General features: G+C 70.9%; 111 protein-coding genes and 2 tRNA genes (1 of these 113 running past the window's edge). 57 read left to right on the top strand and 56 right to left on the bottom strand.

The genetic code is table 11. From position 1 onward, the window contains the following. Window positions 1-89: the beginning of a transcription termination factor Rho gene (rho, locus tag BLT43_RS08625; RefSeq protein WP_090111942.1), read on the bottom strand. It extends 1,186 nt beyond the left edge of the window; only the first 89 of its 1,275 coding nucleotides appear in the window; the start codon lies at window positions 87-89; its stop codon lies off the left edge, out of view. 157 nt (window positions 90-246) lie between these two features. After that, the gene (gene hemJ / locus BLT43_RS08620; RefSeq protein ID WP_090111940.1) at window positions 247-696 is read right to left on the bottom strand and encodes a protoporphyrinogen oxidase HemJ; all 450 of its coding nucleotides are present in this window, start codon (window positions 694-696) and stop codon (window positions 247-249) included. Between the two features lie 417 nt (window positions 697-1,113). On the opposite strand from hemJ, the gene BLT43_RS08615 reads away from it, so the two are divergent. From BLT43_RS08615 to dnaQ, 4 genes are read left to right on the top strand one after another with little or no spacing between them, the layout of a single operon-like run. Continuing rightward, a complete protein-coding gene (locus BLT43_RS08615) occupies window positions 1,114-1,713 on the top strand; it encodes a Maf family protein (protein ID WP_090111938.1) in 600 nt (199 codons plus the stop codon). After that, a complete protein-coding gene (locus BLT43_RS08610; protein WP_090111936.1) occupies window positions 1,710-2,534 on the top strand; it encodes a shikimate dehydrogenase in 825 nt (274 codons plus the stop codon). The genes BLT43_RS08615 and BLT43_RS08610 overlap by 4 nt, the downstream gene beginning before the upstream one ends. Continuing rightward, window positions 2,531-3,124 (top strand): dephospho-CoA kinase, encoded by a 594-nt coding sequence (coaE, locus tag BLT43_RS08605; RefSeq protein ID WP_090111934.1) that lies wholly within the window; start codon window positions 2,531-2,533, stop codon window positions 3,122-3,124. Before BLT43_RS08610 ends, coaE begins: the two co-directional genes overlap by 4 nt. Continuing rightward, complete coding sequence (gene dnaQ, locus BLT43_RS08600) at window positions 3,117-3,809, top strand: DNA polymerase III subunit epsilon (RefSeq protein ID WP_090111932.1); 693 nt, start codon at window positions 3,117-3,119, stop codon at window positions 3,807-3,809. Before coaE ends, dnaQ begins: the two co-directional genes overlap by 8 nt. 4 nt (window positions 3,810-3,813) lie before the next feature. Here the strand turns inward: dnaQ and secB are convergent, their stop codons facing one another. Further along, window positions 3,814-4,377: a protein-export chaperone SecB gene (secB, locus tag BLT43_RS08595; protein ID WP_090111930.1), complete on the bottom strand. Its 564-nt coding sequence runs from the start codon at window positions 4,375-4,377 to the stop codon at window positions 3,814-3,816. 53 nt (window positions 4,378-4,430) lie between these two features. Beyond that, entirely contained in the window at window positions 4,431-4,931 is a 501-nt protein-coding gene (locus BLT43_RS08590; protein ID WP_090111927.1) for an FxsA family protein, read from the bottom strand. A 126-nt stretch (window positions 4,932-5,057) separates the two neighbouring features. Here BLT43_RS08590 and BLT43_RS08585 point away from each other — a divergent pair, with 126 nt between their 5' ends. The 3 genes from BLT43_RS08585 to BLT43_RS08575 are packed head-to-tail and all read left to right on the top strand — an operon-like array spanning window position 5,058 to window position 7,353. Continuing rightward, complete coding sequence (locus tag BLT43_RS08585; RefSeq protein ID WP_090111925.1) at window positions 5,058-5,717, top strand: Tim44/TimA family putative adaptor protein; 660 nt, start codon at window positions 5,058-5,060, stop codon at window positions 5,715-5,717. Then, a complete protein-coding gene (gene mltA, locus BLT43_RS08580) occupies window positions 5,714-6,745 on the top strand; it encodes a murein transglycosylase A (protein WP_090111923.1) in 1,032 nt (343 codons plus the stop codon). Before BLT43_RS08585 ends, mltA begins: the two co-directional genes overlap by 4 nt. After that, complete coding sequence (locus BLT43_RS08575) at window positions 6,745-7,353, top strand: Smr/MutS family protein (protein ID WP_090111921.1); 609 nt, start codon at window positions 6,745-6,747, stop codon at window positions 7,351-7,353. The genes mltA and BLT43_RS08575 overlap by 1 nt, the downstream gene beginning before the upstream one ends. On the opposite strand, the gene BLT43_RS08570 is transcribed toward BLT43_RS08575, so the two are convergent. Continuing rightward, window positions 7,350-8,597, bottom strand: a complete 1,248-nt coding sequence (locus BLT43_RS08570; protein ID WP_090111919.1) for an MFS transporter — start codon at window positions 8,595-8,597, stop codon at window positions 7,350-7,352. The genes BLT43_RS08575 and BLT43_RS08570 overlap by 4 nt on opposite strands. A gap of 125 nt (window positions 8,598-8,722) precedes the next feature. Between BLT43_RS08570 and BLT43_RS08565 the strand changes: the two genes are divergently transcribed. Beyond that, a complete protein-coding gene (locus BLT43_RS08565; RefSeq protein ID WP_090111918.1) occupies window positions 8,723-9,661 on the top strand; it encodes a diacylglycerol/lipid kinase family protein in 939 nt (312 codons plus the stop codon). Beyond that, window positions 9,658-10,446 carry a metallophosphoesterase family protein gene (locus BLT43_RS08560; RefSeq protein WP_242652252.1) on the top strand — a complete coding sequence of 263 codons (789 nt, stop codon included), beginning with the start codon at window positions 9,658-9,660 and terminating at the stop codon, window positions 10,444-10,446. Before BLT43_RS08565 ends, BLT43_RS08560 begins: the two co-directional genes overlap by 4 nt. On the opposite strand, the gene hslU is transcribed toward BLT43_RS08560, so the two are convergent. The 10 genes from hslU to regB form a co-directional block, all read right to left on the bottom strand. Further along, window positions 10,443-11,741, bottom strand: coding sequence for an ATP-dependent protease ATPase subunit HslU (gene hslU / locus BLT43_RS08555; RefSeq protein WP_090111916.1), 1,299 nt, complete (start codon window positions 11,739-11,741; stop codon window positions 10,443-10,445). The two genes, BLT43_RS08560 and hslU, sit on opposite strands and share 4 nt — an antisense overlap. Window positions 11,742-11,776: 35 nt before the next feature. Continuing rightward, window positions 11,777-12,331, bottom strand: coding sequence for an ATP-dependent protease subunit HslV (gene hslV / locus BLT43_RS08550; protein ID WP_090111914.1), 555 nt, complete (start codon window positions 12,329-12,331; stop codon window positions 11,777-11,779). Window positions 12,332-12,525: 194 nt separating this feature from the next. Beyond that, window positions 12,526-12,846 (bottom strand): thioredoxin, encoded by a 321-nt coding sequence (trxA, locus tag BLT43_RS08545; RefSeq protein ID WP_090111912.1) that lies wholly within the window; start codon window positions 12,844-12,846, stop codon window positions 12,526-12,528. Window positions 12,847-12,905: 59 nt separating this feature from the next. Continuing rightward, the gene (gene addA / locus BLT43_RS08540) at window positions 12,906-16,280 is read right to left on the bottom strand and encodes a double-strand break repair helicase AddA (protein WP_090111911.1); all 3,375 of its coding nucleotides are present in this window, start codon (window positions 16,278-16,280) and stop codon (window positions 12,906-12,908) included. Next, window positions 16,277-19,216 (bottom strand): double-strand break repair protein AddB, encoded by a 2,940-nt coding sequence (addB, locus tag BLT43_RS08535; protein WP_090111909.1) that lies wholly within the window; start codon window positions 19,214-19,216, stop codon window positions 16,277-16,279. The genes addA and addB overlap by 4 nt, the downstream gene beginning before the upstream one ends. Further along, complete coding sequence (locus BLT43_RS08530; protein WP_090111906.1) at window positions 19,206-19,895, bottom strand: nucleotidyltransferase family protein; 690 nt, start codon at window positions 19,893-19,895, stop codon at window positions 19,206-19,208. The genes addB and BLT43_RS08530 overlap by 11 nt, the downstream gene beginning before the upstream one ends. Continuing rightward, complete coding sequence (locus BLT43_RS08525) at window positions 19,892-20,839, bottom strand: aminoglycoside phosphotransferase family protein (RefSeq protein WP_090111904.1); 948 nt, start codon at window positions 20,837-20,839, stop codon at window positions 19,892-19,894. The genes BLT43_RS08530 and BLT43_RS08525 overlap by 4 nt, the downstream gene beginning before the upstream one ends. Next, window positions 20,832-21,299, bottom strand: coding sequence for a tRNA (adenosine(37)-N6)-threonylcarbamoyltransferase complex ATPase subunit type 1 TsaE (tsaE, locus tag BLT43_RS08520; protein ID WP_090111902.1), 468 nt, complete (start codon window positions 21,297-21,299; stop codon window positions 20,832-20,834). The genes BLT43_RS08525 and tsaE overlap by 8 nt, the downstream gene beginning before the upstream one ends. 78 nt (window positions 21,300-21,377) lie before the next feature. Next, a complete protein-coding gene (locus tag BLT43_RS08515; RefSeq protein ID WP_090111900.1) occupies window positions 21,378-22,967 on the bottom strand; it encodes a PAS-domain containing protein in 1,590 nt (529 codons plus the stop codon). A gap of 114 nt (window positions 22,968-23,081) precedes the next feature. Beyond that, the gene (regB, locus tag BLT43_RS08510) at window positions 23,082-24,446 is read right to left on the bottom strand and encodes a sensor histidine kinase RegB (protein WP_242652251.1); all 1,365 of its coding nucleotides are present in this window, start codon (window positions 24,444-24,446) and stop codon (window positions 23,082-23,084) included. A gap of 93 nt (window positions 24,447-24,539) precedes the next feature. On the opposite strand from regB, the gene BLT43_RS08505 reads away from it, so the two are divergent. Both BLT43_RS08505 and BLT43_RS08500 read left to right on the top strand, forming a co-directional pair. Beyond that, complete coding sequence (locus BLT43_RS08505) at window positions 24,540-25,166, top strand: SCO family protein (protein ID WP_090112358.1); 627 nt, start codon at window positions 24,540-24,542, stop codon at window positions 25,164-25,166. Window positions 25,167-25,226: 60 nt separating this feature from the next. Continuing rightward, a complete protein-coding gene (locus tag BLT43_RS08500; protein ID WP_090111896.1) occupies window positions 25,227-25,778 on the top strand; it encodes an ActR/PrrA/RegA family redox response regulator transcription factor in 552 nt (183 codons plus the stop codon). A 61-nt stretch (window positions 25,779-25,839) separates the two neighbouring features. On the opposite strand, the gene BLT43_RS08495 is transcribed toward BLT43_RS08500, so the two are convergent. The 8 genes from BLT43_RS08495 to BLT43_RS08460 form a co-directional block, all read right to left on the bottom strand. Further along, entirely contained in the window at window positions 25,840-26,604 is a 765-nt protein-coding gene (locus BLT43_RS08495) for an ABC transporter permease (protein WP_090111894.1), read from the bottom strand. After that, the gene (locus BLT43_RS08490) at window positions 26,604-27,392 is read right to left on the bottom strand and encodes an ABC transporter ATP-binding protein (RefSeq protein WP_090111892.1); all 789 of its coding nucleotides are present in this window, start codon (window positions 27,390-27,392) and stop codon (window positions 26,604-26,606) included. The genes BLT43_RS08495 and BLT43_RS08490 overlap by 1 nt, the downstream gene beginning before the upstream one ends. Before the next feature lie 51 nt (window positions 27,393-27,443). Further along, window positions 27,444-28,451, bottom strand: a complete 1,008-nt coding sequence (locus BLT43_RS08485) for an ABC transporter substrate-binding protein (protein ID WP_090112357.1) — start codon at window positions 28,449-28,451, stop codon at window positions 27,444-27,446. 227 nt (window positions 28,452-28,678) lie between these two features. Beyond that, the gene (locus tag BLT43_RS08480; RefSeq protein ID WP_090111890.1) at window positions 28,679-30,022 is read right to left on the bottom strand and encodes a sodium-dependent transporter; all 1,344 of its coding nucleotides are present in this window, start codon (window positions 30,020-30,022) and stop codon (window positions 28,679-28,681) included. Between the two features lie 380 nt (window positions 30,023-30,402). Next, window positions 30,403-30,478, bottom strand: a tRNA-Thr gene (locus BLT43_RS08475). Between the two features lie 42 nt (window positions 30,479-30,520). Further along, window positions 30,521-32,059: a heme biosynthesis protein HemY gene (locus BLT43_RS08470; protein ID WP_090111888.1), complete on the bottom strand. Its 1,539-nt coding sequence runs from the start codon at window positions 32,057-32,059 to the stop codon at window positions 30,521-30,523. A 10-nt stretch (window positions 32,060-32,069) separates the two neighbouring features. Then, the gene (locus BLT43_RS08465) at window positions 32,070-33,926 is read right to left on the bottom strand and encodes a hypothetical protein (protein WP_090111886.1); all 1,857 of its coding nucleotides are present in this window, start codon (window positions 33,924-33,926) and stop codon (window positions 32,070-32,072) included. Window positions 33,927-34,009: 83 nt separating this feature from the next. Beyond that, window positions 34,010-34,741 (bottom strand): uroporphyrinogen-III synthase, encoded by a 732-nt coding sequence (locus BLT43_RS08460; RefSeq protein ID WP_242652250.1) that lies wholly within the window; start codon window positions 34,739-34,741, stop codon window positions 34,010-34,012. Window positions 34,742-34,816: 75 nt separating this feature from the next. On the opposite strand from BLT43_RS08460, the gene tsaD reads away from it, so the two are divergent. Genes tsaD through BLT43_RS08435 form a run of 5 tightly spaced genes read left to right on the top strand, consistent with a single transcriptional unit; the run spans window position 34,817 to window position 38,015 of the window. Further along, window positions 34,817-35,908, top strand: a complete 1,092-nt coding sequence (gene tsaD / locus BLT43_RS08455; protein WP_090111882.1) for a tRNA (adenosine(37)-N6)-threonylcarbamoyltransferase complex transferase subunit TsaD — start codon at window positions 34,817-34,819, stop codon at window positions 35,906-35,908. Continuing rightward, entirely contained in the window at window positions 35,905-36,867 is a 963-nt protein-coding gene (locus BLT43_RS08450) for an NAD(P)H-dependent glycerol-3-phosphate dehydrogenase (protein ID WP_090111880.1), read from the top strand. The genes tsaD and BLT43_RS08450 overlap by 4 nt, the downstream gene beginning before the upstream one ends. A gap of 2 nt (window positions 36,868-36,869) precedes the next feature. Then, on the top strand, window positions 36,870-37,142 hold the full coding sequence (locus BLT43_RS08445) for a YciI family protein (protein ID WP_090111878.1): 273 nt from the start codon (window positions 36,870-36,872) through the stop codon (window positions 37,140-37,142). Then, window positions 37,142-37,567, top strand: coding sequence for an EVE domain-containing protein (locus BLT43_RS08440; RefSeq protein ID WP_090111876.1), 426 nt, complete (start codon window positions 37,142-37,144; stop codon window positions 37,565-37,567). The genes BLT43_RS08445 and BLT43_RS08440 overlap by 1 nt, the downstream gene beginning before the upstream one ends. A gap of 52 nt (window positions 37,568-37,619) precedes the next feature. Further along, a complete protein-coding gene (locus BLT43_RS08435) occupies window positions 37,620-38,015 on the top strand; it encodes a DUF1761 domain-containing protein (protein WP_090111874.1) in 396 nt (131 codons plus the stop codon). 212 nt (window positions 38,016-38,227) lie between these two features. Here the strand turns inward: BLT43_RS08435 and ahcY are convergent, their stop codons facing one another. After that, on the bottom strand, window positions 38,228-39,619 hold the full coding sequence (gene ahcY, locus BLT43_RS08430; RefSeq protein ID WP_090111872.1) for an adenosylhomocysteinase: 1,392 nt from the start codon (window positions 39,617-39,619) through the stop codon (window positions 38,228-38,230). Between the two features lie 122 nt (window positions 39,620-39,741). Here ahcY and BLT43_RS08425 point away from each other — a divergent pair, with 122 nt between their 5' ends. After that, entirely contained in the window at window positions 39,742-40,332 is a 591-nt protein-coding gene (locus BLT43_RS08425; RefSeq protein WP_090111870.1) for a hypothetical protein, read from the top strand. A gap of 7 nt (window positions 40,333-40,339) precedes the next feature. Here the strand turns inward: BLT43_RS08425 and msrA are convergent, their stop codons facing one another. From msrA to BLT43_RS08410, 3 genes are all read right to left on the bottom strand, one after another. Further along, window positions 40,340-40,978 (bottom strand): peptide-methionine (S)-S-oxide reductase MsrA, encoded by a 639-nt coding sequence (gene msrA / locus BLT43_RS08420; protein ID WP_090111867.1) that lies wholly within the window; start codon window positions 40,976-40,978, stop codon window positions 40,340-40,342. A gap of 164 nt (window positions 40,979-41,142) precedes the next feature. After that, window positions 41,143-42,369 (bottom strand): argininosuccinate synthase, encoded by a 1,227-nt coding sequence (locus tag BLT43_RS08415; protein ID WP_090111865.1) that lies wholly within the window; start codon window positions 42,367-42,369, stop codon window positions 41,143-41,145. A gap of 34 nt (window positions 42,370-42,403) precedes the next feature. Further along, the gene (locus BLT43_RS08410; protein ID WP_090111864.1) at window positions 42,404-42,895 is read right to left on the bottom strand and encodes an NUDIX domain-containing protein; all 492 of its coding nucleotides are present in this window, start codon (window positions 42,893-42,895) and stop codon (window positions 42,404-42,406) included. Window positions 42,896-42,966: 71 nt separating this feature from the next. Between BLT43_RS08410 and hslO the strand changes: the two genes are divergently transcribed. From hslO to BLT43_RS08375, 7 genes are all read left to right on the top strand, one after another. Continuing rightward, a complete protein-coding gene (gene hslO, locus BLT43_RS08405) occupies window positions 42,967-43,995 on the top strand; it encodes an Hsp33 family molecular chaperone HslO (protein ID WP_090111862.1) in 1,029 nt (342 codons plus the stop codon). Next, window positions 43,982-44,587, top strand: a complete 606-nt coding sequence (locus BLT43_RS08400; RefSeq protein ID WP_090111860.1) for a CoA pyrophosphatase — start codon at window positions 43,982-43,984, stop codon at window positions 44,585-44,587. The genes hslO and BLT43_RS08400 overlap by 14 nt, the downstream gene beginning before the upstream one ends. After that, window positions 44,584-45,741, top strand: coding sequence for a CCA tRNA nucleotidyltransferase (locus BLT43_RS08395; RefSeq protein ID WP_090111858.1), 1,158 nt, complete (start codon window positions 44,584-44,586; stop codon window positions 45,739-45,741). The genes BLT43_RS08400 and BLT43_RS08395 overlap by 4 nt, the downstream gene beginning before the upstream one ends. An 81-nt stretch (window positions 45,742-45,822) precedes the next feature. Next, window positions 45,823-47,682 carry an ABC transporter ATP-binding protein gene (locus tag BLT43_RS08390; protein WP_090111856.1) on the top strand — a complete coding sequence of 620 codons (1,860 nt, stop codon included), beginning with the start codon at window positions 45,823-45,825 and terminating at the stop codon, window positions 47,680-47,682. After that, the gene (locus BLT43_RS08385) at window positions 47,679-49,511 is read left to right on the top strand and encodes an ABC transporter ATP-binding protein (RefSeq protein WP_207497458.1); all 1,833 of its coding nucleotides are present in this window, start codon (window positions 47,679-47,681) and stop codon (window positions 49,509-49,511) included. Before BLT43_RS08390 ends, BLT43_RS08385 begins: the two co-directional genes overlap by 4 nt. A 17-nt stretch (window positions 49,512-49,528) precedes the next feature. Beyond that, window positions 49,529-50,779, top strand: a complete 1,251-nt coding sequence (locus BLT43_RS08380; protein ID WP_090111854.1) for a class I SAM-dependent RNA methyltransferase — start codon at window positions 49,529-49,531, stop codon at window positions 50,777-50,779. Between the two features lie 88 nt (window positions 50,780-50,867). Beyond that, window positions 50,868-51,362 carry a L,D-transpeptidase family protein gene (locus BLT43_RS08375; RefSeq protein WP_090111852.1) on the top strand — a complete coding sequence of 165 codons (495 nt, stop codon included), beginning with the start codon at window positions 50,868-50,870 and terminating at the stop codon, window positions 51,360-51,362. Window positions 51,363-51,432: 70 nt separating this feature from the next. Here BLT43_RS08375 and dalA read toward each other — a convergent pair whose 3' ends face one another. Then, the gene (gene dalA / locus BLT43_RS08370) at window positions 51,433-51,948 is read right to left on the bottom strand and encodes a divisome-associated lipoprotein DalA (protein WP_090111850.1); all 516 of its coding nucleotides are present in this window, start codon (window positions 51,946-51,948) and stop codon (window positions 51,433-51,435) included. A gap of 159 nt (window positions 51,949-52,107) precedes the next feature. Between dalA and BLT43_RS08365 the strand changes: the two genes are divergently transcribed. Beyond that, on the top strand, window positions 52,108-52,713 hold the full coding sequence (locus BLT43_RS08365) for a L,D-transpeptidase (protein ID WP_090112353.1): 606 nt from the start codon (window positions 52,108-52,110) through the stop codon (window positions 52,711-52,713). Window positions 52,714-52,780: 67 nt separating this feature from the next. On the opposite strand, the gene hemH is transcribed toward BLT43_RS08365, so the two are convergent. Then, window positions 52,781-53,830 carry a ferrochelatase gene (hemH, locus tag BLT43_RS08360; RefSeq protein ID WP_090111848.1) on the bottom strand — a complete coding sequence of 350 codons (1,050 nt, stop codon included), beginning with the start codon at window positions 53,828-53,830 and terminating at the stop codon, window positions 52,781-52,783. A gap of 118 nt (window positions 53,831-53,948) precedes the next feature. Beyond that, entirely contained in the window at window positions 53,949-54,827 is an 879-nt protein-coding gene (locus BLT43_RS08355; RefSeq protein WP_090112351.1) for a methyltransferase domain-containing protein, read from the bottom strand. A 22-nt stretch (window positions 54,828-54,849) separates the two neighbouring features. Between BLT43_RS08355 and BLT43_RS08350 the strand changes: the two genes are divergently transcribed. The 4 genes from BLT43_RS08350 to BLT43_RS08335 are packed head-to-tail and all read left to right on the top strand — an operon-like array spanning window position 54,850 to window position 57,140. Further along, window positions 54,850-55,569, top strand: coding sequence for a ComF family protein (locus tag BLT43_RS08350; protein WP_090111846.1), 720 nt, complete (start codon window positions 54,850-54,852; stop codon window positions 55,567-55,569). Window positions 55,570-55,600: 31 nt separating this feature from the next. Further along, a complete protein-coding gene (gene grxC, locus BLT43_RS08345; protein WP_090111844.1) occupies window positions 55,601-55,867 on the top strand; it encodes a glutaredoxin 3 in 267 nt (88 codons plus the stop codon). Continuing rightward, on the top strand, window positions 55,867-56,697 hold the full coding sequence (locus tag BLT43_RS08340; protein ID WP_090112350.1) for a carbon-nitrogen hydrolase family protein: 831 nt from the start codon (window positions 55,867-55,869) through the stop codon (window positions 56,695-56,697). The genes grxC and BLT43_RS08340 overlap by 1 nt, the downstream gene beginning before the upstream one ends. Next, window positions 56,697-57,140 (top strand): MarR family winged helix-turn-helix transcriptional regulator, encoded by a 444-nt coding sequence (locus BLT43_RS08335; protein WP_090111842.1) that lies wholly within the window; start codon window positions 56,697-56,699, stop codon window positions 57,138-57,140. The genes BLT43_RS08340 and BLT43_RS08335 overlap by 1 nt, the downstream gene beginning before the upstream one ends. Here BLT43_RS08335 and ubiG read toward each other — a convergent pair. Beyond that, window positions 57,137-57,907 carry a bifunctional 2-polyprenyl-6-hydroxyphenol methylase/3-demethylubiquinol 3-O-methyltransferase UbiG gene (ubiG, locus tag BLT43_RS08330; RefSeq protein ID WP_090111840.1) on the bottom strand — a complete coding sequence of 257 codons (771 nt, stop codon included), beginning with the start codon at window positions 57,905-57,907 and terminating at the stop codon, window positions 57,137-57,139. The two genes, BLT43_RS08335 and ubiG, sit on opposite strands and share 4 nt — an antisense overlap. Before the next feature lie 90 nt (window positions 57,908-57,997). Here ubiG and pip point away from each other — a divergent pair, with 90 nt between their 5' ends. The 9 genes from pip to BLT43_RS08285 all read left to right on the top strand — a co-directional run bounded on the left by pip (window position 57,998) and on the right by BLT43_RS08285 (window position 68,019). Further along, on the top strand, window positions 57,998-59,014 hold the full coding sequence (gene pip / locus BLT43_RS08325; protein WP_090111838.1) for a prolyl aminopeptidase: 1,017 nt from the start codon (window positions 57,998-58,000) through the stop codon (window positions 59,012-59,014). Window positions 59,015-59,128: 114 nt separating this feature from the next. Continuing rightward, window positions 59,129-60,121: an ABC transporter permease gene (locus tag BLT43_RS08320; protein ID WP_090111836.1), complete on the top strand. Its 993-nt coding sequence runs from the start codon at window positions 59,129-59,131 to the stop codon at window positions 60,119-60,121. Further along, complete coding sequence (locus BLT43_RS08315; RefSeq protein WP_090111834.1) at window positions 60,118-61,290, top strand: ABC transporter permease; 1,173 nt, start codon at window positions 60,118-60,120, stop codon at window positions 61,288-61,290. Before BLT43_RS08320 ends, BLT43_RS08315 begins: the two co-directional genes overlap by 4 nt. After that, the gene (locus tag BLT43_RS08310) at window positions 61,287-62,930 is read left to right on the top strand and encodes an ABC transporter ATP-binding protein (protein ID WP_090111832.1); all 1,644 of its coding nucleotides are present in this window, start codon (window positions 61,287-61,289) and stop codon (window positions 62,928-62,930) included. Before BLT43_RS08315 ends, BLT43_RS08310 begins: the two co-directional genes overlap by 4 nt. Window positions 62,931-62,986: 56 nt before the next feature. After that, complete coding sequence (locus BLT43_RS08305) at window positions 62,987-64,528, top strand: ABC transporter substrate-binding protein (RefSeq protein WP_090111830.1); 1,542 nt, start codon at window positions 62,987-62,989, stop codon at window positions 64,526-64,528. 171 nt (window positions 64,529-64,699) lie between these two features. Continuing rightward, window positions 64,700-65,998 carry a cation:proton antiporter gene (locus BLT43_RS08300; protein WP_090111828.1) on the top strand — a complete coding sequence of 433 codons (1,299 nt, stop codon included), beginning with the start codon at window positions 64,700-64,702 and terminating at the stop codon, window positions 65,996-65,998. Window positions 65,999-66,052: 54 nt separating this feature from the next. Further along, window positions 66,053-67,138 (top strand): PAS domain-containing protein, encoded by a 1,086-nt coding sequence (locus BLT43_RS08295; protein WP_090111826.1) that lies wholly within the window; start codon window positions 66,053-66,055, stop codon window positions 67,136-67,138. 11 nt (window positions 67,139-67,149) lie between these two features. After that, window positions 67,150-67,569 carry a response regulator gene (locus BLT43_RS08290; protein ID WP_090111824.1) on the top strand — a complete coding sequence of 140 codons (420 nt, stop codon included), beginning with the start codon at window positions 67,150-67,152 and terminating at the stop codon, window positions 67,567-67,569. Window positions 67,570-67,746: 177 nt separating this feature from the next. Continuing rightward, a complete protein-coding gene (locus tag BLT43_RS08285) occupies window positions 67,747-68,019 on the top strand; it encodes a hypothetical protein (protein WP_090111822.1) in 273 nt (90 codons plus the stop codon). 216 nt (window positions 68,020-68,235) lie between these two features. Here the strand turns inward: BLT43_RS08285 and BLT43_RS08280 are convergent, their stop codons facing one another. The 8 genes from BLT43_RS08280 to leuC all read right to left on the bottom strand — a co-directional run bounded on the left by BLT43_RS08280 (window position 68,236) and on the right by leuC (window position 76,213). Then, window positions 68,236-69,258, bottom strand: coding sequence for an aspartate-semialdehyde dehydrogenase (locus tag BLT43_RS08280; RefSeq protein WP_165612573.1), 1,023 nt, complete (start codon window positions 69,256-69,258; stop codon window positions 68,236-68,238). Window positions 69,259-69,359: 101 nt separating this feature from the next. Further along, window positions 69,360-69,436, bottom strand: a tRNA-Pro gene (locus tag BLT43_RS08275). A 53-nt stretch (window positions 69,437-69,489) separates the two neighbouring features. After that, complete coding sequence (locus tag BLT43_RS08270) at window positions 69,490-70,455, bottom strand: DMT family transporter (protein WP_090111818.1); 966 nt, start codon at window positions 70,453-70,455, stop codon at window positions 69,490-69,492. 115 nt (window positions 70,456-70,570) lie between these two features. After that, the gene (leuB, locus tag BLT43_RS08265) at window positions 70,571-71,677 is read right to left on the bottom strand and encodes a 3-isopropylmalate dehydrogenase (protein ID WP_090111816.1); all 1,107 of its coding nucleotides are present in this window, start codon (window positions 71,675-71,677) and stop codon (window positions 70,571-70,573) included. A 157-nt stretch (window positions 71,678-71,834) separates the two neighbouring features. After that, entirely contained in the window at window positions 71,835-72,869 is a 1,035-nt protein-coding gene (locus tag BLT43_RS08260; RefSeq protein ID WP_165612564.1) for an endonuclease/exonuclease/phosphatase family protein, read from the bottom strand. A gap of 71 nt (window positions 72,870-72,940) precedes the next feature. Next, window positions 72,941-73,768, bottom strand: a complete 828-nt coding sequence (locus tag BLT43_RS08255) for a hypothetical protein (protein WP_090111814.1) — start codon at window positions 73,766-73,768, stop codon at window positions 72,941-72,943. A 436-nt stretch (window positions 73,769-74,204) separates the two neighbouring features. Beyond that, entirely contained in the window at window positions 74,205-74,810 is a 606-nt protein-coding gene (gene leuD, locus BLT43_RS08250) for a 3-isopropylmalate dehydratase small subunit (RefSeq protein ID WP_090111812.1), read from the bottom strand. Continuing rightward, on the bottom strand, window positions 74,810-76,213 hold the full coding sequence (leuC, locus tag BLT43_RS08245; RefSeq protein WP_090111810.1) for a 3-isopropylmalate dehydratase large subunit: 1,404 nt from the start codon (window positions 76,211-76,213) through the stop codon (window positions 74,810-74,812). Before leuC ends, leuD begins: the two co-directional genes overlap by 1 nt. Before the next feature lie 310 nt (window positions 76,214-76,523). Here leuC and BLT43_RS08235 point away from each other — a divergent pair, with 310 nt between their 5' ends. The 8 genes from BLT43_RS08235 to BLT43_RS08200 all read left to right on the top strand — a co-directional run bounded on the left by BLT43_RS08235 (window position 76,524) and on the right by BLT43_RS08200 (window position 84,063). Then, window positions 76,524-77,948 carry a mechanosensitive ion channel family protein gene (locus BLT43_RS08235; protein ID WP_090111806.1) on the top strand — a complete coding sequence of 475 codons (1,425 nt, stop codon included), beginning with the start codon at window positions 76,524-76,526 and terminating at the stop codon, window positions 77,946-77,948. Window positions 77,949-78,001: 53 nt separating this feature from the next. Continuing rightward, window positions 78,002-78,472 carry a ribosome silencing factor gene (rsfS, locus tag BLT43_RS08230; RefSeq protein WP_341349836.1) on the top strand — a complete coding sequence of 157 codons (471 nt, stop codon included), beginning with the start codon at window positions 78,002-78,004 and terminating at the stop codon, window positions 78,470-78,472. After that, a complete protein-coding gene (gene rlmH / locus BLT43_RS08225; protein WP_090112347.1) occupies window positions 78,472-78,942 on the top strand; it encodes a 23S rRNA (pseudouridine(1915)-N(3))-methyltransferase RlmH in 471 nt (156 codons plus the stop codon). The genes rsfS and rlmH overlap by 1 nt, the downstream gene beginning before the upstream one ends. A gap of 88 nt (window positions 78,943-79,030) precedes the next feature. Next, a complete protein-coding gene (gpmI, locus tag BLT43_RS08220) occupies window positions 79,031-80,545 on the top strand; it encodes a 2,3-bisphosphoglycerate-independent phosphoglycerate mutase (protein WP_090111802.1) in 1,515 nt (504 codons plus the stop codon). Next, on the top strand, window positions 80,542-81,663 hold the full coding sequence (locus BLT43_RS08215; RefSeq protein WP_090111800.1) for a murein hydrolase activator EnvC family protein: 1,122 nt from the start codon (window positions 80,542-80,544) through the stop codon (window positions 81,661-81,663). The genes gpmI and BLT43_RS08215 overlap by 4 nt, the downstream gene beginning before the upstream one ends. Window positions 81,664-81,716: 53 nt before the next feature. Beyond that, on the top strand, window positions 81,717-83,114 hold the full coding sequence (locus tag BLT43_RS08210; RefSeq protein WP_090111797.1) for a S41 family peptidase: 1,398 nt from the start codon (window positions 81,717-81,719) through the stop codon (window positions 83,112-83,114). Further along, entirely contained in the window at window positions 83,111-83,593 is a 483-nt protein-coding gene (locus tag BLT43_RS08205) for an RNA pyrophosphohydrolase (protein WP_090111796.1), read from the top strand. The genes BLT43_RS08210 and BLT43_RS08205 overlap by 4 nt, the downstream gene beginning before the upstream one ends. A 68-nt stretch (window positions 83,594-83,661) precedes the next feature. Continuing rightward, window positions 83,662-84,063, top strand: coding sequence for a hypothetical protein (locus BLT43_RS08200; RefSeq protein ID WP_090111794.1), 402 nt, complete (start codon window positions 83,662-83,664; stop codon window positions 84,061-84,063). 28 nt (window positions 84,064-84,091) lie between these two features. On the opposite strand, the gene BLT43_RS08195 is transcribed toward BLT43_RS08200, so the two are convergent. The 9 genes from BLT43_RS08195 to dapD form a co-directional block, all read right to left on the bottom strand. After that, window positions 84,092-85,348, bottom strand: coding sequence for a lytic murein transglycosylase (locus tag BLT43_RS08195; protein WP_423222121.1), 1,257 nt, complete (start codon window positions 85,346-85,348; stop codon window positions 84,092-84,094). Window positions 85,349-85,477: 129 nt separating this feature from the next. After that, the gene (locus BLT43_RS08190; RefSeq protein ID WP_165612571.1) at window positions 85,478-86,992 is read right to left on the bottom strand and encodes an FAD-dependent oxidoreductase; all 1,515 of its coding nucleotides are present in this window, start codon (window positions 86,990-86,992) and stop codon (window positions 85,478-85,480) included. A gap of 84 nt (window positions 86,993-87,076) precedes the next feature. After that, window positions 87,077-89,341, bottom strand: a complete 2,265-nt coding sequence (gene rnr / locus BLT43_RS08185; protein WP_090111788.1) for a ribonuclease R — start codon at window positions 89,339-89,341, stop codon at window positions 87,077-87,079. A 31-nt stretch (window positions 89,342-89,372) separates the two neighbouring features. Next, window positions 89,373-89,801: a GNAT family N-acetyltransferase gene (locus tag BLT43_RS08180; RefSeq protein WP_090111786.1), complete on the bottom strand. Its 429-nt coding sequence runs from the start codon at window positions 89,799-89,801 to the stop codon at window positions 89,373-89,375. Continuing rightward, window positions 89,798-90,946, bottom strand: a complete 1,149-nt coding sequence (gene dapE / locus BLT43_RS08175) for a succinyl-diaminopimelate desuccinylase (protein ID WP_090111784.1) — start codon at window positions 90,944-90,946, stop codon at window positions 89,798-89,800. Before dapE ends, BLT43_RS08180 begins: the two co-directional genes overlap by 4 nt. A 107-nt stretch (window positions 90,947-91,053) precedes the next feature. Further along, complete coding sequence (locus BLT43_RS08170; RefSeq protein ID WP_090111782.1) at window positions 91,054-91,419, bottom strand: hypothetical protein; 366 nt, start codon at window positions 91,417-91,419, stop codon at window positions 91,054-91,056. A 109-nt stretch (window positions 91,420-91,528) separates the two neighbouring features. Then, window positions 91,529-91,786, bottom strand: coding sequence for a GlsB/YeaQ/YmgE family stress response membrane protein (locus BLT43_RS08165; RefSeq protein ID WP_090111780.1), 258 nt, complete (start codon window positions 91,784-91,786; stop codon window positions 91,529-91,531). 78 nt (window positions 91,787-91,864) lie between these two features. Next, a complete protein-coding gene (locus BLT43_RS08160; RefSeq protein WP_090111778.1) occupies window positions 91,865-92,893 on the bottom strand; it encodes a sodium:calcium antiporter in 1,029 nt (342 codons plus the stop codon). 58 nt (window positions 92,894-92,951) lie between these two features. Beyond that, window positions 92,952-93,779, bottom strand: a complete 828-nt coding sequence (dapD, locus tag BLT43_RS08155; protein WP_090111776.1) for a 2,3,4,5-tetrahydropyridine-2,6-dicarboxylate N-succinyltransferase — start codon at window positions 93,777-93,779, stop codon at window positions 92,952-92,954. 115 nt (window positions 93,780-93,894) lie between these two features. On the opposite strand from dapD, the gene BLT43_RS08150 reads away from it, so the two are divergent. Then, window positions 93,895-94,626, top strand: coding sequence for a glycosyltransferase family 25 protein (locus tag BLT43_RS08150; RefSeq protein WP_090111773.1), 732 nt, complete (start codon window positions 93,895-93,897; stop codon window positions 94,624-94,626). A gap of 15 nt (window positions 94,627-94,641) precedes the next feature. Beyond that, the gene (locus BLT43_RS08145; RefSeq protein ID WP_090111771.1) at window positions 94,642-95,508 is read left to right on the top strand and encodes an LOG family protein; all 867 of its coding nucleotides are present in this window, start codon (window positions 94,642-94,644) and stop codon (window positions 95,506-95,508) included. Between the two features lie 81 nt (window positions 95,509-95,589). Here the strand turns inward: BLT43_RS08145 and BLT43_RS08140 are convergent, their stop codons facing one another. The 5 genes from BLT43_RS08140 to BLT43_RS08120 form a co-directional block, all read right to left on the bottom strand. Then, window positions 95,590-96,156: a class I SAM-dependent methyltransferase gene (locus BLT43_RS08140; RefSeq protein WP_165612570.1), complete on the bottom strand. Its 567-nt coding sequence runs from the start codon at window positions 96,154-96,156 to the stop codon at window positions 95,590-95,592. Window positions 96,157-96,247: 91 nt separating this feature from the next. Beyond that, window positions 96,248-96,460, bottom strand: a complete 213-nt coding sequence (locus BLT43_RS08135) for a hypervirulence associated TUDOR domain-containing protein (RefSeq protein WP_090111767.1) — start codon at window positions 96,458-96,460, stop codon at window positions 96,248-96,250. Window positions 96,461-96,565: 105 nt separating this feature from the next. Next, window positions 96,566-97,348, bottom strand: coding sequence for a hypothetical protein (locus BLT43_RS08130; protein ID WP_090111765.1), 783 nt, complete (start codon window positions 97,346-97,348; stop codon window positions 96,566-96,568). 41 nt (window positions 97,349-97,389) lie between these two features. Next, window positions 97,390-98,565, bottom strand: a complete 1,176-nt coding sequence (gene rlmN / locus BLT43_RS08125; RefSeq protein WP_090111763.1) for a dual-specificity RNA methyltransferase RlmN — start codon at window positions 98,563-98,565, stop codon at window positions 97,390-97,392. A gap of 123 nt (window positions 98,566-98,688) precedes the next feature. Further along, the gene (locus BLT43_RS08120; protein WP_090111761.1) at window positions 98,689-99,231 is read right to left on the bottom strand and encodes an invasion associated locus B family protein; all 543 of its coding nucleotides are present in this window, start codon (window positions 99,229-99,231) and stop codon (window positions 98,689-98,691) included. A gap of 216 nt (window positions 99,232-99,447) precedes the next feature. Here BLT43_RS08120 and BLT43_RS08115 point away from each other — a divergent pair, with 216 nt between their 5' ends. Continuing rightward, window positions 99,448-100,491 (top strand): asparaginase, encoded by a 1,044-nt coding sequence (locus tag BLT43_RS08115; RefSeq protein ID WP_090111760.1) that lies wholly within the window; start codon window positions 99,448-99,450, stop codon window positions 100,489-100,491. A gap of 93 nt (window positions 100,492-100,584) precedes the next feature. Here BLT43_RS08115 and BLT43_RS08110 read toward each other — a convergent pair whose 3' ends face one another. Together BLT43_RS08110 and serB are read right to left on the bottom strand one after the other, a co-directional pair. Further along, entirely contained in the window at window positions 100,585-100,911 is a 327-nt protein-coding gene (locus tag BLT43_RS08110; RefSeq protein ID WP_090111759.1) for a YciI family protein, read from the bottom strand. A gap of 127 nt (window positions 100,912-101,038) precedes the next feature. Then, window positions 101,039-101,926: a phosphoserine phosphatase SerB gene (serB, locus tag BLT43_RS08105; RefSeq protein WP_090111757.1), complete on the bottom strand. Its 888-nt coding sequence runs from the start codon at window positions 101,924-101,926 to the stop codon at window positions 101,039-101,041. A gap of 159 nt (window positions 101,927-102,085) precedes the next feature. Here serB and BLT43_RS08100 point away from each other — a divergent pair, with 159 nt between their 5' ends. From BLT43_RS08100 to BLT43_RS08065, 8 genes are all read left to right on the top strand, one after another. After that, entirely contained in the window at window positions 102,086-103,240 is a 1,155-nt protein-coding gene (locus BLT43_RS08100) for a phosphoserine transaminase (protein ID WP_090111755.1), read from the top strand. 83 nt (window positions 103,241-103,323) lie between these two features. Next, window positions 103,324-104,919 (top strand): phosphoglycerate dehydrogenase, encoded by a 1,596-nt coding sequence (gene serA / locus BLT43_RS08095; protein WP_090111754.1) that lies wholly within the window; start codon window positions 103,324-103,326, stop codon window positions 104,917-104,919. 358 nt (window positions 104,920-105,277) lie between these two features. Then, the gene (gene mnmH / locus BLT43_RS08090; protein WP_090111752.1) at window positions 105,278-106,330 is read left to right on the top strand and encodes a tRNA 2-selenouridine(34) synthase MnmH; all 1,053 of its coding nucleotides are present in this window, start codon (window positions 105,278-105,280) and stop codon (window positions 106,328-106,330) included. 50 nt (window positions 106,331-106,380) lie between these two features. Next, window positions 106,381-106,983, top strand: a complete 603-nt coding sequence (gene pncA, locus BLT43_RS08085) for a bifunctional nicotinamidase/pyrazinamidase (RefSeq protein WP_090111749.1) — start codon at window positions 106,381-106,383, stop codon at window positions 106,981-106,983. Further along, complete coding sequence (pncB, locus tag BLT43_RS08080) at window positions 106,983-108,275, top strand: nicotinate phosphoribosyltransferase (protein WP_090111747.1); 1,293 nt, start codon at window positions 106,983-106,985, stop codon at window positions 108,273-108,275. The genes pncA and pncB overlap by 1 nt, the downstream gene beginning before the upstream one ends. A gap of 20 nt (window positions 108,276-108,295) precedes the next feature. Further along, window positions 108,296-108,535, top strand: coding sequence for an Lrp/AsnC ligand binding domain-containing protein (locus BLT43_RS08075; protein WP_090111745.1), 240 nt, complete (start codon window positions 108,296-108,298; stop codon window positions 108,533-108,535). An 89-nt stretch (window positions 108,536-108,624) separates the two neighbouring features. Further along, window positions 108,625-108,975 (top strand): hypothetical protein, encoded by a 351-nt coding sequence (locus tag BLT43_RS08070; RefSeq protein ID WP_090111743.1) that lies wholly within the window; start codon window positions 108,625-108,627, stop codon window positions 108,973-108,975. Between the two features lie 103 nt (window positions 108,976-109,078). Beyond that, window positions 109,079-109,615, top strand: a complete 537-nt coding sequence (locus tag BLT43_RS08065) for a CBS domain-containing protein (protein WP_090111741.1) — start codon at window positions 109,079-109,081, stop codon at window positions 109,613-109,615. Here the strand turns inward: BLT43_RS08065 and arfB are convergent. Then, complete coding sequence (arfB, locus tag BLT43_RS08060) at window positions 109,612-110,022, bottom strand: alternative ribosome rescue aminoacyl-tRNA hydrolase ArfB (RefSeq protein ID WP_090111739.1); 411 nt, start codon at window positions 110,020-110,022, stop codon at window positions 109,612-109,614. The genes BLT43_RS08065 and arfB overlap by 4 nt on opposite strands. Between the last annotated feature and the right edge of the window lie 215 nt (window positions 110,023-110,237).

Here is a 110,237-nt window from a genome sequence, read left to right as displayed (position 1 = left end):
TTCTCGATCTCCAGCTCTTCGGCCAGCGAAAGCAGATCCTTCGGGCTCTGCGCCTTGAGGTCGGCGAGGTTCAGGCGGTCCTGGGACATGGGAAACGGTCCTGTGGCAGCCCGCGGGCCGCTCTTGTCGGTCGTGAAAATGGAATCGCTTCGCCCGGACGGGCAAGCGGGGAGAAGTCTTAGGCGTGGATAAGTCGCGCGTCAACGCCGCGCTGGCGCCGGCAGGGTGTCCGGGACGGCGGCCGTCTCAGAACGGCTTCACCACCACCGCGACCACAATCACCAGAAGCAGCACCGTCGGCACCTCGTTGGCGATGCGGTAATCGCGCCCGCTGCGCCGGTTCTCGCCGGCGGCGAACTCCTTGCGGCGCTTCGACAGCCAGCCATGCATGCCGGTCATCCCCAGCACGGCCGCGGCCTTGATCCAGGGCCAGGGCTCGGCCCAGTTCACGACGCCGGTGCCGATCAGCAAGAGCCCGAAGACCCAGGTCGCGATCATCGCCGGCGACATGATCAGCTTCAGAAGCTTGCGCTCCATCACCTGGAAGGTCGAGTCGAGCTCGGAGCCCGGTGTCGCGCGTTCCGCGTGATAGACGAAGAGCCGGGGCAGGTAGAACATCCCCGCCATCCACGACACGAAGGCCAGGATGTGTCCCGTCTTTATCCACGGATAGGCGGCGGCGAGCCATTCGGTCATGTCGTGTCCCCTTCTCGGCCGCGCCCTTCTCAAAGAAATAGGGATAAAAGAAAAGATGAAGAGAGATGTAGCGCCGTGGATAACCCGCACTTGCGCGCCTATCCTCAGAGTCGTCCACAGGCGAGGGGCTTGGTGCACTAGGGCGGAACGACTCGTGACCTTCACTCAACCCCTTGTTCCGGCGTCGTTAAAAGAATCCGCTTGCCGCATGAATCCTCCGAGTCGCGATCTTGACTCGCGACTCCGCCCGAAATTGTCCACACCGGGCGTCTTGTCATTGCCCACCGTGGATAAGTCGCTGAGTCGCGAAACGACTCACCCGGCTTGTCCCGAGCGAATCGAGGCGTCAGAACGGTCCACCGAGTCGTCCTCAATGATTCGGCCCGATTCCTCCCTAGAGTCATCCACAGGCCCCGCATGACCGATCCGATCATCCTCGCCTCCGGCTCCGAGATCCGCGCGCAGCTTCTGCGCAATGCCGGCATCGCCTTCACCGTCGAGAAGGCCCGCGTCGACGAGGCCGCGCTGAAGGCGGCGCTCCTGGCCGAGGGCGCGCCGCCGCGCGATCTGGCCGACAAGCTGGCCGAGATGAAGGCCGCGAAGGTCTCCGCGCGCAACCCCCAGGCGCTGGTGCTCGGCTGCGACCAGGTGCTGGCGCTCGGCGGCGAGGTGTTCTCCAAGCCCGAGACCCCCGAAGAGGCGCTCGACCAACTCGGGCGACTGTCGGGCCGGACGCATCAGCTTCTTTCGGCGGCGGTGGTGTTCCAGGACGGCGAGCCGCTCTGGCGGCATGTCGGCGTGGTGCGGCTCGACATGGCGCATTGCTCGGAGGACTGGCTCGCCGGTTACGTCGAGCGCAACTGGGACTCGATCCGCCACTCGGTCGGCGGCTACAAGCTCGAGGAAGAGGGCGTGCGCCTCTTCGCGCGGGTGATGGGCGACTATTTCACCGTTCTGGGGCTGCCGCTTCTGGAACTGATCAACTGGCTGACGCTGCGGGGGACGCTTCAAAGATGACGCATCGGATTCCTCTGGCCGGGGTGATCGGCAACCCGATCGCCCATTCCCGCTCGCCCCGCCTCTTCGCGCATTGGCTCGAGACGCTCGGCCTTTCGGGCCATTACGTGCCGCTGCATGTCGAGGACGCCGATGTCGAGGCGGTGCTGCGCGCCCTGCCTCGGATGGGTTTCATGGGCACCAACGTGACCATCCCGCACAAGCTGTCGGCGCTGAGGATCGCCGACGAGGTCAGCGACCGCGCCCGCCGGATCGGCGCCGCGAACACGCTGACCTTCAAGGATGGCGCGATCCACGCCGACAACACCGACGGCCACGGCTTCATCGCCAACCTGCGCCAGAACGCGCCGGACTGGTCCGCCGCCGACGGCCCGGCGGTGGTGCTGGGCGCGGGCGGCGCGGCGCGCGCCGTGCTCGACGCGCTGGCCGAGGCCGGCGCGCCCGAGATCCGCCTCGCCAACCGCACCCGCGCCCGCGCCGAGGCGCTGGCTGAGATCTTCCCGCGCGCCACGGTCGTCGACTGGGCCGAGGCGGCGGGCGCCTTCGACGGCGCGGCGACGGCGGTGAACACCACATCGCTCGGCATGCAGGGCGCCGACCCCTTCGACATCGACCTCTCCGCCCTGCCCGCCTCGGCGCTCGCGACCGACATCGTCTACACGCCGCTCGACACGCCGATGCTGATCGCGGCCCGCGCCCGCGGCTGCCGCACCGTCGACGGGCTCGGCATGTTGCTGCACCAGGCGGTGCCGGGCTTCTCGCGCTGGTTCGGCGCGACGCCGGAGGTGACGGAGGCCACCCGCGCCGCGGTGCTGGCGTGACATTCCGGCTCGGCCTCACCGGCTCGATCGGCATGGGCAAGACCACCACGGCCCGCATGTTCGCCGATGAAGGCCTGCCGGTCTGGGACGCCGACGCCGCGGTGCACCGCATCTACGCCGAGGGCGGCGCCGCGGTCGCACCGATGCGCGCGGCCTTCCCGGATGCGGTGATCGACGGCGCGGTGTCGCGCCCGGCGCTGAAGGAGATCATCGCCGCCGATCCGGGCGCGCTGTCGCGGATCGAGGCGATCGTGCACCCGCTGGTGCAGGACGACCGCGAGGCTTTCGTCGCGGCGCAGGACGCCGACATCGTCGTGCTCGACATCCCGCTGCTCTACGAGACGGGCGGCGAGGCGCAGATGGACGCGGTCGTCGTAGTCAGCGCGCCGTCCGATCTGCAGGCCGAGCGCGTGCTCGCCCGCCCCGGCATGAGCCGCGCCCAGCTCGACGCGATCCTCACGCGACAGATGCCGGATGTTGAGAAACGCGCCCGGGCCGATTACGTGATCGAGACCGTGACGCCGGACGCCGCCCGCGCCGGCGTGCGGGACGTGCTGGCGAGGATCAGGCAGGAGATGCGGCATGCGTGAGATCGTGCTCGACACCGAGACCACCGGCTTCGAGCCGGCCGAGGGCGACCGCATCGTCGAGATCGGTGCGGTCGAGCTGCTCAACCACATGCCGACGGGCCGCACCTACCACCAGTACATCAACCCCGAACGCTCGATGCCGCAGGCGGCCTTCGAGGTGCACGGGCTCGGCGACGATTTCCTGCGCGACCAGCCGAAATTCGCGCAGATCGCGCGCGATTTCGTCGAGTTCATCGGCGATGCGCGGCTGGTGATCCACAACGCCGCCTTCGACATGAAGTTCATCAATGCCGAGCTGTCATGGGTGAAGATGCCGCAGCTGCCGATGGAGCGCGCGCTCGACACGCTCGCGATCGCGCGCAAGCGGTTTCCGGGCTCGCCCGCCTCGCTCGACGCGCTCTGCCGCCGCTTCGGGATCGACAACTCCTCGCGCACGCTGCACGGCGCGCTCCTCGACAGCGAGATCCTCGCCGAGGTCTATCTGGAGCTGATCGGCGGTCGGCAGCCCGACTTCGCGCTCAACGTCGCGCAGGGCCGTGCGGGCGAGGACGGGTCCGCGGCCGAGTGGCGGCCGCGCCCGCGCCCGGCGCCGCTGCCGTCGCGGCTGACCGGGGAGGAAGCCGCCGCCCATGCCGAGTTCGTCGGCAAACTGGGCGACGGCGCGCTTTGGAAGAAGTTCGGCTGACGCCTCAGGCGGTGCCCGACGGGCCCTGCTCGGCCTCGGCCGCCTTCTGCGCCTGCTGGGCCTGGGCCCGGCGCTGCAGCTCGTTGCGGTAGAGCTGCAGGAAGTCGATCTGCTCGAGGTTCAGCGGCGGGAAGCCGCCGTCGCGGGTCACGTCCGAGACGATCCGGCGCAGGAACGGGAAGGTGATGCGCGGGCACTCGATCAGCAGGTAAGGGTGCAGCTGCTCGTCCGGCACGCCGGTGATCTGGAACACGCCGGCATACTCGATCTCGAGCACGAAGAGCGGCTCGCCCGATTCCTTGGCCTTCGAGGTGATGTTGAGCTTGGTGATCACCTCGTACTGGTTCTCGGCGCCGCGCTTGCGGGCGTCGAGGTTGACCTGCACCTGGATCTCGGGCTGCAGATCGCCCGACAGGCCCTTCTGCGCCAGCGCGTTCTCGAAGGACATGTCGCGAATGTACTGCGCGACGACGCGCTGGGTCACCTTGGGCTGCTGCTGCCCGGCCTGCGGCTGCTGGCCGTTGCCGTCGCCGTTCGAGGCCGCGGGGGCGTCGGGCGTGTCGGTCATCTGTTATCCTCCATGTCGGTTGCGCCCCTGTCTATCAGCCCCTCCGGTGGCTCTCAATGCCGGGTCCAGCCGGAGGGATGGGTGGGCTTCTTGTCGTCGCCGACCTCGTGGAACTCGCCGTCGATCACCCGATCCTGCGGCTCGCGCTGCTGCTGCGGGCCGGCGGGGCCGCGCGGCCCGAACTCGGAGTGCATCTCGAACTGCGACACCTTCACCTTCTCGCGCAGGATCTTGTAGACCCGCGCCCGCACCGGCGGCATCAGCAGCGCGAAGCCGCAGGCATCGGTGAAGAAGCCCGGCGTCAGCAACAGCGCGCCGGCGAACAGGATCATCGCGCCGTCGGCCAGCGGCCGCGACGGGTCCTTGAATTCGTTGAGCGATCGCTTCAGCCCGGCGATCGCCTGCGCGCCCTGCCCGCGCACCAGGGCGGTGCCGGCGATCGCGGTCAGAACCACGATCAGCAGCGTCGGCCAGAGCCCGATCAGGCCGCCGACCTGGATGAACAGCGCGATCTCGATCAGCGGCACGGCGATGAAGGCGATGAGCAGCCACATGGGCGGTCTCCTGGGTCTGTCCCGCGGCATCACGGTGCCGGGGGTTCGGTGGACTTGAACCGGTGCGTGGCTTACATAGGTGCCACAGGGGCAGGACACCATGCCCACCCGAAAACGAGGCCCCGAATGAACTCTCCGATCATCCAGCTCCTGGTGCTTGCAGGTATCGCGATCTTCCTGATCCTGCGGCTGCGCGGCGTGCTGGGAACGCGCGAGGGATTCGAGAAGCCGAGCCTGCCGCGTCAGGCGGAAAAACGCCGCTCGCGGCCCGAGTTCGAGGTGATCGAGGGCGGCCCGGATCGCGACATCACCGACCACGTGCCCGAGGGCAGCGACGCCGCCCGCGCGCTGACCGCGATGAAGGCGGCCGACAAGGAGTTCAGCCTCAGCGACTTCCTGCAGGGCGCGCGCGGCGCCTACGAGATGATCCTGATGGCCTTCGAGAACGGCGACCTGGAAAGCGTGAAGCCGTTCCTGTCGGACGACGTCTACGAGGCCTTCGCCGAGGTGGTCGCGGCGCGCGACCGCGAGGGGCTGAAGGTCGAGGCGACCTTCGTGGGCCTGGCCGAGATCGGCGTGCGCGAGGCGAGCTTCGACCGCGACAGCCGCGAGGCCGAGATCGCGGTGCGCTTCACCGGCGAGCTGACCTACGTGGTGCGCGACCGCGAGGGCCAGGTGGTCGAGGGCAGCCCGACCGAGATCAAGCGCCAGCGCGACGTCTGGACCTTCGCGCGGGTGATGGGCTCGGACGACCCTAACTGGAAGCTGGTGGCGACCGGGGAATGACCCGTCTGGCGGCGGCACTGGCGCTGGCCATCGGCCTGCCGCTCGCCGCCGCCGCGAGCCCCAAGCTCGTGAGCTTCGAGCAGCTCAGGGGCTGGCGCGAGGACGACCACGACGCGGCGCTCTCGGCCTTTCTCGAAACCTGCGGCGATCTCGACGCGCGCGACTGGCAGGCGCTGTGCGGCCTAGCGCGCGAGGCCACCGACGCGCGCGCCTTCTTCGAGCTGTTTTTCCAGCCGGTGCTGGTCGAGGGCGGGCGCGACGCGCTCTTCACCGGCTATTACGAGCCCGAGCTGCGCGGCTCCGAGGTGCCCGACGGCCGCCATGTCGCGCCTGTCTACCGCGTGCCCGACGACCTGCCCTCCGAGGGGCCCTGGCTCACCCGGCAGGAGATCGAGCAGTCGGGCGCGCTCAAGGGGCGCGGGCTCGAGATCGCCTATGTCGACCCGGTCGACCTGTTCTTTTTGCAGATCCAGGGCTCTGGCCGGGTGCGGCTGCCCTCGGGCAAGGTGATCCGGCTGGGCTATGGCGGCGCCAACCGCCAGCCCTATTCCTCGGTCGGCCAGGAGCTGGTGGCGCGCGGCGTCTACGAGCCGCACGAGGTCTCGGCCGAGGTGATCCGCGCCTGGGTGCGGCGCAACCCCTCCGCCGGGCGGGCGCTCTTGTGGACCAACCGCTCCTACGTGTTCTTCCGCGAGGTGAACGAGGTGCCGGCCGAGCGCGGGCCGCTGGGCGCGATGAACCGCTCGATCACGCCGATGCGCACGCTGGCGGTGGACCCGGCCTACGTGCCGCTCGGCGCGCCGGTCTGGCTCGAGACCGAGGGCGAGGCGCCGCTGCGCCGGCTGATGGTGGCGCAGGACACCGGCTCTGCGATCAAGGGCGCGCAGCGCGGCGACATCTTCTTCGGCACCGGACGGCTCGCCGGCAAGCGCGCCGGCCGCACCCGCGACGGCGGGCGGATGGTGGTGCTGCTGCCGATCCAGCGCGCCTGGGACATGCTGCCGCAGACCCTGGCCGACCCGGCCTGATGGCGCGCAGACCCCGTCACCTGTCGCCCGAGGAGCGGGCGCTGTGGGACAAGGTCGCGCGTTCGGCCGACCCGCTCGACCGCGCGCGCCGGGCCAAGGGCGCGCCGCCGAAACAGCCGACCCCGCCCGAGACCGGTGCCACGCCCCCTGCCCCGATGCCGCCGCCCGACCCGATGCCGCGCTTCCGGGTCGGCGAGAAGGCCGGCACGGCGCGCGACGACGACCTGCTGCGGCCGCTCTCCGAGCGGTTGCGCCGCGCGCCGGTGGCGATGGACGCCAAGGCGCATGGCCGGATGACCCGCGGCAAGCTCAAGCCCGAGGCGCGGATCGACCTGCACGGCATGACGCTGTCGGAGGCGCATCCCGAGCTGGTGGCCTTCATCCTGTCGAGCCAGCAGATGGGCCGGCGGCTGGTGCTGGTGATCACCGGCAAGGGCCGCGCGCGCGATCACGAGGCGCCGATGCCGGTGCGCCAGGGCGTGCTGCGCCACCAGGTGCCGCAATGGCTGGCGCTGTCGCCCCTGAAGCAGGCGGTGCTGCAGGTCACGCCCGCGCATTTCCGCCATGGCGGCGAGGGCGCCTACTACGTCTATCTGCGCCGGCGCTAGGCGGCTGCGCGCAGCACCTCGCGCGCGGGCAGGAGCGGTGCGGCCCGGCGCACGCCCCAGGCCATCAGCAGCCCCGCGAGGCCCAGATAGGCGGCGATGCCGAGCATCTGGTCGGGGAAGTCGATGCCGCGGTCGATCAGCGCGCCGCTCACCCCCGGCCCGATCGCGGTGCCGAACACCATCACCGCCGCCGCCGCCGACTTGATCGCGCCGATGTGGCGGGTGCCGTAGAACTCGGCCCAGAAGGCACCGGGCAGCACCGCCTGCGCGCCGCCGCCGATCCCGGCGAAGACCAGCCCCAGCGCCGCGAGGCCCAGCCCGTCGGCCTGGCTCAGCACCAGGAAGGCCACGGTCCACGGCGCCATCAGGAAGGGCATCAGCCGCGCCGTGCCGAGCCGGTCGAGCGCCGCGCCGGTGGCGAAGTTGGCGCCGATGGTCATGGCGGTGAAGAGCGGCATCAGCGCCACCCATTGCCCGAGGCTCCAGGGCTTCACCTCGGCGAGGTGCACCTGCTGGAAGAACAGCGCCGTGCCCCAGGCCGGCGGGCCCAGCAGCGCCGGCACCAGCATCCAGAACAGCCAGTGCTTCACGGCCCGGCTCCGGGTCCAGTGCCGGCCCTCCATGCCGAGGCTCTGGCTCTCGGCGGCGACGCTCTGCGGCGTGCGCTCCTGGCGCAGCAGGCCCCGCGCCAGCGGCACCGCCAAAAGCGACAGCGCGGCCGCGCCGACCCAGAGCAGCCGCCAGTCGAACAGCGCCAGCCCCGCGACGAAGAGCACCGGCAGCACCGCCTGCCCCAGCGCCACGCCCATCGAGGCGATCGACAGAGCCTTGCCGCGCCCGGCCGCGAACCAGCGCGCCATCGCCACCACCGCGATATGGGTCAGCATCCCCTGCCCGGCGAAGCGCAGCACGAAGATCGCCACCGGCAGCGCCCATCCCCAGCTGCCGGGCAGGATCGCCATCGACAGGCAGCCCAGCGCCAGCAGCGCCATCGCCGCCGGGCCCAGCGCGCGGGCGCGGAACCGGTCGGTCAGCACGCCGGCCCAGATCATCACCAGCGCCGAGGCGGTGGTGCCGAGCGTGTAGATCGCGCCCCAGGCGCCGTGGCTGAGACCGAAGGCCGCGCGGATCTCGCCGGCGAAGACCGAGATGAAGAAGGTCTGGCCGAAGGAGGAGCCGAAGCTCAGCAGCGCGCCCGCGGCGAGGAAGGGCGCGTTGTCGCGCAGGAAACGGATCAGGGTCATGGAAAGCCTTTCTCGGGGCCTTGTCGCAACTCCCGGGACGGGTGGAAAGCCCCGCCCGCACACGCAGAAACTTTGTGCCGGGGGCGTGCGTTGAAGCGGCGTACCCCAGATGGAGCCCTTCGGACATGGCCGACCCGATCGCTGCCCGACCCACGCCGGACCGGGCCGGCATCCGCGTGATCTGCAACGACCGCTCGGGCCGCAACAGCCGCGAGCGCGAGGCGATCGAGCGCGCGATGGAGATCCTCGGCCCCGGCGCCGAGCTGCGCCACGTCAAGGGCCGCGACATCATCCCCACCGCCGAACGCGCGGTGGCCGACGGCGCGGGCACCGTGGTCGCGGCGGGCGGCGACGGCACGATCATGGCGGTGGCCTCGGCGCTCAAGGGCTCGGGCTGCCAACTCGGCGTGCTGCCGCTCGGCACCTTCAACTTCTTCGCCCGCGGCTACGGCATCCCCGAGGACCCCGAGGCCGCGGCGCGGGTGATCGCCGAGGGGCATTCCGAGCCGATCGACCTCGGCACGGTGAACGGGCGGATCTTCCTCAACAACGCCAGCATCGGGGTCTACCCGGCGATCCTGAAGGAGCGCGAGACCGTCTATCGCCGCTGGGGCCGCCGCCGGATCGCGGCGCATTGGTCCGTGCTCAAGACCTTCTGGCGCTTCACCCGGCCGCTCAAGGTCGAGATCGAGGCCAATGGCGAGCGCCGCGCCTTCCGCACGCCGCTGGTCTTCGTGGCGCGCTCGGCCTTCCAGCTCGAGCATTTCGGGCTGCAGGGGGCGGATTGCGTCCGCCAGGGCGGGTTCTCGGTCTTCATCGCTCCCGACGAGGGCCGCTTCGGCCTGCTGTCGGACGCGGTGCGGCTCGCGGTCAAGCAGATGCGGCTCGGCGAGGATTTCGAGATGATCTGCGCCGACAAGCTCGAGATCCACGTGAAACGCAGCCGCCAACTCGTGGCCTGCGACGGCGAGAAGTTCCCGATGGAGGGGCCGCTGCATTTCGAGATGCACCGCGACGCCTTCCGTCTGATCCTGCCCGGCCGGGACGCGCGGGACGCCGCATGAGGCGGGTGCTGCATATCTCGGACCTGCATTTCGGCCGTACCCGCGCCGAACTGCTCGACCCGCTGGTCGAGACGATCAACCGCCTCGCCCCGGATCTGGTGGCCTTCTCGGGCGACCTGACCCAGCGCGCGCGCGAGGGGCAGTTCCGGCAGGCCGCGGCCTTCATCGAACGGCTCGCCGCGCCGGTGCTGGCGGTGCCGGGCAACCACGACACGCCGATCGACAACCCGTGGCTGCGCTTCGTCAAGCCGTTCCACCGCTACCGCCACATCATCAGCCCCGAGCTGGAGCCGGACTATGCCGACGAGGAGGTGGCGCTGGTCGGTGTGAACACGGTCAACCGCTGGGCCTGGCAGTCGGGCAAGATCGGCCGGCACACCATCCGCCGGGTCTGCGACGCCTTTGCCGGGGCGCCGGACGGGCGCACGCATCTGGCGATGATGCACCACCCGCTGGAGCACGATCCCGGCACCGAGAAGCGGCTGATGCGGGGTGCGCGCGCCGCGGTAGCGAGCCTCGGGCGCTGCGGCGCCGACGTGGTGCTGTCGGGGCATCTGCACAACGCCGCCGTTGCGCCGCTCACCGCGGCGCCGGGCGTGCTCTTGGTGCAGGCGGGCACCGGTCTTTCGTCGCGGCTGCGCGAGGAGACCAACAACTTCAACCTGCTGCATGTCGAGCCCGGCCGCATCCGGGTCGAGCGATACGGGGCCGAGGACCGGCCCCGCTTCGAGATCGTGCAGACCGCGCGCTTCGTGAAGGCGAAGGGGGTCTGGCGCGAGGTCTAGAGCACGTAGCGCGACAGGTCGGTCGAGCGCGACAGCTCGCCCAGATGCTCCTCGACGAAGTCCTCGTCGATCACCACCTTGTCGCCGGCGCGGTCGGGCGCGGTGAAGCTCAGCTCCTCGAACACCCGCTCGAGCACGGTGTAGAGCCGGCGCGCGCCGATGTTCTCGACCGAGCGGTTCACCTCGGCCGCGATCCGCGCCAGCGCCTTGATGCCGGCCTCGGTGAACTCGACCTCGACCTCCTCGGTGCCCATCAGCGCCGCGTATTGGCGGGTGAGCGCGTTGTCGGTCTCGGTCAGGATGCGGACGAAATCCTCCTCGGTCAGCGCGCGCAGCTCGACCCGGATCGGCAGCCGGCCCTGCAGCTCGGGCAGCAGGTCCGAGGGCTTGGCGACGTGGAAGGCGCCCGACGCGATGAACAGGATGTGGTCGGTCTTGATCGGGCCGTGCTTGGTCGAGACGGTGGTGCCCTCGATCAGCGGCAGCAGGTCGCGCTGCACGCCCTCGCGGCTCACCTCGCCGCCGCGCGCGTCCTGCCGGGCGCAGACCTTGTCGATCTCGTCGAGAAAGACGATGCCGTTCTGCTCGACGCTCTCGACCGCGGCCTTGGTGACGGTCTCGTCGTCCAAGAGCTTGTCGGCCTCGTCGGCGATCAGCAGCTCGTAGCTCTCGGCCACGGTGACGCGCTTCTTGACCTTGCGGCCGCCCATCGCCTTGCCGAACAGGTCGCCGAGATTCATCATGCCGCCGGGCTGGCCGGGGATGTCCATGCCCTGCATCGGGTTGGAATGGTCGGTGACCTCGATCTCGATCATCGTGGTGTCGAGCTCGCCCGCCTTGAGCTTGCGGCGGAACATCTCGCGGGTCTGGTCGCGCGCGTCGGTGCCGGCGATGGCGCTGATCACGCGGTTCTCGGCCTGCTCGTGGGCGCGGGCCTTCACGTCCTCGCGCATCTGCTCGCGGGTCTGCACGATGGCGGCGTCGACGAGATCGCGGACGATCTGCTCGACGTCGCGGCCGACATAGCCCACCTCGGTGAATTTGGTGGCCTCGACCTTGACGAAGGGCGCGTGCGCCAGCTTGGCGAGCCGGCGCGAGATCTCGGTCTTGCCGACGCCGGTGGGGCCGATCATCAGGATGTTCTTCGGGTAGACCTCTTCGCGCAGCGCGTCGGGCAGCTGCTTGCGCCGCCAGCGCGAGCGCAGCGCCACGGCGACGGCGCGCTTGGCGTCCTTCTGGCCGATGATGAAGCGGTCGAGCTCGGTGACGATCTCGCGGGGGGTCAGGTCGGTCATGGAATGTCCTCGTCGGGGGTCGGGGAACGCGAAGCTCAGGCTTCGAGCGTTTCGACCGTCAGCTTGCCGTTGGTGTAGACGCAGATGTCGGCGGCGATCGCCATGGCGCGGCGGGCGACCTCCTCGGCGTCGAGATCGGTCTCCATCATCGCCCGGCCGGCGGCCAGCGCGTAGTTGCCGCCGGAGCCGATCGCGGTGACGTCATGTTCCGGTTCCAGAACGTCGCCGGCGCCGGTGATGACGAGAAGATCCTTGCCGTCCGAGACGATCAGCATCGCCTCGAGCTTCTGCAGGTACTTGTCGGTGCGCCAGTCCTTGGCGAGCTCGACGCTCGCCCGCGCCAGCTGGCCCGGCGTCGCCTCGAGCTTCTGCTCCAGCCGCTCCAAGAGCGTGAAGGCGTCGGCGGTCGAGCCCGCGAAGCCGGCGATCACCTCGTGGCCGCCGGGCGCGAGGCGGCGCACCTTGCGCGCGGTGCCCTTGATCACGGTCTGGCCGAGGCTCACCTGGCCGTCGCCCGCGATCACCACCTTGCCGCCCTTGCGCACGCCGATGATCGTGGTGCCGTGCCAGCCGGGGAATTCGTCGCTCATCCTGCCTCCTGTCGCGCCGCGGTCGCCCGCGGGCCTTGCGTCCTGTCCGAATGGCGGAAGGGAGCCTCCCTTCCGCGTCCGGGCCGATATGGGGAGATGCGGCGCCAAGGGCAAGTTTCCGGCGCGGAAGCCCGCCGGTGCAGACACGAAAAAGGCGCCCGAAGGCGCCTTGATCGTGTCTGTGTGAGGGTCGCTCAGAGCGACTCGTCGATCCAGCTCTTCAGCGCCGCCTTGGGGGCCGCGCCGGCGCGGTTCGACATCACCTGGCCGTCCTTGAACAGGAACAGCGCCGGGATGCCGCGCACGCCGAGCTGCGCCGGCGAGTTCGGGTTCTCGTCCACGTTGACCTTCACGATCTTCACGCGGTCGCCATACTCGTCCGAGAGCTCCTCGAGGGCGGGGCCGATCGTCTTGCAGGGGCCGCACCACTCGGCCCAGAAGTCCACCACGACGGGGACATCGGACTGGCGCACTTCGGCATCGAAATTCGCGTCGTTGACTGCAACGGTGGCCATCGGGGCTCTCCTTGGCGTCTGGGGTCGGAGGGCAGAGGTAAGGATGCGCCCGGTTGAGGTCAAGCGAGCGCGGCGCGCGACAACGCCGCCGTGATCAGCGGGCCGGGCAGCGGCATCAGCCGCGCCTGCGCCGTCCACAGCACCGCCGTCTCGACCCGCCGCCCGGGCCAGAGCCGCGCCAGCATCGCCGCATAGGCCCCCATCTGCCGCAATATGCCCTCCGGCGTGTCCTCTGGCCGCTCCGGCACCAGCCGGTTGGTCTTGAAGTCGATCGCCAACACCCGGTCCTCCTCGATCAGCAGCCGGTCGATCGCGCCGTGCAGGCGGCGGTGGCCCAGCTCCGGCAGGTCGGCGGTGATCCCGGCCTCGGCCAGCGCGTCGGCGCGGAACGCCTCGGCGAGGCCGGGCGCGGCGACGAGGCGCAGCGCGTCTTCGAGCAGGGTCTCGGGGTCGTCCAGATCGGCCGCCTCCGCGGCGTTCTCGATCAGGCGGCGGCCCTGCGCCTCGCGGTCCTCAGGCGGCAGGGCGGGCAGATGTTCGAGCAGCAGGTGCATCAGCGTGCCGCGCGCCCGCGCCGCCTCGCCGTCGCCCTCCTCGGCGTCGCCCGGCAGCACCTTGGCGCCGCCGAGATCGGAGGGCGAGAGCGGTCCGGTGGCGGCCTCCCACGCGTCGACGGCCGGGTAGTCCGGCGCGGCGGGCAGGGCGGCGGCGGCGGCGCGGCCGGGCAGAAGATCGCCGCAGGCCCAGTCCGCATGCGCGTAGCGCAGCCCGTCGCCGCCGGGCATCGGCGCGGTTTCCGCGCCCGCGCCGCGCAGGCCCTCGGCCACCATGGCGTGCCAGCTGTCGCCGCCCGTCCCGACATCGCCCGCCGCGCAGGTGATCAGCCAGCTTTCGGCCCGGGTCATCGCCACGTAGAGCAGCCGCCGCCGCTCGCGCTCCTGCTTGTCGATCAGCCCGTCGCGCAGATCCAAGAGCGGCTCGGGCATGTCGTCCTTGGCCCCGGCCCAGAGCGGCATCCCGCCCGCGTCGTAGAGCTTCTCGCGCACATCGACCCGGCGCTTGGCGGTGTCGGGCAGGAAGACGATCGGCGCCTCGAGACCCTTGGCGCCATGCACCGACATCACGCGCAGCCGGTCGCCCGCCGCCTCGGCCTGCCGCTTGATCTCGAGATCGTCGGTCTCCATCCATTCGAGGAAGCCGGTCAGCCCCGGCACCTCGGTCTGCTCGTAGCCCAGAGCCTGTGACAGCAGCGCGTCGATGCCGTCCTCGGCCTCGGGCCCGAGCCGCGCCAGCAGGCGGCGGCGACCGTCATGGCGCACCAGCAGGCGGTTGATCAGGTCGTAGGGCCGCAGGAAGTCGGCCTGGCGGCGCATGTCGTCGATCACCGCCATGGTCTCGGGGTAGCGCTCTCGGGCGTCCCTGAGCCGCGGCCAGAGATGGCCGGGGCGGCCCTGCGCGAGGGCGTAGAGCGCGCGCTCGTCCCAGCCCAGAAGCGGCGAGCGCAGCGCGCAGGCGAGCGACAGGTCGTCCTCGGGCAGGGCGAGGAAGCGCAGGAAGGCGGCGATGTCCTTCACCGCCAGCTCGCCGCCGACCTTGAGCCGGTCGGCCCCGGCGACGTTCAGCCCGCGCGCCTTGCAGGCGCGGATGATCTCGGAAAACAGCGGCGAGCGGCGCTGCACGAGGATCAGCACGTCGCCCTCGCTCACCGGGCGGCGGTCGTAGACGCCGGAATGGCCGCGTTCGACCGGGATCGTCTCCTCGGCCTTCATCCGCACGATCTCGTCGGCGATGCGGCGGGCCAGAACCACGCTCGGGTCGGTCTCGCCGATGCGGTCGACGGGGGCGGTCCAGTCGACCTCCTCCTCCTCGGTCTCGGGCTTCTCGACCGGCGGCCAGAGATCGACCCGGCCGGGCATCCGGTCCTTGAAGGCGCGGTGCGGCACCTCCTGCCCGAGCCCCTCGCGATGCGGGCCGACGAAAGTGGCATCGACGGCGCGCAGGATCGCCTCTGAGGAGCGGAAGGAATGCTCGAGATCGAGCCGGTTCAGACCCGATCCGGCGGCCTCGAGCCGGGTGCGGAAATGCTCCTGCATCCGGTCGAAGCCCTCGGGATCGGCCCCCTGGAAGGAGTAGATCGACTGCTTCTTGTCGCCGACCACGAAGATGGTGCGGTTGCGCTCGGGCTGCGCGCCTTCGCCCGAGGCGAATTCCTGCGCCAGCCGCTCGATCACCGCCCATTGCGAGGGCGAGGTGTCCTGCGCCTCGTCGACGAGGATGTGGTCGATGCCGCCGTCGAGCCGGAACAGCACCCATTGCGCCACCGCAGGGTCCGTCAGCAGCTGCCGCGCCTTGGCGATCAAATCGTCGAAGTCGAGCATGCCGCGCAGGAGCTTGCGGGTCTCGTAGGCGGGCACGAAGACGCGGGCGAAGGCGTCGAGCGTGCGGGTCCGCTCCATCGCGGCGAGCGCGAGGCGGGTGGCGCGGCCCTCGGCGATCTTGGCCATCAGGTCGTTCAGCCGCTCGGTCAGCGCCGGGTCGGCCTCGCGCAGCGCCTTGGTCGGGAACTTGTCGATCTTGGCGGCGAAGGGCGCGGCGGCCGAGGCGCCGAACAGGAACAGGTTCTCGAGCACGCCGAGCATGTCGCCGTCGGGCGTGGCGTCGAGGTTCAGCGCGTCGAGCTTGTCGGCGGCGGTGGCGTCGGACTTGCCGCCGCGGCGCAGGTGCCTGCGAAGTGCGGCGACCAGCTCCAGCTCGTCCGGGTCGAGGCAGATCTCGTAGTAGTCGCGCAGCGTCATGCCCCGCGGCACGTCGAACCACTGCGCCATGGCGTCGGGGTCGGGCGCGGCGAGGTAGCTTTCGCGCCGCGCCGCGATCTCGGCCAGAAGCGGGTCGAGATCGCCCTCTGGCGCGATCAGCGCCAGCGCGTCGACGAGGTGCCGCTCCGGCCCCTCGGACATCGCGTCCACGACCTCGGCGCGCAGGAGCTGTGCCGCGCGATCCTCCATCTCAGTGAATTGCGGCGAGACGCGCGCCTCGAGCGGGAAGCGGCGCAGGAGGCCGGCGCAGAAGGAGTGGATGGTCTGGATGCGCAGCCCGCCCGGCGTCTCGATTGCGCGGGCGAAGAGCGTGCGGGCCGAGCGCAGCGAGATGGCCTGCGGCGTGCCGAGCCGCTCGAGCGCGTCGCGCAGCGCCCGGTCCTCCATCATCGCCCATTCGCCCAGGCGCCTAAACAGCCGGTTCTGCATCTCCGACGCGGCGGCCTTGGTGTAGGTCAGGCACAGGATGTTCTGCGGGTCGGTGCCGTCCAGAAGCAGCCGCGCCACCCGGTCGGTGAGCACGCGGGTCTTGCCCGAGCCGGCATTGGCCGAGAGCCATGTCGAGTTGGCGGGGTCGGCGGCCTGGACCTGGCGCTCGGTGGCGGCGTCGCGGATCATCCGACCTCCTCGGGGCTGACTTCAGTGGAGAGATCCCACTCGCCGAAGCGGGCGAGGTGGTCGTAATCGCCCATCGCCGCCGTGGTCTCGACCGCCATGCGCGAGGAATAGCCGCGCTCGGGATCCTGCCAGCGGGCGATCAGGTCGCGGAGCTGGCCCCAGACCACCTCGGGCGGGGCCTCGTTCAGCGGCGCGGGCACGATCTTGCCGCCGCCCGAGAGGCCGATATAGGCGGCCTCGGCCACCGGCTGCGCCCCGGCCTCGGCAAAGCCGCCGCGCTGGGCCATCGCAGCCTCGAGCAGGAGCTGCTTCTCGAACACCTTCTGCGACTTGGCGCTGGGCGGCGCGCCGGTCTTGTAGTCGTAGAGCCTGAGCCCGTCGGGCCCCTCGTCGATCCGGTCGGCCTGCGCGGTCAGCGTGAAGCCGAGATCGGTCATCTCCGACGCGCCGTCGATCTCGAACCAGCGCGGCGTGGCGGCCTGCTGGCGGGCGGCCTCGGTCAGCAGGAACCAGTCACTGATGCGGGCGATCCGGGCGATCCAGAGCCGGCGCACGGTGGGCCAGGGGCAATGCTCGTCCAGCACCCGTTCCGCCACCGCCAGCAGCCGCTGCTTGGCGGCCGGATCGGTCGGCGCGATGCAGTCCTTCAGGAACAGCTCGAACACCTTGTGCAGGGTCGTGCCGCGCAGCGGCGCGTCGGGCTGCGGCGTCAGCGGGTCGAGCGGGCGCAGCCGCAGCACGTTGCGGGCGTAGATCGCGTAAGGATCGCGGATCAGCGTGCGGATCGCGGTGACGGAGAGCCGGCCGGGCCGGGCCTTCAAGGGCGGGCGCGGCGAGGGGCGCGGCGCGGCGGGCAGGCGGTGCTCGGGCAGGGCGAGCGCGGTGGCGCGGCCGAGCCACTCGGCGCCGCGCGCCTTCATCGCCGCCAGCGCCTCGGGGCCGTTCTGATCGGGCAGACCCGACAGCAGGTTGGTCAGGCGGTTGATCCAGCGCGAGGGCACGGTTTCCGCGTCCGACGAGCGGGTCGAGCGGGTGATCCAGACCTCGGCCCCGGCGACCGCCTGCTGGTAGTCATGCGCCGAGAGGCCGATCTTGCGCTCGGGCAGCAGGAGGCCCGCCTGCGCGCGCATCCGGCGGTTGAGCCAGGGGTCGGCGGGCGGCGCCTCGGGCCATGAGCCCTCGTTCATCGAGGCGAGGATCGTCAGGTCGGCGCCCTGCACCCGCGCCTCGAGCGTGCCGCGCACCAGCACCTGCGGGTGGCCGTCATCGGGGCGGCGAACCTCTTCCTTGCGCAGCACGCCGAGGAAGAGCGAGCGGTAATCGGCGGTGTGCATCTCGCCGGCCGCGTCGGCGTGCTCGGCCAGCCGGTCGCAGACCAGTTTCGCGCTTCGGCCCGCCGCCTCGTCCCAGAGCCCGCCCGTGCCCTCGATGCCCGGCCCGGCGGCGAGGCACTGTGCCAGCTTCAGATGCGCGTCGAGATGCTCGATGAGGCTTTGCGTGCCCGGTTTTGGCACGAGGTCGAGCGCGGCGCAGAGCCAGTCGGCCCAGGCCATGCGGCCCGTGTCATGCTCGCCGGTCTTCTCGGCCCAGCCGCGCAGCAGCCGGGCGTCGGGGTAGGCGGCGCCGGCGCGGCGCAGCGCCAGTTCCAGCTCGCGGGTGCGCAGCAGATGCGGGCCGCGGTCGCGCCCCGAATGGCAGAGCGGGTGCTTGAGCAGCGACAGGATCGCCTTGGGCTGCGGATGCTCGCCCATCGCCTCGGCCACCAGCCGCAGGAAGCGGCCCGGCGGCGTCAGCGGCAGCGGCACGCCGGCGCTGTCGTCGGCCACGAGGCCCCAGCGGTCGAGCGCGCCCTCGACCTGACGGGTCAGCATCCGGTCGGGGGTGACGAGCGCGACGGTGCGGCCCTCCTCGACGGCGGCGCGCATCCTGAGCGCGATGGTCTCGGCCTCCATCCGCGGCGAGGGCGCCTCGAGCAGCGTCAGACCGGCGGTGGCCGGCGTCAGGTCGCCCAGCGTCGGCCCCTCGTCGCGCCACTGGTCGGTGACGGGGGCGGGGCGCAGCGACAACGAGACCAGCCGGTTGCGCTCGGGCGAGGGGGGCGCGGCGTCGTGCCAGCGGCGCAGGTCGGCGGCCTCCATCTCCAAAAGCCGCAGGATGTTGCGGAAGCGGAACTGCGGGTGGTCCTCTGCGGCGAGCGCCTCGTCGAGCCGCTCCCAGACCTCCTGCGGCTGGTCGAAATCGACGCCGGGCAGCACCACGGCGCCCATCTCCTGCCGCGCCACGGCCTGCAGGAACAGCGCGGTGGCCCCGCGCGAGCCGGTGGAGCCCGCGACGATCACCGGGTCGGCGGGCGGCGTCTCGGCCCATGTCTCGACCAGCCGCTCCACCGCCAGGCGCTGCCGCGCCTCGCGGTCGGGGGCGGCGTCAGGGCCGAACCAGCGATTGACGATGTTGAGGAACTGCAGCGAGCGCGCCCAGTGGCCCGACAGGTCCGTGACGTCGAGCGCCGCGATGTCGTCGGGCGTCACGCCTTCGCCCTGCATCTCGTCCATCAGCCCGGCGAGGCTGTCCGACAGGTCGTAGAGCGCGGCGCGGGGCGCCAGCTCGGGCTGCGCCTCGATCAGCCGCGACACCAGCTGCGTCAGCTCCAGCCGGCGGCGCAGCGGCGAGACCGGCAGCGGCAGCTCCGGGCCCATCGGGTCGAGCGAGAGGTCGGTGATGAGCTTCAGCTTCGGCAGCAGGGTCGGCGGCCCGGCGTCGAAGGCCTCGCGCACGCGGCGGCGCATGCGGTTGGTGTTGAGGTAGAGCGTGACCCGCGCCATCGCCTCGGGCGGGCGGTCCTGCATGCGGGCGCGCAGACCCGCGACCAGCCCGTGGGCGAAATCGACGCCGCAGGGCAGGGCGTAGAGATGCGGGGTTTCCGCGTCAGAGAACATGGTCGTCCCGAAGCATGGTCTCGGCCAGCGGGATGCAGTCGGGCCGGCCGACATCGCACCAGCGCCCGTCATGCACCACGCCGTAGAGCCGTCCGCGCGCGGCGATGTCGTTCCACAGCAGGTTCAGCGAGAAGGCCTGCTCGGGGATCGCGTCGAGCCCGTCGGGCACCACGATCTGCGCGCCGGAATAGACGTAGCCGGGCCCGCGCGAGAGCCGCCCCTCGGCGTCGAGCAGGAAGTCGCCCTGACCATTGTGCGCCAGCGCGTCCTCGCGGTGCAGAAGCAGCAGCAGCGCTTCCATGCGCGACGGATCCCAGGCGCGTTTCAGGGTCGAAAGTGGGTTCGGGCCGGACCAGATCGCGTCGGAGTTCAGCGTGAAGACCGGGCCGGGGCCGAGCAGCGGCCGGGCCTTCCTGAGCCCGCCGCCGGTTTCGAGCAGGTGGTCGGTCTCGTCCGAGAGCACCACGTCGCGGCCGGCGAGGTGGTCGCGCAGCATCTCGCCGCGATGGTGCAGGTTCACGACGCGGGTGAGCGGCATCAGCGGCTCGGTCAGCTCCAGCGCGTGGTCGATCAGCGGCTTGCCGGCCACCTCGACGAGCGGCTTGGGGCGCTGGGCGGTGAGCGCGCCCATGCGCTTGCCGAGGCCGGCGGCGAAGATCATCACGGCGTTGGGGCTCATGCGGGGGCGTCCTGCGGTTCGGGAATGGCGGCGGCGGCGCGGGCGAGGGGGGCCAGCGCCGGGTGCGAGAGGTCGTCGCGGATCTGGCCCCAGACGCGGGGCATCAGCGCGAGGTAGCGGGTCTTGCCGTCGCGCCGGGCGAGCCGGGCGAAGATGCCGAGGATGCGCAGGTTGCGCTGCACGCCCAGCGCGGCGCAGGCGGTGGCCACGGCGGCGCGGTCGCGGCCCGAAGCGGCGGCGAAGCGGGCGATCATCGCGTGGCGCAGCGCGTCGGGCACGTCGCGGCGGGCATCGCGCAAAAGCGAGACGAGGTCGTATTCCGGCGGCGCCAGAACCGCGTCCTGGAAGTCGAGCAGGCCGATCCTGTCGGTGCCCGCGCGCTCGGGCCGCCAGATCAGGTTCTCGGCGTGGTAGTCCCTGAGCGCCAGCCGGTCGGCCACGGGGGCGTGGCGGGCGAGCGTGTCGTGCAGGGCGCCGGTCAGCGGTTCGGGGTCGAGGCCGGGGGCGTACCATTCCCACAGCGGCGCGATCATGCCCGCCGCGTGGTCGGGGGTCAGCGCCGTCAGCCCCTCGGGCGGGGCGGCGGATTGCAGGCGGGCCAGCACGTCGATCGCCGTCTCGTAGGGGGCGGCGTCGGCGGGGTGGCGCGCGGCCCATTGCGCGACCTGCGTGGTGCCGAGATCCTCGATCGCGGCGAGGCCGGCGTCGCGGTCGAGCGCGATGATGCGCGGCGGGCAGAGGCCGAGGGCGGCGAGATGCCCGGCCAGCGCCACGAAGGCGTCGAGCGCGGCGCGCTGGTCGGGCGGGCAGATCATCAGGATCAGGGTCGATCCGTCGGGCGCGGCCAGCCGCTCGTAGCGGCGCGACGAGGCGTCGCCGGCGAGCGGCGCGCGGGCATGGTCCGACAGGCCGTGCCGGGCGAGGAAGGCATCGATCTCAGGCAAGGAGCGGCTCCAGCCTTTCGCGCCACGCTTCCGGGCCGGAGAGCGTCACGCGGTGGCCGTCATTCGTGGCAGCGAAGTCGAGCGACAGCGCTTCGGGCGGGGCCATGTCGCCCATGCGGTCGGGCCATTCGATCAGACAGATGGCGCGGCCCATCGCCTCCTCGAGCCCCAGCTCGAGCAGCTCGAACGGGTCCGACAGGCGGTAGAGGTCGCAATGCCAGATCTCGGCCTCAGGGCCCTCGTAGCTCTGCACCAGAGTGAAGGTGGGCGAGGGCACGTCCTCGTCGGGGTTGCCGAGCCGGGCGCGGATCAGCGCGCGGGCGAAGAAGCTCTTGCCGGCGCCGATCGGCCCCGACAGCAGCAGCGTGTCGCCCGCGCGCAGCAACGGCGCCATCGCCGTGGCGAAGGCGTGGCTGCGCGATTCGTCTGGGAGCGGGATCGGACCGGCGGTGAACTGCATGGCCGCACCCTAGGCGCTGGGCCGTGCGTCGCAAGCCGAAACGCGGCGGCGGGGCGCGACCGGCGGCGCGCCGCGCCGTCAGCCATGCCGCGCCGCGGCCGGGCCGGTGCCGGTGTCGTCCGTCCCGGCCGCGTCGGCGGCCTCGGCCTCGACCGGCGGGGCGGCGCGGGGGCGGCCGGGCCCGTCGAGCGTGAACTTCACCAGCGTCATGCCGCCGGCCAGCGGCGCGAAATGGCCGCTCAGCCCGCGCCCGTCGGTCAGCCGCAGCTGGCCCGACCACGCCTCGCGCGGGCCGAAGCGGCCGACGAAGTCGCGCAGCCGGTCGAGCAGCGGCGTCGGCGCGGCGGCGCGGCGCCAGCGGGCCAGCTCCTCGGCGATGCCGGCGCCGTCGGGCGCCTCGCCGGGGCAGCCCCACAGATCGGCATAGGCGCGGTTGTGCATCAGCCGGGTGCCGCTGGCCGAGAACACCACCACCGCGGTGTCGAAGCTGTCGAGCACCGCCTGCGCGGTGTCGATCTCAGCCCGGAAATGCCGGGTGAGCGAGATCTCGGCGCTGATGTCCTCGAACAGGAAGGCCACCGCCCCGTCGGGATGCGGCCGGCCGGTGACCTTGTAGGTCTGGCCGCCCGGCAGCGCCCAGGTCTCGCAATAGGTGCCGCGGCTGGCCTGCGCCTCGAGCGCGGCGAGCTGCTCGCGCCAGCTGGCGTAATCCTTGGGCTCGGGCAGCATGTTGCGGTCGCGCAGCCGGTCGAGCACGGTCTGGATCTGCGGCCGCGAGCTGAGGAAGGCGACCGGCAGGCCGGTCAGGTCCAGCAGCGCCGGGTTGAACATCACCAGCTTGCGCTGGCGGTCGAAGATCGCCAGCCCGATCGAGAGCTGCGCGAAGGTCTTGGTCAGGGTCTGCACGAAGTTGCGGCGGGCCTGCTCGGCCTCGACCAGCTCGGTGACGTCGAGCGCGAAGCAGACCTCCTCGCCGCCGCGCCTGAGCCGCGTGATCTCGTAATTGCGGCGGCGCGGCGCGCCGGGCAGGACCAGTGCGACCCGGCGCCGCTCTGGCCGCTCCTCGGCCGGGCTGTCCTCGGCCGGGAAGAGCGCGGGCGGCGGCCAGCGGCCGACCGCGTCCGGCGCGCTGCGCCGCACCAGCCCCAGATAGGCGCCGTTGGCCCAGATCACCCGGCCCTCCGGCGTCTGTTTCCAGATCAGCTGCGGCGCGCAGTCGCCGATGCTGCGCAGCGTGGCGAGCTCGTCGCACAGCGCTTCGAAGGCGAGCCGGTCGACCGGCGGCGCCTTGCCGCCGGGGGCCAGCGTCAGGCGGGTCAGCCCCTCCCAGTGCTCGACCATGATCGCGCCGAGCCCGTCGCGGCCGGGCAGGCGGAACTCGCCGTCGCCCTGCGCCGCGGCGAGCCGCGCCGTGAGGCCGGGAAAGCGGTATTCGAGCAGCTGCGCCAGACGATCGCGATCGGCGCCGCCCGGCACCTGCTCGACCAGGCGCCGCCCGGCCGGGCTGGCATCGACCAGCGCGGTGCCGTCGAAGAGAAACACGCTTTTGGGCTCGCGGGCGGCGCGGCGGCGGCGCAGGGGCCAGGCCGCCAGCATCACGATCAGCGCCGCCGAGGCGGAGGAGGCCAGCAGCACCAGCACGAGAACGGAAAGGGGCGGAAACGGCATGGGCACAACAGCGGAAAGGCCCGCCTCGTTGGCGGGCCCGGCCAGATTGCGCCGGAATTCTTAACCGCTTCTTAACCGAACGGGCAGGGTCGGGCCTTCTCCGTTCAGGCCCGTTCAGGGCAGGATCGGCCGGTTCGGCGCGGCGCCGGTCTCGGCCGGGGCGATCGCCTGTCGCGGCCATTCGACCGTGACGATGGCGCCGCCCGCCGCCGCGCCGGTGGCGCGCAGCCGTTCGCCGCCATTGGCGAAGCTCAGCTCCGCGCCCGAGCGTTCGAGCAGCGTCTTGGCGATGAACAGCCCCAGCCCCATGCCCTCGTAGCCCGGCCGGCGGCGCGAGCGCAGGAAGGGGTTGCCGATGCGCTGGATCGCGCCGGGCGGGAAGCCCGGCCCGTCATCCTCGATCGTCACCCGCACGCTGGTCGGGCTCCAGCTGAGGTCGATCTCGACCCGGCTCTCGGAGAAGTCGACCGCGTTCTGGATCAGGTTGCGCAGCCCGTGCACCACCTCGGGGCGGCGGCGGATCACCGGCTGGCTGCCGTTCTCGCCGTCCTCGCCCTCGGCGCCGACCGCGAAGAGCACCTCGCGGCCGCGCGCCAGATGCGGCTCGGCCGCCTCGCGCACCACCGCCTCGAGCGGCGCGCTGCGCATGTGGGTGTCCTCCTTGCCGGCCCGGCCCATCGAGCGCAGGATGTCGCGGCAGCGCACCGCCTGCGCCCGGATCAGCGCCGCATCCTCGGCCAGCTCGGGCTGGCCGGCCAGCTCGTCGGCCAGCTCGGAGGCGGTCAGGGTGATGGTCGCGAGCGGCGTGCCCAGCTCGTGCGCGGCGGCCGCCACCACGCCGCCCAGGTCGGTCAGCTTCTGCTCGCGCGCCAGCGCCAGCTGCGTGGCGGCCAGCGCCTCGCCCATCGCCTGCATCTCGAGCGTCACCCGCCGCACGTAGAGCGCGATGAAGACGATGCCGATCGACAGCGCCAGCCAGAAGCCGAACAGCGCCAGCTTCGGCAGCACCAGCGGGAAGCCGTCGGGCGACATGATCACCATGTGCCAGCGCCACAGCAGCGCCACCGCCCCGAGCGCCAGCCCCGAGACCAGCACCACCCCGGTCAGCCGCAGCATGGTCGCGGCGATGGTGACCGGGGCGAGGATCAGCACCGCGAAGGGGTTGTGCAGCCCGCCGGTCAGCCACAGCAGGATTGCCAGCTGCAGGATGTCGAAGACCAGCATCGCCACCGCCTCGCCCTCGCTCAGCCGGCGGGTCTCTGGCAGCAGGAAGGCGGTGAGCAGGTTCGCGAGCACCGCCGCGCCGATGTTGATCGCCACCGGGCCGGTCGGGAAGACGAGGCCGTAGACCAGTACCGCCACCACCGCCGCGCCGGTCTGCCCGGCCACCGCCACCCAGCGCAGCAGGATCAGCGTCTTGAGCCGCACCCGGCTGGAGCGGCTGCGGCCCTGCAGCATCGCCAGTTCGCTATCAGCCACGTGATCGGCCCCGTCTTGTGCGTCAATCCGGGACATTGTTAGTCCCGGCCCGGCGCGCCATCAATGCGGCGCGCCGTCATCTCGGAGACACCCATGCAACGCTCGATCGCCATCGCCGCCGCCGGTGCCGTCGCCGTCATCGTCGGCGGGGCGCTGGTCGCCACCACCATCCTCGCCCCCGCCGACCGGCTCGCCGCCTGCCGGCAGGGCAACGTCGCGGGCGGTTTCGACCGGCTGGGCGGCCCCTTCACCCTGGTCGACGGCAGCGGTGCCACCGTGACCGACGCCGACGTGATCACCGAGCCGAGCCTGGTCTATTTCGGCTACACCTCCTGCCCCGATGTCTGCCCGGTCGACAACGCCCGCAACGCGGCGGCCGTGGACGTGCTGGAGGAGGATCACGGCATCGCCGCGCAGCCGGTCTTCATCACCATCGACCCGGCGCGCGACACGCCCGAGGTGATGGGCGACTACGCCCGCAACATGCATCCGCGCATGGTCGGCCTGTCGGGCAGCGAGGAGCAGGTCGCCGCCGCCGCCAAGGCCTATTCGACCTACTACGCCAAGTCGGGCGACGACCCGGACTACTACCTGATGGACCACCAGACCATGACCTACCTGGCGCTGCCGGGGCAGGGCACGGTCGAGTTCTTCGGCCGCGACGACGGCCCCGAGGAAGTGGCCGAGCGCACCGCCTGCCTGGTGGCTGCGGCAAGCTGACCGGTTTGACGCCAGGGCGGGCGACGCTAATTCTGTGCGCGACTGCACGAGGAGAGCGAGATGAACGCCGAGGCCATCGATCTGGGGCCCGACCCCAGCCTGCTTCTGGTCGATGACGACGAGGCCTTCCTGCGGCGGCTGGGCAAGGCGATGGAGAAGCGCGGCTTCGCGGTGACGCTGGCCGGCACGGTCGAGGAGGGGCGGCGCATCGCGCTGCAGTCGCCGCCGGCCTACGCGGTGGTCGACCTGCGGCTCGAGGACGGCAACGGGCTCGACGTGGTCGAGGCGCTGCGCGAGAGCCGGCCCGAGGCGCGGATCGTGGTGCTGACCGGCTACGGCGCGATCGCCACGGCGGTGGCGGCGGTGAAGATCGGCGCGACCGACTACCTGTCGAAGCCCGCCGACGCCACCGAGGTGACGCAGGCGCTGCTGGCGCATGGCGACGCGCTGCCGCCACCGCCCGAGAACCCGATGAGCGCCGACCGGGTGCGCTGGGAGCACATCCAGCGGGTCTACGAGCTGTGCGAGCGCAACGTCAGCGAAACCGCCCGCCGGCTCGGCATGCACCGCCGCACGCTGCAGCGCATCCTCGCCAAGCGCAGCCCGCGCTGAAGGGTGGTCACATGAAAAAAGGGCGCGCCCGACGGGCGCGCCCTTCTTCATGCCGGCCCTTCTATGTGGCCTGCCGTTCGGCCCAGCCCGCGAAGGTCCGCTCCAGCGCGACGACCGCGTAGTAGAGCGCGATGCCGAGCACCGCGAGCGCGATCAGCACCGCGAACATCAGCGGGTAGTTGGAATTGGTCTGCCCCGACAGGAACAGCGCTCCCAGCCCCCGCCCGTGCGGCGAGACGATCTCGACGAGGTTGGTGCCGATGAAGGCCAGCGTCACCGAGACCTTCAGAGCGCCGAAGAACTCGGGCAGGGTCTTGGGCAGGGCGATCTTGCGGAAGATGGTGAAGCGGCTGGCGCCGAGCGAGCGCAGGATGTCGCGGTATTCCGGCTCCAGCGTCGACAGGCCGATGCCGACCGAGACCGCGATCGGGAAGAACGAGATCAGGAAGGCCATCATCACGGTGTTGAAGTCGTGCTGGCCGATGAACAGAAGCGCCAGCACCGGCACCAGAGTCGCCTTGGGGATGGCGTTGAAGCCCACCAGCAGCGGGTAGAGCGCGTCGCGCATGACCCGCGAGAAGCCCATGATCATGCCCAGAAGCAGCCCGAACACCACCGCGAGCGCCAGCCCCGCCACGGTGCGCCACAGCGTCTGCCACGCCCCCACGAGGAACAGCTCCCAGAACTGCGCATAGGCCGCCGGCAGGTCCGAGGGCGAGGCCATGACGTAGTTGGGCCAGCCGTTGATCCGCACCAGCGCCTCCCAGACCGCGAGGAAGGCGGCGATGGCCGCGACCGGCACGGCGATCCTGCGCAGGCTCTCCATCACGCGGCCTCCGGGGCGCGCCCTTGGGCGATCTTGATCTGGTCGCGCAGGGTGTGGAGCATGTCGGCCGCCTTCTGGGTGTAGAGCACGTCGATGGTCCGGTCCTGCGGCAGGTCGACGTTCAGGATGTGCTGCGTGCGCGCCGGCCGGCCCGACAGCACCACCACCTGGTCGCCCAAAAAGACGCTCTCGCGCAGGTCATGGGTGATCAGCACGGCGGTGAAGGGCTCCTTGGCGCGCAGGTCGCGCATGGTCTGCCACAGATCCTCGCGGGTGAAGTTGTCGAGCGCGCCGAAGGGCTCGTCCATGATCAGCACGTCGGGCTTGTGCACGATGGCGCGGCACAGCGAGGCGCGCTGGCGCATGCCGCCCGACAGCTCGGAGGGGCGCTTGGCCTCGAAGCCCTCGAGCCCGACCATCTCCAGAAGCGCCTCGGCCCGCGCGACGCGGTCGCGCCGCGGCATCGCGGGCGCGACGATCTCGAGCGGCAGGATCACGTTGTCGAGGATCGAGCGCCATTCGAGCAGGACGGGGTTCTGGAACGCCATGCCCACCGTCTTGCGCGGGCTGGTCACCTTCTCGCCGTCGAGCCAGACCTCGCCGGCATCGGGCTTCATCAGCCCGGCCACCAGCCGGGTGAGGGTGGACTTGCCGCAGCCCGAAGGGCCGACCACGGCGCAGAATTCGCCCTTGGGCACCGAGATGTCGAGCCCGTCGAGCACCGGCAGGGGCCCGGCCCCGGTCTGGTAGGCGTGTCGCACGCCCCTGATTTCTATGAGATTGTCCATCTTATACGCCGCCGTGGCGGGGGCCGGGCGCGGGCCCGGCACCCGGCCTTGTCACTTCAGCATCAGCACGTCGCCCTCGGGCAGGTAGCTGTCGTCGAAGAACGCCGCCGCGTCGGGCTCGTTCTGGAACTCGTAGACCGTCCTGGTCTGCTCGATGGCGGCGGCGAAGCGCTCGGGGTCGATGTTGCCCATGCCGTTCTCGCGCACGAAATCGGTCAGGACGTTGTCGTCGATCGACAGCTGCAGGCGGCGCTTCTCGAGATCGGCATCGGCGGCCGGGTTGCGCTTCAGAAGCGCCTCGATCGCGGCGTCGGGGTCGTCGATCGCGGCCTGCCAGCCCTGCGCGATGGCGGTCAGGAAGCCGGTCACCGCCTCGGGGTTGGCCTCGGCGAAGTCGGTGTTGACGATGATCGCGTTGCCGTAGAGGTCGACGCCGTGATCGGCCATCAGGATGACCGAGATGTCGTCCTCGGGCACGCCGAGCCGGATCAGGTTCAGCGTCGAGGAGAAGGAGAAGCCGGTCACGGCGTCCACCTCGCCCTGCGCCAGCATCGGCTCGCGCGTCGGGAAGCCGACCGGCTCGACGGTGATCGCGTCCATGTCGAGGCCGTTCTCGGCCGCGAAGATCGGGAACTGCGCCCAGGCCCCGTCGGGCGGCGGCGCGCCGAGCACGCGGCCCTCGAGATCGGCCGGGGCCGACACGCCCTGGCTCACGCGGCCCACCACCGAGAAGGGCGGCTTGTCGTAGATCATCATCACCGCCGTGACCGGCGCGCCGGGGTTCTGGTCGAGGAAGCGCATCACCGAGTTGATGTCGGCGAAGCCCACCGGGAAGGCGCCGGTCGCGACCTTCGGAATGGCGTCGAGCGAGCCCGCGCCTTCGGTGATCGTGACCTCGAGGCCCTGCGCCTCGAACAGGCCCGCGTCGATGGCGTGGGTGTAGGGGGCGGCGGGGCCCTCGAACTTCCAGTCGAGCGCGAAGGGCATCTCGGTCTGCGCGGAGGCGGCGCCGGCCGCGACAGCGACGGCACCGGCGAAAAGGACGTGTCTTGGTATCATGGTCATTCCCTGCTGGAGCGTTTCTTGTCCAACGGCGCGTCGGCGAGAACCAGTCCTCCGGGCCGATTGATACAGGGATATCCGATACGGGCGCGAAAAGTGAGTGTTTTTTGTGCGCTAGCCTGCGGCTGGTCCCGAAGATTGGGTCGTTTCGGGTCGCGGACTTCGCCGCGATGCCGCGGGCCGAACGGCATGGGCGGCGCCCGTGCGGCGCCGCCCGCGCGGCCTCAGAGGATCTCCGCGAGGAAGACCGCGATCACGCCGAGCGGCGCCACGACGCAGGCCAGCGCCACCCAGAGCCGGGCGCCCAGGCCCGAAAGGCCGAGTTCCTCCACCACGCTCTGGCGGTTCAGGAACCAGCCCACGAAGAGCACCGCGAAGAAGCCGTTGAGCGGCAGCAGGATCTTGCTCGTCAGACCGTCGAGGGCGTCGAACAGGCCGAGATCCACGACCGGCAGCGGCGCGCTCCAGACGTTGAACGACAGAAGCGCCGCGATGCCGAGCGCCCAGCACAGCCCGCCGATCAGCAGCGTCGCGCCGACCCGGCCGAGGCGCGAGCGCTCCTCGGTGAAGGCGACCGCCGGCTCCAGAAGCGAGATCGCCGAGGTCAGCGCGGCGAAGGACAGAAGCAGGAAGAACACGAGGCCCACCAGCGTGCCGCCGACCATCTGGGCGAAGGCGATCGGCAGGGTGACGAAGATCAGCCCCGGCCCGGCGCTGGTCTCGAGGCCGTTGGCGAAGACGATCGGGAAGATCACCAGACCCGCCGCCAGCGCGATCGCCGTGTCGAGCAGGATCACCGTGCCCGCCGCCGACAGCAGGCTGGTGCGCTCGTCGAGATAGGAGCCGTAGGCGATCATCACGCCCGCGCCGACCGACAGGGTGAAGAAGGCCTGGCCCATCGCCGCGATGACGAGCGAGCCGTCGATCCGGCCGAGATCGACGGCGAACATGTAGGACAGCGCCTCGCCGAAATGCCCGGTGGTCGTGCCGTAGATGACGAGCGCGACGATCAGCACCGCGAGAGAGGGCATCAGCAGCCGCACCGCCGCCTCGAGCCCGCCGGTGACGCCGCGTGCGACGATGGCGACGGTCGCGCCCATGAAGACCGAGTGCCACAGAAGCAGCGTCAGCGGGCTGGCCAGCATGGCGTCGAAGGCCGCCTCGACGCCGCCGGCCTCGAGCCCGGTGAAGGCGCCGCGCCCGGCCTCGACGGTGTAGTAGAGCGACCAGCCGCCGACGACGCTGTAGAAGGACAGGATCACCGCGCCGACGATCACCGCGCTGACGCCGAGCCCCACCCAGGCGCCGCTGCGCCCGTTCGCGGCCGAGAGGTCGCGCATGGTGTCGACCGGGTTCTTCTGGCCGCGCCGGCCGATCAGCCATTCGGCCACCAGCACCGGCGCGCCGATCAGCACGATGCAGGCGAGGTAGACCAGCACGAAGGCCGCGCCGCCGCCCTCGCCGACCATGTAGGGAAACTTCCAGATGTTGCCGAGGCCGACCGCCGACCCGGCCGCCGCAAGGACGAAGGTCAGCCGGGAGGCCCAATGTGCGTGGTCTGTCGTCATCGCTGCGCGTCCTTCCGTTGCTGTGGGGTCGGCCCGATCGGGCCGGTCACGACGCGCCTAAGAGCCTCTTGCCGCTTCGGCAAGACAGGTCGGGACAGTTGCGAGGCCTTCGCACCGCCGATCGCCGGTTTCCCGCGCATGCGGCGCGGTGCGGCGAAGTGGGGGGCGGCTCGCCACGGATCGGTCGTGCCGCGATCTCCGCACAGGGCGCTCGCAGCCCTCGGTCCGCGTCGGGCGGGAGGCCGGATTTCGGCGGCGCACAGGCGGCGCGCGTGCCGCCGATGTCGGCGAGGGACATCCGGCGCGCGGGGCAGAGGCGGCTTCCGGGCAAAGAAAAACCCCGGGAAACCGTCGGTTTCCGGGGGTCTTGCGTTTGACGGTGGTGCCGCTGAAGGGACTCGAACCCCCGACCCCATCATTACGAATGACGTGCTCTACCAGCTGAGCTACAGCGGCGCCCGGGCGCCTCTTAGCACCCGGGCGAGGGACGCGAAAGGGCTATTTTCGCGCCGTCGCGGTCTCTGCCGCCGCCGGTTTCGGCGGCTCGGGCGAGACGATCTCGGCCTCGGCCACGGCGGGCTTTTCCGAGGTGTCGGCGCGGGCATCGGCGACCGGCCGCTCGGGCGTGGCGGCGGCGGTGGTCGGCAGGTCGGTGCCGCGATCCGCGCCGACGATCAGCGGCAGCATCTCGGTGCCGCGGGGCAGGGCGGTCTCGCTCTCGGTCGGGCGGGTCCAGCTCAGCGTGTCGAAGGCGTGGCAGTTGCCGCAGACCGGCGCCCAGGCCGGGTGCACGTGGTGGCAGTTGTCGCAGACCCATTGCGGGCCGCGCGGCGCGGTCAGCGCGCGCGTCAGCCAGCCGCGCACCACCGCGTCCTCGGTGCCGCGGCCGCGCTCGATCGCCGCCATCAGCGTCAGCACCCGCGCGGTCGGGTCGGTCTCGGGCAGGTCGCCCAGCGCCCGGCGCGCCTCGTTGAACTGCTCGGCCGCGATCAGCAACTCGGCCTGCAGGAGCTTGGTCTCGGGGTGGTCGGGCCGGGCCTTGGTCAGCAGCTCGAAGCGCTTGAGACGGGCCTTGGCGTCCTCGTCGGGGGCGATCTGCGCGAAGACCTGCGCGAGATCGGGATGCGGCTCGGCCTCCCAGGCCTTGCGGATCACCCGGGTCGCGTAGCGGCCGTTGCCGACCGCGAGGTAGCTGCGCGCCGCCATCACCGCCGCCGGGATCAGGTCGGGCGAGAGCCGGTTGGCCTCGATCGCCTTCTCGCGCATCTCGATCGAGGCGGTGTCGTCGATCACGTCGCTGGCCTCCGAGAGCGCCAGCACCGCGTCGCGGCGCCGCGCCACGTCGCGCGGCAGCGCGCCAGAGCGGCGCTTGGCGTCGAGCGTGGCGCGCGCGCCGGTCCAGTCATGCGCCTCGGCCTGCAGGCGCAAAAGCGTGTCCTGCGTCTCGGAATGGCGCGGCTTCAGCTCGAAGGCCTTGCGGGCGAGCTTCAGCGCGGTGTCGGTGTCGCCCTCGGCCAGCCGCTGCCGCATCAGCCCGCGCACGCCGACGAAGCGGGTGCGGTCGATCTGCACCAGCTCGCGGTAGGCGCCCTCGGCGGTCTTGCGGTCGCCGAGGAGTTCCGCGCCCTGCGCCACCAGGATCGAGGTGATCTCGGGCCGGCGCAGGTAGCGCTCGGCCTTGCGGCCCTTGGCCATCGCCAGCTCACCCTCGCCCGAGGCCAGAGCGATCATGCCGTCGGCCAGCGCCTTGTAGCCCTTGCGCTCGCGGTTGCGGCCGAACCAGCGGCTGACGGCGGTGTCGTCGCCGTTGATGAAGTGCAGAAGCGCGATCAGCAGGCCCACCGCCTTGAACAGCAGCCAGCCGAGGATCGCGAGCAGCGCCACCGCCAGCACCAGCTGCAGCGGCCCGAGCGTGACCTCGTAGCCCGCCAAGGCGATCTCGGCGCCGCCGGCGACCTCGGAGAGCCGCGCCGCGCCCCAGGTGAGCCCCGCGACGACGGCGACGAAGGCGAGGATCTTGATCAGGGACAGGAGCATGTGCGGCGCCTCAGTTCTCGGTCAGGGATTGCGACAGCGTCCCGGCGGCGGCAAGCGCTGCGGCGCGGTCGCGCGCGGTGGCGGTCCAGGCGGCGATCTCCTCGCGCACCGGGTCGGGCAGGGTCTCGATCTCGGCCAGCGCCTCCTTGAGCCGGCCTTCGCGCAGCGCGGCCTCGGCGCGCGAGAGCACGGCATCGACGCTGCCGCCCTCGGAGGGCGCGGTGGAGCGCAGCTGGAAGGTGTCGCGCAGGAAGCCCAGCGCGCGGCCGCCCTCCTCGCCCGACAGCCCCTCGCGACGCGCCAGCGCCAGCGCGGCGCGGGCGCTTTCGGGGAAGCTCTCGACCAGCTCGGCGCGGCTCGCCACGCCCTCCTCGGCATGGGTGACGAGCGGCTCGGGCACCGGGGCGGGCGAGGCGGCCTGCAGCTCTTCGATGGTGTCGGCATAGGGCTCGCCGGTCTCGAGCGCGGCCTCGACCGTGGCCAGAACGGCGCGGGCTTGGGCGCGGGCGGCCACGGCGGCGGCCTCGGCCTCGAGCTGGGCGGCGGTGGATTCGGCGGCGGAGATCTCGCCCGCCGCGGTCTCGGCCATGGCGGCGATCTCGTCGGCCTGGGCCTGCAGCCGTTCGCGCAGCGCGTCGACCTCGCCTTGCCAGCGGGCCACGGCCGCCTCGGCCAGCGTGCCGTCGCCGCCCTCGTCGAGACGGGTCTCGAGCGCGGCGATGCGGCTCTCGGCCTCGTCGATCCGGGCGCCGAGATCGGCGAGGCCGCCCTGCGTCTCCTCGCGCAGGCCGGACAGCTCCTCGGTCAGCGGGGTGAGGTCGGTAGCGGGCGGCAGGGCGGCCAGCTCCTGCTCCAGCGCGGTGAGCCGCGCCTCGGTCTCGTCCCCGGCATTGCCGAGCCAGAGCCAGCCCGCGCCCAGTGCGAGCGCCGCGCCCAGCACGCCGCCGAGCAGGCCGGCGGTGACGGCGCTGCCGGAGCCGCCGGACTTGCTGCGCCCGTCGTCGCGGGCGGGCGGGGGCGTGTCGGCCTTGGTGGTGGCGCCGGTCGGGGTGGCCGAGCCGGTGGTTGCGGCGGCGTCGTCCCGCTTGCGGCCGGGTTCGGGCGTCGCGCCGGTCGCGGGGCGGGTGGTGGTGCCTTGGTCGACGGCGGCGGTGGCCGGGGTCGGCTTGTGCAGCGTGGCGCTTCCGGAGGCGGGCGCTTCGGTCGCGGGCTTCGACGACGCGGTTTCCGTCTTCGGCGCGCCGGTGGTGGTGGTGCCGGTCCGGCGGCCGGCCTTCGGCACCGAGCTTTCGGAGATGGCCGCGCCGCCGCTCGGCGTGGCCTTGTCGGTGTCCGTGCCAGAGCCTGTGCCAGTGTCTGTGCCGGGCTTTTTCGGGTCGTCCGACATGGCCGGCTTCGCGGCCGCGCCTGTCTTGGCGGCGGCTTCGGCGGCCGTGCCGCCGGCATCCGGTCGGGCCTCGGCCTGCGAGGCGCCCTTGTCCGACGTGCCCGAGGGCGTGGCCGCGTCGGGCGTGGCCTCGGCTTCCGAGCCGCCCTTCGCGTCTTCGGGCAGCGCGGCGGGGCGGGTCTCGGCCGGGCGCTCGCCGTCCGGTTGCGCGTCGGCTTCCGACAGCTGCGGCGGGGTCGCGGGGGCGTCGGTCTCGGGGGTGGAGTCGGGCGTCGCGTCGGCCTGCGACGCGCCCTTGGACTTGTCGGCCTGCGACGCGCCCGTGGCCCCGTCGGCCTGCGACGCGCCTTCGGTCTGGTCGGCCTGGGCGGCGCTCTTGGTCTGGTCGGCCTGCGACGCGTCCCCGGTCCGGCCGGTTGCGGCGCTCGGCCGGTTGCGCGGCCCGGCGCCGCCGGGTCTCCGTGTCGTCTTTCTCGCCAAACCCGTTCCCTTCCGTCCCTCGGTCGCGGTCAAACCCCTGTCACCGCGGCGTTACCGGACCCTAGCCCGGCCCGACCGCGGCCTCAAGCGCCGCCGGGGCGCGAGGCCCCTCCGGGACCGAACGTCGCAAGGGCGCGAAGGGTTGCGTCGATCATCGCCGGCTGGTCGGGCCGGGCGGCGGTCAGGGTGGGTCCCGGAAGCCCGGCGAGCGCCTCGGCCACCGCGCCGCTCATCGCGGCCAGGGCGAGCGGCGCGGCGAAGGGCGCGTGGCGCGCGAAGAGCCGGGCGCTGCGCGGCGAGAAGAGCGGCGCGACCACCGGCGCGGCGCCGTCGAGCAGGGCCTGCGCCTCGGCCGTGAGCGGGCGCGCGGTCTGGTCGTAGACGACGCGCTCGGCGCAGGGCCGCCCCGCCGCCGAAAGCCGAGCCGCCACATCGCCGCGGGCATGGGCGCCGCGCAGGTGCAGGAAGGGGCCGGTCTCGCCGCTCTCCAGGATCATCGCCACCAGAGAGGCGGCATCGCCGCCGGCGGCGCGGGGCGACAGGCCGACCCGTTCGGCGGCCTCGGCCGTGCGGGTGCCGACGCACCATGCGGGCAGCCCGGCATAGCCCATCCGCGCCGCGCCCTCGGCGCCGCGCTCGGAGGTCAGCACCAGCGCGGCGGGGGCCGTGTCGGGCGGCGGCGGGGTGAAGGCGTCGATCCTCATCAGCGGCGAGATCACCGCCGGCAGGTGCCGTCCGGCCGCCATCTCCAGCGCCGCGAGAAAGCGCCGCGCGGCGGGCTCGGGGCGGGTCAGCAGCAGTCTCGGCTCGGCCATCGCCCCCTCCCGCGGCATTGTTCGCGACCGGCCGGGATGTTACCTGCGCAGGGCAGGGGCGCAACCGGGACCGCCATGACCGAACTCACCATCCTCGGCATCGAGTCGAGCTGCGACGACAGCGCCGCCGCGGTGCTGCGCGAAGACGGCGCGGGCGCGCGGGTGCTTTCCTCCGTGGTGCGCGGGCAGGCCGAGCTACACGAGGCCTTCGGCGGCGTGGTGCCCGAGATCGCGGCGCGCGCCCATGCCGAGGTGCTCGACCACTGCGTCGAGGCGGCGCTTTCGGAGGCGGGGCTGGGCCTTGCCGATCTCGACGGCATCGCGGTCACCGCCGGGCCGGGGCTGATCGGCGGCGTGCTGTCGGGCGTGATGCTGGCCAAGGGGCTGTCGGCCGCGACCGGCCTGCCGCTGATCGGGGTCAACCACCTTGCCGGCCACGCGCTGACGCCGCGGCTGACCGACGGGCTCGAGTTTCCCTACCTGCTGCTCTTGGTCTCGGGCGGGCATTGCCAGTTCCTGATGGTCGAGGACGAGGCCACCTTCCGCCGTCTCGGCGGCACGATCGACGACGCGCCGGGCGAGGCCTTCGACAAGACCGCGCGGCTTCTGGGCCTGCCGCAGCCCGGCGGCCCGGCGGTCGAGGCCGAGGCGCGCGAGGGCGATGCGGGCCGCATCCGCCTGCCCCGGCCGCTGCTCGACCGGCCCGGCTGCGACATGTCCTTCTCGGGTCTGAAGACCGCGCTCCTGCGCGCCCGCGACGCCGAGATGGCGGAGGCGGGCGGGCTGACCCGCGCGGCGCGCGCCGATCTCGCCGCGGGCTTCCAGCAGGCGGTGGTCGAGATCCTGACCGAGAAGACCCGCCGGGCGCTGGCGCTCTACCTCGAGGCCGCGCCCGAACGCCCGGCCTTCGCGGTGGCCGGCGGCGTCGCGGCGAACGGGCCGATCCGCGCGGCGCTGCAGGGGCTCTGCGCCGAGGCCGGCGTGGCCTTCTCGGCGCCACCGCTCGCGCTTTGCACCGACAACGCGGCGATGATCGCCTTCGCCGGGCTGGCGCGGCTGCGCGCCGGCGAGGCGGACGGGCTCGACCTGTCGGCGCGGCCGCGCTGGCCGCTCGACGCCGCCGCCGCGCCGATGATCGGGTCGGGCCGCAAGGGGGCCAAGGCATGAGGATCGGCATCGCGGGGGCCGGCGCCTTCGGCAGCGCGCTGGCGGTGACGCTGGCGCGGGCCGGGCGCGAGGTGACGCTCTGGGCGCGCGACGAGGGCGCGGTGCAGACGATGCGCGACACCCGCCGCGCGGTACGGCTTCCGGACGTCGATCTGCCCGCCGGAATCGACCCTGTTTCCGAGCTTTCGAGCCTGTTTTCCTGCGACACGATCCTGCTGGCGCTGCCCGCGCAGGTCACGCGCGGCTTTCTCGAGGCCCATGCCGGGGCGCTGTCGGGCAGGACGCTGGTGGCCTGCGCCAAGGGGCTCGACCTGACCACGCTGACCGGGCAGGGCGCGATCGTCGTCGAGAGCGTGCCGGACGCCGTGCCCGCGCTGCTCACGGGCCCGAGCTTCGCCGCCGACATTGCGCGCGGCCTGCCCACCGCGCTGACGCTGGCCTGCCCCGACGACGCGGCGGGCCGGGCGCTGCAGCACGACCTCTCGACGCCCGACCTGCGGCTCTACCGCAGCACCGATCTCGCCGGGGCCGAGCTGGGCGGGGCGCTGAAGAACGTCATCGCCATCGCCTGCGGCGCCTGCATCGGCGCGGGCTTCGGCGACAGCGCCCGCGCGGCGCTGATGACCCGCGGCTTTGCCGAGATGCAGCGTCTCGCCGCCGCGCTGGGCGCGCGGCCAGAGACGCTGATGGGGCTGTCGGGCTTCGGGGATCTGGTGCTGACCTGCTCGTCGGAGCTGTCGCGCAACTACCGCTACGGGCTGGCGCTGGGCCGGCACGAGGACTGGGACGCCGCGACCACGGTCGAGGGGGCGCATACCGCGCGGGCGGTGGCGGATCTCGCCACAAAGCGTGGCCTCGACCTGCCGATCAGCGCGGTGACCGCGCGGATGGTGGCGGGCGAGCTGACACCGCAACAGGCGCTCGAGACGCTGATCAACAGACCACTCAAGGAGGAATGACGATGCTCGTCGCCGTCATCACGAAGGACCGCCCCGGCGCGCTGCAGCTGCGCAAGGATACGCGCGAGGCGCATCTCGACTACATCGAGGCCACCGGCGTGGTGGCCATGGCCGGGCCGTTCCTCGGCGCCGATGGCGAGATGGACGGCTCTCTGGTGGTGCTCGACGTGGCCGATCTCGAGGCCGCGCGCGACTGGGCCGAGAACGACCCCTATGCCCGCGCCGGCCTGTTCGAGAGCGTCGAGATCCGCGGCTGGAAGAAGGTGATCGGCTGATGCGCTACTGGCTGTTCAAGTCCGAGCCGAACGTCTGGAGCTGGGACCAGCAGGTCGCCAAGGGCGATCAGGGCGAGGAGTGGGACGGGATCCGCAACTACCAGGCCCGCAACTTCATGCGAGAGATGCAGATCGGCGATCGCGGCTTCTTCTACCACTCCAACATCGGCAAGGCGGCGGTGGGCGTGGTCGAGGTCTGCGCCACGGTGCATCCCGACAGCTCGACCGATGACGCGCGCTGGGAATGCGTCGACATCCGCGCGCTCTACAAGCTCGGGCGCGAGGTCAGCCTCGAGGAGATCAAGGCCGAGCCGCGGCTGTTGGAGATGGTGCTGGTCAACAACTCGCGGCTTTCGGTGCAGCCGGTGACAGAGGATGAGTGGCGCGTGATCCACGAACTGGCGGGATCTTTGGCCGAGGCATAGCGCGCGGCCGCGCTTCGCGCCATTCTGGGCCAAATCTCCGGAGGGACCACGAATGGCGTTACTCTCGATCCTGCTGGCGGCGCTCGCCTCCTTCGCGCTGGGCTCGGTCTGGTACATGAGCCTGGCCAAGCCCTGGATGGCGGCCTCTGGCGTGAAGGTCGGCGCGGACGGCAAGCCCGAGAACAGCAGCTCGCCCGTGCCCTATCTCGTCTCCTTCGTGGCGATGCTGATCATCGCGGCGACCATGCGCTACGGCTTCGGCCTCGCGGGCATCACCACGCCGGTCGGCGGGCTGTTCGGCGGCCTGGCGGTGGGCGCGCTGTTCATCGCGCCCTGGATCACGCTCAACACCGGCTATTCCGGCCGGCCCTGGCGGCTTGCCGGGATCGACGGCGGCTACGCGGCGCTGGGCTGCGCGGCGATGGGCCTCGTGCTCGGGCTGTTCTGAGAGGGGCATACGGGGGGCGGCGGGATCGCCAGCACCCCCGTTCTCACCCGCGGACTCCCACCCGGCGGATCGATGAAACTGGGGTCTGGCCGTCCTGGCCGACGCCTTCCTCCTACCCCGACCGGGCGATTCGACGCAACGGTTTCGTGTCGAAACATCGTTTCGAAGCCGTGGGTTACGCTTAGGCTTCCGTTAAGCCCGGCCGGTCCCGGTCAGTAGCGGTAATGCTCGGGCTTGAACGGCCCTTCGGGCGCGACGCCGATATACTCGGCCTGCTCGGGGTCGAGTTCGGTAAGCCTTGCGCCGACCCGTTCGAGGTGCAGACGCGCCACCTTTTCATCCAGATGCTTGGGCAGCACGTGGACGCCGGGGGTGTAGTCGTCGCCGCGGGTCCAGAGCTCGATCTGCGCCAGCACCTGGTTGGTGAAGCTCGCCGACATCACGAAGGAGGGGTGGCCGGTGGCGTTGCCGAGATTGAGCAGCCGGCCTTCGGAGAGCAGGATGATGCGCCGGCCCGAGGGCATCTCGATCATGTCGACCTGATCCTTGACGCGGGCCCATTTGTGGTTGCGCAGGGCGGCGACCTGGATCTCGTTGTCGAAGTGGCCGATATTGCCGACGATCGCCATGTCCTTCATCTCGCGCATGTGCTCGATGCGGATCACGTCGCGGTTGCCTGTGGCGGTGACGAAGATGTCGGCGCTGGCGACCTCGTCCTCGAGCAGCACCACCTCGTAGCCGTCCATCGCCGCCTGCAGCGCGCAGATCGGGTCGGCCTCGGTGACCTTCACCCGCGCGCCCGCACCACGCAGGGACGCGGCCGAGCCCTTGCCGACATCGCCGTAGCCGCAGACGACGGCGACCTTGCCGGCCATCATCGTGTCGGTGGCCCGCCTTATGCCATCGACGAGGCTCTCGCGGCAGCCGTAGCGGTTGTCGAACTTCGACTTGGTGACGCTGTCGTTGACGTTGATCGCCGGGAAGGGCAGGCGCCCCTTGCGATGCAGCTCGTAGAGCCGGTGCACGCCGGTCGTCGTCTCCTCCGAGACGCCGCGCAGCGCGTCGCGCTGGCGGGCGAACCAGCCCGGGCTTTCGTCGAGCCGCCTGCGGATCTGCGCGAAGAGCACGCGCTCCTCCTCCGAGGTCGGCACGTCGAGCAGCCCGGTCTCGCCGGCCTCGGCCCGCGCGCCGAGCAGGATGTACATGGTGGCGTCGCCGCCATCGTCGAGGATCAGGTTGGCGCCCTCCTCGAAGCCGAAGATCCGGTCGGTGTAGGACCAGTACTCCTCGAGGCTTTCGCCCTTCACCGCGAAGACCGGGGTGCCGCTGGCGGCGATTGCGGCGGCGGCATGGTCCTGCGTCGAGAAGATGTTGCACGAGGCCCAGCGGACCTCGGCGCCGAGCGCCTCGAGCGTCTCGATCAGCACCGCGGTCTGGATCGTCATGTGCAGCGAGCCCGCGATGCGCGCGCCCTTCAGCGGCTGCGTTTCCGCGTATTCCGCGCGCAGGGCCATCAGCCCCGGCATCTCGGTCTCGGCGATCTCGATCTCCTTGCGGCCCCAATCGGCGAGGCCGATGTCCCTGACGATGTGATCCCCGGCCATTCGGTGCCCTCCCTGCGGCAATCCGGTCGCGTTCCGTAGGGGTAGCAGCCCGTTTCCGCCCCGGCAATTGCCGTGCCGCGGGGCGGCGTGCTAGCCCGGCCCGAAACGGCGAAGGGGGCGGCATGGCCAAGGGCAGGGCGTGGCAGCGGATGCTGTCGGGGCGCAGGCTCGACCTGCTCGACCCGACGCCGATGGACATCGAGATCGCCGACATCGCGCATGGGCTGGCCTTCGTGGCGCGCTGGAACGGCCAGACGCGGGGCGATTTCGCCTATTCGGTGGCCGAGCATTCGCTGCTGGTCGAGGCGATCCACGCGCATTGCCACCCCAGGGCCGGGCCGCTGTGGCAGCTCGCGGCGCTTCTGCACGACGCGCCGGAATACGTGATCGGCGACATGATCTCGCCGGTGAAGGCGGCGGTGGGGCCGGGTTACGGCGCGCTCGACGCGCGGCTGACGGCGGCGATCCACCTGCGCTTCGGCCTGCCGGCGGTGCTGCCGGTGCAGGCCAAGCGGCGGATCAAGCGCTGCGACCGGATCTCGGCCTGGCTCGAGGCGGTGCGGATCGCCGGCTTCTCCGAGGCCGAGGCCGACCGGCTGTTCGGCAAGCTCGACCGCGACCTCGCGGCGCGGTTCGAGATAAGGCTCAGGCCGCCGAAGGAGACGCGCGACGCCTTCGTCGCGCGCCACGCGGCGCTGATGGCCGAGATCTAGGCCCTCCCTAGTTCACGAAGGGCGCGTCGGGGCCCCAGAGCTCGGCCACCCGGGCGTCGCGGCCGCAGCGGGCGCGGTAGCGCTTGTAGGCCTCGGATTTCGGCACGAACAGCCCGACGCTGGAAGCGGCGAGGCGTTCGGAGCTCTTGTAGTAGTCCTGGTGGTAGTCGCCGGCCGGGTAGAAGGGCGCGTCGCCGAGGATCGGGGTGACGATCTTTCGGCCGAGTTCGGCCTGCGCCGCCTGCTTGGCGGCCTCGGCCGCTTGCTGATCGCCGCCATCGGCGAAGATCGCGGTGCGGTAGGAGGGGCCGCGGTCGCAGAACTGGCCGCCCGCATCGGTCGGGTCGATCGAGCGGAAGAACAGGTCGTAGAGCTGGCGCGCCTCGACCCGGCTCGGGTCGTAGGTGATCCGCACCGCCTCGTAATGGCCGGTGCCGCCGGCCACGACCTGCTCGTAGGTCGGGTTGGCGACATCGCCGCCGGCGAAGCCCGAGACCGCCTCGATCACGCCGGAGACCTTCTCGAAATCGGCCTCGACGCACCAGAAGCAGCCGCCGGCGACGGTGATGGTTTCGGTGGATTGGGCCTGCGCCATGGGCGCGGCCAGCGCCAGCGCGGCGGCGAGCGCGAGTGATGCGGGTTTCATTTGAGCCTCCCTGTCTGTCGGGCGCCATGCTGACGCCAACGCCGCTAAGGGCAAGACAAGGCTGCGTGATTTCGCCGTGACCCTCGTGGCCACTTCACTCTTCAAATACTCCGATCCCTTCGGATCGGCTGGCGCCGCGCTCCGAAGAGCGCGGCGCCTGTCCGTCACTTCACCCGGCGGTCGCGGGCGGCCAGCAGCTTGAGGCGCAGCGCGTTGAGCTGGATGAAGCCCTTGGCGTCGACCTGGTCGTAGGCGCCGGCGTCCTCCTCGAAGGTCACGTGCGCCTCGGAGTAGAGGCTGTGGTCCGACCAGCGGGCGATGGTGCGCGCCGACCCCTTGTAGAGCTTGACCCGCACCGTGCCGGTCACGTGCTCCTGGCTCTTGTCGATCAGCGCCTGCAGCATCTCGCGCTCGGGGCTGAACCAGAAGCCGTTGTAGATCAGCTCGGCGTAGCGCGGCATGATCGAGTCCTTGAGGTGGCCCGCGCCGGAGTCGAGCGTGATCTGCTCGATGCCGCGATGCGCCTCGAGCAGCACGGTGCCGCCCGGGGTCTCGTAGATGCCGCGCGACTTCATGCCGACGAAGCGGTTCTCGACGAGGTCGAGCCGGCCGATGCCGTGCTTGCCGCCCAGCTCGTTGAGCTTGGTCAGGATCGTGGCCGGGCTCATCGCCTCGCCGTTGATCGAGACGGCGTCGCCCTTCTCGAAGCCGATCTCGATGATCTCGGCCTCGTCGGGCGCGTCCTCGGGGTTGACGGTGCGCTGGTAGACGTAGTCGGGCGCCTCGTCGGCCGGGTTCTCGAGCACTTTCCCCTCGGACGAGGTGTGCAGCAGGTTGGCGTCGACCGAGAAGGGCGCCTCGCCGCGCTTGTCCTTGGCGATCGGGATCTGGTGCTGTTCGGCGAACTCGATCAGCTTGGTGCGCGAGGTCAGGTCCCATTCGCGCCAGGGCGCGATCACCTTGATCTCGGGGTTGAGCGCGTAGGCCGCGAGTTCGAAGCGCACCTGGTCGTTGCCCTTGCCGGTCGCGCCATGCGCCACGGCGTCGGCACCCTCGGCGGCGGCGATCTCCACGAGCCGCTTGGAAATGAGCGGCCGGGCAATCGAGGTGCCCAAGAGGTAGAGCCCCTCGTAGAGCGCGTTGGCGCGGAACATCGGGAAGACGAAGTCGCGCACGAACTCCTCGCGCAGGTCCTCGATGTGGATCGAGGTCGCGCCCATCATCTCGGCCTTCTTGCGTGCCGGCTCCAGCTCCTCGCCCTGGCCGAGATCGGCGGTGAAGGTCACCACCTCGCAGCCATACTCGGTCTGCAGCCATTTCAGGATGATCGAGGTGTCGAGCCCGCCGGAATAGGCGAGGACGACCTTCTTCGGGGCGGGCTTGGCGGCCATGAGCAATCTCCGTCTGGGCGTTCGATGGCGTGGGTTAATGGCTTTCGGCCCCTGGGGCAAGCTGGCGCTGGGGCAGGTTGGCGCCGGGGCCGGCCGCATGGGCGCGCACGAAGGCCCGGTCGCCTTCGTTTCCGAGCCGCTCGGCCGCGAGCCGGGCCGGCATGAGCAGCGCGCTGTGCCCGGCCTCGCGCGGCGGCCCGTGCGGGCGCACGGGACGGGCGATGTAGACATGGCAGATCTTCTCGCCCCAGATGCCGTAATCGGCCATCCAGGCGAAGCGGCGGAAGGCGCCCAGCCGGCGCGGCGCGGCGATGCGCCAGCCGGTTTCCTCGAACACCTCGCGGTGCAGGGCGCGGATCGGGCTTTCGCCCGGGTCGATGCCGCCGCCGGGCAGCTGGATCTCGTCGGGGTCGCCCGCCTGGCAGGTCACGAGCAGGTCGCGGCCCATCGGCAGGATCGCGTAGACCCCGGGCCGGTGCCTGTAGCGCGCGCCCTGCCGCACCGCCTCTCCGTAGCGCCGGATCATGCCCTTTTTCCCCCGCCGGATGCTTCCTATATGGTCGCGGTATGCCCATCCCCGACACGCAAGGAAACCCCATGAGCCTCGGCGCCCGCATTGCCTGGGACGACACCGTCCTGCCCTTCCAGCTCGACCGCTCCGACATCCGCGGCCGGGTGGCACGTCTCGACGGCGTGCTCGACAAGGTTCTGGAGCAGCACGACTACCCCGCGCAGATCGAGGCGCTGGTGGCCGAGATGGCGCTGCTCACCGCGTTGATCGGCCAGACCGTGAAGCTGCGCTGGAAGCTGTCGCTGCAGGTGCGCGGCGACGGGCCGGTGCGGATCATCGCGACCGACTACTACGCGCCCAAGGAAGAGGGCGCGCCGGGCCGGATCCGCGCCTGGGCCAGCTTCGACGAGAGCCGGCTGGGCGAGAGCGCCGAGCCGTTCGACCTGGTCGGCAAGGGTTACTTCGCGATCCTGATCGACCAGGGCGAGGGCACGACCCCCTACCAGGGCATCACGCCGATCGCCGGCGGTTCGCTGTCGAGCTGCGCCGAGACCTACTTCGCGCAGTCCGAGCAGCTGCCGACCCGCTTCTCGCTGTCCTTCGGCCGCTCGACCGAGCCGGGCCGGGGCGAGGGCTGGCGCGCCGGCGGCGTGATGCTGCAGAAGATGCCCAAGGCCTCGCCCTTCGCGGCCACGCCCGGCGAGGGCGGCACCGGCGAGGAGGGGCTCCTGGAGGCGTCCGACATCCTCGACGAGGCCGAGGGCGAAAGCTGGAACCGCGCCAACATCCTGCTCGACACGGTCGAGGAGCTGGAGCTGATCGGGCCGAGCGTGACGCCGACCGAGCTGCTGCTGCGGCTGTTCCACGAGGAGGTGCCGCGGGTCTTCGACGCGCAGCCGGTGAAGTTCGGCTGTTCCTGCTCGGCCGAGAAGGTGCGCGAGAGCCTGTCGATCTACTCGGCCAAGGACATCTCGCACATGACCACCGACGAAGGCGTGGTGACCGCCGACTGCCAGTTCTGCGGCGCGCATTACGAGTTCGCGCCCGAGACGCTGGGCTTCGAGGCGACCGAGGGGCCGGACGCGCAGGACCGGGTGGCCGGTGGACGGGGCTGAGGCCCCGCTTCTCGCGCGGCTCGGCGCCGCCCTCGCCCGGCCGGGCGGGGGCTCGTCGGATTTCGACCTGAACCCGGACGCCGCCCCCCCGGCCGGGCGCAAGCTGCGCCAGGCCGGGGTGCTGGTCGCGGTGCATCTCGACGGCCCGCCTTCGCTGATCCTGACCAAGCGCTCGGCGAAGCTGCGCCACCATCCCGGCCAGATCGCCTTTCCGGGCGGCAAGGTGGAGCCCGCCGATGACGGCCCGGTCGGCGCGGCGCTGCGCGAGGCGGAGGAGGAGATCGGCCTGCCGCGCGAGCGGGTCGAGATCCTCGGCACGCTGCCCGCGCACGAGACCGTCACCGGCTTCGAGGTGACGCCGGTCGTGGGGCTGCTGCGCGGCCCCTTCACGCCGGTGCCCGAGGCCGGCGAGGTGGCCGAGGTGTTCCGGGTGCCGCTTGACCACGTCACCGACCCGGCGCGGTTCCGGGTCGAGGGCCGGCGTTGGCAGGGCCGCCGCCGGCACTACTATGTCGTTCCCTGGGGGCCGTACTACATCTGGGGCGCCACGGGGCGGATGCTCCGGACCCTTGCCGACGGGATGAACGGATGACGGAACGGATCGAGGCGGAATGGCTGGCATCGGAGCCGGCGCGGCGGGTGACGGCCATGCTGGAGGAGGCGGGCCACCAGGCCTGGTTCGTCGGCGGCTGCGTGAGAAACGCGCTGCTGGGCGAGCCGGTCTCGGATCTCGACCTGACCACAGACGCGCGGCCCGAGCGGGTGGTCGAGCTGGCCGGGGCGGCGGGGCTGAAGCCGGTGCCCACGGGCATCGAGCACGGCACCGTCACCGTGGTGGCGCGCGGCACGCCGATCGAGGTCACCACCTTCCGCCGCGACGTCGAGACCGACGGGCGGCGCGCCACGGTGGCGTTTTCCGACGACATCGCCGAGGACGCGGCGCGGCGCGACTTCACCATGAACGCGCTTTACGCCGATGCGCGCGGGCAGGTCGCCGACCCGCTGGGCGAGGGGCTCTCGGACCTGCGGGCGCGGCGGCTGCGCTTCATCGGCGACCCGCATGAGCGGATCCGCGAGGATTACCTGCGGATCCTGCGCTTCTTCCGCTTCCACGCCTGGTACGGCGAGACGCATGGCGGCATCGACGCCGACGGTCTCGCCGCCTGCGCCGAGCTGGCCGAGGGCATCGGCGGGCTTTCGCGCGAGCGGGTGGGCGCCGAGATGCTGAAGCTGATGGCCGCGCCCGACCCGGCCCCGGCGGTCGCCTCGATGGCGATCTCGGGCGTGCTGATGCGGGTGCTGCCGGGCGCGGCCTCGGACCCGCTTTCGGTGCTGGTGCATGTCGAGGAGGAGGCCGGGCTCGCCCCCGACCCGCTGCGCCGGCTGGCGCTGGTCGGCGGCGAGGAGGCGGCCGAGCGGCTGCGGCTGAGCCGCAAGCAGGCGGCGCGGCTGGAGCGGCTGCGCGAAGGGTTCGAATCGCTGCAGGCGCCGGGCGAGCTGGGCTACCGGCTGGGCACGGACGAGGCGCTCGACGTGCTGGCGCTGCGCGCGGCGCTCTCGGGCCGCGAGATCGAGGCTGTTTCACGGGAAACCGCGCTGGCCGGGGCCGAGGCGCGATTCCCGGTCAAGGCCGCGGATCTGGCGGCGCATTTCGCCGGCCCGGCGCTGGGCGAGGCGCTGCGCGAGCGCGAGGCGCGCTGGATCGCGTCCGGCTTCTCCCTGACGCGGGACGATCTTCTTCCCTGAGTTGAACCCGCCCCGACCGGGGATTGTTTTCCTTCGGCCGTGGCCGGATTATATGCCGCTGGCATATATCCGGGTTTCCCCATGTTCCGTTTCTTCGAGACCCTCGTCGATCCCTACGGGCCCTACGAGCAGACAGACCAGCCCCCGACCCGGCTCTGGCCGTTCCTGAGGGGGTTCGCCCGGCCCTTCGCGCGGGTGTTCTGGATCACCGGCATCCTCGCCGTGGTGGTGGCCGTGGTCGAGATCTGGCTCCTGGCCTACATGGGCCGGCTGGTCGACATGCTGAGCGGCGGCGCCCCGGCCGAGGTGCTGGCCGCGCATGGCGCCGAGCTGATCGCCGTGGCGGCCTTCATCCTGATCCTGCGCCCGGCACTGCAGGCAGCGAGCGTGCTGCTTCTGAATAACGCCATCCTGCCCAATTTCGGCACCACCGTGCGCTGGCGCGCGCACAGGCACGTGCTGCGCCAGTCGGTCGGCTGGTTCGAGAACGACTTCGCCGGCCGCATCGCCAACCGCATCATGCAGACGCCGCCCGCCGCCGGCGAGGTGGTGTTCCAGGTCTTCGACGCGATCACCTACGCGCTGGCCTACATCGCCGGGGCGGCGGTGCTCTTGTGGGGCGCGGACCCGCGCCTCCTGCTGCCGCTCCTGCTGTGGTTCGGTCTCTACGCCGCGCTGATGCGCTGGACGGTGAAGCGGATCGGCCCGGCCTCCGAGGCGTCGTCCAACGCCCGCAGCGCGGTGACGGGGCGGGTGGTCGACACCTACACCAACATCCACTCGGTCAAGATGTTCGCCCATCACGACCGCGAGCTGGAGGGCGCGCGCGAGGTGATCGAGCAGGCCCGCTCGACCTTCCAGCGCGAGATGCGGCTCTACACGATCATGGACGTGGCGCTGTCGGTGCTGAACGGCCTCCTGATCGTCGGCGTGGTCGGCTGGGGCATCTGGCTCTGGGCCGGCGGCTCGGCCAGCGTCGGCGTGGTGGCGGCGGCGACCGCGCTCTGCCTCAGGCTCAACGCCATGACCGGCTGGATCATGTGGGCGGTGACCAACTTCTTCCAGAACCTCGGCGTGATCGCCGAGGGCATGCGCACCATCGCCCAGCCGATCACGCTCACCGACGACGACCGAGCCGGGCACCTCACCGTCCCGCGCGGCGAGATCGCCCTGAAGGGCCTGAACCACCGCTACGGCCGCGACGCGGGCGGGGTGGGGCCCTTGGACCTGACCATTCCGGCCGGCCAGAAGATCGGTCTCGTCGGCGCCTCGGGCGCCGGCAAGTCGACGCTGGTCAAGCTCATGCTGCGCTTCTACGACCCGGAAACGGGCCGGATCGAGATCGACGGGCAGGACATCGCCCGCGTCACGCAGGACAGCCTGCGCTCGGCGATCGGCATGGTGCAGCAGGACAGCGCGCTGCTGCACCGCAGCGTGCGCGAGAACATCCTCTACGGCCGGCCCGAGGCGAGCGAGGCCGAGATGATCGCCGCCGCGAAGCAGGCCGAGGCGCATGACTTCATCCTCGACCTCGTCGATGGCGAGGGGCGCGCGGGCTACGAGGCGCAGGTCGGCGAGCGCGGCGTCAAGCTGTCGGGCGGGCAGCGGCAGCGCATCGCGCTGGCGCGCGTGATCCTCAAGGACGCGCCGATCCTCGTGCTCGACGAGGCGACCTCGGCGCTCGATTCGGAGGTCGAGGCGGCGATCCAGCGCACGCTCTACGCGATGATGGAGGGCAAGACCGTGATCGCCATCGCGCACCGGCTCTCGACCATCGCGCAGATGGACCGGGTGCTGGTGATGGAGGAGGGCCGGATCGTCGAGGACGGCACCCATGACGCGCTCCTGGCGCAGGGCGGCATCTACGCCCGGTTCTGGAACCGCCAGTCCGGCGGCTTCCTCGGCCTCGACGATGACCAGACCACGGAGGCCGCCGAATGATCGACGTCTCGCGCCTGATCGCGCCGTTCCGCCCCGCCGACGGCCCGCCGCCGGGCAGCCTGTGGAAGTTCCTGCGCTGGGCGCTTTCGGGCAGCTTCGCCGTGACCGGTCTCGGCGCCGCCGTCTCGATGGCGGCGGGCGTGCTCGAGGTGCTCTCGGCGCTGATCCTGGGGCAGGTGATCGACGCGGCGCTGGCGGCCGAGCCGGGCGGCTTCTTCTCGGGCAATCTCGGGCTGCTGCTCGGGGTCACCGCCTTCTTCATCCTGTTGCGGCCGCTGGTGATGGGCCTCTCCGGCCTGATGCAGAGCGTGGTGCTCTCGCCCTCGATCTACACGCTGGTGCTGTCGCGGCTGCACCGCCACACGCTGGGGCAGGCGGTCAGCTTCTTCGACAACGACTTCGCCGGCCGCATCGCGCAGAAGCAGATGCAGGCGGCGCGGGCGACCACCGAGCTTACCGTCGACACGATCCAGACCGTGTTCTTCGCTCTGGCCTCGCTCGTGGGCTCGGCGCTCTTGCTGCTCACCATCGACGGGCTGACCGCCGGTCTGCTGACGATCTGGATGATCGGCTACGTGGTGCTGATCCGGCTCTACATGCCGAAGATCCGCGCCTCCTCCACCGCCCGCGCCTCGGCCCGCGCCATGGTCACGGGGCAGGTGGTCGACACCATCACCAACATCAAGACGGTCAAGCTCTTCGGCCATTCCGAGCACGAGGACCGCGCGGCCTTGGGCGCGATGCACGAATACCGCGAGCGCGCGCTGGGCTTCGGCGTGGTCTCGGCGGGCTTCCGCTTCTGGCTGATGGCGCTGGCCGGCGTGCTGCCGGTGATCGTCACCGGCGCGACGCTGCTGTTCTGGACCCGTGGCGCGGCCAGTGCCGGCGACATCGCGGCGGCCGGGACAATCTCGCTCAGGCTGGCGCAGATGACCGGCTGGGTCAGCTTCACGCTGATGGGCATGTATTCCAACCTCGGCGAGGTCGAGGACGCGATCCATACGCTCTCGCCCGCCCACGGCCTGACCGACCGGCCCGGCGCGCGCGAACTCGTCGTGCGCGAGGGCGGCATCCGCTTCGAGAACGTCCGCTTCACCTATGGCGGCGGCGCGGGCGGCCTGCGCGGCATCGATCTCGACATCGCCGCGGGCGAGAAGATCGGCGTGGTCGGCGCCTCGGGCGCGGGCAAGTCGACCCTCGTGGCGGCGCTGCTCAGGCTCTACGACGTGGAAAAGGGCCGGATCAGCATCGACGGGCAGGACATCAGCGGCGTCACGCAGGAAAGCCTGCGGCGGCAGATCGGCATGGTCACGCAGGACACCGCCATGTTCAACCGCTCGGCCCGCGACAACATCCGCTACGGCCACCCCGACGCGCCGCAGGAGGCGGTCGAGCGCGCCGCCGACCGCGCCGAGGCGCATGGCTTCATCGCCGATCTCGCCGACGCCAAGGGGCGGCGCGGCTACGACGCGCATCTGGGCGAACGCGGCGTGAAGCTTTCGGGCGGGCAGCGCCAGCGCATCGCCATCGCCCGCGCCATGCTCAAGGACGCGCCGATCCTGGTGCTCGACGAGGCGACCTCGGCGCTCGATTCGGAGGTCGAGGCGCAGATCCAGTCGGCGCTGGAGCAGGCGATGGAAGGAAAGACCGTGATCGCCATCGCGCACCGGCTCTCGACCATTGCGCGCATGGACCGGATCGTGGTCATGGAGGGCGGCCGGATCGTCGAGCAGGGCACGCATGACGCGCTGCTTGCCGAAGGCGGGGTCTATGCCCGCTACTGGGCCCGGCAATCGGGCGGCTTCCTCGGGCAGGAGGCCGCGGAATAGAGCCTGAGAGGACCGCCATGACCGAGACCCGTCCGCCGAAGACGCCGCAGCCCGACCCCGCAGAGCGGGGGGAGGTGACGATCGAGAGCGTGACGCATCACGGCATGGGCCGCACCGCGGACGGCACGCTGGTGCCGCGCGTGCTGCCGGGCGAGGTGGTGCGGCTCGAGGCCGACGGGCCCAAGGTGGTGACGCCCGCGCCCGAGCGCGTCGCGCCCCCCTGCCGCCACTTCAAGGCCTGCGGCGGCTGCGCCATGCAGCACGCCTCCGACGGCTTCGTGGCGGACTGGAAAGCCGGGATCGTCGCCACCGCGCTGAAGGCACAAGGCATCGAGGGCGAGATCGCCTCCGTCGAGACCTCGCCCTCCGACAGCCGCCGTCGCGCCAAGCTGGCCGGGCGGCGCACCAAGAAGGGCGCGATCGTCGGCTTCCACGCCCGCGCCTCCGACACGGTGATCGAGGTGCCCGGCTGCCGTCTGCTGCGGCCCGGGCTGGTCGCGCTGATCCCGGCGCTGGAGCGGATCACCGCGCTTGCCGCCTCGCGCAAGGGCGAGGTGGGGCTGACCGTGACCGACAGCGAGGCGGGGCCCGAGCTGCATGTCGAGACCGACAAGGATCTGACCGAGGCGCTCAGGATCGAGCTGCCCGAGGTCGCGCGCGAGGCCGGGCTGTCGCGGCTGGTCTGGGCCGACGAGATCGTGGCCGAGCTGGCGCCGCCCGCGCAGGCGATGGGCCGCGCCCGCGTCGTGCCGCCGCCCGGCGCCTTTTTGCAGGCCACGCGCGAGGGCGAGGCGGCGCTGCTCGCGCGCGTCCGCGCGGCGGTGGGCAATGCCGCCCGCGTGGTCGACCTCTTCGCCGGCTGCGGCACCTTCGCGCTGCCGCTCTCGGAGACGGCCGAGGTCCATGCGGTCGAGGGCGAGGCGTCGATGCTCGCCGCGCTCGACCGCGGCTGGCGCGGCACGCCGGGGCTCAAGCGCGTCACCACCGAGGCGCGCGACCTGTTCCGCCGGCCGCTCCTGACCGACGAGCTGTCGCGATTCGACGCCGCGGTGATCGACCCGCCCCGCGCCGGGGCGCAGGCGCAGGTGGCCGAGCTTTCGCGCGCTCAAATCCCCGTGATCGCGATGGTTTCCTGCCACCCGGCGAGCTTTGCGCGCGACGCCAAGTCCCTGATCGAAAGCGGTTATTCCATGGAGCCGATCACCGTGGTCGACCAGTTCCGCTGGTCGCCGCATGTGGAATTGGCGACACGATTCACCCTGCGCTGAACGCGCGCCCCCATCGTCGCCCCTAGGCGGAATCGCCCGGATTTGCTAGCGGATTCGGCAAACGGCGCAGACCGGGGCAGTGGCGGCAATGACCATCGACAGACGAAAGATCATTCTCGGCGCTCCGGCGCTTCTCATGGCCTGCTCGGGCCGCAAGGTGTCCAGCTACGAGGGGCCGAAGGTCACTTCGATCATGGCCTTCAAGGGCCAGCGCAAGCTCTACCTGCTGAACGGCAACCGGGCGATCAAGGGCTACGACTTCCAGCTCGGCTTCGCGCCGGTGGGCCACAAGCAGTTCGAGGGCGACGGCAAGACGCCCGAGGGCACCTACCTGATCGACCGCCGCAACCCGCGCAGCAACTACCACCTCTCGGTCGGCATCTCCTATCCGAACGCGCGCGACGTGGCCTTCGCCCGCGCGCATGGCAAGAGCCCCGGTGGCGACATCTTCATCCACGGCACGCCGAAATCGGTCGAGGGCCGGAAGGACTGGACCGCCGGCTGCATCGCCGTGCTGAACGAGGAGGTCGAGGAGATCTACGCCATGGTCGGCGACTACACCCCGATCTTCGTCAAGAGCTGAGACCGGCCGCGCCGGAGATGCGAAGGGGCGCCGCCGGCGCCCCTTTTCACGTCTGATTTGGTATCGGGTCTCAGGCGCCGAGCACCATGGTCCACCAGATCTTGCCCGCGGGCTCCTGCAGCCAGGCCACGCCCATCCGGCTGGCGTTCGGGTCGAGGATCACGTCGCGTGTCGCGGGCTCCTCCATCCAGGCGGCCAGCGTCTCGAGCTCGGTCTCGTAGGTCTCCGAGATGGTCTCGCCGATCAGGCGGCCGCCATAGCCCACGCGCCGCAGCCGGTCGACCGGCGACGAGCCGTCGGAGCCGAAATGCCAGGGCCGGTTCTGGATCGACATGTCGCGCGAATGCGTCGCCGCGGCGGCGGTGAGCTGCGCGTCCAGCACCAAGGGCTGCACGCCGCGCGCCTGGCGCAGCGTGTTCACCCCGTCGAGCATCCGGTAGGGGATCTGCGCCTCCTGCTCGGGCGTGATCTTGTAGATCTGCGGCAGCGGCAGCCCGTCCGGGCCGATCCGGCCGGCCGGCGCGCCGGCGCAGGCGGCGAGCGCGCCAAGGGAGAGGAAACCGAGAATCAGCTCGCGTCGCTGCATGCGTCACCTGTGGATGGAACCGCCGTTCCCATAGCCGTGCCGGTGAGACATTTCAAACCCGATCGGCGGTGCCCTGCCGAGATGACGCGCTGGTGAATTGCGGCTCACGGAAACGCGATCTAGAGCTTCGGCAAGACCGTTCCATTCATGGAGATTCGCATGGGTCAGGACCAAAAGGCCTTGAACCGCCGCGGCTTCGTCGCCGCCACCGCCGCCTTCGGCGCGTCGTTCCTCGCCGCGCCCGCGCTCGCCCAGAGCCTCGCCAACTCGACCGAGATCGAGGGCGACATCTCCGCCTCGGTCAGCCGCAACGTGTCGAGCTTCCGCACGCTGGACTGGCGCCCCTACTTCGCCGACCTGAAGAACGGCGCGATCCTGTGCGACACCCGCAGCCGGGCGCTGCACTACTGGAGCGAGGACGAGAGCATCTACCGGCTCTACCCGACCTCGGTGCCGCTGACCCCGGACCTGACCAAGCTCGGCCGCACCGAGATCATCAAGAAGGTCGACGGCCCCGACTGGCGCCCGACGCCCTCGATGCTCGAGCGCAACCCCGAATGGCCGCCCTACATCCCGCCGGGCCCGGACAACCCGCTCGGCACCCATGCGCTGTGGCTGACCTGGCAGTACTACCGCATCCACGGCACCCACGACACGCGCAAGATCGGGCGGCGCTCCTCGAACGGCTGCATCGGCCTGTTCAACGAGCACATCGCCGAGCTGTTCGCGCTCTCCACCGTCGGCACGCAGGTGATGCTGATCTGAGGCGATCCGCTTATCGCAGACGGGAAAGGGGGCCGCGCGGCCCCCTTTTTCGTGCCCGCGGGGCCGCTCAGATCCAGCCCGAGAGGTTCTCGCGGATCACCCGCTCCAGCATGTCGATATGCTCGGGCTGGTCGTTGAGGCAGGGGATGTAGGTGAACTTCTCGCCGCCCGCCTCCTCGTAGCTCTCCTTGATCTCCTCGTTGATCTCCTCGAGCGTCTCGATGCAGTCCGACGAGAAGGCCGGGGCGCAGATCGACAGGTTGCGCACGCCCTCCTCCTTGGCCAGCCGCGCCACCTCCTCGACCGTGTAGGGCTTGAGCCATTCCTCGCGGCCGAAGACCGACTGGAAGGTGGTCACCACGCGGGTCTCCTCCCAGCCCAGCGCCTCGCGCAGAAGCCGCGTCGTCTTGGCGCACTGGCAGTGGTAGGGGTCGCCCTCCAGCAGGTAGCGCTTGGGCAGGCCGTGATAGGAGCAGACCAGCACCTCGGGCCGGCTCTCGGGGGTCGGGTGCGCGCGGCGCACCGAGTTGGCCAGCGCCTCGATGTAGTCGGGGCGGTCGTAATAAGGGTCGACCACGCGGGCGGTGGGCTGCCACTTCTCGGCCATCAGCGCCTTGAAGAAGGCGTCGTTCGCCGTGGCCGAGGTCGCGCCCGCGTAATGCGGGTAGAGCGGGAAGAACAGGATCTTGCGGCAGCCGTTCTCGACCATCTTGCGCACCACCGACTTGGTCGAGGGGTTGCCGTAGCGCATGCAGAACTCGACCTGCACGCCATCGCCGTATTCCGCCTCGAAGCGGGCGCGCAGCGCGTCGGCCTGGGCGCGGGTGATGGTGCGGAGCGGGCTTTCGTTCAGCTCCTCGTTCCAGATGGACTTGTAGGCCGCGCCGGATTTCGACGGCCGGGTGGTCAGGATCACGCCCTGCAGCAGCGGCTGCCACAGGAGCGGGTTGTAATCGACGACGCGGCGGTCGGAGAGGAACTCCGACAGGTAGCGCCGCATCGAGCGGTAGTCCGTGCCGTCGGGCGTGCCGAGATTGGCGACCAGGATGCCCACGCGGGCCTTCGGGACGGCCGGGTGGTCGGCGGGGGCATGGATCGGGCGGGTCGCGTCGAGCATCGTCTGTCCTTGGGGCTGGCGTCTGGATCTGAGTATTTTCGGAATGAAGTAGCGGGATCGCGCGCCCGGCAAGCCGGGGACGCGACCGGTCCGAGGGATAGGCCCGGCCCCGCCGGGGTCAATCGGCGCTTTCGTCGCGGGCCTCGCGCAGCGCCGCCTCGAGGCTGCGGGTGGCCGAGCCGGGGCGCAGCGGCTTGGGCTGGTCGGCCGAGGGGGCCCAGCCGGTGAGCGTGATCACCTCGAAGCGGGCTTTGATCCGGCCCTCGGCATCGCCCGCGGCCTCGGAGTAGAGCCGCGCCGCCTCGGCCAGCACCGCGCGCCGGGTCGGGCGGCGCAGCCGGCCCGCCATGGCGTTGGCCTCGCCCATGGCGCGCAGGTCGCGCATCAGGTGGAAGGGCGTGGCATAGGTCACGTCGAGCGGCGTGCCGTCGGCCACCGGCATCGCCAGCCCCGCGCGCTGCAGCAGCGCGCCGAGGTCGCGGATTTCGCCCATCGGCGCGACGCGCGGCGACAGGCCCCCCGTCACCGCCGTCTCGGCCGCGGTCAGCGACTGGCGCAGCACCGACAGCGTCTCGCCGCCGAACAGCGTCGCCATCACCAGCCCGTCGGGGGCCAGCGCCCGGCGGCACTGGATCAGCTGGCCGATCGGGTCCTCGGCCCAGTGCAGCGACAGCGCGTGGATCACGAGGTCATGCGCGCCCTCCTCGAGATCGAGCGTCTCGGCGTCGGGCACGATCCGGGCCCCCGGCAGCCGCCGCGCCCAGAGATCGGGCCAGGGCGTGACCACGGCGACGTCGGTAAAGGAACGGTTAACCTCGGCCAGCCTATCCTCGACATCGTCGGCCACCGCCTCCTGTAGGAACAGCGCCGGGTCGCGCGCGGCGCGGGCGCGCTGCCGCTGCAGGGCGGCGCGGTCGAACAGCGCGGGGCGGGCCTGCGCCGCGGGGCGCGCGGTCTCGGTGAGGCGGGGCGGGTCTGAGGGGGTGCTGTCGGTCATGCGCACCAGATAAGGGGGCGACATGCGGTTGCAAAGCGCGCTGCGGCATCTCTACCCGCCGGCCTGCCTGCGCTGCGGCGCGCTGGTCGAGGCGGATTTCGCGCTTTGCGGCGCCTGCTGGCGCGACACGCCCTTTCTGGGCGGCGCGCTTTGCGACGGCTGCGCCCAGCCGCTGCCGGGCGAGGCCGAGGCCGGGCTCGCCTGCGACGACTGCCTTGCCGCACCGCGGCCGTGGCGCACGGGGCGGGCGGTGCTGGCCTACCGCGACGGCGCGCGGGCGCTGGTGCTCGCGCTCAAGCATGGCGACCGGACCGAGCTGGCGCGGCCCTTGGGCGACTGGATGGCGCGCGCGGCCGCGCCGCTGATGCGCCCGGGCACGCTGCTCGTGCCGGTGCCGCTGCACTGGTCGCGGCTCTGGCGGCGGCGCTACAACCAGTCGGCGCTGCTCGCCGCGCGCATGGCGCGGGCGCTGGGCGCGGCGCAATGCCCCGACGCGCTGGTCCGCCGCCGCGCCACCGCGCCGCTCGACGGGCGCGACCGGGCGCAGCGCTTCGCGGCGCTTTCGGGCGCCATCGCGCCGCATCCCCGGCGCGGCGCGCGGATGCGCGGCCGGCCGGTGCTGCTGGTGGACGACGTGATGACCAGCGGCGCGACGCTCTCGGCCTGCGCCGCCGCCGCCCGCGCCGCCGGGGCGGCTGATCTTGCCGTGATCGCTCTGGCCCGCACCGCCAAGGATGCCTAGATGATGGGCCAGACCCTGAACGGAGGCCCGGATGCCCGCCACACCGACGATCGAGATCTACACCAAGCCGACCTGCGGCTACTGCCACGCCGCCAAGCGCCTGCTGGCCCAGAAGGGCGTGGGCTTCACCGAGATCGACATCGCCGCCCGGCCCGAGCGCCGCGGCGAGATGGTGCAGCGCGCCAATGGCGGCCGCACCGTGCCGCAGATCTTCATCGGCGACACACATGTCGGCGGCTATGACGACATGGCGCTGCTCGACCGCCGCGGCGGTCTCGACCAGCTGCTGGGCAAGTGATCCGCGCCGCCCTCCTGCAGACCACCGCCTCGGACGACCCCGCCCGGAACCTCGAGATCCTGCGCGGCATGGTCCGGGGCGCGGCGGCGCAGGGCGCGGGCTTCGTGCTGACCCCGGAGGTCAGCAACTGCGTCTCGGCCAGCCGCGCGCACCAGGCCGAGGTGCTGCGCCACGAGGCGGACGATGCGACCCTCGCCGGGCTGCGCGAGGAGGCCGCGCGCGCCGGCATCTGGCTTTCGGTCGGCTCGCTGGCGCTGAAGACGCATGACGCCGACGGGCGCTTCGCCAACCGCTCCTTCCTGATCGCGCCCGACGGCGACATCCGCGCCCGCTACGACAAGATCCACATGTTCGACGTCGCGGTGAGCGAGACCGAGACCTACCGCGAATCCGCCGGCTACCGGCCCGGCACCCGCGCCGTTCTGGCCGAGACGCCCTTCGCGAAGGTCGGGCTCAGCATCTGCTACGACGTCCGTTTCGCGCATCTCTACCGCCGGCTGGCGCAGGCGGGGGCCGAGATCCTACTGGTGCCTTCGGCCTTCTCGCCGGTCACGGGGGCCGCGCATTGGCAGAGCCTGCTGCGCGCACGCGCGATCGAGACCGGCTGCTTCGTGCTCGCCGCGGCGCAGACGGGTCGGCACGCGGCGCGCGAAGGCAAGGCGCGCGAGACCCATGGCCACAGCCTCGCCGTTGCGCCATGGGGCGAGGTGCTGGCCGATGCCGGCACGGCACCGGGGACGACATTCGTTGATCTTGACCTTTCGCAGGTGGCACAAGCGAGGGGCCGCGTGCCGGCGCTTTCGCATGACCGCCCCTTCGAAGGACCCTGATGAGCCAGCCCCTCGACAACCTCGCCATCACGCTGTTCAGCGAGATCCTGGCCGTCGACCAGCTGGCGCGCAACACCATGTCCAAGGTGCTGCCCAAGGGCATGGAGCTGTCGCATTTCTCGGTGCTGAACCACCTCGCCTTCTCGGGGACCGAGCGCACGCCGGCGCAGCTCGCGCGGACCTTCCACCTGACGCGCGGCGCGATGACCAACACGCTGGGCAAGCTGGAATGGGCGGGCTGGGTGCATATCCGCCCCGACTGGGACGACGCGCGCCGCAAGATGGTGGCGATCAGCCCCGCCGGGCTGGCCGCGCGCGACGCCGCGGTGGCGGCGATCACGCCGATCGTCGCCGAGGTGGTCGAGCGGGTCGGCGCCGAGCGCGCCCGCGCCACGCTGCCGGTGCTGCGCGAGCTCAGGCTCCGGCTCTCGGACGTGGACTAGAGCGTCACGCGCTCGGGGCGCAGGCTGGCGGTGACGTAGTTCACGCTCAGGTCGCGCTCCGACAGCCGCCAGCTCCAGCCCAGCGGGTTGAACACCATGCCCTTGCGGTCGACCGGCGTGAGACCGGCGCGGCGCATGAGGTCGTAAAGCTCGTCGGGCGTGATGAACTTGTTCCAGTCATGCGTGCCCTTGGGCAGCCAGCGCATCACCTGCTCGGCGCCGATGATCGCCATGACGTAGCTCTTGGCGTTGCGGTTCAGGGTCGAGCAGATGTGCAGGCCGCCGGGCTTCAGAAGGTCGTGGCAGGCGGTGAGGTAGTCGATCGGCGAGGCGACATGCTCGACCACCTCCATGTTGAGCACCACGTCGAATGCCTCGCCCGCCTCGGCCATCGCCTCGGCGGTGGTGTGGCGGTAGTCGATCTCGAGGCCCGACTGCTCGGCATGCAGCCGCGCCACGGGGATGTTGCGCTCGGCCGCGTCGGCGCCGACCACCGTCGCCCCGAGCCGCGCCATCGGCTCGCACAGAAGCCCGCCGCCGCAGCCGATGTCGAGCAGCCGCAGCCCCGCGAAGGGCGCCTGCGCGCCAAGGTCGCGGTCGAACTGCGCCGCGATCTGGCCGGTGATGTAGTCGAGCCGGCAGGGGTTGAGCATGTGCAGCGGCTTGAACTTGCCCTCCGTGTCCCACCACTCGGCCGACATCGCCTCGAACTTGGCGACCTCGTCGGGATCGATGGTCGAGCGGGCGGCGCGGTCTGGGCTGGGCATGGGTCGGTCCTTCTGGTCGCGGGCTGGTCGCGGGGTGACGCCTCGTCGCCATGGGTGACGCCGCGGTGTCGATGGCTATATAGACCGGACATGGACAAGGTCTCAGGTCAAAAGCGCGCAATCGCGCATCTGCACCCGCCCGTCGAGCCCTTCGATCAGCGCATGGTCGATGTCGGCGACGGCCACCGGGTCTATGTCGAGCAATGCGGCAACCCCGAGGGTCGCCCCGTCGTGGTGCTGCATGGCGGGCCGGGCGGCGGCTGCAGCCCGGCGATGCGGCGCTACTTCGACCCCGCGCACTGGCGCATCGTGCTGTTCGACCAGCGCGGCTGCGGCCGCTCGCGCCCGCATGCCAGCGTCGAGGCCAACACGACATGGCACCTCGTGGCCGACATGGAGCTGATCCGCGAGATGCTGGGCATCGAGCGCTGGACGCTGTTCGGCGGCAGCTGGGGCGCGACGCTGGCGCTGATCTACGCCCAGACCCACCCCGAGCGCACCGCCGCGCTGCTGCTGCGCGGCGTCTTCCTGATGACCGAGCCCGAGCTCGAGTGGTTCTACGGCGGCGGCGCCGGGCAGTTCTGGCCCGAGCTGTGGCAGCGCTTCGCCTCGCTGATCCCCGAGGCCGAGCATGACGACCTGATCGCCGCCTATCACCGGCGGCTGTTCTCGGGCGATACGGGCGCGGAGCTGCGCCACGCCCGCGCCTGGGCCTCGTGGGAGAACGCGCTGGCCTCGATCGACAATGACGGCCCCTTGGGCGAGGGGCCGGCCGAATATGCCCGCGCCTTCGCCCGGCTCGAGAACCACTACTTCCACCATCGCGGCTTTCTCGAGCCGGGGCAGGGCATCCTCGAGCGGATGGAGCGGATCGCGCATCTGCCGGGGCTGATCGTGCAGGGCCGCTACGACATGATCTGCCCGCCTGCCGGCGCGCACCGTCTGGCCGCGCTGTGGCCCGCGGCGCGGCTCAGGATGGTGCCGCGCGCCGGCCATGCGCTGTCGGAGCCCGGCATCGCCGCCGAGCTGGTGCGCGCCACCGACGCGCTGGGCCGCGGCGACGCCGGGTTGGTCTTCGGCCCGACGGTCACGCCGGACGTAGGGTAATTCCTGCAAGGGTTTACAGGCCGGTCCGCATCGCTAACCTATGCCCCAATCAAGAACGGCGCGGGAACGCGCCGATCCGGCCCGGCGACCGGGCACAGGGGAGACCAAGACAACTTGGGTAGTCTACTCAGGATCATCCTGCAGCGTCTGGCGCTTGGCCTGCTGACGCTGCTGATCGTCTCGGCCGTGATCTTCGGCGCGGTGAACCTTCTTCCCGGCGATTTCGCGCAAGCCGTGCTGGGCCAGTCCGCGACGCCGGAGGCGGTGGCGGCGATCCGCACCCAGCTCGGGCTCGATCAGCCGCTCTTGCTGCGCTACGCCGACTGGCTGTGGGACGCGGCGCGCGGCGATCTGGGCGTGAGCTTCGCGCAGGCCAACTTCGCGAGCTTCACCGGGCGGGTCGACCCCTCGGCCACGGTGGCCGCGCAGATCGCGCCGCGCTTCGCCAACACCATGTTCCTGGCCGGCGTCACCGCCGTCTTCGCGGTGCCGCTCGCGGTGGGCCTCGGCATCCTCGCGGCGCTGTGGCGCGACACGCCCTTCGACAAGGGCGCCAACATCGCGACGCTGTCCTCGATCTCCAGCCCCGAATTCTTCGTGGCCTACATCCTGATCCTGCTTCTGGCGGTGGTGAACCCGGTCTTCCCGTCGCTGTCGAGCATCTTCCCGGGCATGAGCTTCGGCGAGCGGCTGGAAAAGACCGTGCTGCCGGCGCTGACGCTGACGCTGGTGGTGACCGCGCACATGATGCGGATGACCCGCGCCGCGATCCTCAACCTGATGGCGCAGCCCTATATCGAGATGGCCCGGCTCAAGGGCATGCGACCGCTGCACGTGATCCTGCGCCACGCATTGCCGAACGCGCTGGCGCCGATCGTCAATGTGGTGGCGCTGAACCTCGCCTATCTGGTGACCGGCGTCGTCGTGGTCGAGGTGGTCTTCGTCTATCCCGGCATCGGCCAGCTCTTCGTCGACAGCGTCAAGCTGCGCGACATCCCCGTGGTGCAGGCCTGCTGCCTGATCTTCGCGGCCGCCTACATCCTGCTGAACCTGACCGCCGACATCCTGTCGATCGTCTCCAACCCGCGCCTGAGGCACCCGAAATGAGCGGCTGGCTCTGGACCCTTCTCGCGCTGGCCGGCCTCGCGGCGCTGGCCTTCGCCGGCCGCGCCGGCGCGCGCCTGGCCACGGGCGGCGCGCCGCGCTTCCGCGACATGGGCTTCGGCGAGGCCTTCGGCTGGGCGCTGGCGGGTGCTGCGGTGGCGGGCGGCGTCTGGCTCTGGCTGCTGCCCGGCGCGGTCTATTTCCGCTGGGCGGTGACCGGCTTCGCGCTCTGCGCCGTGGCCGCCTTCCTGTTCCGCATCCTCGGCCGCCATGTCGGCCCCGAGCCCACGAAGCGGCTGTTCAGGCAGATGCCGCTCACCGCCGCCTTCGGCATCCTCGCGATCCTCGTCTATGCCATCGTCGCGATCTTCGCCGGCTGGATCGCGCCGCACGGGCAGGAGGCGGTGCTGGGCGCGGCCAACATCGTGCCGGGCGGCGATCCGGCGATGGGCGGCAATCCCGATTTCCCGCTCGGCACCGACCGGATCGGGCGCGACATCCTCTCGCGGCTGATCTACGGCGCGCAGAACACCGTCGGCCTCGCCTTCGCCACGACGCTGCTGGCCTTCGTGCTGGGCGGCTCTCTGGGGCTGCTGGCGGCGGTGGTCGGCGGCTGGCTCGACCAGGTGCTGAGCCGCGGCGTCGACGTGCTGATGGCGATCCCGTCGCTGATCTTCGCGCTGCTGCTGCTGACCATCGCATCCGTCTGGGCCGAGGGCGCGCGCGGGCTTCTGACCTTCTACATGGTGCTGATCATCGCGGTGATCGACTCGACCCGCGTGTTCCGCCTCGCCCGCGCCGTGGGCATCGGCATCGTGGTGATGGACTATGTCGAGGCCGCCAAGCTCAGGGGCGAGGGCATGGGCCACCTCGTGTTTCGCGAGATCCTGCCCAACGCCACCGCGCCGCTTCTGGCCGAGTTCGGGCTGCGCTTCTGCTTCGTGTTCCTGACCATCGCCTCGCTCTCGTTCCTCGGCGTCGGCATCCAGCCGCCCTTGGCCGACTGGGGCACCATGGTCCGCGACCTCGCGCAGTTCATCAACTTCGCGGCCTTCGCGCCGATGGTGGCGCTGGCGCCGCTCCTGCCGGCGCTGGCGATCGCGATCCTGACCGTGGGGGTGAACTTCGTGGTGGACTGGATGCTGCACCGCAGCTCGGGGCTGAAGTCGTGAGCCCGCTTCTGGAGATCCGCGACCTTCGGATCGAGGGCCGCTCGGACGAGGAATGGCACCCGATCATCAACGGCGTCGACCTGACGCTCGGCCGCGGCGAGGTGCTGGGGCTGATCGGCGAATCCGGCGCGGGCAAGTCGACGCTGGGCCTCGCGGCGATGGGCTATGTGCGCGACGGCGTGCGGGTTTCCGGCGGCTCGGTCGTGTTCGACGGCATCGACCTCCTGAACGCCTCGGCCGAGGAGAAACGCTCGCTCCTGGGCCGGCGCATCGCCTATGTCGCGCAGTCGGCGGCGGCGAGCTTCAACCCTGCGCACAAGCTGATCGACCAGCATGTCGAGGCGCCGCTGCGCCACGGCGTGGCCGAGCGGGGCGAGAGCGTCGAGGACGCGATCGAGCTCTACCGCAAGCTGCGCCTGCCCAACCCCGACGAGATCGGCTTCCGCTACCCGCACCAGGTTTCTGGCGGGCAGCTGCAGCGGGCGATGACCGCGATGGCGATGTCCTGCCGGCCCGACCTGATCATCTTCGACGAGCCCACCACCGCGCTCGACGTCACCACCCAGATCGAGGTGCTGGCGGCGATCCGCGACATCGTCCAGCAGTTCGGCACATCGGCGATCTACATCACCCACGACCTCGCCGTGGTCGCGCAGATGGCCGACCGCATCAAGGTGCTGCTCAGGGGTGACGAGGTCGAGACCGCGCCGACGCGCGAGATGCTCGAGGCGCCGAAGGAGGACTACACCAAGTCGCTCTGGGCGGTGCGCGGCTACAAGCGGCCCGAGAAGCCCGCCCCCGCGGCCGGTGCCGTGCCGATCCTGAGCGTCGAGAACGTCACCGCCGCCTACGGCACCGCCACCGTGCTCGAGCACGTCTCCTTCGACATCCATGCCGGGCGCACCGTCGCCGTGGTGGGCGAGAGCGGCTCGGGCAAGTCGACCACGGCGCGGGTGATCACCGGCCTCTTGCCGCCGCGCGCCGGGCAGGTGCGCTTCGACGGCGAGACGCTGCCGCCGGGCTACCGCCAGCGCTCCAAGGACCAGCTCCGGCAGGTCCAGATGATCTACCAGATGGCCGACACCGCGCTGAACCCGCGCCAGACCGTGGCGCAGATCATCGGCCGGCCGGTGCGCTTCTACCGCGGGCTGAAGGGCCGCCGCCTGCGGGCGCGGGTCGACGAGCTGATGAGCCAGATCGAGCTCGACCCCGCCACCTTCCGCGACCGGCTGCCGGGCGAGCTGTCGGGCGGGCAGAAGCAGCGCGTCGGCATCGCCCGCGCGCTCGCCGCCGAGCCGAAGCTGATCATCTGCGACGAGGTGACATCGGCGCTCGACCAGCTGGTGGCCGAGGGCATCCTCAAGCTGCTGGCGCGTCTTCAGGACGAGCTGGGCCTGTCCTACATGTTCATCACCCACGACCTCGCCACGGTGAAGGCGATCGCCGACGAGGTGGTGGTGATGAAGGAGGGAAAGGTGGTCGAGCACGGCCCCAAGACCGAGATGTTCACGCCGCCGCACCACCCCTACACCGACCTGCTCCTGTCCTCCGTGCCCGAGATGGACCCCGACTGGCTCGACAAGCTTCTGGCCGAACGCGGAGTTGAGGATCTCGGCGAGGCGGCGACGGGTAAGATGTAGGCGCAACGCACGAATCGGCCCCCGGAGAGGGGCAGGGAACCAAGAGGGAGAAGACCATGCCACAACTCAGCCGACGCGGATTGCTCAAGACGGGCGCCGCCGCGGGCCTTCTGTCGGTCACCGGCCTGCCGCTCCGGGCGCAGACGCGCGGCGGCACGCTGCGCCTCGGCCTCGCCGGGGCCAACACCTCCGACAGCTGGGACGGCCGCACCCATTCCGACACCTACATGATCGTCACCGCCTACGGCGCGGTGTTCGACTGCCTGACCGAGATCGCCGCCAATGGCGAGCTGGTGGGCGAGCTGGCGACCGGCTGGGAATCCACCCCCGACGCCAAGACCTGGACCTTCGACCTGCGCCAGGGCGTGACCTTCCACAACGGCCAGCCCTTCACCGCGGACGACGTGATCGCCTCGCTGAAGCTGCATCTCGACGAGGACGCGAAATCCGCCGCCCGGCCGATCGTCGCGCCGATCACCGAGATGAAGAAGCTCTCCGATCATCAGGTGCAGTTCACGCTGGAAGCGGGCAATGCCGACTTCCCCTTCCTGATGTCGGACTACCACCTGCTGATGTACCCGCATCAGAACGTCGAGGAGGCGATCGCCAAGGGCATCGGCACCGGCCTCTACAAGGTCGAGAGCTTCGATCCGGGCGTGCGTACGCTGCTGAGCCGCGTCGACGGCCACTACAAGGACGGCAAGGCCGGCTGGTTCGACCAGGTCGAGGTGATCGCGATCAATGACGGCTCGGCGCGGATGACGGCGCTGATGACCGGCCAGGTCGACGCCGTGAACAACGTCGAGTTCCAGGTGGAGCCGCTCCTCAAGGCCAACCCGAACCTCGCGCTGAACGAGGTGACGGGCAACCAGCACTACACCTTCCCGATGCTCACCGACCTGTCGCCGATGGACAACCTCAAGGTCCGTCAGGCGCTCAAGCACGCGGTGCGGCGCGAGGAGATGGTCGAGAAGATCCTCCTGGGCCACGGCGCGGTCGCCAACGACCACCCGATCGGTCCGGCGAACCAGTACTACCACGCCGATCTCGAGCAGAACGACTACGACCCCGAGAAGTCGAAGGCGCTTCTGAAGGAGGCCGGTCTCGACGGTCTCAGCATCGACCTGTCGGTCTCCGAGGCCGCCTTCGCCGGCGCGATCGACGCGGGCCTGCTGTACCAGGCCAGCGCCAAGGATTGCGGCATCGACATCAACGTCGTGCAGGAGCCGGCCGACGGCTACTGGTCGAACGTCTGGATCAAGAAGCCGTGGTGCGCCTCCTACTGGTCGGGCCGCGTGACCGAGGACTGGATGTTCACGCTGGGCTACGAGACCGGCGCCGCCTGGAACGACACGCACTGGCAGAACGACCGCTTCCAGACCCTGCTCAAGGACGCCCGCGCCGAGCTCGACAGCGACAAGCGCCGCGACATGTATCACGAGATGCAGGCGCTGTGCTCGAAGGAGGGCGCGACGGCGATCCCGATGTATGCGAACTTCGTCGACGGCTACAACACCAAGCTCGGCCACCCCGAGGTGGTCGGCAACGTGTTCGACCTCGACAGCAACCGCATCTGCGAACGGTGGTGGATGGCCTGACCGGCCCGCCATCGCCGACGCGACCGACGCGCGCCGCCCTGCGGCGCGCGTTCTTCGTTCCGCGGCCGCCGCCGCCGTCGCCGTCGTCGCGTCCGTGGCGGGGGCGGGGGCTTGCCGGCCCGCGGTCCCGCCTCAGTTTGCCGGGCAGACCCGCGGCAAGGAGAGGACGGGATGCAGGACGAGCCGTTCTTCGGGCTGAGCCCCTATCACGTGGCCCTCGCGGTGCTGGGGCTGGCGATCATCCTCGCGCGCTGGCTGCCGCGGCTGGTCTCGCGCCGCGAGCCCGCCGCCGCGCCGCTGATGATCCTGTTCGGCGCCGGGGCGGCGCTGCTGCTGCCCGAGCTGCCCTCTCTGCCCGACCCGCGCGACGCGCCGGGGCCCTGGGAGCTGGTCAGCGAGCTGACGGTGATCGTCGCGCTGTTCGGCGCGGGCATGCGGATCGACGAGCTGCGGCCCTGGCGGCGCTGGACGCCGACGCTGCGGATGCTCGGCATCGCCATGCCGCTCACCATCCTCGCGGTGGCGGTGCTCGGCGTGCAGCTCGCGGGGATGACGCTGGCCGGGGCGATCCTGCTCGGCGCGGTGCTCTCGCCCACCGACCCGGTGCTGGCGGGCGACGTGCAGGTCGGGCCGCCGCAGGAGGGCGAGGAGCACCCGGTGCGCTTCACCCTGACCACCGAGGCGGCGCTGAACGACGGGCTGGCCTTTCCCTTCGTCTATCTCGGGCTCCTGGTCGCGGCGCAGGGCTTCGCGCCGCAGAACTGGGCGGCGCACTGGATCGGGCTCGACCTCGTCTACCGGATCGCGGTCGGCGCGGGGATGGGCTGGATCGGCGGGCGGGCGCTGGGCCACGTGCTGTTCCGGCTGCCGCGCGAAGCGGCGCTGGCCGAGACCGGATCGGGGGTGATCGCGCTCGCGGGCATCCTGCTGTGCTACGGCACGACCGAGCTGGTCGAGGGCTACGGCTTCATCGCGGTGGCAGTGCTCGGCCTGACGCTGCGCCGGATCGAGGAAGACCACCACTACCACCGCCGGCTGCACGACTTCTCCGAATCGATCGAGCACGCGCTGACCGCGGCGCTTCTGGTGGCGCTGGGCACGGTGCTGCCGCGGCTCTTCATCGACCTGACATGGACCCATGTGACCATCGCGCTGGTGCTTCTGCTGGTGGTGCGGCCGCTCTCGGGCTGGGTCGCGCTCGCGGGCTGCGGGATGGGCGGCCGCGACCGGGCGATCGTCTCGGTCTACGGGGTGCGCGGCATCGGCTCGATCTACTACCTGTGCTACGCCGGCAGCCACATGGAGTTCGTCGACGAGGCCTCGCTGTGGTCGCTGGTGGCGCTGGTGATCCTCGCCTCGACGCTGCTGCACGGCTTCTCGGTCGGCTGGGCGATGCTGCACGCCTCCGATCCGCAGGAGCCCGGGGCCGCGACGCCGCGCCGGGCTGGACCCGGCCTGCGGCAAGGCTAGCTTCTGCGGCCTGAAGGCACGCGGCCGCGCGTGTCGCGAGACGAAGGGGCGCGAATGAGCGATCAGGCGCATCGAAGCGAGGCGGACAACCGGGCGGCGCAGCGCGCCAGCGATTTCGATTCGGCGCGGCAGCAGGCCGAACGGATGCGCATCGGCGCAGATTCGGGCGTGCTGTTCGAACAGGCCATGGCGCAGACCCGCATGGCGATCTGCCTGGCCGACCCCAACCGCGAGGATGCGCCTCTGGTCTTCGTCAACCGCGCCTTCCTCGAGCTCACCGGCTACACGGAAGAAGAGGTGCTGGGCCGCAACTGCCGCTTCCTGCAGGGGCCCGAGACCGACCGGGCGCAGGTCGAGAAGCTGCGCACCGCGCTCGAAACCGAGGAGGTCGTCGTCGTCGAGCTGCTGAACTACCGCAAGGACGGCACGCCGTTCTGGAACGCGCTGCATCTGGGGCCGATCTACAACGAGGACGGCTCGCTGCGCTACTTCTTCGGCTCGCAGTGGAACGTCACCGACGTCCACGCCGCCCGCGCCGAGGAAAAGCACGCGCGGATGATGGAGCGCGAGATCAGCCACCGCATGAAGAACATGTTCGCGGTGATCTCCTCGATCGTCACCATGACCGGCAAGCTCGACGGCGTCGAGAAGATGGCCGAGAAGATCAACGCCCGCATCCGCTCGCTGGGCCGCGCCCACGAGGCGATGCTCGAGGTCTCCTTCGCCGCCGGCCCCACCGACCCGAGCAAGCTGTTCTCGGACCTTCTCGAGCCCTACGCGCCGCGCGGCGGCGACAGCGTCACGCTCAAAGGCGGCGCCGTGCCGCTCGACAGCAACGTGGTGTCGGTGCTGGCGCTGACCCTGCACGAGATGGCGATCAACGCCGTCAAGCACGGCGCCTTCTCCGAGCCCGAGGGCCGGGTGGCGCTGCGCTGGGATCTCGACGAGAAGGCGGGCCAGGAGATGCTGCGGCTGCGCTGGGTCGAGACCGGCGGCCCGGCCCCCTCCGCCAGCCCGGCCCGGCAGGGTGTTGGCATGACGATCATGCGCCGTATGCTGGCGATGGGCGAGGGTGAGGTGAACTACGACTGGCACCCCGAGGGTCTCCGGGTCGAGATCCTGTTTCCGACGAGCCTGTGAGGGAGAGCGGCATGACGAAGATGGACGGTCGCAGCGCCCCCGATACCCGCCCGCTGGCCGGGCGCACCGTGCTCGTGGTCGAGGACGAGGTGCTGATCGCCATGGACATCAACGAAAGCCTCGCCGAGGCCGGGGCCGAGGTGCGCTACGGGCGCAACCTCGCGCAGGGGCTGAAGCGGGCCGAGGAGCATCTCGACGTGGCGCTGCTCGACGTGACGCTGGGCCGGTCGGAGACCTGCCTGCCGATCGTCGAGAAGCTGCGCGAGCGCGGCGTGCCCTTCGTGCTGCATTCGGGCGACCTGCAGCGCATGGGCGAGACCATCTCGAAGATCGACGCGCCGGTGCTGGAGAAGCCCTGCGACACCTCCGAGATCCTCGCCCGCCTGGTCGAGACGATGCGGGCCGGGGAAGGGGCCGGGGCAGGGCGCTAGGCCGGGTTAGTTCCGATTGTCTATTTGGCCGGCGGCACGCCCATAGGATGATGAGGCCACGGCCCGGCGCGACTCGCGCGGGCCGCGAATACCCAATTCAGTCCCGAGACCGACGCGTGGCCCGACCGGGCGCCCGCGCAAGGCGGCGCCGCGCCTCAAAGACGATTGGACATTCCGATGATGACCCATGCCATGGCGGCCCTTCTGGCCGCCACGTTGAGCCTGCCCGTCTTCGCGCGGGCCGAGACCGCGGAGCCGCGGGCCGGCAGCTACTGCCAGATGTCGGCGGCCAGGATCGCGCAGGGCGGATATTCCGGTCTGTGCGTGATCGATGCCGGCAAGCGGCTGCTGGGCGCGACCGACCCGAAGGGCGTGCCGGTGATCCTGACGCTGCACCCGCGCAACGGCAGCATCCAGTCCTGGCAGCCGGTCCGCTTCGGCGGGCGCTGAACGCGAAAGGGGCGCGCCGGATCGCGGCGCGCCCCCTTGGGTCGCTGGGTCTGGCGGGGTGTTTTCACGTCCGCCTTGTCCCGGCCCCTCGCTTGCGCTCGGGGCGTTCGGCGCTGACGAGGCTCCAGCGGAGCCTCGTCCGGGCGCGGGCCCCTTCGCTTGCGCTCCGGGGCGTTCGGCGGGGGAACGCTCCACCGGAGCGTTCCCTGATCCGCCTCACCCCTTCTTCAGCACCTTCTGGCCGAGCGCTTCGGCGATCTGCACCGCGTTCAGCGCCGCGCCCTTGCGCAGGTTGTCCGAGACGCACCACAGGTTCAGGCCGTTCTCGACGGTCGAATCCTGCCGGATGCGGCTGATGAAGGTGGCGAAGTCGCCCACGCATTCGACCGGGGTGACGTAGCCGCCGTCCTCGCGCTTGTCGACGACCATGATCCCCGGCGCCTCGCGCAGGATCTCGCGGGCCTCCTCCTCGTCGAGGAACTCCTCGAACTCGATGTTGATCGCCTCGGAATGGCCGACGAAGACCGGCACCCGCACGCAGGTCGCGGTCAGCTTGATCGCCGGGTCGAGGATCTTCTTGGTCTCGACCACCATCTTCCACTCTTCCTTGGTCCCGCCGTCCTCCATGAAGACGTCGATATGCGGGATCACGTTGAAGGCGATCTGGCGCGGATAGACGCTGGGCGCGACCTCCTGGCCGGGCACATACATGCCCTTGGTCTGGTTCCACAGCTCGTCGATCGCGTCCTTGCCGGTGCCCGAGACCGACTGGTAGGTCGAGACGACGACGCGCTTGATCTTCGCGCGGTCGTGCAGCGGCTTGAGCGCCACCACCATCTGCGCGGTCGAGCAGTTCGGGTTGGCGATGATGTTCTTCTTGGCATAGCCCAGCACCGCGTCGGCGTTGACCTCTGGCACCACCAGCGGCACGTCGGGGTCCATCCGGTAGAGCGACGAGTTGTCGATCACGATGCAGCCCGCCGCGGCGGCCTTGGGCGCGTATTCCTTCGTCGCCTCCGAGCCGATCGCGAAGAGCGCGATGTCCCAGCCGGTGAAGTCGAACTGCTCGAGATCCTTGGTCTTGAGGGTCTTGTCGCCGAAGCTCACCTCGGTGCCGAGCGAACGGCGGCTGGCGAGCGCGGCGATCTCGTCGATCGGGAATTTGCGCTCGTCCAGGATGTTGAGCATTTCGCGGCCCACGTTCCCCGTGGCGCCGACGACAACGACCTTGTAGCCCATGTCGGGACCCTCCTGAATTGACGTGCGGTCCCTACACGTTCCGACGCGGAAGGGAAAGCGCCCCATGGGCGGTTGCGACGCAATTTCGATGAAGGGGGGACTGGTCGGAGTGAGAGGATTCGAACCTCCGACCCCCTGCTCCCGAAGCAGGTGCGCTACCAGGCTGCGCTACACTCCGACCGTGGCGCCGACCTAACGCCTCGCGTTTGGCTTTGCAAGGGGGTCGCGAAGTCAATCCGCGCGGAACCGGCCCGGCCGCAGGAAACGCTTGAGCACGCTGGCGCGGGGCGCGCTGCCGCTTTCCCAGCGCAGCCGGGTCTGCAGCACCGGGCGGTGCGCCGAGCGGCCGCCGCGCCCTTCGCGGATCACGATGTAGAGGCCCGAGGCGATGATGATTCCCGCCCCCAGCATGGTCGGCCCGTCGGGCAGCTCCTCGAAGAACAGCGCGCCATAGGCGGTGGCCCAGATGATCTGGCTGTACTGCATCGGCGCCACCACCACCGCCTCGCCGGTGGAATAGGCCGCGACCATGATCCGCCCGCCGATCCAGCCCAGCGCCGCGATCACCGCCATCAGCCCGAAATCCGAGATCGGCATCGGCTTGTAGACGAAGGCCAGCGCCGAGCCCATCAGCACGAAGTTCGCGATCATCGGGTAGAGCAGCAGCACCACGGGCCGCTCCTCGTGGCCGATCTTGCGTACCACGATCGAGGCGGTCGAGCCGCCGATCGCCACGCCGAGCGCCGCGAGATGGCCCAGCGACAGTTCGGTCTGGCCCGGGCGCAGCACCACCAGAACGCCCATCAGCCCGACCAGGACCGCGCCCCAGCGGCGCGGGCCGACGCTTTCGCCCAGCACCGGGATCGCCAGCACGGTGATCAGCAAGGGCGTCGCGAATATCAGCGCGTAGACCTGCGCCAAGGGCAGCACCGAGAAGGCGTAGAAGGCGCAGGTCGCGGTCAGGAAGCCGGCCGCGGTCCTGAGCGCCACCCACCACGGGTGGCGGGGCCTGAGCGTGCCGGGCTCGGGGTCGCCGATGATCATCACCAGCGCCAGCGGGAAGGCGAGCGTGACCGAGAAGAAGATCAGCTGCACCGGCGAGTAGCCGCCGCCCAGCACCTTGATGATCACGTCATGCGTGGCAAAGACGCCGAAGGACACAAGCGCCAGCAGCGCGCCTTTCGCATTCTCGCCCATGCGCGTTCTCCCGGTCGAAACGGTGGTGTTAGCGCCACCATTGGCCGAGGCCGCCGGGCGATGCAACCCGGGGTCAAGCGGCGCGGGCGGGTTTCCCCGCCCGCGCCGGATCGGCTCAGAGCGAGGCGTCGAGCGCCTCGAGGATGGCGTCGCCCATCTCGGCGGTCGAGATCGGCGTGCCGCCCTCGGGGCCGAGCAGGTCGGCGGTGCGCTTGCCGTCGGCCAGCACCTTTTCCACCGCCTTTTCCAGACGCTCGGCCTCGGTGCCCTGGTCGAAGCTGTAGCGCAGCGCCATCGCGAAGCTCAGGATGCAGGCGATCGGGTTGGCCTTGCCCTGGCCCGCGATGTCGGGGGCCGAGCCGTGCACCGGCTCGTAGAGCGCCTTGGGGCGGCCATTGGCCATCGGCGCGCCAAGCGAGGCGGAGGGCAGCATGCCGAGCGAGCCTGTGAGCATCGCGGCGGCGTCCGACAGCAGGTCGCCAAACAGGTTGTCGGTGACGATCACGTCGAACTGCTTGGGCCAGCGGCAGAGCTGCATGGCGCCGGCGTCGGCATACATGTGGCTCAGCTCGACATCCGGGTACTCGGCGTCGTGGATCTCCTGCACGACCTGGCGCCACAGCACGCCCGATTCCATGACGTTGGCCTTCTCCATCGAGCAGACCTTGTTGCCGCGGCGGCGGGCCAGCTCGAAGGCGGAGCGTGCGACGCGGGCGATCTCGCTTTCGGTGTAGCGCTGGGTGTTCACGCCGACGCGCTCGTTGCCCTCCTTGTGGATGCCGCGCGGCTCGCCGAAATAGACGCCGCTCGTCAGCTCGCGCACGATCATGATGTCGAGGCCGGCGACCACGTCGCGCTTGAGCGAGGAGAAATCGGCCAGCGCGTCGAAGCACTGCGCCGGGCGCAGGTTCGAGTAGAGGTCCATCTCCTTGCGCAGGCGCAGGAGCCCGCGCTCGGGCTTCACCGAGAAGTCGAGCGTGTCGTATTTCGGCCCGCCCACGGCGCCCAGCAGCACCGCGTCGGCGTTCTGCGCCTTTTCCATGGTGGCATCGGTGAGCGGCGTGCCATGCGCGTCGTAGGCCGCGCCGCCGACGAGGTCGTCCTCGACGTCGAAGGCGAGGTCGCGCTTGTCACCGAACCAGCCGATGATCTTCTTCACCTCGTTCATGACTTCGGGACCGATGCCGTCGCCGGCGAGGATCAGAAGGGAAGGATTGGACACGGTGCGGCTCCGTTTTGAAAGAAATGCAACGGATTTCGGGTAGCGGCTGGTCGCCGCAGGGTCAAGCTGGGGCGGGGCCTTCGGCGGCGGGTCGGCGGGGGCTGCGCGCCATCGGGTTCCGGCCCGGAGCGGACTGGCGCCGGGCGGCGCCGCGCGCTCAGTCGAGGCGCAGATCGACCCAGACCAGCCGGTGCGACGACGCGGTGGCGGCGGCTTCTGCCAGCGGCCCGGCCTCGGGCCAGACCACGCCCGCGCCCGTCACCCGCCAGCCCGCGCGCGAGGGCAGCACGTAGTCGACGCGCAGATTGCCCGGCCCCTCGGGCGGGTCGCGCCAGTCTGCGGTGTCGAGGGCCGGGTCGCCCCGCTGCCCCGGATCGGCGGCGGCGCGGCCGCCGGGGCTGGCCGGGCGGGGATCCATGAGGCGCGGATCGGCGAGCAGCGCGGCGATGGCGGCGTGCCGCCCCTCGCCATCGACGGGGTCGAGATGGGCGCGCCCGAGGATCGCGAAGGGCGGTTCGGGCACAGGGCCGAGATCGCCGTCGAGCAGCCGGGCCCAGAGGCGGATCTCGTCGCGGTTGCGGCGGCCGTTCAGATCCTCCGGCCCGTCGAAGACCGGGGGCGTGGCGGCGAAGGCCATCAGGGTGACGGGGCCGGACGGGGTCTCGGCCGGGACGACCCAATGGCCGGTGCTCGACAGGAGCCGGACGGCATGGACTGCCTCGGACGGAAAGGGTGCGCCGCCGGTCACGGGCCATGCGGCGCCGGGCAGGTCGCGCCAGGGCAGGGGGCTGAGGTCGCGCGCGGGGCCGAGCGGGTGGCGCGACAGGAGCGCCAGAGCGCCATCGCCGGTGAAGCGGCCGTAGCCCTGCGCGTCGCGCGGGCCATGCGCGCGGCCGTCGCCGTCGAGATCGGCACCGGAGGGGCGGCCGGCATTCGAGGGCAGCGCGAGCCGATAGGGGTAATCCGGGCCGCCATCCGCGTGCAGCGCGTCGGCGAAGGCCGCGAGCGCCGCGCCGTCCGCGTCGCGGTCGAAGCCGGTCAGCAGCAGGATGTCGGGGGCGGCATGGGCGATGACGGCGATCGCGGCGGCGACCTGCGCCTCGCCCTTCAGGATGTCGCGCAGCAGAAGGCCGGGGCCGTCGCGCGACAGCCCCGGCCCGTAGCTGGCCAGTCGCAGCGTCTCGGCCGGCAAGGGGGCGGGCAGGGCGCTTGCGAGAAGGGCGGTGGCAAGTAGGGCGGCGCCCGGCGCCGCCCGGCGCGCCGTCAGGCCGGCATCATCCGACGGTCGCGGGCATTGGCGCGCTCGCGCTGCGCGTCGATCATGTCGGCCACGCGCTGCAGCGCCACGCCGCGCATCAGCAGGCTCGCCGGCAGGAAGGCCCATGCGGTCACCGTCCAGATCAGGGCATGCGGGTCCGACAGCTCGATCGGCCCCAGCAGCGGCAGGCCCAGCTTCACCAAGGCCGGCATCACGAATGGCAGCAGAAAGCCTAACACGAGGTTAAACTGGGCGTCGCGCCGCAGCCGCCAGATCACGTCCGGCCCCGAGGTCGGGTCGAAGGTCGGCAGGTTGATCCAGACGTTGAAGTTGCGCGAGGGCAGCGGCCAGCCGCGCAGCCGCAGCAGCGCGGCGAAGAAGGCCACCGAGCCCAGCGACAGCAGGTAGCTGACCGCCGCGAGACCGCGCAGATCGGGCAGCGGCTCGCCGGCCTGCGGCAAGGCCAGCAGGAACAGCCGCACCGGCGAATAGGCGATGTCGAGCGCCGCGCCGAGCCGCGTGCCCACGGCGCGGGCGATCTCGGTCAGCGTCGAGGGTTCGGCCGCGCCGCGCAGCACCAGCGCCAGCAGGAAGACGTTCAGCGCGGTGAACAGGAAGCGGATGCGGTTGAAGGGCGGCGCGTCGCGGAACTCGACCAGGCTGGGCGAGAGCGCGGTGTATTCGACCAGCGTGAACAGCGCCGCGCCGATGGCGATCAGCGCCACGATCTCGGGCGTGCCCGATCCGCTGGCCGGCAGCAGCATCGACGGTATCGCGATCAGCAATACCACCAGAACCGCCCGCAGGAGTCCTCCCGTCAGTCGCCCAATCATAGCCCGCCCAATCCTGCGCCGGCCGGCCGCGATTCTGTGCCGCGATCCTGGTCCGGTCGGTTTCCGCCCACGCGGGGCGGCTTGCCTCAATCCTGCCATGATTTGTGCCCTCTCGAGTCGGGAACGGCAACGCATTGTTAGACTTGGCGTTGCGACTGAGGCGGTTTTGCGACGCTGGTGGCGCGGCAATGCATCCTGCTGGCGGCCAATCTGCGACTTCTACCGAGGGATCGTTTCTCGATCGGGTATGAACAGGCAGTCTGGACCCCATATGTTGACATCCCGTTGATGACGTAACGGAATATGGACCCGGCCGGATTGTGGCCGCGCCGCCGGCGGGGGCCGGAATCGAAACGGGGCGGCCGTGACCGGCCGCCCCGCATCGTGGCGAAATCATGGCAGGGCCGCCGGCCCCGCCCCCGGTTTCAGACCCGGCTCAGACCCAGGGCCGGGCCTGCGCGGCCTGCGCCTCGAAGGCGTCGATCGCGGGCGCGCGCTCCATGGTCAGGCCGATGTCGTCGAGCCCCTCGAGCAGGCAGTGCTTGCGGAACGGGTCGACCTCGAAGGAGATGGTCTCGCCCTCCGAGGTGGTCAGCACCTGGTTCTCGAGATTGACGGTGATCCGCGCGTTCGAGCCGCGCTCGGCGTCGCGCATCAGGATGTCGACCTGCTCCTGCGGCAGCGCGATCGGCAGGATGCCGTTCTTGAAGCAGTTGTTGAAGAAGATGTCGGCGAAGCTCGGCGCGATCACGCATTTGATGCCGAAATCCTTGATCGCCCAGGGCGCGTGCTCGCGCGAGGAGCCGCAGCCGAAATTGTCGCCCGCGACGAGGATCTCGGCGCCGCGATAGGCCGGCTGGTTCAGCACGAAATCGGCGATCTCGTTGCCGTCGTCGTCGTAGCGCATCTCGGCGAACAGGTTCACCCCCAGCCCCGACCGCTTGATGGTCTTCAGGAACTGCTTGGGGATGATCATGTCGGTGTCGATGTTGACCAGCGGCATCGGGGCGGCGACGCCCTGGAAGCTTTCGAACTTGTCCATCACATCATCTCCCGCACGTCGGTCAGGTGTCCGGTGATCGCGGCGGCCGCCGCCATCGCCGGGCTCATCAGGTGGGTCCGCCCGCCGCGGCCCTGACGGCCCTCGAAGTTGCGGTTGGAGGTCGCGGCGCAGCGCTCGCCGGGCGAGAGCTGGTCGGGGTTCATCGCCAGGCACATCGAGCAGCCGGCGAGGCGCCATTCGAAGCCCGCCGCCTTGAAGATGTCGGCGAGGCCCTCTTCCTCGGCCTGCGCGCGCACGAGGCCGGAGCCCGGCACCACCATGGCGCGCATGCCGTCCTTGATCTTCTTGCCTTTGAGGATCGCGGCGGCGGCGCGCAGATCCTCGATCCGGCCGTTGGTGCAGGACCCGATGAAGACCGTGTCGATCTCGATCTCGCTCAGCTTCTGGCCCGCCTTCAGGCCCATGTAGTCGAGCGCGCGCTTGGCGGCGTCGACCTTGCCGCCCTTGAAGCTCTCGGGCGCGGGCACGACGTCGGTGATCGGCAGCACGTCCTCGGGCGAGGTGCCCCAGGTGACGACCGGGGCGATGTCCTCGCCGCGGATGGTGACGACCTTGTCCCAATGCGCGTCGTCATCGGAGTAGAGCGTCTTCCACCACTCCATCGCGGCTTCCCACTGCGCGCCCTTCGGCGCGTGCGGGCGGCCCTTGACGTATTCGAAGGTGGTCTCGTCGGGCGCGATGAGGCCCGCGCGCGCGCCGCCCTCGATCGCCATGTTGCAGACCGTCATCCGGCCTTCCATCGACAGCGAGCGGATCGCCTCGCCGCAATACTCGATCACGTAGCCGGTGCCGCCGGCGGTGCCGGTCTGGCCGATCACCGACAGCGTGATGTCCTTGGCGGTGACGCCGGGCGCGAGCTTGCCGGTGATCTCCACCTTCATGTTCTTGGACTTCGACTGGATCAGCGTCTGCGTGGCCAGCACGTGCTCGACCTCGGAGGTGCCGATGCCATGCGCTAGTGCGCCGAAGGCGCCGTGGGTCGCGGTGTGGCTGTCGCCGCACACCACCGTCATGCCCGGCAGGGTCCAGCCCTGCTCGGGGCCGACGATGTGCACGATGCCCTGCCGCACGTCGGAGACCGGGTAGTAGTTGATGCCGAAGTCGCGGGCGTTCTTGTCGAGCGCCTCGACCTGGATGCGGCTGTCCTCGTTCTCGATCACCTTGTCGCGCCCCTCGGTGGTGGGCACGTTGTGGTCGGGCACGGCGATGGTCTTCTCGGGCGCGCGCACCGGGCGGTTCGCCATGCGCAGACCCTCGAAGGCCTGCGGGCTGGTGACCTCGTGCACGAGGTGGCGGTCGATGTAGAGCAGCGAGGTGCCGTCCTCGGCCGCGTGGACGAGATGCGCGTCCCAGATCTTGTCGTAGAGTGTCTTGCCGGTCATGGAGGTGTCCTCTTGCGGCTGGATGGTCTGTCGGCGCGCGCGCAGGGCGCGGCCGGGGGGTCACGCGGGCGCAATCGCGCCCCGCCGCGTCAAAGTCGCGCGAGGATGGTCAGGGTCGCGCCGAAGAACCGCCAGGGCAGCCGCGCGCGATCGTCCATGTCGAAGACCCGTGTCATGCGCCCGATCTACTCCCTCTGCCGCAGCGGCACAAGAGAGACGGCCGCGGAACGCCGCGGCGCGGCGGCGGCCGCGGCTGGACCGGCGGGGCGGGGCGCTACATGCTGGGGGACCCAACCACACGGAGCGCAGCATGGAGCCCGAGACCGGCGCGGCAGAGCTGGCCGAGGAGACGGCCGAGGCCGCCGAGGCCACCGCCGCCGAGATGGCCGAGACCGCGGCCGAGGCGCCCGAGGCGATCGCCGAGACGGTGACCGATTTCGGCGAGCGGCTGGCGATGGATGGCGAGCGGGTCGTCACCACCGTGATGCAGCCCTGGAACGCCTGGCAGCTGGTGATCGTCGCGGCGCTGTTCGCGGCCGCGCATCTCGGCCGGGCCTGGCTCGGGCCGAAGCTGCACGAATGGATGCGCACCCGCGAGAACTGGCCGCGCTGGCGGATGCGCTACGCGGTGATGCTGCACCGGCGGCTGCGCGGCTGGCTGTTCCTCGGGGGCGTCTGGCTGGCGCTCGGCGTCACCCGGCAGGTCGACCCCGCCGCCGGGACGGCGGTGCTCAGGGTGGTGGCGCTTCTGGCCACCGGCTGGCTCTTCGTGGCGCTGGTGACGCGGCTGATCGCCAACCCGCTCCTGCGCGGGCTGCTGCGCTACGGCGCCTGGGCCTGGATCACGCTGCGCATCCTCGATCTCGACACCGAGTTCGCGCGCGTGCTCGACAGCCTCGCGATCCAGGCGGGCGAGCTGCGGATCTCGGTGCTGCTGGTGCTCAAGGCGGCGCTGGTGCTGGGCGTGGCCTTCTTCCTGGCGCGGCTCCTGGCGCGCAGCAGCGCCCATAGGATCGAGAGCAACCCCGAGATCAGCCCCTCGATGCAGGTGCTGGCGGTGAAGCTTCTGCAGCTTCTGTTCTACGGCGTCGCGGTCTTCGTCGGCCTGCGCGCGGTCGGCGTGGACCTCACCGGCCTCGCGGTGCTGTCGGGCGCGATCGGCGTGGGCTTGGGCTTCGGCCTGCAGAAGGTGGTGTCGAACCTCGTCTCGGGCCTGATCATCCTGATGGACAAGTCGATCAAGCCCGGCGACGTGATCTCGGTGGGCCAGACCTTCGGCTGGATCTCGACGCTGGGGGCGCGCTACGCGAGCGTCGTCACCCGCGACGGCAAGGAATACCTGATCCCGAACGAGGACCTGATCACCACGCAGGTGGTGAACTGGACCCATTCCAACAACTCGGTGCGGATCGACCTCGATTTCGGCACCTCCTACGGCGACGATCCGCACGCGGTGCGCGCCTGCGCCATTGCCGCCGCGCAAGGCTGCGGACGGGTTCTGGCGCAGCCCGCCCCGGTCTGCCATATCACCGGCTTCGGCGATTCGAGCGTGGACTACATCCTGCGCTTCTGGATCGACGACGCGACGGCGGGGCTGACCAATATCCGCGGCGACGTGTTCCTCGCGCTGTGGGACGCGTTTCAGGCCGAGGGCATCACGATTCCCTTCCCGCAGCGCGAGGTGCGGATGCTCGACGGCTCGCAACTTGCGGTCGCGCGGCGCACCGCCGAGTGAACCCGCGTGAGGGCGCGGCCGCGTTGAAAACGGCCCTCCCCCTTGCTACATTGATGATACGCCCGGCGCCGGGGCGCGTTGGCGGCGCGAAACCGGAGGATGATGACCTGTCTCTTTCCACCACGGCGGCCGATGCCGCTTCCACGGGCGCGGGCCTGATGGCCGGGGCGCCCTCCGTGACGAGCGATGCGCTGCTGGAAGCGATCCTCGCCTCCCTCGACGATGACAAGGCCGAAGAGGTCGTGCAGATCGATCTGCGCGGGCGCTCCGAGATGGGCGATTACATGGTGATCGCCTCGGGCCGCTCCTCGCGCCAGGTTGCCGCGATCGCCGAGAAGCTGACCGACCGGCTCAAGCAGCAGTTCGGCGTGCTCTCCAAGACCGAGGGCAAGGATACCGGCGACTGGGTGCTGATCGACACCGGCGACGTGATCGTGCACGTGTTTAGGCCCGAGGTGCGCGAGTTCTACCAGCTGGAGAAGATGTGGGCGCCTTCCGGGGCGGCCGCCGACAGCTTCCGCTGATGCGCGTCAGGATCTGCGCGGTGGGCCGGATGAAATCCGGCCCCGAGCGCATGCTGGTCGACGACTACGTCACGCGGTTCGACCGCACCGGCCGCGCGCTGGGCCTCGGGCCGCTTTCCATCTCCGAAGTGGACGACCGCAAGGGCGGCGGCATGGCCGGCGAGGCCGCGCTCTTGGAACGCGCCGTGCCCGACGGCGCGGTGCTCTGCGTCATGGACGAGCGCGGCCGCGAGATGACCTCGCCCGACTTCGCCGCGATGCTGGCCGGCTGGCGCGACCAGGGCCGGCCCGAGGCCGCCTTCGTGATCGGCGGCGCCGACGGGATCGACCCCGCGCTGAGATCGCGCGCCGATGCCGCGATCAGCTTCGGGCCGATGGTCTGGCCGCACATGCTGGTGCGCGCCATGCTCACCGAGCAGCTCTACCGCGCCGCCTCGATCCTCGCGGGCTCGCCCTATCACAGGGTCTGACACGGGGGTCTGACCGGCCCCCGTCTTTGTGGACAATCGGGGCGGTTTGGCTCAGGACTTGGCCCGACCCCAAAAGGAGGCCTCCCCGATGGCGACACCGAAACCCGTGGTCCTGTGCATCCTCGACGGCTGGGGCCTGCGGGCCGAGACAGAGGGCAACGCGCCGGCGCTGGCGCGGACCCCGGCCTTCGACCGGATCATGCAGGGCCCCAACGCCACGCTGACCACGCACGGGCCGGATGTCGGCCTGCCCTCGGGCCAGATGGGCAATTCCGAGGTCGGGCACACCAATATCGGCGCGGGCCGGGTCGTCGCCATGGATCTCGGCCAGATCGACCTCGCGATCGAGGACGGCTCCTTCTTTAAGGCCGAGGCGCTGGTGGCCTTCGCCAAGACCTTGCAGGATTCGGGCGGCACCGCGCATCTCTTCGGCGTGGTCTCCGACGGCGGGGTGCACGGCCATCTCGAGCACATCGTCGCCGCCGCGAAGGCGCTGCGCGACCGCGACGTGGCGGTGACGGTGCACGCCATCACCGACGGGCGCGACGTCGCGCCCTCCTCGGCCGACGGCTTCGTGGCCGAGCTGCAGGACAAGCTGCCCGAGGGCACGCGCATCGCCACGGTGATCGGCCGCTACTACGCCATGGACCGCGACAACCGCTGGAACCGGGTGAAGACCGCCTACGACGCCATCGTGGCCGGCGAGGGGCCGCGCGCCGATGACCCGCTTTCGGCGGTGAAGACCGCATGGGACGCCGGCCAGACCGACGAGTTCATCCCCGCCACGGTGATCGGCGACTATGCCGGCATGCAGCCGCAGGACGGCCTCTTCTGCCTAAACTTCCGCGCCGACCGCGCGCGCGAGATCCTCGCCGCCATCGCCGACCCGGCCTTCGACGGCTTCGATCGGGGCGAGGCCCCGGCGCTCGCCGCGCGGCTCGGCATGGTCGAGTATTCCGACCGCCACGTGGATTGGTACGAGACCGTCTTTCCGAAGCGCGACATCCGCAATACGCTGGGCGCCTGGGTGGCGGCGAAGGGGCTGACGCAGTTCCGCCTCGCCGAGACCGAGAAATACCCGCATGTCACCTTCTTCCTGAACGGCGGCCAGGAGGAGCCCGAGCCGGGCGAGGACCGCTTCATGCCGAAATCGCCGGACGTCGCGACCTACGACATGCAGCCCGAGATGTCGGCGGGCGAGGTGACCGAGGCCTTCGTGAAGGCGATCGAGAAGGGCTACGACCTGATCGTCACCAACTACGCCAACCCCGACATGGTCGGCCACACCGGCGACCTCGATGCCGCGATCAGGGCCTGCGAGGCGGTGGATGCGGGTCTGGCACGGGTCTGCGAGGCGCTGGAGAAGGCGGGCGGCGCGATGATCGTCACCGCCGATCACGGCAATTGCGAGCAGATGATCGACCCCGAAACGGGCGGCGCGCACACCTCGCACACGCTGAACCCGGTGCCGGTGGCGCTGTTCGGCGGGCCAGAGGGCGCGCGCCTGCGCGACGGGCGGCTGGCCGACCTCGCGCCGACGCTTCTGGCGCTGATGGGCCTCGACCAGCCCGAGGAGATGACCGGGCGCAGCCTGATCGCATGATCCGGGCGGGCCTGTTCGCGCTGGTGATGCTCGGCGCCGCCCCGGCGGCGGCGCAGGACACCGCCGCGCAGGCCGGGGCCGCCGCCGACCGGCTGGCCGCCGCCTCGGCCATGCTGGGCGAGGCCGAGGGCGCGCGCGACCGGGTGAGCGCGCTGACCGAGACGGTGCGCGCCTACGAGGACGGGCTGGTGGCGCTGCGCGACGGTCTACGCCGCGCCGCGATCCGCGAACGCGCGATCGAGGTCGAGCTGACCGCGCGGCGCGACGAGATCGCCGACCTCCTGGGCGCGCTGCAGGCGATGAGCCTCGCGCCCGCGCCGGTGCTGACGCTGCACCCATCGGGCGCGCTGGGCACGGCGCGGGCCGGGCTGATCGCCTCCGAGGTCACGCCGGCGCTGCAGGCCCGGGCCGAGGCGCTGCGCGCCGATCTCGAGGAGGTGGCGCAGATCCGGGCGCTGCAGGACAGCGCCATCGCCACGCTGGAAGAGGGGCTGGAGGGCGCGCAGATCGCCCGCGCCGCGCTCTCGGAGGCGATCTCCGAGCGCACCGACCTGCCGCGGCGCTTCACCGAGGACCCGGTGGCGACGGCGCTGCTTCTGGCCTCGACCGAAACGCTCGACGGCTTCGCCTCGGGTCTCGCGCAGATCGTCGATGCCGAGCTGTCGACCGCCGTGCCCGACGCCAGCGCCGCCAAGGGCGGGATCGCGCTGCCGGTGCAGGGGCAGGTGCTGCGCGGCTTCGGGCAGGCCGACGCGGCGGGCGTGGCGCGGCCCGGCCTCGTCATCGCCGCCGCGCCGCGGGCGCTGGTCTCGAGCCCGGTGGCCGCGACGCTGCGCTTTCGCGGCGAGCTTCTGGACTACGGCAACGTCGCGATCCTCGAGCCCGCGGCCGGCGTGCTGGTGGTGCTGGCCGGCCTCGCCGAGGTCTATGGCGAGACGGGCGAGATCCTGCCCGCCGGGGCGCCGGTCGGGCTGATGGGCGGAGAGCCGCCCGGCGCGCACGAAATCTTGACCGAATCGGCGCAGGGCGGTGGCGTCTCGCGGCCGGAAACGCTTTATCTGGAAGTGCGGGAGGGCGACACTCCCGTCGATCCCGCGACGTGGTTCGCGCTGGAGTGACGCCGCACGAACAGACCCGGCCGCCGCCGGGCGAGAACAGGGGGAAGACGGGCATGAAGACATCCTTGATCGCCGCGATCGCGGGCACCGCGCTGGGGCTGGTCGTGACCACCCAGGTCGCCGGGCCGCTGATCGCGCAGGAATCCCGCAACAATGCCAGCGTCTACGAGCAGCTCGACCTGTTCGGCGACATCTTCGAGCGGATCCGCGCCGAATATGTCGAGGAGGTCGACGAGGGCGAGCTGATCGAGGCCGCCATCAACGGCATGCTGACCTCGCTCGACCCGCACTCCTCCTACCTCTCGCCCGAGGACGCGGCCGACATGCGCACCCAGACGCGGGGCGAGTTCGGCGGCTTGGGCATCGAGGTCACGCAGGAAGAGGGCGTGGTGAAGGTGGTCTCGCCGATGGACGGCACCCCCGCCGACGCCGCCGGCGTCATGGCCGGCGACTTCATCACCGCCGTCGACGGCGAGAGCCTGCTCGGGCTGACGCTGGACGAGGCGGTCGAGATGATGCGCGGGCCGGTCGGCTCGGAGATCGTCATCACCGTGGTGCGCGAGGGCGAGGAGGAGCCCTTCGACCTCTCGATCGTGCGCGACACGATCAAGCTCAATGCCGTGCGCGCCCGCACCGAGGGCGACACCGTCGTGATGCGCGTCACCACCTTCAACGACCAGACCTTTCCCGACCTCAAGGCCGGCCTGAAGGAGGAGATCGAGAAGGCCGGCGGGCTCGACGCGATCAACGGCGTCGTGCTCGACCTGCGCAACAACCCCGGCGGCCTGCTGAACCAGGCGATCTACGTCTCCGACGCCTTCCTCGAGGCCGGCGAGATCGTCTCGACCCGTGGCCGCGACGTGGTCCAGTCCGAGCGCAACAACGCCACGCCGGGCGACCTGATCGAGGGCAAGCCGATGGTGGTGCTGATCAATGGCGGCTCGGCCTCGGCCTCCGAGATCGTCGCGGGCGCGCTGCAGGACCACCGCCGCGCCATCGTCGTCGGCACCCAGAGCTTCGGCAAGGGCTCGGTCCAGACGGTGATGCCGCTCAGAGGCGAGGGCGCGATGCGGCTGACCACGGCGCGCTACTACACGCCGTCGGGCCGCTCGATCCAGGCGCTCGGCATCTCGCCCGACATCATCGTCGAGCAGCCGCGCCGCCGCCCCGGCGCCGAGGAGGACGAGGAGAGCAGCGCGCTGCCGATGCGTTCCGAGGCCGACCTGCGCGGCAGCCTCGACAATGACAGCCTGTCCGAGGACGAGATCGAACAGCTCGAGGCCGATCGCGAGCGCGCCCAGAAGGCGGCCGAGCTGCGCGAGCAGGACTACCAGCTCGCCTACGCGATCGACATCCTCAAGGGCCTGACGGCGCTCGGGCCGCGGGCGCTGCCCGACCCCGAGCAGCGCGCCGAGGTGAGTGAAGACTCGGCGGAGGAGACCCCGCAGTGAGACCCGCCACCATTGCCGCCCTGCCGTTCCGCCCCTGCGTCGGCGTGATGCTGGTCAATGCCGAAGGCCGCGTCTTCGTCGGCCAGCGCATCGACCGCGACCAGGACGCCTGGCAGATGCCGCAGGGCGGGATCGACGCGGGCGAGGACGCCCGCGCCGCGGCGCTGCGCGAGCTGCTGGAAGAGACCGGCATCACCGAGGACAAGGTCGACATCGTCGCCCAGACCGAGGAGCCGCTGCGCTACGACCTGCCGACCGAGGTGGTGCCGCATATCTGGGGCGGCCGGTTCCGCGGCCAGGCGCAGTTCTGGGTGCTGATGCGGTTCCACGGCGACGAGCGCGACATCAACATCGCGACCGCCCATCCGGAGTTCAGCGCATGGAAATGGATCGAACCGTCGGAGCTGCCCGGGGCCATCGTGCCCTTCAAGCGCCACGTCTACGAGCAGGTGCTCGAGCGGCTCGGGCCGCTCATCTGATCGCCGCGGGGCTGGCGATCTTCGCCGCCGGCCCCGCCGCCGCGCTGTCATGCCTCGCGCCCGACCCGGTGCGCAGCTTCGCCGAGATCCACGCCGCGCCCGAGATCTACCGCGCCTATGTCGGCCGCTTCGCCTTCGACGAGGGCAAGCTGCCCCATTCCGACGCGCCCGCCGATGTCAGCGCCGTGCCGAACCCGATCCCGGCCGAGTTCGCAGGTCATCAGCTCGGCACCACCGGCTTCGAGACACCGGTCGAGACGCCGATGGTCCTGCAGCCCTCCTGCCTCGGGCCGTGGTGCGGCGGTCTGGCGCCGGGCGACGAGGTGCTGGTCTTCGCACGGGTCGAGGACGGGCGGCTGATCGTCGATCTCGAACCCTGCCCGGGCAAGGTGCAGGCCGCGCCCGACGCCGCCGCGCGCGAGGCGCTCGCCGCCTGCATGCGCGGCGAGGACTGCCGGCCCGCGGAGTGAAGGGGCGCCCCGCGGGGCGCCCGGGTTTTCAGCGCAGCCGGTTCAGCAGGCTTTCCGAGGCGAAGCCGTCCTGCGCCAGCCCGCGGTCGCGCTGGTAGGCGCGGATCGCCGAGATGGTGTTCGGCCCGATGATCCCGTCGGCGCCGCCCGCCTCGTAGCCCAGCGCGTTGAGGCGGCGCTGGATCTCGGCCCGCTCGGAAGAGTTCAGCGCCCGCCCGGTCATCATCCGCGTCAGGAACGGCCCCGCCCCGGCGATCCGGTCGCCGAGATGGCCCACCCCGATCGCGTAGGCGTCGGCGGCGTTGTAGCGCTTGATGACGTCGAAGTTGCGGAAGGTCATGAAGGCCGCGCCCTGCGCGCCCTCGGGCACGAGGATCTCGGCCGGGCCGAACTCACCGATCCGCCCGCCGGTCGCGGCCTGCACGCCCAAAGCCTGCCACTCGGCCGCGCTCTTCTTGGTGCCGCCGGCGAGCCCGTAGTTGAAGCCCTGCGGCAGCACCACCTCGACGCCCCAGGGCTGGCCGGTCCGCCAGCCGAAATTCGACAGGTACTTGGCGGTGGAGGCGAGACCGTCGGTCGGGTCGTCCGACCAGATGTCGCGCCGGCCGTCGCCGCGGAAATCGGCGGCATAGGCCTCGTAGGAGGTCGGGATGAACTGGGTGTGGCCCATCGCCCCGGCCCAGCTGCCGGTCATGTTCTCGGGCGCGACATCGCCGTTCTGCAGGATCTTCAGCGCCGAGGTCAGCTGCTGCTCGAAGAAGCGGCCGCGGCGGCCCTCATAGGCCAGCGTCGCCAGCGCCGAGACGACGGGAATGTCGCCGCGCCGCTTGCCGAAATTGCTCTCCATGCCCCAGACCGCGAGCACGGTCTGCCGGTCGACGCCGTAGCGCGCCTCGATCTCCGACAGCAGCGAGGCGTATTGCGCGGCCATCGCCCGGCCGGTCTCGACCCTGGTGTCGGAGGCGGCGGTCGAGAGGTATTCGCCCAGCGTCTTGGTGAACTCGGCCTGGTTGCGGTCCTTCTCGATCACGCCGGGGATGTAGCCGGCGTTGGCGAAGGCGCGCTCGAAGGTGGCGGCGGAGACGCCGGCCGAGAGCGCCCGGGCGCGGTAGCCCGCCACCCAGTTCGAGAATCCGGCATTGGGTCGGGGGCGCATGTCTTCGTCCATCTGTTCCGCGCGGGCCGGCGGCCGGGGCGAGCTGTCGAGCGGTCCGGAGACCGCCCCGCATGAGGCCAGGGCCGCGAGTGAAAGGCCCAAGAGGCCCGCCCGCCGGAGAATCGTCAAGTTCCGCACCGTCTGCTCCCGTTTTCGTTGTGGCAGCCATACCGCGTCCGCCCCCCGAGTCGGCAGCGGGGTCGCGCGGCCATGGCGGATAACCGCGCATGCGGCCCGCTTAGGTTTGCTTGGGCCCGTTCAGGCCGGAAGCGGCCCGCCGGCATGGATCATCTCGGCATGGGCGCGGGCGATCTCGGCGTCGCGGCCGGCGCCCATGAGCGCCATCACCCGGCCGTCCTTGACGAAGCGGGCGACGAAATCCTCCCCGGCCGCGCCATCCATGCGGATCTCGTCCCAGCCCTCGGCATGGCCGAGATAGCGGTATTGCCGGCCGAGCGCGGTCCAGAAGAAGGGCACGTCGACATCGCCCGGGGGCTTGCCGAGCATCGCGCGCGCCGCCCGCGCGCCGTGCTGGCGCGCCACGCGCCAATGCTCGATCCGCACCGGGCCCCACGGGCCCGGGACGCGGGCCACGTCGCCCGCCGCAAAGACGCCTTCCAGCCCCTCGACCGACAGGTCGGCGCCGGTGCGCAGGCCCCCGTCCTCTTCGGGCGAGAGCCCCTCGATCGCGGTGGCCGGGCGCACCCCGATCGCCAGGAGCGCCAGGTCGGTCTCGATCCGGCCGCCATCCTCGAGCGTCACCGCCGAGACGCGGCCTTCGCCCTCGAAGCCCGCGACCCTGGCCCCGGTGACGAAGCGCACGCCCTTGGCCTCGTGCTCGGCCATGATCGCGCGGCCGATCTCCTCGCCGATGATCTTGGCCAGTGGCACCTCCTCGCGCAGCGCCACGGTGACCTCGAGCCCGCGCTTGGCGAGGCTGAGCGCCGCCTCCATGCCGATGAAGCCGCCGCCGACGAGCACGGCGCGCCCGGCCTCCCCTGCGGCGCGGGCCAGCGCCTCGGCCTGCGCGCGGCTGCGCAGGTAGTGCAGCCCGTCCAGATCGGCGCCGGGCAGGTCGAGCCGGTTGGCGCTGCCGCCCGTGGCGATCAGCAGCGCGTCATAGCCATGGGTGGCGCCGGCTTCGGTGCGGATCTCGCGCGCCGCCGCGTCGATCGCGGCGACGCGGCCCTCGACCAGATCGATGTCGCGCGCGGCCAGCGCCTCGGGGCCCGTGAGGGTGAGGTGGCGCGGCAGCTCGCCGCTGGCCAGCACCGCCTTGCTCAGCAGCGTCCGGTCATAGGGCGGCTGCCCCTCGGGCGAGATCATCTCGATCGTGCCTTCGAAGCCCTCCTCGCGCAGGCCGAGCGCGCAGGCATCCGCCGCCGCGCCGCTGCCGGCGATGGCCATGCGGCGCGGCTCGTCGCCGCGGCGGACATGGGCGGGGGCGGGGTGCGGATCGGCGTCCTTTGGAACCTCGACGAAGGCGTGGCCGTCGCGCAGCTCGACCGCGTAGCGGCGCAGGTCGCCATGGCCCGGCGGCTGGGTCTGCCGGCCGCTCGCGACGTCGAAGCAGGCGTGGTGGAACGCGCAGATCAGCCGGTCGCCGTCGAGATGGCCCTTGGAGAGCGGCAGGCCGAAATGCGGGCAGGCATGGGCCAGCGCGGTGACCGCGTCGCCGCGCCGGATCACCAGGATCGCGGTGTCGCCCGCCATCACCTTGAGGGGGCGGTTCTCCTCGAGATCCGCGACCGCTCCGATATCGTGCTGCGTCATGGCTGGCCTCCGCTCGCTATGCATGGGGCGAACCAGCGGCGGCAGGGCGGGTTCCACGCCGGGGGCGGCCCCCGGCGCGGCATGTCAGCGCCGGCGCGTGACCTTGCGCTTTTCCTTCTTGGCCTTGGCGGCTTCCTTCTTCTTGGCGACGGCGAGCTTGCGCTTGCCCGGCTTGGCCGAGCGGCGCGCGGGCCCGCGCGGCAGGCTCTTGCCCTCGATCTCGAGCAGTTCGGCGATCAGCCCGCCCGAGATCGGCGCCGCCTCGACCAGCCGCACCAGCACCCGCTGGCCCAGCCCGATCACCTGGCCGCTGTCGGCGCCCATCAGGGTCTGGCTCTCGGCGTCGTGGTGAAAGAACTCGTTCCCCAGCGAGCGGATCGGCACCAGTGCGTCGGCGCCGGTCTCGTCGAGCTTCACGAACAGCCCGAACCGCGCCACGCCGCTGATCCGGCCCGGCAGCTCGGTGCCCAGCCGCTCGGACATGTAGGCGGCGAGGTAGCGGTCGGTGGTGTCGCGCTCGGCCAGCATCGAGCGGCGCTCGGTGTCGGAGATCTGCTTGGCGGTGGCCTCGAGCTGCTCGATGTCGACCTCCGACAGGCCGTCCTTGCCCCAGCCATGCGCCGAAATCAGGCCGCGATGCACGATCAGGTCGGAATAGCGCCGGATCGGCGACGTGAAATGCGCGTAGTCCCTGAGCGCGAGGCCGAAATGGCCGAAATTCTCGGGGTTGTAATAGGCCTGCGTCATCGAGCGCAGCGTGGCGAGGTTGATCAGCTCGTCCTGCTCGGTGCCCTCGGCCTGCTCCAGCAGCCGGTTGAGATGCGCGGTCTTCAGCACCTGCCCCTTGGCCAGCGTCAGGCCCGAGCCCTTCACCACCTCGCGCAGCGCCTCGAGCTTGTCGGGGTTGGGCTCCTCGTGGACGCGGAACAGCAGCGGCTGGCGCTTGGCGATCAGGGTCTCGGCGGCGCAGACATTGGCCAGCACCATGAACTCCTCGATCAGCCGGTGCGCGTCGAGCCGCTCCTTGAAGGAGATCGAGGCGACCTTGCCCGCCGCGTCGATCTCGATCCGCCGCTCGGGCAGGTCCAGTTCCAGCGGCTGGCGCCGCTCGCGCGCCTGCCTGAGCGCGCCGTAGGCCGCCCAGAGCGGGCGCAGCACCGGATCGAGCAGGGTGGCGGCGCGGTCGGAGGGCGCGCCGTCGATCGCGGTCTGCGCCTCCTCGTAGGAGAGCGAGGCGGCCGAGCGCATCAGCGCCCGCTCGAAGCGGTGGGAGATCTTCTCGCCATGCCGGTCGATGCGGATGCGCGCGACGAGCACCGCGCGCGGCACGCCTTCGTGCAAGCTGCACAGGTCGCCCGAGAGCCGGTCGGGCAGCATCGGCACGACCCGGTCGGGGAAATAGGTGGAATTGCCGCGCTTGCGCGCCTCGCGGTCGAGCGCGGAGCCCGGGGTCACGTAATGCGCGACGTCGGCGATGGCGACCCACAGGATGTGGCCGCCCTCGTTCTCGGGGTCGTCGTCGGGCTGCGCCAGCACCGCGTCGTCATGGTCGCGCGCATCCGACGGGTCGATGGTCACGAGCGGCAGCTCGCGCAGGTCGGTGCGGCCCTTGAGGCCCGCGGGCTTCATCCTGTCGGCTTCCTCGAGCACCTTGTCGGGGAAGTGGTCGGGGATGCCGTGCTGGTGGATCGCGATCAGCGACACCGCGCGCGGCTCGGTCGGGTCGCCCAGCCGCGAGGTGATGCGCGCCTTGGGCAGGCCGAGGCGGCCCTTGGGGCCGGCCTGCTCGGCCTCGACCAGCTCGCCGTCCCTGGCGCCGTGCTCGGCGCCCTCGGGGACGATCCACTGCTTGTCGACGCCCTTGTCGATCGGCACGATCCGCCCGCCTTCCGAGCCCTTGCGGAACACGCCGAGGATGCGCAGCGGGTTGGTGCCGATCTTGCGGATCAGCCGCGCGGTGTAGTCCTGATCCTCGCCCGGCGTGGCGGTGAGCTTGGCCAGCAGCCGGTCGCCCGCGCCCATCGCCGGGTCGCTCTCGCGCGGCAGGATGAGCACGCGCGGCTCGTCGCCCTCGCCATGCCATTCGAGCGGCTGGGCCCAGAGGTCGCCGTTCTCGTCGGGCGGCAGCACCGAGAGCACGCTCACGGGCGGCAGGCGGTCGGGGTCGCGGTAGCTGCGGCGGCGCTTCTCGAGATGCCCCTCGGCCTCGAGCTCGCGCAGCACGCGCTTCAGGTCGATCCGCGCCGCGCCCTTGATGCCGAAGGCCTTGGCGATGTCGCGCTTGGCGGTCTGGGTCGGGTTGTCCGAGATCCACTGCAGGATCTCGTCCTTGGAGGGCAATCTGTTCATGGCGGGCAGGTAGCACGCGCATGGGGGGTCGTCACGGAAGAAGCGACAGCTCCATGTCACGATGCGGAATGCCGGCGTCGTCGTATTCCGGCCCGTAGGCCACGTAGCCGAGCCGCTCGTAGAAGGGCAGGGCATGGGTCTGGGCCGAGAGGTACAGCCGGGTCACGCCGGGCCGGGCGCGCAGCACCTCCTCGGCCTTGCGCATGATCGCCGCGCCGATCCCGGCGCCGCGATGTTCGCTGAGCACCGCGACCCGGCCGATCTTGCCGGTCTCGCCCCTGAGCAGCAGCCGCGCCGTGCCGACCGGGCTCCCGTCGAGCGTGGCCAGCAGGTGGACCGCCTCGCCGTCGAGCCCGTCCATCTCCTCGGCCTCGGAGACGTTCTGCTCCTCGATGAAGACGGTGCGGCGCAGCGCGTGGCAGGCGGCGAGATCGTCGGTCTCGGTGACGCGCAGGCTCATGCGAAATAGTCCTTCAGGATGCGGCCATAGACCGATTTCAGCCGGTGGATCTGGTCGACCTCCACCCGCTCGTCGACCTGGTGCATGGTCTGGCCGACCAGCCCGAACTCGACCACCGGGCAATGCGCCTTGACGAAGCGCGCATCCGAGGTGCCGCCGGTCGTCGACAGCACCGGCAGCGTGCCGGTCTCGGCCTCGACCGCCTGCGAGACGAGCTGCGACAGCCGGCCCGGCGGGGTGAGGAAGGCCTCGCCAGAGACCTTCACCTGCATGTCGATCCCGACGCCGAACTCCTCCGTCACCCAGCGGGTCTCGGCCTGCAGCCACTCGGTCAGGCTCGCGCCCGAATGTAGGTCGTTGAAGCGGATGTTGAGCGTGGCGCGGCACTGGCGCGGGATCACGTTGGTGGCCGGGTTGCCGGTGTCGATCGTCACCACCGCCAGCGTCGAGGCGTCGAAATGCTCGGTGCCCTGGTCGAGCTCGTGGCTCGACAGCCGGTCGACGAGGCGCGCCATGGCCGGGATCGGGTTGTTGGCGCGGTGCGGGTAGGCGGAGTGGCCCTGCGTGCCGGTCACGGTCAGATGCGCGTTCATCGAGCCGCGGCGGCCGATCTTGATCATCTCGCCGAACGTCTCGGGGCAGGTCGGCTCGCCGACAAGGCAGACATCCATCTTCTCGCCCGTCTCGTCCATCCAGTCGAGCAGCGCGGCGGTGCCGTCGATACCGTCGCCCTCCTCGTCGCCGGTGATGGTCAGGATCACCGCGCCCTCGGGCGGCGTGGTCCGGACGAAGTCGATCGCGGCGGCGGCGAAGGCGGCGACGCCCGACTTCATGTCGCAGGCACCGCGGCCGTAGAGCTGGCCGTCCTTCTCCTCGGCGCCGAACGGGTCGAAGCTCCAGTCGTCGCGGTTGCCCACCGGCACCACGTCGGTGTGGCCGTTGAAGCCGAAGCTCTTCGCCGCGCCCCTGTCGCCCCAGCGGGCGAAGAGGTTGTCGATGCCGCCGCGCGGCACGCGGGTGCAGTCGAAGCCGGCCTCTTCCAGCATCTCCTGCAGCAGGCCCAGCGCGCCGCCCTCCTCTGGCGTGACCGAGGGGCAGCGGATCAGCCGCGCGGTGAGATCGGCGGGATCGATGGGGGCGGGCATGGCGGTCCTCCTCGCGCGGTGCCGCAAAGGGGTAGCGCGCGGGGCGCGGGGTTTCAACGCCGGGCGGAGTCTCGCGCGAGGCGCGGGCCCCGCGTCAGTGCCCCGCGTCAGTGCAGCGTGTCGGAGCCGCCCTTGGCGTCCTCGAAGAAGGGGGTCATCTGCGCGACGATCACCGAGTTCTCGTCGAGCGCGCGCTGCATCAGCTCGCGCTCGTCGGCCTCGATGTCGTGGCCCTCGGCCAGCCGCTCCTCGAGCGTGCCGTAGCCTGTGACGTCGAGCGGCGCGAGGTCGGCCTGCTTGAGGATGGCGACGGTCTCGCGCACCGCCTCGGCCTCGTCGACGCCGGAGGCGTAGCACATCAGCGCCGCGCCGGTCGCGCCGTCGGGCAGGCCGTCGCCGGTCCTGCGGCCGACTTCCACGAGCAGGGTGTAGACCTGCTGGGTCCGCTTGGTCTTGTCGGTGTCGCGCGCCATGGCTTCGGCCTCTCGTCCAGTCACGGGCCGCAGGTGGCACCGCTGGCCTTGATGCGCAAGACCCCGCGCCGATGGCGCGGGGTCCCGAAGACATCGTCGCGGCGGCGGATCAGCCGTGCTTCTTGCCGCGGATCATCCGCGCGACGCCGATCAGGATGCAGGCGCCGATGAATCCGGCGATCAGCGACCCCCAGAACCCCGAGAGCCCGCCGCCCACGAGACCGAGGAGGAAGTTGAACAGCATCGCCCCGAGTATCCCGAGGATGATGTTCATCAGAAGGCCCATGTCGGCCTTCATGAACTTCTCGGCCAGCCAGCCGGCGATCGCGCCGATGATGATGGCCGTGAACCAACCCACACCGCTCATGTCGTCACTCCGTCATTTTGCCGGGAACCGCCCGGCTCTCGGAGCGGCAACACCGCGACCGGCCGTCGCGTTCCGCGCTCAGCCCATCACCTCGATGATCACCGCCACGAGGTAGACGCCGAGCATCGCCACGCTCTCGAAGCCGATCCGGGCCGGGCCGCGGCGCTGCCGGGCGATCAGGCCGGCCAGCAGGATGCCGGTCATCAGAAGGCCGGTGCCGAGCCAGTAGAGGTCGCTCGTGCCCATCGCGTGGTAGAGCGAGCCGTCGCGGAAGCTCAGGTCAGAGGCCACGAGGAACAGCGTGTCGAAGGTGTTGCCGCCGATGATGCCGCCCACCGCGAGCTGCAGCGCGCCGCGCCGCACCGCGACCAGCGTGGTGACGAATTCCGGCAGCGAGGTCACGACGGCGGTGATCAGCGAGCCCACGAGGCTCGAGCGCAGGCCGAAGCGCTCAATGAAGGTGCCGCCGACCTGGCTGATCACCCAGCCGCCGAGGCCCATCACCGCGACGAGCGCGGCGAAACGCAGCGCCGGGCCGCGGGCCGAGCGGTTGGCCTCCTCGGAATCCTCGGGCTCGTCGGTGCGGGTGTCCGACGTCATCACCGGCCGCCACATCGGCTGCTCGGAGACCCGCGCCGAGAGCCGCACCCCGTAGAGATAGGCGAGAAACAGCACCACCGAGACCGGGTGCACGCCGAGATAGGCGATCTCCGGCCCGGCGATGGCGCAGAGCGGCAGGCTGAGCAGGATCATCAGCATCACCGCCTGGATCAGGTTGGCGGGCTCGGCGGCGGCATGTTCGAGGTTGGCGCGGCGGTAGATCAGGTCGGCGATGGCGAGGAACAGGGTCTGCGCCGCGATCCCGCCCACCGCGTTCGAGAAGGCGAAGGATGCGTCGCCCGAGAGCGCGGCGTTGACCGAGACCACCACGCCCGCGAGCGACGTCGCGCCGCCCAGGATGATGCCGCCGACCATCGCCTCGCCCATGCGGGTGCGGTCGGCGATGATGTCGGCGAGCCGCGTGGCGCGGATCGACGAAAACACGACGGCCGCCCCCGCGAGCGCGAAGACGGCCAGAAGAAGCGGCAGGGGCAGGTCCTTGATCATGCCCCCCCAAGGGCCGGCCCCGGCGCGGAGTTCCGCCGCGCGGGGCCGGTCTAGGGGATCAGTCGCGCAGCAGTTCGTTGATGCCGGTCTTGGCGCGGGTCTTCTCGTCGACCTTCTTGACGATCACCGCGCAGTAGAGGTTCACGCCGCCCTTCGAGGGCAGCGAGCCCGAGACCACCACCGAGTAGGGCGGGATCTCGCCGTAGCTCACTTCGCCGGTCTCGCGGTCGAAGATCTTGGTGGACTTGCCGATGTAGACGCCCATGCCGAGCACCGAGCCCTCGCGCACGATGCAGCCCTCGACCACCTCGGAGCGGGCGCCGATGAAGCAGTTGTCCTCGATGATGGTCGGATCGGCCTGCAAGGGTTCCAGCACGCCGCCGATGCCGACGCCGCCCGAGAGGTGCACGTTCTTGCCGATCTGCGCGCAGGAGCCGACCGTGGCCCAGGTGTCGACCATGGTGCCGCTGTCGACATAGGCGCCGAGATTGACGAAGGAGGGCATCAGCACCACGCCCGGCGCGATGTAGGCCGACTTGCGCACCACCGCGTTCGGCACGGCGCGGAAGCCCGCGTCGCGCCAGCGGTTCTCGCCCCAGCCGGCGAACTTGCTGTCGACCTTGTCCCACCAGCCGCCGCCCTGCGGGCCGCCCGGCTGCATCTCCATGTCCTTGATGCGGAAGCCCAGCAGCACCGCCTTCTTGGCCCACTGGTTCACTTTCCAGTCGCCGCCATCGGCCTTCTCGGCCACCCGCAGCTCGCCGCGGTCGAGCGCGTTCAGCGTGTCCTCGATCGCCTCGCGGGTCTCGCCGCCGGTCTGGGGCGTGATGGTGTCGCGCGCCTCCCAGGCGGCTTCGATGGCGGTTTCGAGCTGTGCGATGGTCATCCCTGTCCCTCCGGTGGCGGATACGGGTCCGGGACTAGATCGCGCGGGGTCTTTGTGCAACCGTCCCGGCGTCAACCGGCGCGGCGCGCGCCCGAACCCGGAGCCAGGCCCCCGCATGACCTCCACTGCGCATGGCGCGGCGCTGCTGGCGCTGTTCGACCGGCTCTACGTCATCAACCTCGACAGCCGCCCCGACCGCCGGGCCGAGATCGCGGCCCAGCTCGCGCGGCTCGGCCTGTCGCTCGAGCACCCGGCCGTCGAGCGGGTGCCGGCGCTCAGGCCCGAGAGCCGCGGCGGCTGGCGCAGCATCGGCGCGCGCGGCTGCTACGAGAGCCATCTCGCCGTGCTCGACCGCGCGGTGGCGGCGGGGCACGGGGCGATCGCGATCCTCGAGGACGACATGGACGTCTCGCCGGGCCTTCTGCGCGCCGATCCGGCCGAGATCACCGGCTGGCGCGAGCGGGATTGGGCCTTCCTGCATGGCGGCCACGCGGCCTCGCGCGCGGCGCCCGCGCTGGTACCGCTGCCGCCCGGGCGCGACCTGCTGCAGACGCATTTCATCGGGCTGCGCGGCGACGCCATCGGCTCGGCCCGCGACCACCTGCGCGCCATGGCGGCGCGGCCCGAGGGCGCGCCCGAGGGCGGGCCGATGGACGTGGACGGCGCCTATGGCTGGTGGCGGCGGGCGCGGCCCGACCTGCCGGCGGTGCTGGCCCAGCCGGCGCTGGCCTACCAGCGCGCCTCGCGCACCGATGTCAGCGCGCCGGGTTGGAAAGACCGGGCCCCGCTGCTACGCACGGTGATCGGCGGCGCGCGCCGCCTGCGCAACCGCCTGCGCGCCATCTGAGCTTCCGGAGACCGCATGACCAAGACCCCGCCGCAGCCCCGCAAGGAGTCGTTCCGCGACAGCCGCGAGGACCGGATCACCACGGGCCAGATCCCCGACACGCCGCAGACCCGCTCGCCGGCCTACCGGCTCGCCTTCCTCGACGAGGATTTCATGGTGCGCGAGGCGCTGCGCCCGGTGCGGCTGCAGCTGGAGCTTCTGAAGCCGGAACTCCTGATGAACGAGGCCGAGGTGAACTCGGCCGTGGTGCTGTTCGGCGGCGCGCGCATCCCCGAGGCGGCCCAGAAGCACACCGCGCGCACCGAGACGCTGGCCGAGCTGTCGGCCTTCTACGAGGAGGCGCGGGTCTTCGCGCGTCGGATCACCGAGGAGTCGCTCAGATCCTCGAACGGCACCGAGAACGTCATCGTCACCGGCGGCGGCCCCGGCGTGATGGAGGCCGGCAATCGCGGCGCGCACGAGGCGGGCGGGCGTTCGGTCGGGCTCAACATCGTGCTGCCGCACGAGCAGGCGCCCAACGCCTACGTGACGCCGGAGCTCGCCTTCAACTTCCACTACTTCGCGATCCGCAAGATGCATTTCCTGATGCGCGCCAGCGCGATCTGCGTCTTCCCGGGCGGATTCGGCACGCTCGACGAGATGTTCGAGTCGCTGACGCTGATCCAGACCGGGCGGATGCGGCGGGTGCCGTTCCTGCTGTTCGGCCGCAAGTTCTGGGAGCGGATCGTCGACTGGCAGGCGCTGGCGGAGGCCGGCACCATCGCCGAGGAGGACCTGCAGCTGTTCCGCTTCGTCGAGACCGCCGAGGAGGCGCTGGAGGCGATGGCGAATTGGGAGCACGCCGGCGAGCGGCGCGAGCACATCCCCGGCCGGGCCGAGTAACGAAAGGGGCGCCGCGGCGCCCCTTGCCATCAGGCCCGTCGGCAAGGCGTGCCGCTCCCGCTTTCGGGGCCGGAGGCCCTGTCAGGCGCGCTTGGCGAACAGGTAGCCACTTGCTTGGTATTCGGTCGCCCACTCGGCGCGATGCGCCGACAGGACGGACCTGAAATCCGCCATGTTCGATGGCTCGTCTGCGATCAGCAGCCAGCCATGATCCTCCACGTGATCGAGCAGGGCGGCGAGAACCGACATCCGCTCGGCCCGGCCGAGCATGTGAAGCGTGCGGTCGATCACGATGACGCCGAACAGGCCCGGAGGGGTGTAGGTCGTGACGTCCGCGACGACGGCCTCGATCGCCAGCCCGTCCTGTCGCGCGGCGGCCTCGAGGTCGCTGATGCCGTTCGGCGACAGGTCCACGTCCAGAACGGAGTGACCCCGCCTCGCGATGAACAGCGCGTCACGGCCCTGACCGCATCCGACATCGAGCACGCGCGTCGGCTTCGGCCCGAACCGGTCGAAGAAATCGACGAAGGCCTTTGTCGGGCTGCCAAGCGCGTCGGGGGTCTCGCCGTAGAGCTTGTCGTAATCGTAGGCCATGGCGTCTGGGTAGCGCGGCCGGCCGAAAAGGGCGAAGTGAATCTCGCCATGCATCGCCGATCCGGCCCGCATGGCGGATCGCCGCGATCGGTGGGGGGCTTCCCTAGAGTCCCGAAAGGGAGGCGGGCCGGGGCCCGCGCCCCGGTCAGGCCTTCTTGACCTCCGAGTCGCCCTTCAGCACCTCGGAGCCGTCATCCTGCTCGATCAGGTAGGCCGGGTCGTCCTGGCTGGCGTCGCGGGTGATCTCAGAGCCGTCGATCTTCTTGGTGATCTTCTGGTGGTAGACCTTGGTCACCTTGCCGGTGCCGGTGCCGTTGCCCCACTCCCATTTCACCTTGTCGCCTTCGCTGTAGGCCATGGCGCGTCCTTTCCGCTGCGTCGGTTCGGGGCCGAAACGGCGGGGGCGGGGCCGGCGTTCCGGCCCCGCGACGCGAGGTCTCAGGCGAGAGGTCTCAGGCGCGCGTCAGGCGCGGGCGGTCGGGCGCTGCGGCTGGCGGGTCTGGTTGGCAGCCTGTGCCAGCATCCGAAGCTCCGCCTGCACCCGGCCGATCTGCATCCGCAGCGCCTCGGGCGCCGGGTCCTGGCCCTGCGCCTCGGCCACCAGCTCGCGCTGGCGCGTCATCAGCGCGGTGGCGCGCATCTCGCGGTTGGCCTTGCTGCGCGCCGGCACGAGGAAGAGCGGCGTCAGGCTCTTCAGCTCGGGCTTCTCGGCCACCAGCGCGTCGTAGCCTTCCTGGTCGCCGATCGCGGTGATCTCGTGGTGGAAGCCGATCTGGCCGGGGATCAGGATGTAGGCCTGCAGGTTGCGGCTGGCGTTGCGCAGCCGCACGACGGAGTGCTCGACGTGCATCTTCAGCTGGTACGAGGCCACCGGCTTCAGCGCGTCGAACTCCTTGGGCAGGGTCTTCTGCGGCATGCCCAGAAGCCGCGCCATCGCCTTGAGCACGTCGATCGAGGATTTGACGTTCAGCGCCTTGAGAAAGCGCTCGCCCGAGGTCTTCGAGGCGCTCTCGTTCTTCTCGGTGCCGCCCGATTTCGGCACGAAGAAGGAGATGCCGTTGGCCAGCGGGATCGAGCCGTTCTGGGTCAGCGGCCCGAGCGGCTTGCCCTCCTGCGCGGCCTGGTCCCAGGCCCAGACGTCGCGCCAGATCGCCCGGCCGATCAGCGGGTCGGAAAGGATCGCCGCGCGCAGCGGGCCTTCCACCGCGCTGACCTCGAAGGCGATGTCGTTGAGCTTGATCTGCACTGTCGTTCCCCCCTGTCGGCCCGCGTTGCGGGGCCCGTTGATTATGCCCGTGCCTCGGCCTCGATCTGGGCGCGGCTCTTGCGCTGCCGCTCGGTCGCCGATTTCAGCTGGCCGCAGGCGGCCATGATGTCCTCGCCGCGCGGCGTGCGGATCGGGCTGGCGTAGCCGGCCTTGTAGATGATGTCGGCGAAGGCGCGGATCCGGTTGTTCGAGGAGCGCTCGTAGGGCGAGCCGGGCCACTCGTTGAAGGGGATCAGGTTGATCTTCGCGGGAATGCCCTCGATCAGCTTCACCAGGCGGCGCGCGTCCTCGTCGCTGTCGTTGACGTCCTTCAGCATCACGTACTCGAAGGTGATGCGCTCGGAATTCGACAGCTTGGGATAGGCCTTGAGCGCCTCCAGAAGCTTCTCGATGTTCCACTTCTTGTTGATCGGCACCAGCTTGTCGCGCACCTCGTCGGTGGTGGCGTGGAAGCTCACCGCCAGCATGCAGCCGATCTCTTCCGCGGTGCGCGCGATCTCGGGCACGACGCCGGAGGTCGACAGCGTGATGCGGCGGCGCGACAGCGCTATGCCCTCGCCGTCCATGGCGATCTGCATGGCGTCGCGCACGCCCTCGAAATTGTAGAGCGGCTCGCCCATGCCCATCAGCACGATGTTCGACAGCAGCCGGCGCTCCTCCTTCGGCACGCCGGGGCGCGGCCATTCAGCGAGGTCGTCGCGCACGATCATCACCTGGCCGATGATCTCGCCCGGGGTGAGGTTGCGCACCAGCTTCTGGGTGCCGGTGTGGCAGAAGGAGCAGGTCAGCGTGCAGCCGACCTGAGACGAGATGCACAGCGTGCCGCGCTCGTCCTCGGGGATGTAGACCGTCTCGACCTCGTGGCCGCCGGCAATGCGCACGAGGTACTTGCGGGTGCCGTCGGTCGAGACCTGCTTCGAGACGATCTCGGGCAGGCCGATGACGAAGTTCGCGGCCAGGAGCTCGCGGTACGGCTTGGCGAGGTTGGTCATCTCCTCGAAGTCGCGCACGCCCCAGTGGTAGATCCACTGCCAGACCTGGTTCACCCGCATCTTGACCTGCTTTTCCGGCGTGCCGGCGGCCAGGAGCGCCTCGCGCAGCGCCGGCCGGGTCAGGCCGACGAGGTTGACCGGCCCCTCCGGCGCCTTGCGCGGGATGGTCACCAGGTCCTGTGTGATCGGGGCGGTGGCGGTCATGGGGGTACCTCGCGGCCGGGATGATCCGGCAGATATGGGAAAGCGGGGCCGGTCATCAAGGAAAACCGGCCCCGCTTTCGGGTCACGTTCGAAACTGGCGCGCCCTAAAGGGGGCGCGGGCGCTCAGGTGGCGCAGCGCTTGGCGGCCTCTTCGACCGCGGCGGTGAAGCCCATCAGCGAGAAGGTGTCGCGGGTGGTGGTGCCGCGGCCCGAGACGCCGGTGACGACCGCCTCGGCGCCGCCCTTCATCGCGGCGACGATGCGGGCGTCGTCCTCGGGGGTGGCAGGCCAGGCCCAGTCGCCCTCGGTGAAGAGCTGGAACTCGCGGCCGGCGACCTCGAGCGTCACGGTCGAGCCCGAGGCGAAGGGATAGCCGCCGGTGAAGGTCACCTGGCCGTCCACGCCCTGGCCGGGGCGGTAGAAGACGAAGAGCAGCGTCTCGCCGCGGCTCACCGTGACCGGCTGGCCGTCCTTGGTGTTGAGCTGTTCCTTGGGCGCCGAGACGCCGAAGCACTCGGCCGGGTCGCTTTCCTGGAACACGCTCCAGTCGGTGTTGGCGGCGACGCGATTCGACGCCTCCTGCGCGAGCGCGCCCGTGGCGGCGGCCGCGGCAAGGGCGGCCCCCGCGGTCAGGGGGGCAAGCGCACGGAACAGTCGTTTCATCATTCTACAGCCTCCAGCTGCTGGCCTCTGTGCCCCCGGCGCCTTTTCGACTGGAAGGGGCGGGTTCAACTCGATAGCCAGTGACCTATCAAAGATCGTGCCGCTTGGGAAAGACCCGCCCGGTCACGAGTCTGCGCGGATTCCCGCCCAGCCAAGCCTGTCTCTGGCAGCGGCGGGAACCGTGACCTATATGCCACGGGTCGCCATGTCGGAGGAAAGATGGACGGAACCGAGCAGCTGCACGAAGCCCAGAGCCCCGCAAGCCCCGCCAGCCAGGACGCCGTCTTGGTCGAGGTGACGCGCGGCGGGCGGGTCGAGAGCGTGCATCGCGGCCATGCCGTGGTCTGCGACGCGTCGGGGCGCGTCGTCTGGTCGCTGGGCGATCCGGGCGCGGTGATCTACCCGCGCTCGTCGTGCAAGATGATCCAGGCGCTGCCGCTGATCGAGAGCGGCGCGGCCGATGCCGCCGGCCTCGGCCCGCAGGAGCTGGCTCTGGCCTGCGCCAGCCACCAGGGGGCGGCGATCCATTCCGACCCGATCTCGCGCTGGCTGGCGGCGCAGGGGCTGTCGGACGAGGATTACCGCTGCGGCCCCGAGACGCCGCGCGACATCCCGACGCGCGACGCGCTGATCCGGGCGCATGGCGCGGCCCGGCAGATCCACAACAACTGCTCGGGCAAGCATGCGGGCTTTCTGACGCTGAACAGGCATATCGGCGGCGGGCCGGACTACGAGGCGCCCGACCACCCGGTGCAGCAGGCGATTCGCCAGGCCTTCGAGGAGGTGACCGGCGAGCCGAGCCCGTTCTACGGCATCGATGGCTGCGCGGCGCCGAACTTCGCCACCACGATGACCGGTCTGGCCCGCGCCATGGCCCGATTCGCCGCCGCCCGTCCCGAGGGCTCGACGCGCGAGAAGGCGATGGTGCGGCTGCGCGAGGCGATGGCCGCGCATCCCGAGCTGGTGGCCGGCGAGGGGCGGGCCTGCACCGAGCTGATGCGCGCCATGGACGGCGTGGCGATCAAGACCGGCGCCGAGGGCGTGTTCACCGCGATCCTGCCGGGCCAGCAGCTGGGCGTCGCGGTCAAGATCACCGACGGCACCACCCGCGCCAGCGAATGCGCCATCGCGGCGATCCTGGTGCGGCTCGGCGTGCTCGACCCCGCCGCCCCGGCGGCGGTGAAGCGGATGACGCCGGTGCTGACCAACCGCCGCGGCATGGAGGTGGGCGCGATCCGGCCGGCGGCGGCGCTGCTGGGCTGAGGCCGCCCCCCCCGTCCAACCGGAAGCTCCAACCGGAAACGGCCGGCCCCTCGGGCCGGTCGTTCTTTTTTTGCCGTCACGCCGTCGGCGGTGTCACATCTGCACCGCCTCGCAGACCTCGATGCTGCCGCCGTCGAGCACCATCGGGCAGTCCTTCGCCATCTCGATCGCCTCGTCGATGTCGGCGGCATGGACCAGCGTGTAGCCGAAGACCGGGTTCGGCCCGCCGTCATGCGCGACGCCGTCGCGGCGCACGGTGTGCGATTGGCCCGCGGGCGCGCCCTCGTCGTCGATATGGTCGCGGATGCCGTCCATCCAGCTTTGCCAGCGCGCCATCTCGGCGGTGCGGGCCTCTTCGGTCTCGGGCGGCCGCATGTCGCCGCCGCCGTGGTAGATATACATGAAACGCTTGTCGGCCATGGCCGTCTTCCCCCTTGTCGTGGCTGCTGCCCCGATGGGTCCCGCGCATGGATCTGCCTCGCCCCGGAGTGTCCCCCGGGGCGGCGATTCGGGCAAGATCAAAACGTGAACTCGAAGGCTCGTGCGCTCAGGCAGGGAGCCCGTCGGAGAACTCGGAACGGCGGTAGCCCTGCAGGTAGAGCAGCGCGGTCAGGTCGCCGTGGTTGATCCGCACCTCGCACTGCTCGGCCACCACCGGCTTGGCGTGCAGCGCCACGCCCGTTCCGGCAAGGCCCAGCATGCCGAGATCGTTGGCGCCGTCGCCCACCGCGATCACGTCGTCGGGCGCGATGCCGAGCCGCGCGGTGATCTCGTGCAGCGCCTGCACCTTGGCCTCGCGCCCGAGGATGGGGCGCGCGACCTCGCCAGTCAGCCGGCCGTCTTCGGCCAGAAGCGTGTTGGCGCGGTGCTCGTCGAAGCCCAGCGCCGCGGCGACCTTCTCGGTGAAGGCGGTGAAGCCGCCCGAGACCAACGCCGCGTGGCCGCCATGCGCCTTCATCGTGGCGATCAGCGCCCGCCCGCCCGGCATGTGGGTGATGCGGGTCTCGAGCACGCGGGCGATCACCGCCTCGTCGAGGCCCGCGAGCAGCCCGACCCGCTCGATCAGCGCGCCCTCGAAATCCAGCTCGCCGTTCATGGCGCGCTTGGTGATCTCGGCCACGCGCGCGCCGACGCCCGCCTCGTCGGCCAGCTCGTCGATGCATTCCTGCTCGATCATGGTGCTGTCCATGTCGGCGAGCAGCATCCTCTTGCGCCGGGCCGCGGTCCTTTGCACCACGAGATCGACGCCCATGCCCTGCAGGTCGGCCCAGACCTGCCAGCGGTTCGACGGGATCTCGGGCATGCCGAACTCCACCGCCTCGCCGGGCGCGAGCCAGTCGAGCGCCGCGCCGCCCCATGCGCCGCGCAGGTTTTCCGCAAGGCCCGGGTCGAGCGGGGCGGCGTCGGGGGCGTTGATCAGGAGCGTGGTGAACATGGGCGGATGTTTCCGATACGAGACGCGAGGGGTCGCATTGCTGCGGCAAGGCGCCGCTTACCGACATTTTGGCGATTGTGAAAGTCGCTGACGCCGCGTATGTCCGGCGGCGGGACACCCCTCCCCAACGAGGGGCGCATATCTGCAAGGATACCAGCAATGGCAAACACGACTCCGGACGTCCGTCCGGCGAACCCGCGTTTCTCCTCCGGCCCCTGTGCCAAACCCCCCCATTGGAGCCTCGACAAGCTCGCCGACGCGCCGCTCGGCCGCTCGCACCGTGCCGCGATCGGCAAGGGCAAGCTGGCCGCCGCGATCGAAGAGACGCGCGAGCTGCTCGGCGTGCCGGCCGATTACCGCATCGGCATCGTGCCCGCCTCCGACACCGGCGCCGTCGAGATGGCGATGTGGTCGCTGCTGGGCGCGCGCAAGGCCACCATGGTCGCGTGGGAAAGCTTCGGCGCGGGCTGGGTCACGGATGTCGTGAAGCAGCTCAAGATCGACGCCGAGGTGAAGACCGCCGATTACGGCCAGATCGTCGACATGGCGTCGCTCGACTACGACACCGACGTCGTCTTCACCTGGAACGGCACCACCTCGGGCGTGCGCGTGCCGAACGGCGACGCGATCCCGGCAGACCGCGAAGGCCTCACGATCTGCGACGCCACCTCGGCCGCCTTCGCGCAGGACCTGCCCTGGGACAAGCTCGACGTCACCACCTTCTCCTGGCAGAAGGTGATGGGCGGCGAGGCGGCGCATGGCATGCTGATCCTCTCCCCCCGCGCGGTCGAGCGGCTGGAGAGCTACACCCCCGCCTGGCCGCTGCCGAAGATCTTCCGCATGACCAAGGGCGGCAAGCTGATCGAGGGCATCTTCAAGGGCGAGACGATCAACACGCCGTCGATGCTCTGCGTCGAGGACTACCTCGTGGCACTGGCCTGGGGCCGCGAGGTCGGCGGGCTGGAGGGGCTGAAGGCCCGCGCCGACGCCAACGCGCAGGCCATCTGGGACTTCTGCGAGAGCCGCGACTGGATTGCGAACCTCGCCGAGGACGAGGCCACGCGCTCGAACACCTCCGTCTGCCTGAAGTTCACCGACGACCGCATCGCGGACGGCGCGGCGTTTGCCAAGGCCGTGGCCAAGCGGCTCGAGAAGGAGGGCGTGGCCCTCGACATCGGCGCCTATCGCGACGCGCCGGCGGGCCTGCGGATCTGGTGCGGCGCGACGGTCGAGACGAGCGACATCGAGGCGCTGCTGCCCTGGCTCGACTGGGCCTTCCACGCCGAGATCGCGGCGCAGGCCGAGGCCGCCTGATCCCCCTTCCGGGGCGCGCCTGACGCGCCCCGTCTTCCCCCATTCCCCGGACGCGAGACGTCCGACCGCCACAGGAGCATCCAATGCCCAAGGTTCTCATTTCCGACGCCCTCTCCGACGCCGCCGTTCAGATCTTCCGCGACCGCGGCATCGAGGTCGACTTCCAGCCGAAGCTCGGCAAGGACAAGGAAAAGCTCGCCGAGATCATCGGCGACTATGACGGCCTCGCCATCCGCTCGGCCACCAAGGCGACCGAGAAGCTGATCGAGCGCGCGACCAACCTCAAGGTCATCGGCCGCGCCGGCATCGGCGTCGACAACGTCGACATCCCGGCCGCAAGCAAGAAGGGCATCATCGTGATGAACACGCCCTTCGGCAACTCGATCACCACCGCCGAGCACGCGATCTCGATGCTGATGTCGGTCGCGCGCCAGATCCCGGAGGCCAACGCCTCGACCCATGCCGGCAAGTGGGAGAAGTCGCGCTTCATGGGCGTCGAGGTCACCGGCAAGACGCTGGGCGTGATCGGCGCCGGCAACATCGGCTCGATCGTGATCGACCGCGCGCATGGCCTGAAGATGAAGGTGATCGCCTATGATCCCTTCCTGTCGGAAGAGCGCGCCACCGAGATCGGCGTCGAGAAGGTCGACCTCGACACGCTGCTCGGCCGGTCGGACTTCATCACCATGCACGTGCCGCTGACCGACCAGACCCGCAACATCCTGAGCCGCGAGAACATCGCCAAGCTCAAGCCGAGCGTGCGGATCGTCAACTGCGCCCGCGGCGGCCTCGTCGACGAGGAGGCGCTGGCCGAGGCGCTGCAGGAGGGCCGGGTCGCCGGCGCCGCCTTCGACGTCTTCGCGGTGGAACCGGCGACCGAATCGCCGCTCTTCAACCTGCCCAACGTCGTCGTCACGCCGCATCTGGGCGCGGCCACCACCGAGGCGCAGGAGAACGTGGCGCTGCAGGTGGCCGAGCAGATGTCGGACTACCTGCTGACCGGGGCCGTCACCAACGCCATCAACATGCCCTCGATCACCGCCGAGGAGGCGAAGATCATGGGGCCGTGGATCGGCCTGTCGGGGCACTTGGGCAACTTCATCGGCCAGATGACCGACGAGCCGATCAAGGCGATCAACATCCTCTATGACGGCAACGTCTCGGAGATGAACCTCGCGGCGCTGAACTCGGCGCTGGTGGCGGGGATCATGCGCAAGGTGAACCCGGACGTGAACATGGTCTCGGCCCCGGTGGTCGCCAAGGAGCGCGGCATCCAGATCTCGACCACCAAGCAGGACCAGTCCGGCACCTTCGAGGGCTACGTGAAGGTCACGGTGGTCACCGAGAAGCGCGAGCGTTCGGTCGCGGGCACGGTGTTCTCGGACGGCAAGCCGCGCTTCATCCAGATCAAGGGCATCAACATCGACGCCGAGATCGGCCGCCACATGGTCTACACCACCAACCAGGACGTGCCGGGCATCATCGGCGTGCTGGGCACGATCATGGGCGAGAACGGCGTCAACATCGCCAACTTCACGCTGGGCCGCAACGCCCGCGCCGGCGAGGCGATCGCCATCCTCTACGCCGACGACGCGGTGCCGGAGACGACGCTGCAGAAGCTGCGCGACACCGGCAAGTTCCAGCAGGTGAAGGCGCTGACCTTCGACGTCGAAGAGTAAACCCCGCCACGGGGCAGGGCAGGGCAGGGGGCCGCGCCGGACCAGCGCGGCCCCTCGTCGTTCCGCCGCCGCTCCCATCCGGCCTACTTTTCTCTTCAAATACGCCAGCCCGCTCCGACCGCCCGGCGCGCCGGCAGCAATCCGGGCGCATGCGTATTTCCGGAGAAAAGTAACCTGCGCCGCCACGTCCCGCCGCGCGTTGGTCCTGGAATTGCTGCCGCTACTTTACTCCCCAAATACTCACGGCACGCCGCCCCGGACAGGGCGCGACCAGAGGTCGGCGCGGTGCCCGAGTATTTTCGGAGTGAAGTGGGCCACCCGCTTTCCGCCTTGCCGCAGCCCCTGTAGAGAAGCCCGCATGAGCACGCGTTTCGACAGCATCCCCGCCTTTCTCGACCACGGCTTCGACGACGTGATCGACGTGCGCAGCCCGGCCGAGTTCGCCGAGGACCGGGTGCCGGGCGCGATCAACCTGCCGGTGCTGTCGAACGCCGAACGCGCCGAGGTCGGCACGATCTACAAGCAGGTCTCGCCCTTCGACGCCCGCAAGATCGGCGCGGCGATCGTGGCGCGCAACGCCGCCACCCACATCGCCGGGCCGCTCGCGGACCGCGAATACCGCTGGCGGCCCTTGGTCTATTGCTGGCGCGGCGGCCAGCGCTCGAACTCCTTCGCCTCGATCCTGAGCCAGATCGGCTGGCGCGCCGAGGTGGTCGAGGGCGGCTACCAGACGTGGCGGCGGCTGGTGCACGACGCGCTCTACGGCGCGGCGATCCTGCATCGGCTGGTGCTGCTCGACGGTTTCACCGGCACCGCCAAGACGGCGCTGCTGCCGCTTGTGGAGGCGCGGGGCGGGCAGGTGCTCGACCTCGAGGGGCTGGCGCACCACCGGGGCTCGCTGCTGGGTGGCGACCCCGACGAACAGCCGGCGCAGAAGGGCTTCGAGAGCGAGTTGGCCCAACGCCTCGCCCGGCTCGACCCCGAACGCCCGGTGCTGGTCGAGGCCGAAAGCTCGAAGATCGGCCGCATCACCCTGCCGCCCGCGCTTTGGGCGGCGATGACGCAGGCGCCGCGCATCGAGATCACCGCGCCGATCGAGGCGCGCGCCCGCTTCCTCGCCGCCGAGTACGAGGATGTCAGCGCCGATCCGGCCCGGCTGTCGGGCCTGCTCGACCAGCTGCGCGCGCATCGCGGCCACGCCACCGTCGATGGCTGGCAGACGCTGCTGGCCGAAGGCCGCATGGTCGAGCTGTCGGCGGCGCTGATGCGCGAGCATTACGACCCGGCCTATGCCCGCTCGCGCGCCGCGCACGCGCCGGTCTTCGCCGCGCATGTGGAGGCGGAGACGCTCGACGCGGGCGGCCTCGACCGCGCCGCCGACGCCATCGCGGCGGCGATGAACGGTATTTGACGGCGCTGCGCGGGGGGCTTACCTCGGTTGAAAGACCGCAGGAGGGAAGCATGCGCCCCGCGAACGAGGCCCTGATCGTCATCGACATGCAGAACGACTTCTGCCCCGGCGGCGCGTTGGCGGTGGCGGAGGGCGACGCCATCGTCCCCGGCATCAACGCGCTGATGGACGAGTTCCGCGCCGTGGTGCTGACGCAGGACTGGCACCCGGCCGACCACCTTTCCTTTGCGTCGCAGCACGAGGGTGCCGCGCCGATGTCGATGACCGAGATGCCCTACGGGCTGCAGGTTCTCTGGCCCGATCACTGCGTGCAAGGGTCCAAGGGCGCCGCGTTCCACCCCGATCTGCGCCTTGATGCCGACCTGATCCTGCGCAAGGGCTTCCGCCGCGAGATCGACAGCTACTCCGCCTTCTTCGAGAACGATCGCGAGACGCCGACCGGTCTCGACGGCTACCTCAAGGAGCGCGGCATCACCGCGATCACGCTGGTCGGGCTCGCCACGGATTTCTGCGTGAACTACTCGGCGCTCGACGGGGCGCGGCTGGGCTACAAGGTCACGGTGGTCGAGAAGCTCTCGCGCGGCATCGACCTCGACGGCAGCCTCAAGGATGCGCGCGCCGCGATGCGCGACGCCGGCGTGGTGCTCGTCTGATGGTGGATATCGCGACACGGGTCTGGAACCACAAGTGGAAGATCGACCCGATCGTCCGCTCGCTGATCGACACCGACTTCTACAAGCTCCTGATGTGCCAGTCGGTGTTCCGCAATCGCCGCGACACGCAGGTCACCTTCTCCCTGATCAACCGCACCAAGTCGATCCGCCTCGCCGAACTGATCGACGAGGGCGAGCTGCGCGAGCAGCTCGACCACATCCGCTCGCTCTCGCTGACCCGGGGCGAGAGCACATGGCTGCGCGGCAACACCTTCTACGGCAAGCGGCAGATGTTCCGCTCCGACTTCATGGAGTGGTTCGAGGGGCTGCGCCTGCCGCCCTACCATCTCGAGAAGCGCGACGGGCAGTACGAGCTGACCTTCGAGGGGCAGTGGCCCGAGGTGATGCTGTGGGAGATCCCGGCGCTCGCCGTGCTGATGGAGCTGCGCTCGCGCGCGGTCCTGAACGACATGGGCCGGTTCGAGCTGCAGGTGCTCTACGCCCGCGCCATGACCAAGCTGTGGGAGAAGGTCGAGCATCTGCGCGGCACGCCGGGCCTCAGGATCGCCGATTTCGGCACCCGCCGGCGGCATTCCTTCCTGTGGCAGGACTGGTGCGTGCAGGCGATGCTCGAGGGCCTCGGCGACAGCTTCGCCGGCACCTCGAACTGCCTGATCGCCAAGAACCGCGACCTCGAGGCGATCGGCACCAACGCCCACGAGCTGCCGATGGTCTACGCCGCGCTGGCCGGGGACGACGAGGCGCTGGCGCGCGCGCCCTACGACGTACTGGCCGACTGGCACGACGAGCACGAGGGCAACCTGCGGATCATCCTGCCCGACACCTACGGCACGCAAGGCTTCCTCGACCGCGCGCCCGACTGGCTCGCCGGCTGGACCGGCATCCGCATCGACTCGGGCGACCCGGCCACGGGCGCCGAGACCGCGATCCGCTGGTGGCAGGAGCGGGGCGAGAACCCGAAGGAGAAGCTCGTCATCTTCTCCGACGGGCTCGACGCCGAGAAGATCCTCGAGCTGCACGCCCGTTTCTCGGGCCGGGTCCGGGTCAGCTTCGGCTGGGGCACGCGGCTGACCAACGACTTCACCGGGCTGGTGGCGGGCGACGCGCTCGCGCCCTTCAGCCTCGTCTGCAAGGCGGTGGCGGCCGAGGGCCGGCCCACCGTGAAGCTTTCGGACAACCCCGAGAAGGCGATGGGCCCCGCGGCCGAGATCGCCCGCTACAAGCGCGTCTTCGGCGTCGGCCCGCAAGAGGCCATCCCCGTCACCGTCTGACCCCTTTCAGGAGGCCCCCCATGTCGCTCCCGCTCTTCGTCCAGATCCGCTGCACCCCCGGCACCACCTACAAGGTCGCCGACGCCATCGCCCTGCGCGAGATCCATTCCGAGCTCTACTCCACCTCGGGCGCCTTCGACCTGCTGGTGAAGATCTATGTCCCCGAGGGCGAGGACATCGGCATGTATCTCAACGAGCACCTGATGGGCATCGAGGGGATCGAGCGGACGCTGACGACGCAGACCTTCAAGGTGTTCTGAGGCGGGACCGCAGAAACCGCGCGGGGATCGGGCCGATCGGGCGTATCCTGTCGCCACCTTTCCATGGTGAGCGACGAAGGGGGTGACCCATGTTGCAGCGATTGATCCTGTCCGCCGGTCTCGCCGTCTCGGCGGCGGCGGTGCACGCCCTGCCGGACGGTTCCTACTCCGGCAGCGGTCCGTTCCAGCTCGACCTGAAGGCGTCCGGCGGGCGTGTCGAGATCACGGTCAGCACGCGGAACTGCCTCGGCAGCGGCGTCGGGACCCTGAGGCAGGTCGGCCGGACCACCTGGCACGCGATGCTGAGCGACCAGTACGTGCCCGAGACCTGCGTCGTCCAGATCGACGACATGGGCGACCATTACTTCATGCAGGAGGTGCAGGGCTGCATGGCCTTCCACGGCGCCAGCTGCGGCTTCAGGGGGCCGCTGGCGAAATAGGCGGGCCTCTACCGGGGCGAATCTCACGTTGTCGTGATCGACACGCCGCGCCGGGCGTGCCGCTCTAGCTTGCCTTGCCAAGACCCAAGCCAAGGAGCCCGCCATGACCGCGACCGACCATGTGGGGATGCGTCTCAAGGACCGTCCGGAATTTGCCAGCAAGAAGAGTCCGCTGACCCGCACGGCCGAGGTGAAGGTCTCCGAAGCGGTGGCCGAGATGGTGGCGCGGGGCTACGGCTCGGTCATCGTCGTCGACGGCGACGACAAGGTGGTGGGCATCGTCACCGAGCGCGACCTGATGCGCAAGCTGATCAACGAGAACCGCGACCCCACCACCACCTCGCTCGGCGACATCATGACCACCGAGCTGCGCCTCGCCCGTGAGGATGACGAGGTGCTCAACTGGCTCAGGATCATGTCGAACGAACGCTTCCGCCGCCTGCCGGTGGTCGACAGCGAGGGGCGGATCAAGGCGGTGTTCTCCCAAGGCGACTTCGTCTCCTACACCTGGCCCGACCTGATCTACCAGGCCAAGCAGATGGCGCGTGCCTCGATCGGCCAGAACTACGGGCTGTGGATGATCGGCGGCGGCATCATGCTCTACACCATCCTGATGGTGGTGCTGGTCTCGAACATCTAGGGGTTCTTGCGCAGCGCCTTGACCTCGCCGCGCTGCTTCTTCGCCTCCAAACGCCGCCGGACCGAGCCCTTGGTGGGCTTGGTCGGGATGCGGCGTTTCGGCGTCTCGGTCGCCTTGCGGATCAGCTCGGCCAGCCGCTCGCGCGCGATCTCGCGGTTGCGCGGCTGGTGGCGGGTGTCCTGCACGAAGATGATCACCGCCCCGTCGGTGGTCCAGCGCCGCCCGGCGAGCCGCTTCAGCCGCCGCTTGACCGGGTCGGGCAGATTGGGGCTGCGCTCGGCCTCGAAGCGCAGCTCGACCGCGGTGCTGACCTTGTTGACGTTCTGCCCGCCGGGCCCGGAGGCGCGGGTGAACTGCTCTGTCAGCTCCCAGTCCTCGATGGCGATGCGGTCGTCGATCCTGAGCATGTCGGTCCTCCGGCCGGGGAGATAGCGCCGGGGCGCGCAAACGGAAAGGGCCGTTCCCGGCGATGGGAACGGCCCTCCGAAGTTAAGGAGGTGGGTCGGTTAGACCGGGGCCCACCCGGGGTGCCTCTTGGCCAAGGGCTGCCTCAGCCGCGCGCCCCCCGAGCTGTCCCGACACATTTCTCCAATACCCTTCTCGACACTGGATCACCTCCTTT

The sequence above is a fragment of the Limimaricola pyoseonensis genome, assembly GCF_900102015.1.
Taxonomy (GTDB): domain Bacteria; phylum Pseudomonadota; class Alphaproteobacteria; order Rhodobacterales; family Rhodobacteraceae; genus Limimaricola; species Limimaricola pyoseonensis.
The sequence above is the reverse complement of the archived record's forward strand: the minus strand, read 5'-3'. Positions and strand labels throughout refer to the sequence as shown.

Coding starts and splice junctions, on each gene's coding strand:
- BLT43_RS08435 (WP_090111874.1), top strand. CDS start 37,620: ATGGCGTTACTCTCGATCCTGCTGGCGGCGCTCGCCTCCTTCGCGCTG.
- BLT43_RS08315 (WP_090111834.1), top strand. CDS start 60,118: ATGAGCGGCTGGCTCTGGACCCTTCTCGCGCTGGCCGGCCTCGCGGCG.
- BLT43_RS08450 (WP_090111880.1), top strand. CDS start 35,905: ATGAGGATCGGCATCGCGGGGGCCGGCGCCTTCGGCAGCGCGCTGGCG.
- addA (WP_090111911.1), bottom strand. CDS start 16,280: ATGATCCGCGACGCCGCCACCGAGCGCCAGGTCCAGGCCGCCGACCCC.
- BLT43_RS08255 (WP_090111814.1), bottom strand. CDS start 73,768: ATGATTGGGCGACTGACGGGAGGACTCCTGCGGGCGGTTCTGGTGGTA.
- BLT43_RS08585 (WP_090111925.1), top strand. CDS start 5,058: ATGAACTCTCCGATCATCCAGCTCCTGGTGCTTGCAGGTATCGCGATC.
- BLT43_RS08235 (WP_090111806.1), top strand. CDS start 76,524: ATGGAGCCCGAGACCGGCGCGGCAGAGCTGGCCGAGGAGACGGCCGAG.
- BLT43_RS08505 (WP_090112358.1), top strand. CDS start 24,540: ATGCAACGCTCGATCGCCATCGCCGCCGCCGGTGCCGTCGCCGTCATC.
- BLT43_RS08445 (WP_090111878.1), top strand. CDS start 36,870: ATGCTCGTCGCCGTCATCACGAAGGACCGCCCCGGCGCGCTGCAGCTG.
- serA (WP_090111754.1), top strand. CDS start 103,324: ATGCCCAAGGTTCTCATTTCCGACGCCCTCTCCGACGCCGCCGTTCAG.
- BLT43_RS08395 (WP_090111858.1), top strand. CDS start 44,584: ATGACGGAACGGATCGAGGCGGAATGGCTGGCATCGGAGCCGGCGCGG.
- mltA (WP_090111923.1), top strand. CDS start 5,714: ATGACCCGTCTGGCGGCGGCACTGGCGCTGGCCATCGGCCTGCCGCTC.
- BLT43_RS08570 (WP_090111919.1), bottom strand. CDS start 8,597: ATGACCCTGATCCGTTTCCTGCGCGACAACGCGCCCTTCCTCGCCGCG.
- secB (WP_090111930.1), bottom strand. CDS start 4,377: ATGACCGACACGCCCGACGCCCCCGCGGCCTCGAACGGCGACGGCAAC.
- BLT43_RS08415 (WP_090111865.1), bottom strand. CDS start 42,369: ATGGCCGCCAAGCCCGCCCCGAAGAAGGTCGTCCTCGCCTATTCCGGC.
- pncB (WP_090111747.1), top strand. CDS start 106,983: ATGGTGGATATCGCGACACGGGTCTGGAACCACAAGTGGAAGATCGAC.
- BLT43_RS08140 (WP_165612570.1), bottom strand. CDS start 96,156: ATGCATGGCGAGATTCACTTCGCCCTTTTCGGCCGGCCGCGCTACCCA.
- leuD (WP_090111812.1), bottom strand. CDS start 74,810: ATGGACAAGTTCGAAAGCTTCCAGGGCGTCGCCGCCCCGATGCCGCTG.
- dnaQ (WP_090111932.1), top strand. CDS start 3,117: ATGCGTGAGATCGTGCTCGACACCGAGACCACCGGCTTCGAGCCGGCC.
- tsaE (WP_090111902.1), bottom strand. CDS start 21,299: ATGCAGTTCACCGCCGGTCCGATCCCGCTCCCAGACGAATCGCGCAGC.
- rsfS (WP_341349836.1), top strand. CDS start 78,002: ATGATACGCCCGGCGCCGGGGCGCGTTGGCGGCGCGAAACCGGAGGAT.
- rlmH (WP_090112347.1), top strand. CDS start 78,472: ATGCGCGTCAGGATCTGCGCGGTGGGCCGGATGAAATCCGGCCCCGAG.
- BLT43_RS08300 (WP_090111828.1), top strand. CDS start 64,700: ATGCAGGACGAGCCGTTCTTCGGGCTGAGCCCCTATCACGTGGCCCTC.
- BLT43_RS08170 (WP_090111782.1), bottom strand. CDS start 91,419: ATGGCGCGCGACACCGACAAGACCAAGCGGACCCAGCAGGTCTACACC.
- pip (WP_090111838.1), top strand. CDS start 57,998: ATGGACAAGGTCTCAGGTCAAAAGCGCGCAATCGCGCATCTGCACCCG.
- BLT43_RS08470 (WP_090111888.1), bottom strand. CDS start 32,059: ATGCTCCTGTCCCTGATCAAGATCCTCGCCTTCGTCGCCGTCGTCGCG.
- BLT43_RS08120 (WP_090111761.1), bottom strand. CDS start 99,231: ATGATGAAACGACTGTTCCGTGCGCTTGCCCCCCTGACCGCGGGGGCC.
- BLT43_RS08515 (WP_090111900.1), bottom strand. CDS start 22,967: ATGCCGTTTCCGCCCCTTTCCGTTCTCGTGCTGGTGCTGCTGGCCTCC.
- BLT43_RS08180 (WP_090111786.1), bottom strand. CDS start 89,801: ATGAGCCTGCGCGTCACCGAGACCGACGATCTCGCCGCCTGCCACGCG.
- BLT43_RS08135 (WP_090111767.1), bottom strand. CDS start 96,460: ATGGCCTACAGCGAAGGCGACAAGGTGAAATGGGAGTGGGGCAACGGC.
- dapE (WP_090111784.1), bottom strand. CDS start 90,946: ATGCCCGCCCCCATCGATCCCGCCGATCTCACCGCGCGGCTGATCCGC.
- BLT43_RS08350 (WP_090111846.1), top strand. CDS start 54,850: ATGCGGTTGCAAAGCGCGCTGCGGCATCTCTACCCGCCGGCCTGCCTG.
- BLT43_RS08485 (WP_090112357.1), bottom strand. CDS start 28,451: ATGATACCAAGACACGTCCTTTTCGCCGGTGCCGTCGCTGTCGCGGCC.
- BLT43_RS08160 (WP_090111778.1), bottom strand. CDS start 92,893: ATGATCAAGGACCTGCCCCTGCCGCTTCTTCTGGCCGTCTTCGCGCTC.
- ahcY (WP_090111872.1), bottom strand. CDS start 39,619: ATGGCCGGGGATCACATCGTCAGGGACATCGGCCTCGCCGATTGGGGC.
- BLT43_RS08190 (WP_165612571.1), bottom strand. CDS start 86,992: ATGACGCAGCACGATATCGGAGCGGTCGCGGATCTCGAGGAGAACCGC.
- BLT43_RS08100 (WP_090111755.1), top strand. CDS start 102,086: ATGGCAAACACGACTCCGGACGTCCGTCCGGCGAACCCGCGTTTCTCC.
- BLT43_RS08490 (WP_090111892.1), bottom strand. CDS start 27,392: ATGGACAATCTCATAGAAATCAGGGGCGTGCGACACGCCTACCAGACC.
- BLT43_RS08305 (WP_090111830.1), top strand. CDS start 62,987: ATGCCACAACTCAGCCGACGCGGATTGCTCAAGACGGGCGCCGCCGCG.
- BLT43_RS08215 (WP_090111800.1), top strand. CDS start 80,542: ATGATCCGGGCGGGCCTGTTCGCGCTGGTGATGCTCGGCGCCGCCCCG.
- BLT43_RS08270 (WP_090111818.1), bottom strand. CDS start 70,455: ATGGGCGAGAATGCGAAAGGCGCGCTGCTGGCGCTTGTGTCCTTCGGC.
- BLT43_RS08165 (WP_090111780.1), bottom strand. CDS start 91,786: ATGAGCGGTGTGGGTTGGTTCACGGCCATCATCATCGGCGCGATCGCC.
- msrA (WP_090111867.1), bottom strand. CDS start 40,978: ATGAAACCCGCATCACTCGCGCTCGCCGCCGCGCTGGCGCTGGCCGCG.
- BLT43_RS08425 (WP_090111870.1), top strand. CDS start 39,742: ATGGCCAAGGGCAGGGCGTGGCAGCGGATGCTGTCGGGGCGCAGGCTC.
- hemJ (WP_090111940.1), bottom strand. CDS start 696: ATGACCGAATGGCTCGCCGCCGCCTATCCGTGGATAAAGACGGGACAC.
- BLT43_RS08365 (WP_090112353.1), top strand. CDS start 52,108: ATGGGTCAGGACCAAAAGGCCTTGAACCGCCGCGGCTTCGTCGCCGCC.
- BLT43_RS08610 (WP_090111936.1), top strand. CDS start 1,710: ATGACGCATCGGATTCCTCTGGCCGGGGTGATCGGCAACCCGATCGCC.
- BLT43_RS08070 (WP_090111743.1), top strand. CDS start 108,625: ATGTTGCAGCGATTGATCCTGTCCGCCGGTCTCGCCGTCTCGGCGGCG.
- BLT43_RS08530 (WP_090111906.1), bottom strand. CDS start 19,895: ATGAGCCCCAACGCCGTGATGATCTTCGCCGCCGGCCTCGGCAAGCGC.
- leuC (WP_090111810.1), bottom strand. CDS start 76,213: ATGACCGGCAAGACACTCTACGACAAGATCTGGGACGCGCATCTCGTC.
- serB (WP_090111757.1), bottom strand. CDS start 101,926: ATGTTCACCACGCTCCTGATCAACGCCCCCGACGCCGCCCCGCTCGAC.
- BLT43_RS08145 (WP_090111771.1), top strand. CDS start 94,642: ATGACCAAGACCCCGCCGCAGCCCCGCAAGGAGTCGTTCCGCGACAGC.
- BLT43_RS08380 (WP_090111854.1), top strand. CDS start 49,529: ATGACCGAGACCCGTCCGCCGAAGACGCCGCAGCCCGACCCCGCAGAG.
- BLT43_RS08575 (WP_090111921.1), top strand. CDS start 6,745: ATGGCGCGCAGACCCCGTCACCTGTCGCCCGAGGAGCGGGCGCTGTGG.
- hemH (WP_090111848.1), bottom strand. CDS start 53,830: ATGCTCGACGCGACCCGCCCGATCCATGCCCCCGCCGACCACCCGGCC.
- BLT43_RS08375 (WP_090111852.1), top strand. CDS start 50,868: ATGACCATCGACAGACGAAAGATCATTCTCGGCGCTCCGGCGCTTCTC.
- BLT43_RS08355 (WP_090112351.1), bottom strand. CDS start 54,827: ATGACCGACAGCACCCCCTCAGACCCGCCCCGCCTCACCGAGACCGCG.
- BLT43_RS08285 (WP_090111822.1), top strand. CDS start 67,747: ATGATGACCCATGCCATGGCGGCCCTTCTGGCCGCCACGTTGAGCCTG.
- rlmN (WP_090111763.1), bottom strand. CDS start 98,565: ATGACCGCCACCGCCCCGATCACACAGGACCTGGTGACCATCCCGCGC.
- hslO (WP_090111862.1), top strand. CDS start 42,967: ATGAGCCTCGGCGCCCGCATTGCCTGGGACGACACCGTCCTGCCCTTC.
- BLT43_RS08460 (WP_242652250.1), bottom strand. CDS start 34,741: ATGGCCGAGCCGAGACTGCTGCTGACCCGCCCCGAGCCCGCCGCGCGG.
- BLT43_RS08590 (WP_090111927.1), bottom strand. CDS start 4,931: ATGTGGCTGCTCATCGCCTTCATCGCCGTGCCGCTGATCGAGATCGCG.
- BLT43_RS08075 (WP_090111745.1), top strand. CDS start 108,296: ATGTCGCTCCCGCTCTTCGTCCAGATCCGCTGCACCCCCGGCACCACC.
- BLT43_RS08560 (WP_242652252.1), top strand. CDS start 9,658: ATGAGGCGGGTGCTGCATATCTCGGACCTGCATTTCGGCCGTACCCGC.
- dapD (WP_090111776.1), bottom strand. CDS start 93,779: ATGACCATCGCACAGCTCGAAACCGCCATCGAAGCCGCCTGGGAGGCG.
- BLT43_RS08210 (WP_090111797.1), top strand. CDS start 81,717: ATGAAGACATCCTTGATCGCCGCGATCGCGGGCACCGCGCTGGGGCTG.
- grxC (WP_090111844.1), top strand. CDS start 55,601: ATGCCCGCCACACCGACGATCGAGATCTACACCAAGCCGACCTGCGGC.
- BLT43_RS08150 (WP_090111773.1), top strand. CDS start 93,895: ATGACCTCCACTGCGCATGGCGCGGCGCTGCTGGCGCTGTTCGACCGG.
- BLT43_RS08495 (WP_090111894.1), bottom strand. CDS start 26,604: ATGGAGAGCCTGCGCAGGATCGCCGTGCCGGTCGCGGCCATCGCCGCC.
- BLT43_RS08335 (WP_090111842.1), top strand. CDS start 56,697: ATGAGCCAGCCCCTCGACAACCTCGCCATCACGCTGTTCAGCGAGATC.
- BLT43_RS08480 (WP_090111890.1), bottom strand. CDS start 30,022: ATGACGACAGACCACGCACATTGGGCCTCCCGGCTGACCTTCGTCCTT.
- BLT43_RS08565 (WP_090111918.1), top strand. CDS start 8,723: ATGGCCGACCCGATCGCTGCCCGACCCACGCCGGACCGGGCCGGCATC.
- mnmH (WP_090111752.1), top strand. CDS start 105,278: ATGAGCACGCGTTTCGACAGCATCCCCGCCTTTCTCGACCACGGCTTC.
- BLT43_RS08115 (WP_090111760.1), top strand. CDS start 99,448: ATGGACGGAACCGAGCAGCTGCACGAAGCCCAGAGCCCCGCAAGCCCC.
- hslV (WP_090111914.1), bottom strand. CDS start 12,331: ATGAGCGACGAATTCCCCGGCTGGCACGGCACCACGATCATCGGCGTG.
- BLT43_RS08290 (WP_090111824.1), top strand. CDS start 67,150: ATGACGAAGATGGACGGTCGCAGCGCCCCCGATACCCGCCCGCTGGCC.
- gpmI (WP_090111802.1), top strand. CDS start 79,031: ATGGCGACACCGAAACCCGTGGTCCTGTGCATCCTCGACGGCTGGGGC.
- BLT43_RS08065 (WP_090111741.1), top strand. CDS start 109,079: ATGACCGCGACCGACCATGTGGGGATGCGTCTCAAGGACCGTCCGGAA.
- BLT43_RS08295 (WP_090111826.1), top strand. CDS start 66,053: ATGAGCGATCAGGCGCATCGAAGCGAGGCGGACAACCGGGCGGCGCAG.
- BLT43_RS08500 (WP_090111896.1), top strand. CDS start 25,227: ATGAACGCCGAGGCCATCGATCTGGGGCCCGACCCCAGCCTGCTTCTG.
- BLT43_RS08440 (WP_090111876.1), top strand. CDS start 37,142: ATGCGCTACTGGCTGTTCAAGTCCGAGCCGAACGTCTGGAGCTGGGAC.
- arfB (WP_090111739.1), bottom strand. CDS start 110,022: ATGCTCAGGATCGACGACCGCATCGCCATCGAGGACTGGGAGCTGACA.
- addB (WP_090111909.1), bottom strand. CDS start 19,216: ATGTTCTCTGACGCGGAAACCCCGCATCTCTACGCCCTGCCCTGCGGC.
- ubiG (WP_090111840.1), bottom strand. CDS start 57,907: ATGCCCAGCCCAGACCGCGCCGCCCGCTCGACCATCGATCCCGACGAG.
- tsaD (WP_090111882.1), top strand. CDS start 34,817: ATGACCGAACTCACCATCCTCGGCATCGAGTCGAGCTGCGACGACAGC.
- hslU (WP_090111916.1), bottom strand. CDS start 11,741: ATGACCGACCTGACCCCCCGCGAGATCGTCACCGAGCTCGACCGCTTC.
- trxA (WP_090111912.1), bottom strand. CDS start 12,846: ATGGCCACCGTTGCAGTCAACGACGCGAATTTCGATGCCGAAGTGCGC.
- BLT43_RS08280 (WP_165612573.1), bottom strand. CDS start 69,258: ATGGGCTACAAGGTCGTTGTCGTCGGCGCCACGGGGAACGTGGGCCGC.
- BLT43_RS08410 (WP_090111864.1), bottom strand. CDS start 42,895: ATGATCCGGCGCTACGGAGAGGCGGTGCGGCAGGGCGCGCGCTACAGG.
- dalA (WP_090111850.1), bottom strand. CDS start 51,948: ATGCAGCGACGCGAGCTGATTCTCGGTTTCCTCTCCCTTGGCGCGCTC.
- BLT43_RS08385 (WP_207497458.1), top strand. CDS start 47,679: ATGATCGACGTCTCGCGCCTGATCGCGCCGTTCCGCCCCGCCGACGGC.
- BLT43_RS08390 (WP_090111856.1), top strand. CDS start 45,823: ATGTTCCGTTTCTTCGAGACCCTCGTCGATCCCTACGGGCCCTACGAG.
- rnr (WP_090111788.1), bottom strand. CDS start 89,341: ATGAACAGATTGCCCTCCAAGGACGAGATCCTGCAGTGGATCTCGGAC.
- BLT43_RS08110 (WP_090111759.1), bottom strand. CDS start 100,911: ATGGCCGACAAGCGTTTCATGTATATCTACCACGGCGGCGGCGACATG.
- pncA (WP_090111749.1), top strand. CDS start 106,381: ATGCGCCCCGCGAACGAGGCCCTGATCGTCATCGACATGCAGAACGAC.
- BLT43_RS08615 (WP_090111938.1), top strand. CDS start 1,114: ATGACCGATCCGATCATCCTCGCCTCCGGCTCCGAGATCCGCGCGCAG.